Source organism: Oscillatoria sp. FACHB-1406, from assembly GCF_014698145.1.
In the GTDB taxonomy this organism is placed as follows: domain Bacteria; phylum Cyanobacteriota; class Cyanobacteriia; order Cyanobacteriales; family Spirulinaceae; genus FACHB-1406.
This window is the reverse complement of sequence record NZ_JACJSM010000004.1, coordinates 113,262-228,604: the sequence shown is the minus strand read 5'-3', so window position 1 is coordinate 228,604 and position 115,343 is coordinate 113,262. Positions and strand designations below refer to the sequence as shown.

At 48.5% G+C, this 115,343-nt stretch carries 89 protein-coding genes and 1 tRNA gene (1 of these 90 only partly in view); 37 read left to right on the top strand and 53 right to left on the bottom strand.

The genetic code is table 11. The features are described 5' to 3' along the window. Together pcrA and H6G50_RS06715 are read right to left on the bottom strand one after the other, a co-directional pair. On the bottom strand, positions 1-2,293 hold the 5' portion of the coding sequence (gene pcrA / locus H6G50_RS06720; protein WP_190714515.1) for a DNA helicase PcrA. It extends 41 nt beyond the left edge of the window; 2,293 of the gene's 2,334 nt are visible here — the first part of the coding sequence; it begins with the start codon at positions 2,291-2,293; its stop codon lies off the left edge, out of view. Between the two features lie 183 nt (positions 2,294-2,476). Beyond that, positions 2,477-3,793, bottom strand: a complete 1,317-nt coding sequence (locus H6G50_RS06715; protein WP_347239890.1) for a sorbosone dehydrogenase family protein — start codon at positions 3,791-3,793, stop codon at positions 2,477-2,479. A 179-nt stretch (positions 3,794-3,972) separates the two neighbouring features. Here H6G50_RS06715 and H6G50_RS06710 point away from each other — a divergent pair, with 179 nt between their 5' ends. Further along, positions 3,973-7,656, top strand: coding sequence for a HEAT repeat domain-containing protein (locus H6G50_RS06710; RefSeq protein ID WP_190714514.1), 3,684 nt, complete (start codon positions 3,973-3,975; stop codon positions 7,654-7,656). A 483-nt stretch (positions 7,657-8,139) separates the two neighbouring features. On the opposite strand, the gene H6G50_RS06705 is transcribed toward H6G50_RS06710, so the two are convergent. The 3 genes from H6G50_RS06705 to H6G50_RS06695 all read right to left on the bottom strand — a co-directional run bounded on the left by H6G50_RS06705 (position 8,140) and on the right by H6G50_RS06695 (position 11,532). Continuing rightward, positions 8,140-8,691 (bottom strand): transposase, encoded by a 552-nt coding sequence (locus tag H6G50_RS06705; RefSeq protein ID WP_190714513.1) that lies wholly within the window; start codon positions 8,689-8,691, stop codon positions 8,140-8,142. A gap of 645 nt (positions 8,692-9,336) precedes the next feature. Continuing rightward, positions 9,337-11,076 (bottom strand): GUN4 domain-containing protein, encoded by a 1,740-nt coding sequence (locus H6G50_RS06700; protein WP_190714511.1) that lies wholly within the window; start codon positions 11,074-11,076, stop codon positions 9,337-9,339. A 165-nt stretch (positions 11,077-11,241) separates the two neighbouring features. Next, positions 11,242-11,532, bottom strand: a complete 291-nt coding sequence (locus H6G50_RS06695) for a hypothetical protein (protein ID WP_190714509.1) — start codon at positions 11,530-11,532, stop codon at positions 11,242-11,244. 70 nt (positions 11,533-11,602) lie between these two features. Between H6G50_RS06695 and H6G50_RS06690 the strand changes: the two genes are divergently transcribed. Further along, on the top strand, positions 11,603-13,582 hold the full coding sequence (locus H6G50_RS06690) for a ShlB/FhaC/HecB family hemolysin secretion/activation protein (RefSeq protein WP_190714507.1): 1,980 nt from the start codon (positions 11,603-11,605) through the stop codon (positions 13,580-13,582). Between the two features lie 74 nt (positions 13,583-13,656). Here the strand turns inward: H6G50_RS06690 and H6G50_RS06685 are convergent, their stop codons facing one another. Then, a complete protein-coding gene (locus H6G50_RS06685) occupies positions 13,657-14,499 on the bottom strand; it encodes a type III pantothenate kinase (protein WP_190714505.1) in 843 nt (280 codons plus the stop codon). Positions 14,500-14,642: 143 nt separating this feature from the next. Here H6G50_RS06685 and H6G50_RS06680 point away from each other — a divergent pair, with 143 nt between their 5' ends. Both H6G50_RS06680 and H6G50_RS06675 read left to right on the top strand, forming a co-directional pair. After that, positions 14,643-16,370: a diflavin flavoprotein gene (locus H6G50_RS06680; protein ID WP_190714503.1), complete on the top strand. Its 1,728-nt coding sequence runs from the start codon at positions 14,643-14,645 to the stop codon at positions 16,368-16,370. A 547-nt stretch (positions 16,371-16,917) separates the two neighbouring features. Next, entirely contained in the window at positions 16,918-17,592 is a 675-nt protein-coding gene (locus tag H6G50_RS06675) for a hypothetical protein (protein WP_190714502.1), read from the top strand. 65 nt (positions 17,593-17,657) lie between these two features. Here the strand turns inward: H6G50_RS06675 and H6G50_RS06670 are convergent, their stop codons facing one another. From H6G50_RS06670 to H6G50_RS06655, 4 genes are all read right to left on the bottom strand, one after another. Continuing rightward, positions 17,658-18,269, bottom strand: a complete 612-nt coding sequence (locus H6G50_RS06670) for a hypothetical protein (protein ID WP_190714501.1) — start codon at positions 18,267-18,269, stop codon at positions 17,658-17,660. Positions 18,270-18,659: 390 nt separating this feature from the next. After that, positions 18,660-20,570 carry a 1-deoxy-D-xylulose-5-phosphate synthase gene (gene dxs, locus H6G50_RS06665; protein WP_190714500.1) on the bottom strand — a complete coding sequence of 637 codons (1,911 nt, stop codon included), beginning with the start codon at positions 20,568-20,570 and terminating at the stop codon, positions 18,660-18,662. 356 nt (positions 20,571-20,926) lie between these two features. Continuing rightward, positions 20,927-21,799 carry an ADP-ribosylglycohydrolase family protein gene (locus H6G50_RS06660; protein WP_190714499.1) on the bottom strand — a complete coding sequence of 291 codons (873 nt, stop codon included), beginning with the start codon at positions 21,797-21,799 and terminating at the stop codon, positions 20,927-20,929. 116 nt (positions 21,800-21,915) lie between these two features. Then, positions 21,916-22,266 (bottom strand): CU044_2847 family protein, encoded by a 351-nt coding sequence (locus tag H6G50_RS06655; RefSeq protein WP_190714498.1) that lies wholly within the window; start codon positions 22,264-22,266, stop codon positions 21,916-21,918. Positions 22,267-22,670: 404 nt separating this feature from the next. Between H6G50_RS06655 and H6G50_RS06650 the strand changes: the two genes are divergently transcribed. Both H6G50_RS06650 and H6G50_RS06645 read left to right on the top strand, forming a co-directional pair. Further along, positions 22,671-26,294, top strand: coding sequence for a caspase family protein (locus tag H6G50_RS06650; RefSeq protein WP_190714497.1), 3,624 nt, complete (start codon positions 22,671-22,673; stop codon positions 26,292-26,294). A gap of 32 nt (positions 26,295-26,326) precedes the next feature. Continuing rightward, a complete protein-coding gene (locus H6G50_RS06645; RefSeq protein WP_190714494.1) occupies positions 26,327-26,797 on the top strand; it encodes a hypothetical protein in 471 nt (156 codons plus the stop codon). Positions 26,798-26,811: 14 nt separating this feature from the next. Here H6G50_RS06645 and H6G50_RS06640 read toward each other — a convergent pair whose 3' ends face one another. Continuing rightward, the gene (locus H6G50_RS06640) at positions 26,812-27,648 is read right to left on the bottom strand and encodes a Uma2 family endonuclease (RefSeq protein ID WP_190714492.1); all 837 of its coding nucleotides are present in this window, start codon (positions 27,646-27,648) and stop codon (positions 26,812-26,814) included. 237 nt (positions 27,649-27,885) lie between these two features. Here H6G50_RS06640 and H6G50_RS06635 point away from each other — a divergent pair, with 237 nt between their 5' ends. Further along, a complete protein-coding gene (locus H6G50_RS06635; RefSeq protein ID WP_190714490.1) occupies positions 27,886-28,977 on the top strand; it encodes a tocopherol cyclase family protein in 1,092 nt (363 codons plus the stop codon). Positions 28,978-29,107: 130 nt separating this feature from the next. On the opposite strand, the gene H6G50_RS06630 is transcribed toward H6G50_RS06635, so the two are convergent. From H6G50_RS06630 to H6G50_RS06615, 4 genes are all read right to left on the bottom strand, one after another. Continuing rightward, positions 29,108-30,421 carry a HEAT repeat domain-containing protein gene (locus H6G50_RS06630; RefSeq protein WP_190714488.1) on the bottom strand — a complete coding sequence of 438 codons (1,314 nt, stop codon included), beginning with the start codon at positions 30,419-30,421 and terminating at the stop codon, positions 29,108-29,110. Between the two features lie 13 nt (positions 30,422-30,434). Then, on the bottom strand, positions 30,435-31,310 hold the full coding sequence (locus tag H6G50_RS06625; protein WP_190714486.1) for an alpha/beta hydrolase: 876 nt from the start codon (positions 31,308-31,310) through the stop codon (positions 30,435-30,437). Between the two features lie 157 nt (positions 31,311-31,467). Continuing rightward, positions 31,468-32,238, bottom strand: a complete 771-nt coding sequence (locus H6G50_RS06620; protein WP_190714484.1) for a hypothetical protein — start codon at positions 32,236-32,238, stop codon at positions 31,468-31,470. Between the two features lie 278 nt (positions 32,239-32,516). After that, on the bottom strand, positions 32,517-34,754 hold the full coding sequence (locus H6G50_RS06615; protein ID WP_190714482.1) for a dynamin family protein: 2,238 nt from the start codon (positions 34,752-34,754) through the stop codon (positions 32,517-32,519). Positions 34,755-34,910: 156 nt separating this feature from the next. On the opposite strand from H6G50_RS06615, the gene H6G50_RS06610 reads away from it, so the two are divergent. The 3 genes from H6G50_RS06610 (at position 34,911) to H6G50_RS06600 (ending at position 38,446) form a co-directional block, all read left to right on the top strand. After that, positions 34,911-35,732 (top strand): class I SAM-dependent methyltransferase, encoded by an 822-nt coding sequence (locus H6G50_RS06610; protein ID WP_190714480.1) that lies wholly within the window; start codon positions 34,911-34,913, stop codon positions 35,730-35,732. A gap of 18 nt (positions 35,733-35,750) precedes the next feature. After that, entirely contained in the window at positions 35,751-36,326 is a 576-nt protein-coding gene (locus H6G50_RS06605) for a 3'-5' exonuclease (RefSeq protein ID WP_190714478.1), read from the top strand. 113 nt (positions 36,327-36,439) lie between these two features. Then, positions 36,440-38,446, top strand: coding sequence for a protein kinase (locus H6G50_RS06600; protein WP_190714476.1), 2,007 nt, complete (start codon positions 36,440-36,442; stop codon positions 38,444-38,446). Positions 38,447-38,507: 61 nt separating this feature from the next. Here the strand turns inward: H6G50_RS06600 and H6G50_RS24055 are convergent, their stop codons facing one another. Further along, positions 38,508-38,891: an RNase H family protein gene (locus H6G50_RS24055; RefSeq protein WP_242032734.1), complete on the bottom strand. Its 384-nt coding sequence runs from the start codon at positions 38,889-38,891 to the stop codon at positions 38,508-38,510. 600 nt (positions 38,892-39,491) lie between these two features. Here H6G50_RS24055 and H6G50_RS06590 point away from each other — a divergent pair. The 4 genes from H6G50_RS06590 to H6G50_RS06575 all read left to right on the top strand — a co-directional run bounded on the left by H6G50_RS06590 (position 39,492) and on the right by H6G50_RS06575 (position 44,155). After that, positions 39,492-40,037, top strand: a complete 546-nt coding sequence (locus H6G50_RS06590) for a response regulator (protein ID WP_190714474.1) — start codon at positions 39,492-39,494, stop codon at positions 40,035-40,037. Positions 40,038-40,344: 307 nt separating this feature from the next. Then, entirely contained in the window at positions 40,345-43,209 is a 2,865-nt protein-coding gene (locus tag H6G50_RS06585; RefSeq protein WP_190714471.1) for a transporter substrate-binding protein, read from the top strand. 37 nt (positions 43,210-43,246) lie between these two features. After that, positions 43,247-43,453 (top strand): hypothetical protein, encoded by a 207-nt coding sequence (locus H6G50_RS06580; RefSeq protein ID WP_190714469.1) that lies wholly within the window; start codon positions 43,247-43,249, stop codon positions 43,451-43,453. 150 nt (positions 43,454-43,603) lie between these two features. Next, positions 43,604-44,155 carry a hypothetical protein gene (locus tag H6G50_RS06575; protein WP_190714468.1) on the top strand — a complete coding sequence of 184 codons (552 nt, stop codon included), beginning with the start codon at positions 43,604-43,606 and terminating at the stop codon, positions 44,153-44,155. Here H6G50_RS06575 and pgsA read toward each other — a convergent pair. From pgsA to H6G50_RS06560, 3 genes are all read right to left on the bottom strand, one after another. After that, positions 44,126-44,677: a CDP-diacylglycerol--glycerol-3-phosphate 3-phosphatidyltransferase gene (pgsA, locus tag H6G50_RS06570; RefSeq protein WP_190714465.1), complete on the bottom strand. Its 552-nt coding sequence runs from the start codon at positions 44,675-44,677 to the stop codon at positions 44,126-44,128. The genes H6G50_RS06575 and pgsA overlap by 30 nt on opposite strands. A gap of 73 nt (positions 44,678-44,750) precedes the next feature. Beyond that, a complete protein-coding gene (locus tag H6G50_RS06565) occupies positions 44,751-45,434 on the bottom strand; it encodes a sugar transferase (RefSeq protein ID WP_190714463.1) in 684 nt (227 codons plus the stop codon). Between the two features lie 504 nt (positions 45,435-45,938). Continuing rightward, complete coding sequence (locus H6G50_RS06560) at positions 45,939-46,889, bottom strand: metal-dependent phosphohydrolase (protein ID WP_190714462.1); 951 nt, start codon at positions 46,887-46,889, stop codon at positions 45,939-45,941. A 632-nt stretch (positions 46,890-47,521) separates the two neighbouring features. Here H6G50_RS06560 and H6G50_RS06555 point away from each other — a divergent pair. Continuing rightward, positions 47,522-48,268, top strand: a complete 747-nt coding sequence (locus H6G50_RS06555; RefSeq protein WP_242032741.1) for a tetratricopeptide repeat protein — start codon at positions 47,522-47,524, stop codon at positions 48,266-48,268. Between the two features lie 244 nt (positions 48,269-48,512). Further along, positions 48,513-49,577: a recombinase RecA gene (recA, locus tag H6G50_RS06550; protein WP_190714457.1), complete on the top strand. Its 1,065-nt coding sequence runs from the start codon at positions 48,513-48,515 to the stop codon at positions 49,575-49,577. A 76-nt stretch (positions 49,578-49,653) separates the two neighbouring features. Here the strand turns inward: recA and H6G50_RS06545 are convergent, their stop codons facing one another. The 8 genes from H6G50_RS06545 to H6G50_RS06510 form a co-directional block, all read right to left on the bottom strand. Continuing rightward, a complete protein-coding gene (locus H6G50_RS06545; RefSeq protein WP_190714456.1) occupies positions 49,654-49,794 on the bottom strand; it encodes a ribbon-helix-helix domain-containing protein in 141 nt (46 codons plus the stop codon). Next, on the bottom strand, positions 49,772-50,074 hold the full coding sequence (locus H6G50_RS06540) for a hypothetical protein (protein WP_190714454.1): 303 nt from the start codon (positions 50,072-50,074) through the stop codon (positions 49,772-49,774). The genes H6G50_RS06545 and H6G50_RS06540 overlap by 23 nt, the downstream gene beginning before the upstream one ends. 10 nt (positions 50,075-50,084) lie before the next feature. Continuing rightward, positions 50,085-52,274, bottom strand: coding sequence for a nitrate reductase (locus H6G50_RS06535; protein WP_190714452.1), 2,190 nt, complete (start codon positions 52,272-52,274; stop codon positions 50,085-50,087). Between the two features lie 233 nt (positions 52,275-52,507). Then, complete coding sequence (locus H6G50_RS06530; protein ID WP_190714450.1) at positions 52,508-53,347, bottom strand: nitrate ABC transporter ATP-binding protein; 840 nt, start codon at positions 53,345-53,347, stop codon at positions 52,508-52,510. A 130-nt stretch (positions 53,348-53,477) separates the two neighbouring features. Next, positions 53,478-55,478 carry a nitrate ABC transporter ATP-binding protein gene (locus tag H6G50_RS06525; RefSeq protein ID WP_190714448.1) on the bottom strand — a complete coding sequence of 667 codons (2,001 nt, stop codon included), beginning with the start codon at positions 55,476-55,478 and terminating at the stop codon, positions 53,478-53,480. Positions 55,479-55,595: 117 nt separating this feature from the next. After that, entirely contained in the window at positions 55,596-56,462 is an 867-nt protein-coding gene (ntrB, locus tag H6G50_RS06520; RefSeq protein WP_190714446.1) for a nitrate ABC transporter permease, read from the bottom strand. Positions 56,463-56,694: 232 nt separating this feature from the next. Next, positions 56,695-58,017, bottom strand: coding sequence for a CmpA/NrtA family ABC transporter substrate-binding protein (locus H6G50_RS06515; protein ID WP_190714444.1), 1,323 nt, complete (start codon positions 58,015-58,017; stop codon positions 56,695-56,697). Between the two features lie 249 nt (positions 58,018-58,266). Beyond that, positions 58,267-59,805: a ferredoxin--nitrite reductase gene (locus H6G50_RS06510; protein ID WP_190714442.1), complete on the bottom strand. Its 1,539-nt coding sequence runs from the start codon at positions 59,803-59,805 to the stop codon at positions 58,267-58,269. Between the two features lie 291 nt (positions 59,806-60,096). Here H6G50_RS06510 and hisF point away from each other — a divergent pair, with 291 nt between their 5' ends. The 3 genes from hisF to H6G50_RS06495 all read left to right on the top strand — a co-directional run bounded on the left by hisF (position 60,097) and on the right by H6G50_RS06495 (position 61,327). Next, entirely contained in the window at positions 60,097-60,867 is a 771-nt protein-coding gene (gene hisF / locus H6G50_RS06505) for an imidazole glycerol phosphate synthase subunit HisF (protein WP_190714440.1), read from the top strand. Positions 60,868-60,982: 115 nt separating this feature from the next. Beyond that, positions 60,983-61,189 carry a hypothetical protein gene (locus H6G50_RS06500; RefSeq protein WP_190714439.1) on the top strand — a complete coding sequence of 69 codons (207 nt, stop codon included), beginning with the start codon at positions 60,983-60,985 and terminating at the stop codon, positions 61,187-61,189. A gap of 65 nt (positions 61,190-61,254) precedes the next feature. After that, a tRNA-Ala gene (locus H6G50_RS06495) sits at positions 61,255-61,327 on the top strand. A gap of 120 nt (positions 61,328-61,447) precedes the next feature. On the opposite strand, the gene H6G50_RS06490 is transcribed toward H6G50_RS06495, so the two are convergent. Further along, a complete protein-coding gene (locus H6G50_RS06490; RefSeq protein ID WP_190714438.1) occupies positions 61,448-61,834 on the bottom strand; it encodes a hypothetical protein in 387 nt (128 codons plus the stop codon). Positions 61,835-62,414: 580 nt separating this feature from the next. Here H6G50_RS06490 and H6G50_RS06485 point away from each other — a divergent pair. Next, positions 62,415-63,452 carry a glycosyltransferase family 2 protein gene (locus H6G50_RS06485; RefSeq protein ID WP_190714437.1) on the top strand — a complete coding sequence of 346 codons (1,038 nt, stop codon included), beginning with the start codon at positions 62,415-62,417 and terminating at the stop codon, positions 63,450-63,452. Positions 63,453-63,677: 225 nt separating this feature from the next. Here the strand turns inward: H6G50_RS06485 and leuS are convergent, their stop codons facing one another. Continuing rightward, positions 63,678-66,407 carry a leucine--tRNA ligase gene (gene leuS, locus H6G50_RS06480; RefSeq protein ID WP_190714436.1) on the bottom strand — a complete coding sequence of 910 codons (2,730 nt, stop codon included), beginning with the start codon at positions 66,405-66,407 and terminating at the stop codon, positions 63,678-63,680. Positions 66,408-66,720: 313 nt separating this feature from the next. Here leuS and H6G50_RS06475 point away from each other — a divergent pair, with 313 nt between their 5' ends. Then, positions 66,721-66,972, top strand: a complete 252-nt coding sequence (locus tag H6G50_RS06475) for a UPF0175 family protein (RefSeq protein WP_199302736.1) — start codon at positions 66,721-66,723, stop codon at positions 66,970-66,972. Continuing rightward, positions 66,969-67,454, top strand: coding sequence for a DUF3368 domain-containing protein (locus tag H6G50_RS06470; RefSeq protein WP_190714435.1), 486 nt, complete (start codon positions 66,969-66,971; stop codon positions 67,452-67,454). Before H6G50_RS06475 ends, H6G50_RS06470 begins: the two co-directional genes overlap by 4 nt. 167 nt (positions 67,455-67,621) lie before the next feature. Here H6G50_RS06470 and H6G50_RS06465 read toward each other — a convergent pair whose 3' ends face one another. Next, the gene (locus H6G50_RS06465; protein WP_190714434.1) at positions 67,622-68,041 is read right to left on the bottom strand and encodes a ketosteroid isomerase family protein; all 420 of its coding nucleotides are present in this window, start codon (positions 68,039-68,041) and stop codon (positions 67,622-67,624) included. 305 nt (positions 68,042-68,346) lie between these two features. On the opposite strand from H6G50_RS06465, the gene H6G50_RS06460 reads away from it, so the two are divergent. Next, the gene (locus H6G50_RS06460; protein WP_190714432.1) at positions 68,347-69,408 is read left to right on the top strand and encodes a tetratricopeptide repeat protein; all 1,062 of its coding nucleotides are present in this window, start codon (positions 68,347-68,349) and stop codon (positions 69,406-69,408) included. Positions 69,409-69,515: 107 nt separating this feature from the next. Here the strand turns inward: H6G50_RS06460 and H6G50_RS06455 are convergent, their stop codons facing one another. From H6G50_RS06455 to H6G50_RS06435, 5 genes are all read right to left on the bottom strand, one after another. Next, positions 69,516-69,923, bottom strand: coding sequence for a caspase family protein (locus tag H6G50_RS06455; RefSeq protein WP_190714430.1), 408 nt, complete (start codon positions 69,921-69,923; stop codon positions 69,516-69,518). Between the two features lie 145 nt (positions 69,924-70,068). Then, positions 70,069-70,449, bottom strand: a complete 381-nt coding sequence (locus H6G50_RS06450; RefSeq protein WP_190714428.1) for a hypothetical protein — start codon at positions 70,447-70,449, stop codon at positions 70,069-70,071. A gap of 230 nt (positions 70,450-70,679) precedes the next feature. Further along, the gene (locus tag H6G50_RS06445; RefSeq protein WP_190714426.1) at positions 70,680-71,504 is read right to left on the bottom strand and encodes a sulfurtransferase; all 825 of its coding nucleotides are present in this window, start codon (positions 71,502-71,504) and stop codon (positions 70,680-70,682) included. Then, complete coding sequence (locus H6G50_RS06440) at positions 71,501-71,932, bottom strand: anti-sigma regulatory factor (protein WP_190714616.1); 432 nt, start codon at positions 71,930-71,932, stop codon at positions 71,501-71,503. The genes H6G50_RS06445 and H6G50_RS06440 overlap by 4 nt, the downstream gene beginning before the upstream one ends. A 346-nt stretch (positions 71,933-72,278) precedes the next feature. Continuing rightward, the gene (locus H6G50_RS06435; protein WP_242032732.1) at positions 72,279-72,728 is read right to left on the bottom strand and encodes an ATP-binding protein; all 450 of its coding nucleotides are present in this window, start codon (positions 72,726-72,728) and stop codon (positions 72,279-72,281) included. A 221-nt stretch (positions 72,729-72,949) separates the two neighbouring features. Between H6G50_RS06435 and H6G50_RS06430 the strand changes: the two genes are divergently transcribed. After that, positions 72,950-74,086 (top strand): SpoIIE family protein phosphatase, encoded by a 1,137-nt coding sequence (locus H6G50_RS06430; protein ID WP_190714422.1) that lies wholly within the window; start codon positions 72,950-72,952, stop codon positions 74,084-74,086. A 69-nt stretch (positions 74,087-74,155) separates the two neighbouring features. On the opposite strand, the gene H6G50_RS06425 is transcribed toward H6G50_RS06430, so the two are convergent. Next, positions 74,156-74,488: an STAS domain-containing protein gene (locus H6G50_RS06425; RefSeq protein ID WP_190714419.1), complete on the bottom strand. Its 333-nt coding sequence runs from the start codon at positions 74,486-74,488 to the stop codon at positions 74,156-74,158. Between the two features lie 271 nt (positions 74,489-74,759). On the opposite strand from H6G50_RS06425, the gene crtO reads away from it, so the two are divergent. The 4 genes from crtO (at position 74,760) to H6G50_RS06405 (ending at position 78,741) form a co-directional block, all read left to right on the top strand. Continuing rightward, entirely contained in the window at positions 74,760-76,439 is a 1,680-nt protein-coding gene (gene crtO, locus H6G50_RS06420) for a beta-carotene ketolase CrtO (protein WP_190714614.1), read from the top strand. 26 nt (positions 76,440-76,465) lie between these two features. Beyond that, positions 76,466-77,089 carry a ribonuclease H-like domain-containing protein gene (locus H6G50_RS06415; RefSeq protein ID WP_199302735.1) on the top strand — a complete coding sequence of 208 codons (624 nt, stop codon included), beginning with the start codon at positions 76,466-76,468 and terminating at the stop codon, positions 77,087-77,089. A 295-nt stretch (positions 77,090-77,384) separates the two neighbouring features. Beyond that, positions 77,385-77,675 carry a cupin domain-containing protein gene (locus H6G50_RS06410; protein ID WP_190714417.1) on the top strand — a complete coding sequence of 97 codons (291 nt, stop codon included), beginning with the start codon at positions 77,385-77,387 and terminating at the stop codon, positions 77,673-77,675. 178 nt (positions 77,676-77,853) lie between these two features. Beyond that, positions 77,854-78,741 carry an ABC transporter permease gene (locus tag H6G50_RS06405; protein WP_190714415.1) on the top strand — a complete coding sequence of 296 codons (888 nt, stop codon included), beginning with the start codon at positions 77,854-77,856 and terminating at the stop codon, positions 78,739-78,741. A gap of 105 nt (positions 78,742-78,846) precedes the next feature. Here the strand turns inward: H6G50_RS06405 and H6G50_RS06400 are convergent, their stop codons facing one another. Further along, positions 78,847-79,665 carry a hypothetical protein gene (locus H6G50_RS06400; protein WP_190714412.1) on the bottom strand — a complete coding sequence of 273 codons (819 nt, stop codon included), beginning with the start codon at positions 79,663-79,665 and terminating at the stop codon, positions 78,847-78,849. A gap of 112 nt (positions 79,666-79,777) precedes the next feature. Between H6G50_RS06400 and H6G50_RS06395 the strand changes: the two genes are divergently transcribed. The 3 genes from H6G50_RS06395 to H6G50_RS06385 all read left to right on the top strand — a co-directional run bounded on the left by H6G50_RS06395 (position 79,778) and on the right by H6G50_RS06385 (position 84,679). Continuing rightward, complete coding sequence (locus H6G50_RS06395; RefSeq protein ID WP_190714410.1) at positions 79,778-80,293, top strand: tetratricopeptide repeat protein; 516 nt, start codon at positions 79,778-79,780, stop codon at positions 80,291-80,293. Between the two features lie 99 nt (positions 80,294-80,392). Beyond that, complete coding sequence (locus H6G50_RS06390) at positions 80,393-82,660, top strand: glycosyltransferase (RefSeq protein ID WP_190714407.1); 2,268 nt, start codon at positions 80,393-80,395, stop codon at positions 82,658-82,660. A 78-nt stretch (positions 82,661-82,738) separates the two neighbouring features. Further along, complete coding sequence (locus H6G50_RS06385) at positions 82,739-84,679, top strand: hypothetical protein (protein WP_190714406.1); 1,941 nt, start codon at positions 82,739-82,741, stop codon at positions 84,677-84,679. 7 nt (positions 84,680-84,686) lie between these two features. On the opposite strand, the gene H6G50_RS06380 is transcribed toward H6G50_RS06385, so the two are convergent. Together H6G50_RS06380 and H6G50_RS06375 are read right to left on the bottom strand one after the other, a co-directional pair. Beyond that, entirely contained in the window at positions 84,687-86,897 is a 2,211-nt protein-coding gene (locus tag H6G50_RS06380) for an O-linked N-acetylglucosamine transferase, SPINDLY family protein (protein WP_190714404.1), read from the bottom strand. A 155-nt stretch (positions 86,898-87,052) separates the two neighbouring features. Next, on the bottom strand, positions 87,053-87,643 hold the full coding sequence (locus H6G50_RS06375) for a type IV pilin-like G/H family protein (protein ID WP_190714402.1): 591 nt from the start codon (positions 87,641-87,643) through the stop codon (positions 87,053-87,055). Positions 87,644-87,874: 231 nt separating this feature from the next. On the opposite strand from H6G50_RS06375, the gene trxB reads away from it, so the two are divergent. After that, entirely contained in the window at positions 87,875-89,242 is a 1,368-nt protein-coding gene (gene trxB / locus H6G50_RS06370; protein ID WP_190714610.1) for a thioredoxin-disulfide reductase, read from the top strand. Between the two features lie 536 nt (positions 89,243-89,778). Here trxB and H6G50_RS06365 read toward each other — a convergent pair. The 7 genes from H6G50_RS06365 to H6G50_RS06335 all read right to left on the bottom strand — a co-directional run bounded on the left by H6G50_RS06365 (position 89,779) and on the right by H6G50_RS06335 (position 97,486). Continuing rightward, positions 89,779-90,231 (bottom strand): nitrate reductase associated protein, encoded by a 453-nt coding sequence (locus tag H6G50_RS06365; protein ID WP_190714400.1) that lies wholly within the window; start codon positions 90,229-90,231, stop codon positions 89,779-89,781. 57 nt (positions 90,232-90,288) lie between these two features. Continuing rightward, positions 90,289-91,926: an MBL fold metallo-hydrolase gene (locus H6G50_RS06360; protein WP_190714398.1), complete on the bottom strand. Its 1,638-nt coding sequence runs from the start codon at positions 91,924-91,926 to the stop codon at positions 90,289-90,291. A 226-nt stretch (positions 91,927-92,152) separates the two neighbouring features. Then, a complete protein-coding gene (locus tag H6G50_RS06355) occupies positions 92,153-94,231 on the bottom strand; it encodes a M3 family metallopeptidase (protein WP_190714396.1) in 2,079 nt (692 codons plus the stop codon). A gap of 305 nt (positions 94,232-94,536) precedes the next feature. Continuing rightward, positions 94,537-94,740 carry a hypothetical protein gene (locus H6G50_RS06350; RefSeq protein ID WP_190714394.1) on the bottom strand — a complete coding sequence of 68 codons (204 nt, stop codon included), beginning with the start codon at positions 94,738-94,740 and terminating at the stop codon, positions 94,537-94,539. 27 nt (positions 94,741-94,767) lie between these two features. Further along, positions 94,768-95,262: a GNAT family N-acetyltransferase gene (locus tag H6G50_RS06345; protein ID WP_190714392.1), complete on the bottom strand. Its 495-nt coding sequence runs from the start codon at positions 95,260-95,262 to the stop codon at positions 94,768-94,770. Then, positions 95,259-96,116, bottom strand: coding sequence for a hypothetical protein (locus H6G50_RS06340; protein ID WP_190714390.1), 858 nt, complete (start codon positions 96,114-96,116; stop codon positions 95,259-95,261). The genes H6G50_RS06345 and H6G50_RS06340 overlap by 4 nt, the downstream gene beginning before the upstream one ends. Before the next feature lie 278 nt (positions 96,117-96,394). Then, a complete protein-coding gene (locus tag H6G50_RS06335; RefSeq protein WP_190714388.1) occupies positions 96,395-97,486 on the bottom strand; it encodes an RNA polymerase sigma factor, RpoD/SigA family in 1,092 nt (363 codons plus the stop codon). A 528-nt stretch (positions 97,487-98,014) separates the two neighbouring features. Here H6G50_RS06335 and priA point away from each other — a divergent pair. Further along, entirely contained in the window at positions 98,015-100,522 is a 2,508-nt protein-coding gene (gene priA, locus H6G50_RS06330) for a primosomal protein N' (RefSeq protein ID WP_190714386.1), read from the top strand. 91 nt (positions 100,523-100,613) lie between these two features. On the opposite strand, the gene H6G50_RS06325 is transcribed toward priA, so the two are convergent. Beyond that, positions 100,614-101,360, bottom strand: coding sequence for an ABC transporter ATP-binding protein (locus H6G50_RS06325; RefSeq protein WP_190714384.1), 747 nt, complete (start codon positions 101,358-101,360; stop codon positions 100,614-100,616). Between the two features lie 56 nt (positions 101,361-101,416). On the opposite strand from H6G50_RS06325, the gene H6G50_RS06320 reads away from it, so the two are divergent. After that, positions 101,417-102,421, top strand: a complete 1,005-nt coding sequence (locus H6G50_RS06320; RefSeq protein WP_190714382.1) for a zinc ABC transporter substrate-binding protein — start codon at positions 101,417-101,419, stop codon at positions 102,419-102,421. 371 nt (positions 102,422-102,792) lie between these two features. Here the strand turns inward: H6G50_RS06320 and H6G50_RS06315 are convergent, their stop codons facing one another. From H6G50_RS06315 to H6G50_RS06300, 4 genes are all read right to left on the bottom strand, one after another. Then, positions 102,793-103,095, bottom strand: coding sequence for a (2Fe-2S) ferredoxin domain-containing protein (locus tag H6G50_RS06315; RefSeq protein ID WP_190714381.1), 303 nt, complete (start codon positions 103,093-103,095; stop codon positions 102,793-102,795). Positions 103,096-103,125: 30 nt separating this feature from the next. Next, the gene (locus tag H6G50_RS06310) at positions 103,126-104,544 is read right to left on the bottom strand and encodes a gluconeogenesis factor YvcK family protein (RefSeq protein WP_190714378.1); all 1,419 of its coding nucleotides are present in this window, start codon (positions 104,542-104,544) and stop codon (positions 103,126-103,128) included. Between the two features lie 29 nt (positions 104,545-104,573). Further along, complete coding sequence (locus H6G50_RS06305; protein WP_190714376.1) at positions 104,574-104,741, bottom strand: hypothetical protein; 168 nt, start codon at positions 104,739-104,741, stop codon at positions 104,574-104,576. A 409-nt stretch (positions 104,742-105,150) separates the two neighbouring features. Continuing rightward, positions 105,151-105,966, bottom strand: coding sequence for an SDR family NAD(P)-dependent oxidoreductase (locus tag H6G50_RS06300; RefSeq protein WP_190714374.1), 816 nt, complete (start codon positions 105,964-105,966; stop codon positions 105,151-105,153). A 556-nt stretch (positions 105,967-106,522) separates the two neighbouring features. Here H6G50_RS06300 and H6G50_RS06295 point away from each other — a divergent pair. Further along, on the top strand, positions 106,523-107,710 hold the full coding sequence (locus tag H6G50_RS06295) for a caspase family protein (RefSeq protein WP_190714372.1): 1,188 nt from the start codon (positions 106,523-106,525) through the stop codon (positions 107,708-107,710). A 189-nt stretch (positions 107,711-107,899) separates the two neighbouring features. After that, complete coding sequence (locus H6G50_RS06290; protein ID WP_190714370.1) at positions 107,900-111,307, top strand: tetratricopeptide repeat protein; 3,408 nt, start codon at positions 107,900-107,902, stop codon at positions 111,305-111,307. Between the two features lie 62 nt (positions 111,308-111,369). Here H6G50_RS06290 and H6G50_RS06285 read toward each other — a convergent pair whose 3' ends face one another. Then, positions 111,370-111,633, bottom strand: a complete 264-nt coding sequence (locus tag H6G50_RS06285; RefSeq protein ID WP_190714368.1) for a hypothetical protein — start codon at positions 111,631-111,633, stop codon at positions 111,370-111,372. Positions 111,634-111,843: 210 nt separating this feature from the next. Here H6G50_RS06285 and H6G50_RS06280 point away from each other — a divergent pair, with 210 nt between their 5' ends. Continuing rightward, the gene (locus H6G50_RS06280) at positions 111,844-112,050 is read left to right on the top strand and encodes a helix-turn-helix transcriptional regulator (RefSeq protein ID WP_242032731.1); all 207 of its coding nucleotides are present in this window, start codon (positions 111,844-111,846) and stop codon (positions 112,048-112,050) included. 19 nt (positions 112,051-112,069) lie between these two features. On the opposite strand, the gene H6G50_RS06275 is transcribed toward H6G50_RS06280, so the two are convergent. Beyond that, the gene (locus H6G50_RS06275; protein ID WP_190714363.1) at positions 112,070-115,144 is read right to left on the bottom strand and encodes a plasmid replication protein, CyRepA1 family; all 3,075 of its coding nucleotides are present in this window, start codon (positions 115,142-115,144) and stop codon (positions 112,070-112,072) included. Between the last annotated feature and the right edge of the window lie 199 nt (positions 115,145-115,343).

Sequence of the window (115,343 nt, the reverse complement as noted above, 5' to 3'; positions counted from 1 at the left end):
TCTGACCGTAATCGGAAAATTTAATCGAGAGACTGGTTTTATTTCCCGTACCGAAAACGTGCGTCACTTGCCCTTCCCCAAACATATTATGAAGGACGCGATCGCCAACTTTCCAATCGATGGTCGGGGCGGCGTTGCGAGGGGCGGAGGTTTCCTGTTCTGAGAGGGGACTGCGGCGGCGGTATTGGGCGGCGGCGCGCGCGTTACTCGCTACTAATTCTTTAGGAATTTCTCCTAAAAATTGGGAAGGAACGGCCGGTTCGCGCGACCCCCACAAAGCCCGTTCTTTGGCATGGGAAAGAAATAATTGTTCCTGCGCGCGGGTAATTCCCACGTAACAGAGGCGGCGTTCTTCTTCGAGGGCGAGGGGGTCATCGAGGGTACGATTGTTGGGGAATAATCCTTGTTCTAAACCGACGAGAAAGACCACGGGAAATTCTAAGCCTTTGGCAGAATGTAAGGTCATTAGAGAGACAGCTTTTTGACCTTCTTCAAGGTTATCTAAATCGGAGGCAAGGGAGGCGTTCGCTAAGAAAGATTCTAAGCTGGTCTCTTCATTTTCTTCTTGGAATTGGGCGACAGCATTGACTAATTCAAAAACGTTTTCTAAGCGGCTTTCGGCTTCATCGGTTCCCTGTTTTTTGAGGTCATCGATGTAGCCGGAATGTTCCATAATTCCCCGCACGATTTCGGCTGCGGTTAGGTTATTAATTTGTTCTTGATACTGCTGAATGAGTTTAGCAAATTGATTGACCGATTTAGCGGCGCGTCCGGCGAGGGTACTGACGGAGGTTTCGTCAGCGAGAATTTCCCAGAGGGGAATGTTTAATTCTTTGGAGGCGTTGAGTAAGTTATCGATGGTGGTTTGTCCGATTCCGCGTCGAGGGGTATTAATAACGCGCAGGATACTCACGGTATCGGAGGGATTGGCGAGGACGCGCAAGTATGCGATCGCGTCTTTAATTTCTTTGCGATCGTAAAATTTTAACCCGCCGACGACAATATAAGGAACTTTCCCTCTGAGGGAATCTTCAAAAACGCGCGATTGAGCGTTAGTTCGGTATAAAATCGCAAAACTGCCCCAATCGAGATCGGGATTTTGTCGGTTGAGTTCTAAGATTTGTTGGATGACAAAGCGGGCTTCGGTTTGTTCGTTATCGGCTTTGTAGCAATAAATTTGTTCGCCCGTTCCTCGCGTCGGACGCAATACCTTATCGATGCGTTGGGTATTGTTTTCAATCAGTTGGTTCGCCGCTTCCAGGATATTTTCGCGCGATCGATAGTTCTCTTCTAATTTCACCATTGTTCGCGTATCTTCGTCCGGCAAACCATCGCCAAAGTCTTCCTGAAAGCCCAATAATATGGTATAATCTGCCATCCTAAAAGAGTAGATCGATTGGTCGGCATCGCCTACCGCAAAAACCGATCGCCCCTGCCAATTCCACTCGCTCTTTTTGGGTTCGTTATTCGTTGCCAACAGGCGAATTAATTCGTATTGAATGCGATTGGTATCTTGATACTCATCGACGAGGATATGATGGAATTGATTGTGCCAATACCCCAACACCGATTCATTTTGTTGGAATAAGCGCGTGGGAACTAAGATTAAGTCATCGAAATCGAGCGCATTATTCGCCGCCAGTTGCGCTTGATATTCGTTATAGACTTCAGCGATAACGCGCCCGCGATAGTTCGATTCTTCTAGGGCATATTCAGCGGGAGAAAAGCCGAGGTTTTTGGCGTTGCTAATGGCATAACGAACCGAACGAGGATTGAATTTCTTTTCGTCTAAGCTTAACTGTTTAGTGACGATATTTTTAACTACACTTTGCGCGTCGGATTCGTCAAAGATCGAAAAGTTACGATTCCAGATTCTTCCTTTCTCATCCTGATATTTATTAATATCGAAGCGCAGGATGCGGGAGAAGAGGCTGTGAAACGTTCCAATCCAGAGGGGTTTAGTGACGTTTTTGTAAACGCGCGATCGCAACCTTGTCTGTTCTTCAGCAGGCAACACCTCTAAACGCTGTTGGTGTTTTTGCTCGGCATAGTGGCGCGCAAAAATAATTTCTAAGCGTTCCTTCATTTCCCGCGCTGCTTTATTCGTAAACGTAACCGCGAGAATATTTTCCGGGGCAACTTTATGCGTGAGGATTAAATTAGCAATGCGATAGGTAAGCGCCCTCGTTTTCCCCGAACCCGCCCCCGCTACAACGAGCATTGGCCCGCAAAAATGTTCGACGGCAAGGCGTTGGGAAGGGTTGAGTTGCGCGAGAAAATCGGGGCTAGACATTGGAATTATGAATTATGAGTTATGAGTTATGAATGGGAGGAATTATGAGTTATGAGTTATGAGTTATGAATGGTGAGTCATGAATGGGAAATGGGGGAACTATGAGCTATGAATTATAAGTTATAAATTACGAATTACGAATTACGAATTACGAACTACGAATTACGAATTACGAATTACGAATTACGAATTACCACCGTATTGAATCCGATAAATCCGCCCATTCGCTTCCTCCGTCACTAACAAACTTCCATCCGGCAAGACTAATAATCCCACAGGACGACCCCAAGTTGTCGGGCCGTTGGGGTCGAGCAAAAATCCCGTTAAAAAGTCTTCATACTCGCCTCGGGCTTTGCCGTTTTCAAAGGGGACGAAAACCACCTTATATCCCGTGCCGCGATCGCGATTCCACGACCCTCTAAACGCCACAAACGCCCCATTACGGTATTGTTCGGGAAAAGTGCTGCCCGTATAAAACCGCAAGCCCAACGCCGCAGAATGCGCCGCAAATAACACCGCTGGCGTTTGCGTTTTTGCCGCCAGTTCCGGGTTATTACTCTTGCCGTTGCGAACGTGGCGCGGATCGAGGAGATTGGGAGTTAAATAAGCAAAAGGCCAACCGTAAAACTCCCCAGAACGCACGCGCGCCAGGTAATCTGGAACGAGATCGTCTCCTAATCCATCCCGTTCGTTCACCGTTGCATACAGTTCTTTCGTCGCGGGATTAAAATCGAGTCCTACCGGATTTCGCAACCCCGAAGCAAAGGTTTGTTGCGCCGTTCCATCGAGGTTCATCACTTGCACGGAAGCGCGGGGAAGCGGTTCGGTATCGGCATTAGAACGCGAACCGATGGAAACGTAGAGTTTTTTACCATCTGGCGCAGCAACGACATTGCGCGTCCAATGCTGGTTATAACCGCCGCCGGGAAGATCGGCAATTTTTTCGCCTTTACCGCTGAGTTGGGTTGCATTGGCGGGGTAAGGATAGCGGCGAACTTCGGCGGAGTTCCCCAGGAAGAAGGAGTCGCCCGCAAATGCCATCCCAAACGGAATCTTTAAACCATTGCTGCTGTCGGCGAAGGTTTCGCGAACTTCGGCAACGCCATCGCCATTTTTGTCGCGCAGCAGGCGAATGCGGTTGGCGCGCGTCTCCGTCACCAGGACATCGCCGGAGGGAGTCAGCGCTAACCAGCGCGGATTTTCGAGGTTATCGGCAAAAACGTTCACTCGAAACCCGGCGGGGACGTTTAAGGTGGGGTTTTGGGGAATGGGGACGACTCGGGGCGATTTGGAGGCGCTGCGGGTGGCGAAGGGCGGCGGCAAGTCTTTGAGGGCGATGCGAATTGGTTCGGGAGTGAGGGGTTGCGTGGAAATTGCTGCGGTTTCGGGCGTTGCGCTTTCCGCTCGATCGCTGGGAGTCGCAGGGTTGACGGCTGCTGGCTGGGTTGTCCCGCAAGCGGTGAGGAGGAGAAGGGGGAGGAGGAAATGCGATCGCATCATACCAATACAGAGCCGGAAAAGGAGCGAGAAATCGAGATCGGGGATAAGCCCTACAAGACTTCAGATCTTACACCAATACCCATGAGCTAAGTTTTGAGTAAAGCTAGACTAGGAGCGAGCCGTCTATAACGGTTGTTGCCAGGATAATTTCGGTCTTGAAGGAAGGAGTTGATTGCTATATGCTCGATCCCATCACCCTCGCTGTCGGTGCTATTATCGCCGATCTGGGCAAAGGCGCGATCGAAGATTACGTTAAGGATTTCTTTAAAGACCGGATTAAGGATGCAGAAAGTTTAGCCGCGAAACCGTTTGCTAAGGATGCGGTTAAGGAAGCGATGGGCGCGTTCTGCACTGCCTTCTTAGAAGAATTGCAACGACAGGGGTTACAGGGCGACACCTTTTCCCATTATAAAAAACCTTTATCCAAGTTTATTCGATTAAAGCCCGTTTGTCAAGCGCTCAGCCGCGTTTTTCCGCCCAAAAGTTCGCGCCTCGACCTGAAAGTTTTGCGGGAAAGTTGGGCGGAATTAAAGAATGCACCCTCTCCCTCAATTTCGAGACGGATTGCCCCGCAAAAGTTGCAAGAAAAAGCGCCTCTCTTATTTCGCGATCTCAACCCCAAACCCGAAGTTCCCGCCTTACCGGAAGGGTTTAACTGGCAGAACGTTGAAAGACAATATCGCGATCGCGTTGAAGCGATTGTTTTTAAAAATCGCGAGCTACGAGAGCAGCTTGATTCTGATAACCGCCTGACGGTTGCTAAGAATAGTCGAGCAACAGCGGGGATTATTCCCAGCTTCGACCTCGCCAAGTATGCAGAGACGATTAAAGAACGCTACGCTAACCTGAAACTCGAAAGTTTAGAGGCTACCGGCTACGCCTACAACGAACTGAAATTGTGGCAGATGTTCGTGCCGCAGAACGTGCGGGAATGTCGGGAATATTTGCCGCAGGTTTACGAACTCCCTAAAGAGTTACAGCGGCAACTGGCAGAACGAGGCGAACTGGAAAAAGAACTGAGTTTAGAACAGCTTAAACGACATCAAGAAAGTTATCGCCAACAATCGATTCAATCGGTGAAGGAATTGCTCGCCGACTCTCGCTACTCTTATTTAGTCATTCTCGGCGATCCCGGTTCCGGAAAATCGACGCTGTTGCAGTATATCGCCTTGGAATGGGCAGAACATAAGATTGAAGAATTGCCCAATCTTCCCGTTCCTCTTCTCATCGAACTGCGAACTTATATCCGCAGTCGAGAAAAAGGAGAATGTAAGAACTTTTTGGAGTTTGTTAACCACAGTAGCGGTTGGGTAAACCATTTAAACCAGCATCAGTTGGTAGAAGAATTAACAGCAGGCAACGCGATAATCTTGTTCGACGGTTTAGATGAAATTTTTGACCGAAGCCTACGAGAAGATGTCGTTAATCAGATTCATAACTTCACGCAAGCCTACGATAAAGTCCGGGCCATTGTCACCTCGCGCGTAATTGGTTATAAGGCGCAGCGCTTGCGCGATGCCGGTTTTTCCCACTTCCTGCTTCAGGACTTAGAGAACGAACAAATCGAAGACTTTATTCAACGCTGGCACGAACGAACTTACCCCAGTTGGGAGGAACGCCAGCGCAAGCAAGAACGATTTGTTAAAGCCATCAAAACCTCGAAAGCGATTCGAGAACTGGCGGGGAATCCCTTGTTGCTGACGATGATGGCAATTTTAAATCGCGGTCGAGAATTACCCAGAGATAGGGAACAACTTTACGCCCAAGCTTCCCAGTTATTGTTGCATCAGTGGGATATCGAGCGGCAACTGATAGACCAAAAATTGGATCCGATGGCGATCGATTTTCGCGACAAACAAGCCATGCTGCGGCGGGTGGCTCGGATGCTCCAAACTAGCGAGAAAGGATTAGCAGGAAATATCATTGCCGTGCAGCAACTCGAAGCCGCGATCGAGGAGTTTTTAAAGGAAAAAGAAATTAAAGACGCGCGAACGGTGGCGCGGTTGCTCGTGCAGCAGTTGCGAGAGCGAAACTTTATTTTGTGTTCCTTGGGCAGCGATTATTATGCCTTCGTCCATCGCACTTTTTTAGAATATTTCTGCGCTTGGGATTTGGTGTGGGAGTTTAAAGAAACGCGGACGCTGACACTGGAGCAGTTGAGGGCGGAAGTTTTCGGGCAGCACTGGCGGGATGAGGCGTGGCAGGAAGTGTTGCGGCTGATTTGTGCGATGTTGGATGCGCGGTTCGTGGGGGAGATTTTGGAAGATTTGTTGCAGCGGGAAGAAGAAGAGTTTAAGAATGTGTTTTTTGCGGCGAGTTGCTTGCAGGAGGTGCGGGAACGGGGGAAGATTGCGGCGATTGATGGGAAAGTGCGAGAGCGCGTTATCAGTTTGATTAGTTACGATTTGCCCTACGCTTACGAGGAGTGGTATAAAAAGGCTTTGAAAGTTGCCATGATTCGCGCTCAAGCCGTCAAGACCGTCGCGACAACCTGGCAAGACCACTCCGATACCCTGCACATCCTCAAACAACGCGCCACCACTGATGAAGATGAGTTCGTGCGATACGCAGCAATAAAAACTTTAGCCCAACATTACCGGGAGGACAGCGATACCCTGTCCCTCCTCAAACAACGCGCCACCACTGATGAATCTGGGAACGTGCGACAGGCAGCAGTGGAAGCCTTAGCGCAATATTACCCAGACGACCGCGATACCCTCCCCATCCTCAAACAACGCGCTACCACTGATGAAGAGGCGTATGTGCAACAGGCAGCAGTGACAGTCTTAGCCCAATATTACCCAGACGACAGCGATACCCTGCCCTGGCTCAAACAACGCGCCACCACTGATGAACATTGGAACGTGCGACAGGCAGCAGTGACAGTCTTAGCCCAATATTACCCAGACGACAGCGATACCCTGCCCTGGCTCAAACAACGTTCCACCACTGATGAAGAGGCGTATGTGCGAGGGGCAGCAGTGGAAGCCTTAGCCCAACATTACCCAGACGACAGCGATACCCTGCCCTGGCTCAAACAACGCGCCACCACTGATGAACATTGGAACGTGCGACGGGCAGCAGTGTCAGCCTTAGCCCGACATTACCGAGACGACAGCGATACCCTCCCCTGGCTCAAACAACGCGCCACCACTGATGAATATTGGTATGTGCGATGGACAGCAGTGACAGCCTTAGCCCAACATTACCGAGACGACAGCGATACCCTGCCCATCCTCAAACAACGCGCCACCACTGATGAAGATGAGACCGTGCGAGAGGCAGCAGTGTCAGCCTTAGCTCAACATTACCGAGACGACAGCGATACCCTGCCCATCCTCAAACAACGCGCCACCACTGATGAAGATGAGACCGTGCGACAGGCAGCAGTGTCAGCCTTAGCCCAACATTACCGAGACGACAGCGATACCCTCCCCTGGCTCAAACAACGCGCCACCACTGATGAACATGGGAGCGTGCGACGGGCAGCAGTAGAAGCCTTAGCCCAACATTACCGAGACGACAGCGATACCCTGCCCATCCTCAAACAATGCGCCACCACTGATGAACATTGGTATGTGCGACGGACCGCAATGGAAGCGTTAGCCCAACATTACCGAGACGACGGAGAAACATTTGCAATCTTGTGTGCCTGCGCGCTCCACGACCCTTTTATCCGCGAGCAAGATCGGCAAACGAATCCCCGACAGGTTGCGCTAAAAAACCTCGTTAAATGGGTCAAGTTTGGAGAAGAAAATCCGGAGCGAAAAGAGCGCGTCCTCGCCATTTTACAAGACCGCGCTGCCAACGACGCGGACGAACAATTTCGTGTATGGGCGCAGCAGGAATTAGCAAAATGGTAGAACCCAGACCGAGAAATTGCGAGATGTTATCCCGCCGATTCATGACAGCGCGTAGGGTGCGTTAGGCGCGGGCTAAACCGGGGGAAAAAGAGGCAGATTTTGTTTCATTCGTGTCAACTTAAGGTGAAACACTTAGCCCGCCAGGAACTCAAGTTCCACAGCGATTAGCTGAAACCCGTTGAAACGGGTTAAATATAGCGCTACTGGCCTGTAAATGTACGTTTCTAAACGCTGAAAATCTTGGCTGGTGGGCGCTGCCCACCCTACTAGACCTACAGGTTATCGCGTAGGGTGCGTTAGGCGCGGGCTAAACGGGGGGAAAAGAGGCAGATTTTGTTCGCGCCGTAACGCACCGATAATATTCTATTCGGTGCGTTACGCTTCGCTAACACACCCTACGAATTAGCGGGTAATTTTTTTTTGCGCTGTCACGCATCAATCCATTCAATCGGTGCGTTACGCTGTCGCTAACGCACCCTACAATTATTCATACCTCACATTCATCGGAATATCTGGAATAAACTCGCATCCCCAATCTTTGGGATAAATACCGCTAGTGATGAAGCGATGAATGCTAGAAAATCGCCAATGTTGGGGTGTTGTACATAAACCATGCTTCACGGGATTGTAGTGAATATAATCGCAATGTCGAGCAAAATCTTCTTCATCTCGAATAGCGTGTTCCCAATATCTACGTTGCCAAAGATTTCTTTCTTGACGTTTTTGACGAGAGGTCGTTGTTTTCAGTTCTACATTAAATTCTTCTTTAAAATTCTTAGTGGTAAAAGTTTTAATAAGTCGCAGCCGAGTTTTATAGTCGCTGTCGCCTTCGGGAAGTGTTAAGATACAATGAAAATGGTCGGGTAGAAGAACAAAAGAATCAATCAAAAATGGATATTTTTCGCGTACTTTTTCAATACTTGCTCGAAGTGTAGAACGTCCGAGATCGCTGCATAACCAAGGGTAGCGTTGGTAAGTGACTTGAGTGAAGAAATACGTGCCGCCTGTTCGGGTAATTCTTCTGTAGTTGGGCATTTTTATAGTTATTTAGATTGATAGAATGGTGCGTTAGCCTACAGGTTATCGCGTAGGGTGCGTTAGGCGCGGGCTAAACCGGGCGGAAAAGAGGCAGATTTTGTTCGCGCCGTAACGCACCGATAATATTCTATTCGGTGCGTTACGCTTCGCTAACACACCCTACGAATTAGTAGGTAATTTTTTTGCGCTGTCACGCATCAATCCATTCAATCGGTGCGTTACGCTTCGCTAACACACCCTACGAATTAGCGGGTAATTTTTTTGCGCTGTCACGCATCAATTCGTTCAATCGGTGCGTTACGCTTCGCTAACACACCCTACGAATTATCGGGTAATTTTTTTGCGCTGTCACGCATCAATTCGTTCAATCGGTGCGTTACGCTTCGCTAACACACCCTACGAATTAGCGGGTAATTTTTTTTGCGCTGTAACGCACCAGTCCATTCAATCGGTGCGTTACGCTTCGCTAACACACCCTACGAATTAGCGGGTAATTTTTTTTGCGCTGTCACGCACCAGTCCGTTCTATTCGGTGCGTTACGCTTCGCTAACACACCCTACGAATTAGCAGGTAATTTTTTTGCGCCGTCACGCATATCAATAAATATTCTATTCTTTATTCCTGAGAAATCCAAAATACTGTTATTTGCTACAGCTTATAATTCTCTGCACCAGAGAATAAAATATTCTATTCTTGCCCCCTGCCCACCAACCCCAACCGCACCACAAACCCAAAATAGTTGCAGGAAAGGCTGCGTAACGGGCATTTTTTCCATTATCAGTATCGTTCAGAAACTCATTATACGTTCCCCCAAATTTATGAGGCTGATACCAACCCACTTTTGTAGCAAATTTTTTAAAGGCTTCGTCATCATATTTATCAATTTTACCACCGCACTCCTGCCACAGCTTTTTCTGAACGCTAAAACCAAATTTACCCCCACTACGTTCTACCCAAAGTTTATCGATGGTTCGTAAATCTTCACAGGGAAAAGCCTCAATACTCTCTGCGTCTAAATAACCTTCGGCAATCCGATTTGTAACTCGTAACATCAGTTCGCGAGTTGACTCATCCGCCGTCTGCCATTTTTGGGCGACTAACAATTCATCCAGTTTTTGATACTCAAATTCCATTCCCCGCGCGGAGGTAAAATTTGTTAAAGGCTGATATTCTACTTCTCGATATACTGCTTCTTCCCGTGCTTGACTTGATGCTTTGTGACTCTGCTGTTCGCTCTCGTTCGGCGGGCGGTGCAACTCTTCATTAAAAGCTTGAAGGCGTTGAGTCTGAACCTCCTGCAAAACGGCGACTAAAGGGGAAATAAATTGTCGTGCAATAGTTTCGGGTAAACCACAATCTATGCTTTCTAACTTCACTGAATAAAACGGATCTTCGCCATCCACAATTTGATAAAGATCGATCGCAAACAAAGCATAGATTTTCTGCAACGCCGTCAACCAATCCCCAATCGTTTCGTACAAATCGTCATCATCAATCGCTTCCCCAGCCAACTCCCCCTGCAACTGTTGTGCTAAATCCCGCCAAGGCACTTCAAGATCGAGATGTCCGTGCAAAATCTTAGCGCTTTGGCTGCCCCACAATTGGTAGTGTAAATGAGCGCTGCGGCGCGTGACTTTACTGAAACTCATTACACAAGGAACTTGGGGAATAATATTCTGTAATTGCGCTGCATTGGTATCAAAAATAGCTTCGTTATCAAAAAAGCGGCTGTAAAAGCGCACTTCTTCCTTAAAGACAGAATTGGCAAAAGTTTTGATTTGACTTTCGGTTTCGGCGGCGAGTTCTGTCCGAAAGTAATTCGGGCAACCTTCAGTAATCTGCATTTTGGCACAGACAAACAAAGGACGTTGGGTATCTTCTGCTAACTTTTCTAATTCATGACGGCTAAAAATTGTTGGCAGTTTAGTTTTGTCCCAATCGGCTTGAATTTGCCGCGCTTGTAAGTCATTTTGCTGCTGAAATTCGTTTTGCTGCAATTCTCGTTTCAGATTGCACCATAATTTGCTAAGTTGGAGTTTGAGTTCTCGTTCTTGACGGGCAAGCTGGGCTTTATGAGCCAATTTTTGTTGGGTGACGGCGAGATTTTCTTTAGCGATCGTCGCATCCAGCATCAACTCTGTTTTCTTAAGTTGGTTCTGCCGCGCCTGTACTTTTGCTAACTGGTTTTGCACGATCGCAAACGCTTGCATTGCGGTGTCATTAGCGGCGAGAATAGTCGCAATAACTCGATCGTTGCCAGAAATTGGTATTGTTTCCCTAACGATTTTCTTCCCGACAAATGAAGCTGTCGCTCCGACAATGGAGCCGAAGATTTTACTGCCGATCTTCCACGCTTTCTGCTTGATATCCTGCCAGCCCATAACTCGCGATCGCTCTTTTCTTATCTTCAGATGCCATTATGCCTCAAACAGCTTTGGAGTACCAACATTATCGGTGCGTTACGCTTTGCTAACACACCCGACAATTATTCTATTGGTTTATTTTTTGTAAAAGAATATAAGATGGTAGGCATTACCAATTTGAAGTTATTTTTTTAACTCAAAGAGATTATGGTAGCGGCGGCTTCTTCGGGCGATCGCGCGCCGCCTGCCAATCAACTCCATTAAAGCAAGGCGAGAACAAGCTTTTTGGTTGACAAATGGTTGCATTTGTGAATAGCGATCGACGCGCAAACGGCGTTTTAGAATAGTGCTTTTATACTCTACTGAAATTACCAGGAGGAAACGCGATCGATGGACGAATCCTTGCAGAAATTGCAACGACTGGGATGGACGACAGTAAGCAGCAGGAAGCGTGCGTAGAAGGGATTGTAGCACCCCAAAAATCACCCCAAGCCTATAGAACAACCGAGCGCTAGATCGGTTAAACTATTGTCTTTGTTTGCCGATGGCTTCGGGGGGAGCTACGGCGATCGCGTCGCGGGGTCTCTACCATATGACCGTCAAACAATTTTACACTCTTGTTGCGCGCGCGAGTTTATTCTGTGCGGGCTTTCCTTCCACAGCATTGGCCCAATTCGAGCCGCCCAATTCGGTTCCGCAAATCGCGCTGCAACCTCCTACAGAGAATCTTCTCCCCAGTCAAATATCGCCAAACCAAGAAGAACCGCTGACTGAGGGACTGTCCGCCCCACCCGAGCAGGAACAACAGGAAGCGCAAGCAACTCCGACTTTGAACTTCCCTTGTGTATCGCCCTCCGAAAATGACAGCAATTGCCTGCCACCTGCCGATTTCGCCCAAACCCTGCCGCCCCCCGGAACCGTCGAACCGCCTCCCTCCAATCCCACTCCCCTTCCCGACATTCCCGAACCGCCCGCCGGTCCCTTTTTCCCCTCCGCCCCGCCCTCCACTCCCCCCCGTCCTACGACTCCCGGTAACGCCGTCTTTCGCATCCGTGCAATTGAAGTGTTGGGTAGCACCGTATTTTCCCAGGAAGAACTACAGGCAGCAGTCAGCGACTTTATCGGAAAAGAGGCAAATTATGACGACCTCCTGGAAATTCGTTCCAGAATTACGCAGTTATATGTAAGCGCGGGCTATGCGACATCGGGGGCATTTCTGCCGCCGCAAGAGCTAACCGCAGGTATAGTAAGAATTCAGATAGCAGAAGGACGACTGGAGCGCATTGAGGTACGGGGTTTGGAGCGTTTGCGCGAAAGTTACGTGCGCAGTCGCATTGAGGTCGCAGCGAAACCGCCGTTGAACGTGCAACGGCTCGAAACCGCATTGCAACTGCTGCAACAGGATGGCGCGATCGAACGGGTTAACGCCGAACTTGCGGCGGGAACCGCTCCGGGTTTGAGCATATTAAGCTTGCAAGTGAAGGAAGCGGCGGCTTTTAGTGCGGGCGTTATCGGGGAAAATACTGATTCGCCCAGCGTGGGGGAAAATAGCGTTACCGTCTTTGCCGGTCATAATAATTTTGCGGGATATGGCGATCGCATCAGCGCTCGAGTTCGCGATACGAAAGGGCTAACGCAGTACAGTCTCGGTTATGAGATTCCCATCACCCCCTACGATGGAACGTTTAGTATTAGTTATAGCAACAGCCGCAGCAAAATTATCGAGCCGCCCTTTGCCGATCTCAACATCCGTTCGGAATCGGACACGCTTTCATTCGGGTTTCGCCATCCCCTTTATCGGACTCCTCGCACGGAAGTTGCGATCGGGGCGACGCTGGATTTGCGCCAAAGTCAAACCTATATTTTCAACGATATCCCTTTTTCTTTTTCCTTGGGGCCGGAGGAAGGTCACTCGAAAACCAGCGTTTTGCGGTTAAGTCAGGAGTGGGTGGAGCGATCGGAAACTCGCGTTCTCGCAGCGCGATCGCAGTTTAATTTTGGTCTGAATTGGCTGAATGCTACCATCAACAATACGGGGGTTGATGGCGATTTTATCACTTGGAACGGTCAGTTTCAGTGGGTAGAAGCCTTCAGCCCCGATACAACTTTAGTCGCGCGCATAGGAACCCAAATTGCTTTCGATTCTCTCCTTTCTCTCGAACAATTTAGCGTAGGCGGCGACGATACAGTGAGGGGATATCGCCGCAATCAACGAGTAGGAGATAGCGGTTTTACGAGTTCGGTAGAGTTACGTTTTACGGTGTTGCGAGATCCGGGCAAATTTGGGGTCGTACAATTAGTACCGTTTATCGATTATGGAATGGTTTGGAATTACGACGATCGCTTGCTGCCGAATCCCGATCCTCGCGTTATTGCCAGTACGGGAGTAAGTTTGCGCTGGCAATTAAATCGAATGTTGTCCGCTCGTTTGGATTGGGGGGTTCCTTTAATCCCGATTTCTACGCCAGGAACCGCCCTCCAAGATCGCGGGATTACTTTTTCGATTCGCTTTCAACCTTTTTAATGAATAATGAATAGGGAATAATGAATGATAAATTACGAATTACGAATTACGAATTACGAATTACGAATTACGAATTACGAATTACAAATTATCCCTCGCATTCCCCAAAAAATTAAATATGGATCGACAATAATTCCTGGAATTTCTAACAATTGTCTTTGCAACCAATCCGCATCGCCACCCGTTAAAACGATCGCGCTTTGGGGAAATTGGGCGCGCCAATCGGCAATGAAATCGCGAATTCCGGCTAGAACGGTATAGAGAATTCCCGAAGCGATCGCGCCCTCAGTCTCTAAGCACCAACGCGACGGCAAAGACTCTGGTAATTGAACTTCCGGAAGTGCCGCCGTTTTTTGCCCTAAAACCTGAAACTGCAACCGCAATCCCGGCAGAATTGCACCGCCGAGGAGGGTGAGGGGATGGGGTGAGGGGGTGAGGGGGTGAGGGGGTGAGGGGGAGACTGGGTGACTGGGTGAGGGGGAGACTGGGTGAGGGGGAGACTGGGGGACTGGGAGACGGGGAGAGGGGGAGGCAGCGGTAAAGGTTAGGGCTGTTCCTGCATCGATAACGAGGATGGGCGCGCCGTAGGTTTGCGCGGCTCCTAAAATAGAAAGGGCGCGATCGATCCCCATTGTTGCATAGATCCCTTCTAAGGGGATATCTGCTAATTGGATCTCTGCGATCGCGCCCCATAAACCCGACTTCTTTAACAATACCGTTTGCTGCGACACAACGGAAGCCATAATTAGGGGTATATTTATCGGCCAACGAAGGGGGATAAATTGAGAGGGATTTTCGGGGCTGAAATGCTCGCTGTTGTGCGTTTCCAGGAGCGTTTGACCCTGAAACCAAGCCCAATGCAGGCGCGAGTTGCCGATCGCTAAGCCCAGCCAATCTAAGTTATCAGTTTTTTGCATAGAATTAAGATTGAAGCCTCGAAACTGCCGTTTGCCCCGGCACTTTTATCATTTTGTTCGCAAACCGTTACACCAATGGTGCGCTAAAATCAAAGAAACGTTAATTAAGCAATAATACTTAATCTATTTAAGGAGAGCGATTGATGGTAGCAACGCCAGTAAAAACGCAAAAGCGCTTGACAATTCAAGTTGGAGAGATTGCAGCAGATACCACCGCCATTCGTTCTCTCGACTGGGATCGCGATCGCTTCGATATCGAATTCGGCTTGCAAAATGGGACAACCTATAATTCTTATATCATTCGCGGCGAGAAGGTCGCCCTCGTCGATACTTCCCACGAAAAGTTCCGCAACCTCTACCTAGAAACGCTAACGGGTTTAATCGATCCTAAAACCATCGATTACCTCGTTATCAGCCATACCGAACCCGATCATAGCGGTTTGGTGAAAGATGTTTTGGAACTCGCCCCCCAAGCTGTTGTAGTCGGGACAAAAGTAGCGCTTCAATTCCTCGAAGATATGGTTCATCAACCCTTCGAGCGCAAGCAAGTGAAAAATGGCGATAAGCTCGATTTGGGCAAAGGGCATCAACTGGAATTTATTAATGCCCCGAATTTGCATTGGCCCGATACAATGTTTTCTTACGACGCAGGTACGCAAATTATGTTTACCTGCGATGCGTTCGGAATGCACTATTGTTCCGACGATCTGTTGGACGAAGATTTGAAAGCGATCGAGCCGGATTATCGCTTTTATTATGAATGTTTGATGGGGCCGAATGCGCGATCGGTGATTTCAGCCATGAAACGCATGGAAGCCCTGGGCGAAGTGAAAATCGTTGCTAACGGTCACGGCCCATTATTGAAGCATAATGTTGATGAATTGTTGCGCCGCTATTGGGACTGGAGTAATGCTCAAGCTAAGGCAGAAAAAACCGTAGCCTTATTTTATATGGCAGACTACGGCTACAGCGATCGCATCTCTCAAGCCATTGCCCACGGTATTATTAAAACCGGCATCGCTGTCGAAACAATGGACTTAAAATCTGCCGATCCCCAAGAAGTCCAAGAATTAGTCAAACGCGCTACGGGTTTAGTCGTCGGAATGCCGCCCACCACCGGCGATTACGTCGGCGAAACCACCGCAACTATCGGCACTATTTTAGCCGCCGCCCACAACAAACAAGTCATCGGTTTCTTTGAAGCGTATGGCGGTAGCGACGAACCGATGTATCCCTTACGCAATAAATTCCGCGATGCGGGGTTGAAAGAGATTTTCCCCGGAATTCGCTTAACGGACACGCCAACCGAAATTACTTACCAGCTTTGCGAAGAAGCCGGGACGGATATGGGACAATGGCTGACGCGCGAGAAAGCCGTCAAACAGATGAAATCCCTCGACACCGATTTAGATAAGGCGATGGGACGCTTGAGTGGGGGACTATACATTATTACCGCTCAAAAAGGAACGGTGAAAGGGGCAATGTTGGCTTCTTGGGTTGCGCAGGCGAGTTTTGAACCGTTGGGGGTTTCGATCGCGGTGGCGAAAGATCGCGCGATCGAGTCGATTATGCACGTCGGCGATCGCTTCGTTCTCAATATCCTCGAGGAAAGCAACTATCAAGTCTTAATGAAACACTTCCTCAAACGGTTTAAACCGGGCGAAGACCGTTTTGAGGGCGTAAACGTGCAAACTGCGAGCAATGGTTCGCCGATCCTCACCGATGCTTTAGCTTACCTCGAATGCGAAGTCCTGAGCCGTATGGAATGCAACGACCATTGGATTGTCTACAGCAAAATTGACAGCGGGCGCGTATCCAAACCCGATGCGCTGACGGCAGTTCACCATCGCAAGGTCGGGAATCACTATTAATGGGTATCGGGTATTGGTTAATTGTTCGGGGAAGCGAAGCGTTCGAGAGGATTTCTTGAAAATTGTCCCGAAGCTGCGATCTCGTCCCCGTACATAAATTACAGAAGTGGTAGATGCACATTGGATTTCATCCCTAGCTTAATTGCTAGGGATTTTTTTGTTGATGCCAACTCGCACAAGCATTCTCAAGTCCGAACTTGGAGAATTGGTATTAGGACATTCGGTAGGGTGGGCAGCGCCCACCAGCCAAGGCTTCTAGCTTTTAGGAATGCTCATTCTTCGACCCGTAGCGCTATACAAGCACTCTTAAGTTTCTAGTAGAGTTCGTTTTTACCCCAGAAGTGCATGAGTGAATGGCAAGTGAAATCATATATAAGTCTGTTTGTCAACCCCCAGCAGTAGACTGGTTGTCTAGCAGGGGAAAAGCTTAGGCTATATAAGGATGCCCATACCCTAAATATTGACTATGACTCGTTTCCATCAAATATTGTCTGCACGTCGCTGGTGGCGCTTCGTTAGTGCCGCTCTAGGGGGTTTATGTTTTTTTATGCTTCTTAGTCTTCCTCGTCTTCCAGCGATCGCGCAAGTGAATCAAGCCACCATTCAAGAAATTTTGGATGGCGATCGCGTCTTTATCGAGCAGGAACAAGCAACCATCAGCGATAGCGCCCAATTCCGTCAAACGATCCGCACCGAAGGCGAAACCCGAGCCAGTATAACCTTTAATAACGGCGCTGCCGGTCGTTTGGGTCAAAATGCTTCGGTCACAGTCGGTCAATGTATCGAAGTCGAACGCGGTCAACTTTTGATTAGCGGCCCGGCTAATGGTTGTGTGGCTGACTTTTCTGTTGCCGTTCAAGGAACCATTTATACAATCGAAAAAGATCCCGAAAGTCCGCAAGGGAGTTCTGGGACGTTGAGAGTGCTGGAGGGCAACGTACAACTCTTAACGGGAAAGGATAAGAGGCGAGCGACACCCTTGCAAGTCAATCAAGGTCAGCAAATTGGTATTACCCAAATCGGTTTGCCGGGAACGTTACGAGCGATTCCCCCCGAAGAGTATGCAGAGATTGTCAACGGCCCTCTTTTTAAAGATTACCGAGAATCTTTACCGAACCAAGACAAGCTTCAAGGTGTTTGTCAATCCCTTTATCCGAGTTATGATTGCGCGAGTTTAGGCGTTCCTGTAGCCTCCCCAGAGCCGATTCGAGGTCTATGGTAAACCTAAATCGTTTTAGGGTGCATCTATTTACAAAAATATTTTCAAGTCCGATCGCGATCGATACTTTAGCAATAGTGATAAGTTAAATGGCCCAAGAGATTACTGCGATCGCTGAATACAATGTTTTCTAGGGAAGCAATACTAAAATAATCATTTTCCCTGGCGGTAATCTCAATAACGATGGCTTGTCGTCTGCCCTCGTCCACGGCATATAAAATTCCCCAAGAATCAAGCTGAATTTTACGAGCTTGCCAGTTTAATTTTTCTTCTTCAATGGGCAATTTGATGCTGTGGCTCAGAAACGGATTTTGAGTCAGGCGCGCAATTACACTTCTAACTTGCCGTTGGAGACGATCGCTACAAATCGATTGGTAGGATGCGATCGCGGATGCTAATATTTTTACGCAGTAGACGGAGCGCGCGCGAGCTAAGCTTAGATTCAAGGGCGAATTATTCTCGAAGTCCTCCCAATCCAGAAGCACCGATTGACTAGAGCTTGCTCTTGCCCGCTCGACTAAACCCAATGCCTCAGCAAAAAGCGCTTCAACTTGTCTTTTTTCGCGATCGTGGCGCGTAATTCGACAGTCTGAGCTATCATTAACCAGCCTATCCCAGCTTGATGAGTTCTTTGCAACTCTCGATAGATTGGTCTGAAATCGAGTACATGGTTCGTTCATGGTAGTTTTTCCCCTGTTACTGTTAAGCACTCGCTTTAGGTAAAGCTTAACAAAAATTCACATTAATTGAAAAAAGATGCCTTACTCTCATTCAACTTTCGAGAAAGGAACGGGAATGCGATCGAGACTTGAGATTTAGTTCGCCGCGATCGCTAACGTATAAGTTATATTTAACAATTTAAACTTAACCATAGATTTTACTTTAAAAATAATCCTAGTCGCAAGCAGCACAACTGAAAAGTTAACTCTCCGTAAAATCCCGCAAAATATCGATAAAATCTTTTGCTTAAATCCGCTGCAAAACAACATCAGACGAAAAACCCGATCGCCCCATAAACCCTTCGAGTTGCAGGGACGTTCGATCGAACGTCCCTACCTTAGCAGTTCCCCTTAACCGACGGCGGCGGGTTGCTTCTGACTAAAGAACGCCGCCAGCACTTGTTCTGCTAATTGCGAACCCGTCAAACCAAGCTCTGCAAACGATTGCTCCGGTGTCGCATGATCGACTAAAATATCCGGAACGCCGAACCGCTTCACCGGCACTAACACATCATGCTCTTGTAGCGCTTCCAGCACCGCAGTACCGAAACCGCCAATCGAGCAACCCTCTTCTAGGGTCGCTACTTTACCAATGCGCTGAGCGAGCGGGACAATAAGTTCTGTATCTAAAGGCTTGACAAAGCGCGCATTTACCACTGTTGCTTCTACGCCGTGTTCGCTAAGAATTTCCGCCACTTGCATTGCCGTATTCGTCATCGTGCCGTAGCCCAACAGCAGCAAGTCGTCGCCATTGCGGAGGATTTCGCCCTTACCAATTTCCAACGGTTCCCAGCCTTCTTCCATCAACGGTACGCCTATGCCATTACCGCGCGGATAGCGCATCGCGATCGGGCCGTCGGTATAATTAACCCCCGTCACTAACATTCGTTGCAATTCTGCCTCATCTTTAGGAGCCATAATTGTCATGTTGGGCAGACAGCGCAAGTAAGCGATATCGTACATCCCTTGGTGCGTCGGGCCGTCCGCACCAACAATCCCCGCGCGGTCCATACAGAAGAATACCGGCAGATTTTGAATGCAGACATCGTGAATCACTTGGTCGTAGGCGCGTTGCAGGAAGGTCGAATAAATCGCTACGACCGGGCGCATTCCTTCGCACGCTAACCCCGCCGCTAAGGTGACGGCGTGCTGTTCGGCAATGCCGACATCGATATACTGTTTGGGCAGTTTGGCTTGCAGTTTATCCAAACCCGTACCCGTAGCCATCGCTGCGGTAATGCCGACGATTTTGGGGTTATCTTCGGCAAGTTTGGTGAGGGCGTGGGCAAAAACCTTGGAGTAGGCGGGCGGTTTGGGCTTAGTGGAAGGCTTGGCTTTGCCCGTGGCGAGGTCGAAGGGATTTTGGGCGTGGTAGCCTACTTGGTCTTTTTCGGCGATTTCGTAGCCTTTACCCTTGACGGTGGCAACGTGAACGAGAACGGGGCCTTCGATACGGTGGGCGCGGTTGAAGGTTTCGATTAATTCTTCGAGGTTGTGTCCGTCGATGGGGCCGAAATATTTGAAGCCTAATTCTTCAATCACTGCGCCAACTTTGGAGACGGCGAGGCGCTTCATGCTTTCTTTGAGGCGTTCCATATCTGGGGAAAGGGATTCGCCAAAGAAGGGGAGGTGCTTGAATTGTTCCTCGAGGTTTCCGGAGAGGAATTGGACGGGGGGGGAGAGGCGAACTTTGTTGAGGTAACGAGAAATCGCGCCGACGTTGGGCGAGATGGACATTTCGTTGTCGTTGAGGACGACCATGAGGCGGGTGTGGGGCAGGTGTCCGGCGTGGTTGATGGCTTCAAGGGCCATACCGCCAGTGAGGGAACCGTCGCCGATGATGGCGACCGTTTTAAAGTCTTCGCCCTTTAAGTCCCGCGCTAGCGCCATGCCTAACGCCGCAGAAATGCTCGTGGAGGCGTGTCCGGCTCCAAAATGGTCGAATTTGCTCTCGCAGCGTTTTAGGTAGCCTGCAACGCCGTCTTTTTGGCGCAGGGTGTGGAAGTTGTTGTAACGGCCGGTGATCAGTTTGTGGGGGTAAGCTTGGTGGCCGACATCCCAGATAACTTTATCGCGATCGAGGTCGAGGGTTTGGTACAGCGCGAGGGTTAATTCGACGACTCCCAAGCCTGGACCGAGGTGTCCGCCGGTCGCAGCAATGGTTTGTAAATGTTTTTCTCGTATTTGGCGAGCGATATTCTCCAGTTCGCGGATAGAAAGACCGTGTAACTGGTTGGGATGTGTAATTTCGCTAATGTGCATTTTGTAATGGGTTTCTTTTGTTTGAAGAAAGGAGTTTCGTCTTCTCTCCCCTCACCCCGTTGAGGAACAGCGTTAACATTCGCTGTTTTCCTTGATAGCAAGGACTGAGGGAAGTTTAGAGGAGGTGAGGGGGTTGAAAGCAAAGCTTTTGCAATCTGGATTTCACTTTAAAGTTAACGCTAATGGTATGGCTATATGCTTAAACCGCCCCCACAAATTGTATTGCTCTTTTCGATCTCGGAGGTGTTTAATATTGCCAAAAGTCCTCGCAGATAACGAGACCGTAATTTTCCGTCTGTTCGAGTTCGACGCTGTAACTGAGGGGGGACGGGGCGAAGGAATTTTTATGAGGTCGGCTAGTGGGAGATAATTTTGAGGGAGGGTCGCGCTTGCAGCATTCCAGCGCCCGCAATGACAGGGGCGTTTAGGTTCCAGCGATCGAGGCGATAGCTTCCAGACCAAGCCGTAAAGAGTTGTCGCGCTTGCTGCTGGCGGTGTTGGAGTTGGGAGGGGTCGAGTCCGGGGCGCGCTGGCAGTCCGCTGCTGCTGTTGTAGAGACCGGCGATCGCGCCAACGAGTAGGGGTGCGAGGGGGGATACAAGGGATGTTCGCAGGGCGCGATCGAGGCACAGGGAGAAGGCTTCGGGGGTGGCGGCAAAGCTGTAGAGGGCGAGGGCGATCGCGCTGGGGGCTTCGGGGGCGCGCGCAATGGCTTCCAAGGGAGTGGCGCGTTCGAGTTGGAGGGAGAGATATTCGAGGGTTTTGAGGTTTTCTGCGGCGGGATCGATCGCGCTCGCGAGGAGGCTATCGAGGAGGCGGTTGGGGGGGAGTTTTTCGCGTAAAATGAGCGCGATCGCGTCAGCCCAGAGTAGCAGTTCGGCGAGGTTTTCGCCGTCGTGCAGCCAAACGCCCGCAGCCTCCCGTACCCGCGCATGCAAGCTATCTCGGTGTTCGTGGGAGTAGAAGGCGAGGGGAAAAATCGCGATCGCGACTTCGCTGGCGGTCATTTTTTGGCGGCGTTGCAGCAGGGAGGGGGATAAAGTTGCGATCGCGGCAAGCCAATCGGACGCATCGAACCCGCCGCAACGCAGGAGCGATGCGATCGCGCTATCTTGGAGTTCGCAAGCGTCGGAGATCGAGTCAGCACTGCCCCGTTGTTGTAATTTTACCGCCGCGATCGCACCGCCGAGTAACCCTCCCTCAAACCGACTCAATAGCGAATATCGCACCTCTTTTACCCCTCGCTGCCACAAAATTAATCATCCCTCCAGCATAAATCTTTTCTAATGCAGAAGGGTCGCGCTTCGCTCCATTTTCAAACCTACCCTCAATAGGAAGTTATGCGTCAAACATTAGAATTGGGAAACTTGCATTTCACCTCAACTTCTAAATTACTGTCGGCTTTACCTTCAGTAATATAAGGAATTCCCGTACTCAGACCGATTTTAATCCCAAACTTGAGCGTTACCGACTCAATTTCTGCATCCTTAAACTCCTTAAACGCTCGCAACGCATAAACCGTATAACCGCGAATCATTTGTTGCGCTTGCTGCAACTTCGCAACCGGATTTGCACCCATCGATTGCCGGGGGTTATTAGCAACCGGCGGCGGGATACTCGGCGCGTCCTTCGCTTCGACGTAGATTTCGTAGACTTCGCCGTTTTCTTCAATCAGCAGACGTTGGACTTCTGACATTTTTTTTCCTCGGTAAAAAACCCATTAGAACCTATTTCAGCAAATTTGCTGGCATTTCCGGAAAATTGGGCTATGCTGGTGGAGTTAATCGATAACCAGCGTGCAATCTCTTCAACTCATTATTCAGTAGGGTGCGGAGCGCAAAGCGTAACGCACCGAAGAGTTAAATTAGGCATTAGGGTGCGGAGCGCAAAGCGTAACGCACCGAAGAGTTAAATTAGGCAGTAGGGTGCGGAGCGCAAAACGTAACGCACCGAAGAAGAGTTAAATTAGTTCGTTACAGCGCGGATTTCAATCTACTCATTTCGCTCTCAATAACCTCCTCGCGCTCAACAAAATCTACCAAATACTGTCAAGCGTTTGTAATAAATATTCACCCCAACATCTCGTCAGCGCAGGTCAAGATGACAAGACACGCTTTGATTATTGGAATTGCAGAATATGCTAGCTTTTCGCGTTTAGAGAAAGCGACAGGGGACGCAGAAGCTGTCGCGCAAATTTTAGAGAAATACGGCAATTTTGATACAATTCAACACTTGCCGGAAGGTTGGAACGAAGCAAAAGGTTATTATATCGCGCCCGAAAAATTGATAGGAAATGTCCTCGGTGAAGCACTGAGAACGTTTTTATTTGAACGAGCAGTTGGGCAAGAAGCGTTTATTTATTTTACCGGACACGGATTCAAAACAGTCGATATTTTAGGACAAGAAAACGGCTATCTCGCGACTTCGGATTGCTTGCTCGAAACCAACGCTGGTAAAATTACCGGGCAGCGGAACGGCGTTTCTTTAGACAGTTTAAACCAACTCTTAGTTGATGCGCGCTTGAGTAGCTTACTGGTATTGCTTGACTGTTGTCACAGCGGCTATTTAATCGAAGAACGATTGATGAATGAAAAATTATCGGTCTTCAATAAAACGCGCAATGCTTGTTTGATTGCTTCAAGCCAAAGCTTTGAAGTTTCTTACGTTGGGAGAGAGCATAGCATTTTTACAGGAGCGTTATTAACCGCTTTATCTTCTGATTCAGCGGCTCGCGATGGCACGATTAATAGTCTGAATTTGATCGATAAGATCGAAAGCCAGTTAAGGCGCTCCGGACAGCAACCCATTTATATGGGCTATGGCAATTCGATCGCTGTTGTTTCTTACGAGCCACAGCGGGCTGTAGAATCGGAAGTACGGGTGAATCGCGATAATCCCTATGTGGGTTTGGATGCTTTTAATCGGGAAAAATCGAGCTATTTCTTCGGACGAGAAAAAGCGATTCAGGATTTACAGATGCGCCTGCGTCAAGGGCGTTTTCTCTGCATTATTGGCGCGTCGGGCGCGGGAAAGTCTTCGCTGGTTAAAGCGGGATTATTACCGACGCTGGAGAAACAGTATACTCTTGATTCTCTGACTCCAGGGTACAATCCCCCTCAAGTTCTCATCGATCGCCTGACTTCGCTCCACAGTCAAAATCGACCGTTTATCCTCTTTATCGACCAATTTGAAGAAGTATTTACCCTTTGTAAGGATGACGAACTGCGTAAATCCTTTTTTCACCTCGTTGCGGAAGTTGTTAAAAATTTAGAACGCCAAGGACAGGTGATTATGGCGATTCGCGGCGATTTTCTCGATCGCTGTGCAGAATACCCGGAAATTGCGGCGTTAGCAAACGAAACGCAACCGACGACGTATATGGTGGAACCATTAACCACTGAGGAATTGTATCGCGCGATCGCGGAACCGGCAAAACTGCACGGAGTCAGCTTTCAAGGTGGATTAGTCGAACGGATGGTGCGGGAAGTCGCAGCGCAACCGGCAGCGTTACCCTTGCTGCAATACGCCCTGCAAGAGTTGTGGCGTGTCGCAATTGAGGAAGTAACCTCGGAAACAGCGGTGCTGACTTGGGAGGAATACAACCAAATTGGCGGCGTTGGGGGCGCGCTGGATAAGAAGGCAGATTTAATTTATAGCAGCTTTCCGGAGGAGCGGGAGCGGGATTTACTGCGCCGCCTCTGTTTGGAATTGGTGGAATTGGGGGAAGGCGATACGGTAACTCGTCGCCGCGTTACTAAGGAAAGTTTAGCCGCAGAAGCGGATTCCCCCGAACAGTTCGAGCGCGTCTTAGATAGTTTAGTGCAGAGTCGGTTAGTGGCGATGACGCTGCATAAAGTCAGCGAGGATCATTACGAATCTTACGTGGAAGTGACGCACGAAGCGCTACTGTCAAACTGGGGGATGCTGCGGGATTGGATAGCAGAAAATCGGGACAATTTGCGGCGCAAGCGTCGATTTGAGGGGTATTTTGCGACTTGGTGCAACGCTGGGAAGTCGGAGGAGGCGCTGTTAAGTGGGCTGTGGTTGAGCGATGCGGAGGCGTTGCAGGGACAGAAAGGGGTGCGGTTGTCGGCGGAAGAGAAGGAGTTTATTGAGGAGAGTGTAAAGCGGCGCGATCGTGAAGTGCAAGAAAAGTTCGACAACGAACGGAGATTGCGCGAAGCAGCCGAAGCGAATGCAGAAGCCGAGCGAAAATTAAAGCTAGAAGCGGAAAAGGCAGCGAAAGCTGAGTCAGAACGAGCAAAAGAAGCCGAAGCCCGCGCCTTGGCAGAACTCGAACAAAAGTTAGAAGCTGAAAAAGCAACCGAGGCAGAACGAGAGCGCAGACAAGAAGCAGAAACTAGAGTAAAAGTACAGAGACAACGCACGCGATTTGCGGCGGCAGCAGGAATTTTAGCAACAGTGGCTTTAGGACTTGGAATTACAGCACAATATTTCAATGGAGCTAAAAATGAGCGTGAAAAAGTCGCTGTCGGTGCTTTGCTTGGTAATGCTCAAACATTATTGAGTCAAGACAACCAACTTGATGCTTTAATCGCTAGTATTAAAGCTCTCAAAGAATTAATACGTCTAGAAATAAAAAGTCAGGAAACCTTGAATCAAATCGCTACTATAATTGAGCGAGTTCAAGAACGCAATCGTTTAGATGCACATAAAGAAAGAATTATTACTGTCGAGTTTAGTCCAAATGGAAAAATATTAGCTTCTGCTGACACTGGAGGAAGAATTATTTTTTGGTTCCTTGACAAAAATATATTTATCCCTCATGAATTACCGAAGAGATTTCAAAAAGACATTTCAAGGATGCGCTTTAGTCCTGATAGTCGTTTCGTTGCTTCTGGCGGTGAGAATGGAACTCTTAATATTTGGACTGTTTCAGGTAAATTATATTGGCAGCCTCCGACGAACAACTACGGAGCGATTTATGACATCAGTTTTAGTGAAGATGGTAAAATAGCAGCGAGTAGCCAAGATGGATACATTAGAGTTTGGGATATAAACAAAAAAATATTACTCAATGAAATAAATACCCAGCGAGAAAAAGTAACAACCAGTAAACCCTCAATCTATGGAATTGATTTTGATCCTCTAAATTCAGCTAAATTAGTTGCCAATAGTTATCAAGGTTGCGACTTAGAAATTTGGGATTTGAGGACAAAACCAGGCATAAAAGTTAACAAGTGTATAGGAAAAAATAGCAGTAAAATTATGTCAGTAAGGTTCCGCTTAGATGGAAAACTAATTGTTAGTGGCGACCTGGAAGGAACTGTAAAACTCTGGGATAGAAACGGCAATAAGATTGGTGCAATAGCAGACAATAAAGGAGGAGCAGCATATGATACTCAGTTTAGCCCAGATGGTAATTTTATTGGTGTAGCCAAAGAGGATGGAACTGTTAAAGTATGGCAAACTTCTCGAATCCTAAACAATCATGTTCCATCTCAAGCTACAAACAATAATCCTTTTTCTGAACTGAAGAAACATCAAGGATCTGTCGTCAGCATAAGCTTTAACAATAGCGGAATTTTAGCGTCTGGAGGACATGACAAATCAATTAGAATTTGGGATTTTAAATATAGTAAAAGAAATTATGTTAAACTGGATTCATCGAATTTACTGTTCGGGGCTTGCGATAAGCTAAAAGGTTACTTAAAAACAAATGAGAAAAACCTGTCTTTAGAAATCAGAAGTTTGTGCCAATAATTTATTTACCAATGAAGTTAAGGAGGAGCCATATGGGTATACACACAGATTGCGGAAATAAGTATTGTGAAGACACTAAACAACTAGTTGATGTATTTGCTGAACTCTTTAATTTATCTAAAGTTGAAGAAACTACGTCTCCACCAATTGGTGAAAACGTTCCCTTGCGAGTACCAGGAGAGGAAACAGAAAGTGGAGAAAATTTATTTAAATCATCAGGGAAGCGAAGAAGTGGAGCATTTTTGTCTGAAAAAGAAATAGACGAAAAATTTAAAGTAATTGGAGACATATTGATGAAATTAATGACTCAAGATTTGGATGGAGATATAAAATTAGAACGAGTTTTATACATAAAAATACAAGTCCAAAAAGTTTTACTTGATTTAGAGCGCTTGTCTATAAGATTACAGGAATCTCAGAGTAATGAGTCTGAAGTTGAAGTTATTAAAACTGATATTACCCGAGAAATTGTACGATTTCTTTCAATGGTTTTAAGATGTTAGACGTAGATTGAAGATTAGGGATAAGCACTTTCCTCTACTTCCTCTACTGAGATTCCCAAAATTTCGGCGATTTGGCTCGTACCCATGCCTGTTGCTAACAGATTTCTAGCCGCTTGACGCAATTTTAACTGCGCTTGCTCGGTATCCGTCAGCAACCAGTTTCCTTCCGCATCGCACCAGCGCAGCCAAAAATTGGGGATTCCTTCAAATACACCTTCCCAAATTCCCAAACCAATTTCTAAATCTTCCAGCCAAATTTTAGGCTTTTCGGATTGAAAAGTTTGTTCTCGGTAGAGTCCTCCTTCTAATTTAAAATATCGCAACTGTTGGGTATAGCGGCTGTATACGAAGTAATGCGGAACCCGTAAATATTTTTCGTAGACTTCAAGTTTTCCTGGTTTTTCAGAAGCTAGCTGGGCTTCTTCTAACTCCTTTTCTTCTTCGCGATAAAATCTTCCTAAATCTTCCCTAGAAGTTCCCGGCGATAACAATTCTACAATGACATAAGGGTTGTGTTCTTCCTGCCAAATAACATAGTTGCGTCGAAGTTCTGTTCCTTCATAAAGACGCGGTACATTAATTGCTAGAAACCAATCAGGACGCTTATACCAGAGAGGATGTTTGACTGTGTAGTAAAGATTGAGGTCTAAAGCAGCAAAGCAATTTTCTGGAGAGTAATTCGGCAGTTGCAGCGTGCGGCTTAAAAGTTGGGATTGAAGGGCGTGAAATTCGTCAGGCAAACCAGGTTTCTCCGGATTTTCGCTGGGAAGATCGTACATCGTTGGCAGGGTTTCTTTGGGCGGACGTGGGGGAGCTTCCTGCGCGATTGATGTTGGGGAAATGAAAACCATCGCGACCTCGAATAGGGACTTAGACTCAATTAAATTTTAGGAAAAAAATTGCAAATGTCAAATGCACGTATTTCATGCCCCTCGTTTCCGACCTTCCCCCGGCTTAAGGATGCTGGCGAAATAACCTAAACTTTGGGGGGACGGTTTTTTAGATCTTCGTTGGTTAGAATAACAAAGGTTTTGGGTACACCCACCCCTACAAATCTAGTTGCTGACGGCTGAAGACATTATTTTTTTATGTTCAATTCTCTCCAAACTCCGCATAGCGGCTACCACTGGGATGGCAGCCGTCGTTTTTTTGAAGGGTGGTATTACCGCGTCACGCTGCCGCAGTCGGGGCAAACGTTTGCGTTTATGTACTCGATTGAAGACCCCATCGGCAACCAACCGAATAGCGGCGGTGCGGTTCAAGTTTTAGGCCCGGAGGACGAATATCTATGGCGGACTTTTCCCGATGTGCGGGGGTTTTGGGGGGCGAAGGAACGGTTGGGGCTGGGACATTGGGGCAAGCACAATCTGGAGATTGCGCCGCAGGAACTCGAACCGAGTCTTTTTGCGGCGGCGGTGGGGGAGGGGTATCAAGCGACGGCTAGCCTCAATCAAGGGGCAATTCACGATCCTGGCAGCGATCGCGATTGTCGCTGGCACTATACAATCGAACCGATATACGGTTGGGGAAATCCGCGCGGAATTCAACAATCGACGGCGGGTTTGCTGTCCTCGTTCGCGATTTTTGAACCGGGATGGCAGATTTTGATGGCAAGCGGTTTGGCGACGGGGTGGATTGACTGGAACGGACAGCGTTACGAGTTTCGCGATGCGCCTGCTTATAGCGAGAAAAATTGGGGGCGTTCGTTCCCACAGAAGTGGTTTTGGATAAATTGCAATCAGTTTGAAGGCGAGGCGGATTTGGCGCTGACGGCGGGCGGCGGACGGCGTGGGGTGCTGTGGTGGATGGAGTCGGTGGCGTTAATTTGCCTGCACTATCGGGGGGAGTTTTACGAGTTTGTGCCGTGGAATGCGGCGGTGAGTTGGCGCATCGAACCTTGGGGACGCTGGGAGATGCGGGCGCGCAACGCACAGGGCGAGGTGGAGTTGGTGGGGACGACGGATTTACCGGGAACGCCGTTGCGCGCGCCGACGCGGGAGGGGTTGCAGTTCTGCTGTCGGGATACGATGTTGGGACGGTTGCAGTTAACGTTACGCGCGCCGCGAAGCGGATCCCTACGGGATCGCGCTCAAAATGTCATCCTCCGAGCGGAAAGTAATCTTTGCGGTTTGGAAGTCGGTGGCGAACCTTGGGAGGAAGTTTGGGAAAATTATGAATGATGAGTTATGAATTATGAAGGGTGAGTTACGAATTACGAATTACGAATTACGAATTACGAATTACGAATTACGAATTACGAATTACGAATTACGAATTACGAATTACGAACTACGAACTACGAACTACGAATTACAAAAACGATTGCAGCCTTATTTGGGCGGCTTGACGAACGGGGGCGATGCGATCGCGCGCTAACCCTTTTAAGACTTCAATTTCAGTGTTAACATTCTTAGCAACCTCCGTCCGCACTTTCAAATAGCGATCGCTGGCTAAACAAGCTAACACGGTTGCTGGGGTATTGGGATGCTGGGCAATCTTGAGCCGCACCTCCATCGTCTCATCCTTTGACAACTTCTCCAGCAAGATAGTAGGCGTGTGACGGTTCTCCGCCACGCCCTGACGCACCCAAGGTTCCCAATCGCGCGCTAATCGCTCCAAAATTTCAACAGACTGAGAATCGCGTGCTACATCGCCGCGAAACCATTTTGCCCCCTCATACAGCAATCCTCGAACCAGCACTATCGGGGCTTTCGGGTGACTGGCTATCGCCCGTTTTATGCTCGTTTCCGAACATTGTGCCAATTTTTCTAACACCCCGACAGGAAGATTGGGATTTTGAGTCACCGCACACCGCATATTGACATCGGGTTCCGCTGCCAAAGTTTCTAGCACCGAGAGGGGTGTTTGGGGGTGGCGGGCGACAACGTAGCGAACGGATTGCACGCGATCGCGCGATAATTGTTCCAATACCGAGGCCGGCGTTCGCGGATTGCGGGCAGTATTCGCGCGCACGTCATCGCTGCGATCGTTGGCGAACTTAATTAACCAAGAAACCGGCGTGTTGGAATTTCTCGAAATACTGCGGCGCACGTTATCATCAGGATCGTCTGCCAATCGTTCTAAAATAGACAAGGGCGTTTGAGGATTATCCGCGATCGCGCTGCGCACTTCGCCATCCTCGCTGCCAGCCAAACGTTCCAAGCAAGCGATCGCGCAATTCGGTTTCCGTAATACTCGATAGGCATGATAGCGAATCGAGCGCGAGCTATGATTCGCTACAATCTCCAATAATTCCTGCTGTCCGCGCAGAGATTCCAGCAGCCGGGATAAAGTGCGTTGAGGCATTGCTGCAACTAAATCGGGGTTTTCCAGCCATAGCAGTCCAAAAACCGGATTATCGAGCAACTGTTGGGGAAACTCCCCACCAACATTCAATAAAATATCGGTTGGCGCGTTCGGATTAGCAACAACCGCTTGCCGCGTCAAAACATCGTGACTATAGCCCAATTCCTTAAGAAGGTGAGTCGGCGCGTAAGGATTTTGAGCTACGATGCGCGCCAGTTCTTGGCTTCGACGTGCCAGTTCTACCAGGCGTTCGGCAGTCGTGCTTTCGCTTTTTGCCTCGGGTTCGAGTTCGGAAAGTTCATCGGGAAAATCGAGCATAAAGCAATCTGTATCAACTCTCGCAGTTCGTCGAAGTCTGTATCTGCTTCAGGATTGCCGCACCTAGGGGGTTATTAACATCAATAAATCCCTCAATCGCGCTAAAGTGATTTTTTCCCGGTTGCGGGAGATACTCGCCCTTAAGTCCTTTTTTTCGCCAAGCCCTCAGAAAATCTTGCGACTGACGGGCAAATTCAGGCGTTTCATCGCCGCCGTAGGTAATAATCAGGGAACCGGCGCGTTCGGGGATGTGGCGAATCGGACTATTGCGCAGTACCTCGCCCCAGGTAAGTTGGAGTTTCGGTTGCAGCCAAGTGTAAGGGAATGGCATTAAATCGAATAGACCGCTAACCGCGCAGCCGCCTTTAATAATATCTTGGGGCAGGTTGTAGTCGTTTTCCCAGTCGGTTGCCATCGCCATTGCTGTTAAGTGACCGCCAGCGGAATGTCCCGAAATGTAAATGCGATCGCGATCTCCACCGAAACTGTCCGCATTTCGGTAAATCCACGCAACCGCCGCCCGAGTTTGCCGCACGATTTCATCCAGCGTTACTTTCGGACACAGCGCATAATTAAGCACAATTGTAGTGATGCCCGCACTAACCGGTCCGCGCGCCACAAAACTAAACGGCTGAGTGTCATTCATGACCCAATAACCGCCGTGAATAAAAACAAGAATGGGCGCATTCGCTTCGGCTGCCGGAAAAATATCTAAATATTCCGCTCGCGTTGGCCCGTAAGGAACTTGAAGGTGATGGGAAAGTTCCTTGCGGGTTTCTGCACTGCGAGTGATGTACCAATTGAGATGGACGGACAAATCGATACCCGAGGCTGTGGGGTCGTATTGATAATCGAGTTCTTCTTGGGTTGTGAAATCGTGGTATAGCATTCCCTTTCTACCGCTGGAATTGCCCGAGAAAAGCCGTAACTTGTCTCTGAATAACTGTGAAGTTATCGAGTCGCGATCGAATCAATCTCGAATATCTTAACTCTTTGAGCGAACCTACCGCTAGTTTTAAGGTCAAAATCTGTACTGAGGTTCAGCCTTAATTCATGCTTGCACAACTTCTTAGCCCTTTTTTAGGTTCCCAGCCTATTGTTGAAAAAAAATATTGACCCGTATGGCGTTGAACGTACTCCATCTGTTCGTCGATCAATGCCGAGAAACTTGCAAAAACTTTTTCAACAATCTGACAAGCCGTTTTTTCTTGCTCTTTGTTTAACTCGATCGCCTCTAAAAATTTTTCAATGCAGTCATTTTTCAAACTGCCTCGAATATGTCCGAGTTCTACCTTTAAATGGGCTTCGCCAAAATAACTCAAGCGCTTGCGCGTTATTCCTTCTAACTCTCGACAGACGGGCAACATCGAAATAAGCGTTACTCGTCCCGTAGTTTCCATACATTCGATGACCGTCAACTTGAGAACGGGGTCATCGTTAAAGTGACATATTGCGGCAAGATCGTAACACAATTGACGAGTTCTTTGGGTTTCATTCCCCCATAAAAACCGTAAGGTTTCTGTAAAAGGAAGAGATAAATTAACCCCGAGCTTTTCTAAGTCTGCAAGATACCAAGCCCAATGCGTACATTCCTCATAAGTATGAATATTAATCATTTCTTGGAGGAGACTATCAGCAGGTTCTTTGCGTAAAACATAATTATTGAGATCTTTAACGCACATCGCGAAGGGCGCAAGACAAGGGGCCCAAGAAATTCTTTCAAGCGGTGCAATACTCGTGTCTTGCATGAATGCAAAAAGTGCTAGCTTCTCAAATTCTTCTTTCTTCTTCCGAATCAGTGCCAAGACTTCCTTCATAAATCAACTTTTCCTCCTCGGCGCACTCCATACTTTACTTCATTGTGTAAATTCGTGACTCTTTTGTCATCCGAAAAAATACGCGATTATCAAGACTTTATAAAGTTTCGATAAAGTACCGCTCTGAGTCATAATCTTCAAAAGAAGAAATCTATGTTCGGTAGCGATCTTTACATTCTCGTCGTTTACACTAAAGTTGGGGTCAAAAATTTTATACCCGCAAAAGTCGATTTATACGCAGTCTGTTTGTAATAAAAATCGTACTGATACAGTTATATCTACGGGGATTGCGGTTGAGAGGGTGCAGCGGGCATCCATTGCTGAAGCGATGCGCGTGTTTGCGCTAGTTCACCGATATATTCGTGCAATTCGTCTCGTTGAAACTCCAAGGCAGCAATAACGCGATCCGCTTCTGCCTCTTTGCGGGTGCGTTCTTTGAGCAAGTTTTCAAATTCGAGTTGGAAGCGATCGATATAATTATAAATTTGTTTTTCTGCGTGGCGAAAATCTTCAGCAATTTGAGTTTCGATGGTGCGTTCGACAATCGCTAAACTTCCGGCGGTTTGGCGATCGATTTCTAATTCGATCGCTTCAATCGTCTTTTTGAGATCGATGGTATAGTAAGAATGCTCCTCATCGACCGGAACATCGACTTCATAATCGCGACAAAACGCTTTCCGTTTCTCTTTTTTGAGTTTGGTATAAGTTTCCGTTAAATGTTGAACTTGAGCGTCAATTCCCTGGAAGTCAAAATTGAGCATCTGAATCGGATTAATATTCAACGCTACATTTAAGGATTCGCCAAGGTGCTTGGAGAGATCGTTAGAAATGGTCTGAATATTCTCGTAAATTTCCGCAACCAACTCTTCGCGAATTTGCATCCCTTCTCGCGAAAGCTTATCTTGAGTATTTGTCCACCAACGGCTAATTAAAACGGAACAAAAACCATTGATATCTTCTTTGACAGAATTTACATCTTCTTCGCTATTGCAGCGAATTTCATAAGGATTATCGGAACGCTCGCCTAAGCCAGAAAAAACTTTTTTGAGGGAGTCCGCTAGACGTTGCGGTACATCAAACCGAGTGGAAGGGTTGCTGGCATCTTCTACGATTCGTTCTGCTTCAGGATTTTCTGTTTCTGCCATCCAAGATTGAACAAAGAGGTCAATTTCTTCTTCAATGGTGAGTTTTGCCGTGCGCGCGAAATCTAAAATCTTATCTTTAAACTGGGCCACTAACTTAATTTTTTGTTGTTCGACTAAAGTTTTAACTCCTTTAACTTGTAAGAGAGCAACGCGAGCGGCTTGTTTGTAATCTTCTAGGCGCTGGCGAAGCGGTTGTAGTTCCATTTCCCAGCCGTTAATCCGAATATTCAGACTATCTTCAATTGCTTGGGTTGCTCGTTCGAGTTGAGCGGTAACATCATTTAAAAAGTTCCAGCCGGAATTCGCAATAACGCTCTGAATAACCGAGGATTCTATGCCTTTAATTAAACTATCTTCGAGGGCGCGATCGGCGATTTTTTTGGGACTGGGGATAATAATGTCGCCTTCTTCATTCTCGCGGGCGTATTTCGCACTGAAAAAACGTTTAAAATCTTTAATGTGGTTGGGAGTCGCTGTATCCTGTTGAATCAATTTAGCAAGCAGCCCCAGCCAAGCACTGGCAGGATAAATGACGGGTTGAGGAATGCCGAACTTAATCAGTAATTGTCGCAGGTCGGCAATTGTATCTTCAATCGGTCTGTCGTCTTCCGTCTTGCGATCGATTTTATTCAATAAAAAATAAATTTTGCTGGTGTTTTGCGCTAAAAATTCTTGGCGCTGTTCGATTAAATCTTGAAGTAACTCGGAATTGGTATTATCTTTAAACGAGCCGTAATCGAGGATGAAAAGAATGGCATCGCAGGTGCGTAGGGCTTCTAGGGCGGCTTGTTTGAGCGCGATCGCGTTAAAATCAACAGACTGCCACTCATTCGGTCCGGGAGTATCCACCAAGGTTAACCCATTCAACGCCGGAAGATCGCTGAGCGCTTCAATGGGATGTTCGAGAGTAAAGCGCGTTGCGTCGTCTTGGTTAGCAGTGGCGCGAATTTCGTGGGTGCGCTGCAAAAATTTGGTTTTAATCGCGATCGCGTCGCCTTGTGCTAGTAAAATCGGTTTACTCTGTCCCTGTCGGTGTTCCCAGAGTTTCGGGGCTGCACCCTCGGGAATCGGACGAATATCGGTACGGCACACCGTACAAGCTTCAGTCTCGCTCGCCAGAACGTCCGCCCCAATCAGCGCATTCAGGAACGTGCTTTTCCCCGCCTTCATCGCTGCAATCACCGCAACCTGATAGCGCTGTTCCTGAAGCGCACCTAAAGCGCGCGTGAGGTCATCTTCAATGCTACCCGAAGCGTCGGATTCCTGCCCCAAGCTCATCTGCACCGCGCGCATTTCTTGAAGGTACTGTAAAATTTTGATGCCCGTGGTGTATATGTTTTCGTAGGTTTCTTGAAACTGTTGAGAAGACATACGCGCAACACCCTTATCGCTACGGCTACTACAGCTTACCGAAAAATGTGCGCCAAAACCAGCAAACAGTTAACAGCGAACGGCTAACTCCTGACTGACAACTTCCTGACTTATAACTCCTGACTAACAATTAATAACTGATAACTGATAACTGTGATGACTTTACCACTCCAATTTTTACGCCAGGAAACGCTAGAGAACGAACGGGAATTTCACAATCGGTGGGCAGCCGCAATTGATGCCGACAGCATTTGCGTCCGCGACTACTTTGAAGCTTGCACCGCACCAGAAAATCGCTTTATCTTGCAACAATTGGGCGATGTTCGCGGGAAATATCTTCTCGACTTAGGGTGCGGCGCGGGCGAAAATAGCGTTTATTTCGCTCTAAAAGGAGCGCACTGCATCGCAACGGATTATGCCCCCGGTATGGTAGAAGTTGCTCGGCAATTAGCCGAAAAAAATGGCGTACAGATTGAAGCAAAAACTGCCAATGCAATGGCCTTAGACTTTCCCGATAATACCTTCGATATTGTCTATGCCGCGAATTTATTGCATCATCTTCCCGATCCTCAAATGGCGCTACGGGAAATGCACCGCGTCCTCAAACCGGGTGGCAAAGCCTGTTTTTGGGATCCGCTCAAACACAATCCCGTCATTAATGTATACCGCCGTATCGCGACAGAGGTGAGAACCGAAGATGAAATGCCCCTTGATATTCGCATCGTCCAAGAAGCGCGATCGCAGTTTTCCGAAATTAGGTACGATACATTTTGGCTCGCGAGTTTGTGGATTTTTCTCAAGTTTTATCTCGTCGAACGAGTTAACCCAAACGAAGAGCGATATTGGAAAAAAATTATTATCGAGCAAATGCGATTGAAACCCAATTACGAACGCTTGGAGAAATTGGATCGAATTTTGAAAAAAATTCCGGGTTTGAAACGAATGTGTTGGAATGTAGCGGTAGTTGGGACAAAATAAACTAAGGAGGAAGGATGAATGATAGATTTCACTCGGTACGACTATTGTTTAATCGTCGATCTCGAAGCGACTTGTTGCGATCTCCAAACGATTAAGCGCCATGAAATGGAAATTATTGAAATTGGCGCAGTAATGGTCAAACGGGAAAATTTGTCAAGTGTTGATTCCTTTCAAACCTTTGTTAAACCAGTTCGCCATCCCGTCTTAACGGCGTTCTGCAAACAATTAACGACAATCGCGCAAGAACAGGTCGATCGCGCCCCCGGTTATGCCGACGCGATCGCCGCTTTTAACACTTGGAAATCAGCTTATCCTAACGCCCTATTTTGTTCTTGGGGGGATTACGATCGCAAACAATTCGAGCAAGATAGCCGCTTCCACAAACTCCCTTATCCCTTCGCCAGCGAGCATCTCAATCTCAAAGTTTTATTCACAGAAACTCAGCAATTACCCAAACGTTACGGGATGAATGGAGCCTTAGAACTAGCAGGCATTCCCTTAGAAGGAACGCACCATCGCGGCATCGACGACGCGCGCAACATGACTCGATTACTGCCTTATATTTTAGGAACTAAAAAGTTATATAATTCGTAATTCGTAATTCGTAATTCGTAATTCGTAATTCGTAATTCGTAATTTCCTATTTATCCCTCATCATTGCCCACTCATAATTTATAATTCATAACTCATAATTCATAATTCATCCCATGTTATCTCCTCTCGAGCCAGGAACGCTCTTAAATCAACGATATCGGACGATCCGCCTTCTCGATAGCACCACGCCGGAGCGCACCTATCTCGCGCGCGATGAAGGACGATTTAATGCCCTGTGTGTCGTCGCCGAACTGCCTCTCAATCCCACAGCGACCGAGGAGGTCAAAGCCAAGTCACGAGAACGTTTTCAGCAAGAAGCCAACCGACTTTATCGCCTCCAGCATCCGCAAGTTGCCGGAGTTCAAGCCTCTTTCGAGCAAGACGGTCGTTTATTTCTGGTTCTGACTTATATCGAAGGTCAAACGCTGCGGGAGTTGCTGCAAGCGCGTCAACGAGAGGGAAGTAATTTCAGCGAAGCTGAAGTGCGATCGCTCCTCGAACGCCTACTCCCCGTACTAGACTATCTTCACCGCCACAACATCGTTCACGGCAATATTACCCCCGAAACGATCGCGTTGCGCGGTAATTTAGCCGGAATGGGGAAAAATACGGAGGGCGAACCCGTACTCACTCATTTTGGCGCAATCTCCGAATTAGCCCATCGCTTCCAATCTGCCGACGGGCAAAGTCTCTCCACCGTCGCCGCTCGTATCGGCTACGCACCGCCAGAACAGCGCCAAACCGGACAAAGCAACCCCAGCAGCGACTTATACGCCCTCGCCGCTACCGCCGTCGTACTACTGACGGGGAAAGAACCCGCAGAATTATACGAACCCTTAAATCAAACTTGGCAGTGGCAGCAGTTTGCAAGGGTAAGTCCCGCCTTGACTGTCGTCCTCGAGCGAATGCTGCAACCGCGCCCGAGCGAACGCTATACCGCCGCAAACGAAGTCAAACAAGCTTTAGCCTCGCCCCAACCCGCACCGCCACCCCAACCCGCAGCGCCGCCCCAACCCGCAGCGCCGCCCCAACCCGCAGCGCCGCCCCAACCCGCAGCGCCGCCTCCCCCAGCTTCCAACTTAGCCACCGTCGCTGTCGGCAGACCTCAACAAACTGCAAAAGCTTCCCCCTCCTCGCCGCCTCCGCCTCAAAAACCTGCCGCCCCCCAGCGCCAAGTTTCTATCCCGGAGCCAAAAGCCTACGCGCTGTTAGATAATCCTTTGGTTATTACCCTGCTGGCGATTATTGTGGCGATTATTGCGGGGGTTAGCGCTTGGCAGTTAGCCAGCTTTCTCTCCCGACCGCGCCCCACCGAAGCGCCTTCGCCCGTGCCTTCCGAATCAGCCGCCGAAAGTCCTTCGCCCACACCCAACGCTACGCCATCGCCATCGCCATCGCCAACGAAAGTATCGGAGACGACGCGGCGCATTCCCTTACTGGCGGGGGAAAGTTTTGTCGATCGCAACGTTTTAAGCGGCCGCGCGATCGCTAACTACATCATTCCCGGCAGCGCCGATCAGCGCTTGCAGGCCAGAGTTCGCAGCGAAGGCGTTTTATTGAAAATCTTTCAACCTAACGGTCGGCTCATTTCACAAGAAGCTTCTTCTGTCAAGACCTGGGAAGGAACGCTCCCCAGAGCGGGCGATTACACCATCCAACTGTTTTCGGCTCCCGACGCAAAACAGAGCGATTCCGAGTACGAACTGAATTTGCGCCTCGAAACGCCCGTCGCGCCCGAACCCTCGCCCTCAGTCGAAGAGCCTAGCGCCTCGCCCTCCCCAACTCCCACTCCCCCCGAACCCACCGTTGAGAGCGAATCCGTAACCTACCCGCCCGCTCTTCAGGGAGAACCCCTAGAACTGAGCGGTGCAACCAGTCCGGAAACGGTGAAACGTTACTTAATTGATGTGAAAGCCGGACAAGTGCTACAAGCTGCCGTTCTGCAAGGGCGCGTTAACCTCGAAATTCGTTTTCCAGACAGTCGCTTGGTGGAGGATGCTCGCGGGGTGCAGTTGTGGGAAGGAGAAGTCTTGCAAAGCGGACAATATCAGATCGACGTGCGCGGCGATCGCGCCCGCGACTTCAAGATTTCGATCGCCGTGCGCGATTCCGCTCCTTAAAACCCCTAACCTATCTAGGCTTCTTCATTTTTAATTTTTAATTTTTAATTTTTAATGGGTATTACTTGCGCCCGAAATCCGCCGGAATTTCTCCCCAGTTCGTTGTATCCCACTTCAGAATTCGATTGCGGTATTCATTGTTTTCGAGCCAGTCTAAAGCGCGATCGATTAATTCAAAGATCTCTTGATTCTTGGCACTTCGGGTTAACGTTGTCCGAACTTGTCGATTTTTCACCCAAAGCATCGCCGTCCGAGAATCGGAATAGATCGGCCAATCCAGCCCTCTTTCTTTCAAATAAGCCAGTCCGCGCGCGATCGCCAGGAACTCTCCGAGATTATTCGTCCCATAGGGGAGGGGGGACTGATGAAATATCTCCTCGCCCGTTTGCGTATCAACTCCTCGGTATTCGACATCGCCGGGATTGCCCAGACAGGAAGCATCCACGCAAATACTCCGGGCAATACATTCACTAGGGAGAACTAAAATTTGTTGCGGTTGCGGTTTGGGAGGTTTCTGAGACGGTAAAAAGCCTTGCTCCGGGGATTGTAAGGCGCTTTCTGCTTCTGCCCTTGTCTTAAAAGACTTATAAACAGCACCGCTAAAACCTTTAACTTGCTGTTCGCAGTCCGCCCAAGTGGTAAAGATTCCGGTTGTTTTCCCTTTTAAAACCGCATAGTATTTTTTTTTGAAGTCATCATTCGGCTAATCTCCCAGCATTCACTTTTAAAATTAAAAATTGTTAATTCTCAATTGTCAAACGATGTCCCGAGCCTGCCGAAGGGCTGCTGTCCCCCCTCGCAACCCTTTCGCCAGAGAATTTTCTTGCCGATCGCCGCACACTGAGTCGAGCAATAGGTTTAAATAGAGGATGAAGTCGCGCAAACAGGATTCAGAGAGCTAAAACTGTTGTTACAATTTTGAACGAGTCAGCCCCAATAACCGGGAGGGGAAGCTCTCGAACGGGTTAAACCTTCCCCCTCAATCCCGCAAACGCCAATCGGATTCGGAGTTGCTCGTGTTTTTCATCACCTCAAGGAGTTAGCGGTGGCAGCACACAAGATATTGGTTATCGACGATAGCAAAGTGATCAGGATGCGAGTGAAAGAAATGTTACCCGCGAATGTGGACGTTATTGAAGCGAAGGATGGGGCGCAAGGACTTAGCTTAATCCGTTCCGAGCATCCCAACGTGATCATGCTGGATTTTTTGCTGCCGAAGATGAGCGGTTGGGAGGTTTACCAAGAAATTCAGAAGCGTCCCGAACTTCAAGCAATTCCTTTAGTAATGATGTCCGGACGCAAGGAAGAAGTCACGGAGAAACTTCCGGAACCGTTTGAATATTTCGCATTTGTGGGCAAGCCTTTCGAGAAAAAGCAGTTGCTCGAGGCGATTCAAGATGCGACGAAAAAGGCGAGAGAACGTCCTGCTATGGCGGTTCCGAGTCCGGCGGCTCCCACGGGCGATAGCTCTGCCCTACAAGCGGAGGTTGAGGCTCTCAAACAACAAGTCGCCAAAATGAATGGTGAAATTGAAGGCTTGAAGAAACAGTTGGTACAATTAGTTGGGTTTATCAAACAAAAGCTCAAGTAGAACGATTTAAAAAGGTTTGTTGGGCGCACTGAAGCTCTAAGCCTCAGTAATATTGCTACTCTTTCCTTTTTCCTCGGGTGCATCCCTCATCGGCAGCCGGTTAGTCGAACCTTCGTCCTGTGGCATCGCGCCACAACCTTTCACTCTCACACTTAAACAGAAACCGTCCGTCTGAATTCTAAGTCGAATTGACCCTTCCGCGCTTTCGGAGCCAAAGTTCAGAGCGTGCGAACAGTAACACATTGTCAGAACATTTTCTTCTAAGATCGAGAATTGTGCTTTGAGAATTGGGAGGGACTTTTGAGGGATGAGTCAAACAAACAATCCCATTTCCGAGGGAGAAAGAAAACGGGCTGGAAAAAGGCGCGTTGGTGCTAGAGCGAGAAGTAAGTCTCCGAGAAACAGCACGGCTATAAATTCTACAGTTCCCGTCGGCATCTTGCATTCTCTGACGGGGACGATGGCGATCGGGGAGCCGTCTTTGAAAGATGCGACGTTAATGGCGATCGCGGAAATCAATCAAGCCGGAGGGATTCTCGGCAAAACCATCGAGCCTTTGGTGGTGGATGGGGCTTCAGAGCCTGCGGTATTCGCTCGGGCCGCTAGACAATTACTTCGCGATCGCGGCGCAGTTGCCCTTTTTGGCTGTTGGACTTCAGCCAGTCGCAAAGCGGTTATTCCCGTTCTCGAGGAGCACAATGGAATGCTCTGGTATCCCCTTCAGTATGAAGGTCTCGAGGAGTCGCCTCACGTTTTTTATACCGGGAGTTGCCCCAACCAACAAATCGAACCGGCAGTGCGCTGGCTGTTAGGGCAAAATCGACGGCGTTTTTACCTGGTGGGTTCGGACTACGTTTTTCCCCGCACGATTCACAAAATTATTCGCGCCGAACTCAAGCAGAAAGGGGGAGTTTGTCTGGGCGAACATTACGTTCCCTTGGGAACGATGAATTTTGAATGGATTTTGAAGGCGATCGCGCAAGCAGAACCCGATGTAATCTTTAGTACGCTCAATGGCGATAGCAACATCGGTTTTTACCAGTCTTATCGCAAGGCAGGCCTCGATCCGGAGAAACTACCGACTTTAGCCGTTAGCGTAGCCGAGGAAGAATTGCGCCAAATCGGAGAAGCTGCGATGGGACACTACGCCAGTTGGAGCTATTTCCAAAGTTTGGCGACTCCGGAAAATCAAACCTTCGTGCGCAATTTTAAAGCTATGTACGGAGCGGATCGGGTGACGAGCGATCCGATTGAAGCCGCTTACACGCGCGTTTATTTGTGGAAAGCGGCAGTCGAAGCGGCAGGCTCGTTTGAAAGCGATCGCGCGCGCCAAGCTGCCTGGGGTCTTACTTTTACCGCTCCCGGCGGCAGAATTTTTATCGATAAAAATCAGCATCTCTGGAAACCCTGCCGCATCGGACGAGTCTCGCACCAAGGACAATTTGAGATCGTCTGGGACTCTCAAGTGCCGATCGCTCCTCAACCTTGGCTGGGCCTGGAAACTTGGGATTCCCCTCAAAAGCAGATGTCGATCGATCTGCTGGCGGAAGTATCTCAAGGACTCCACCATCGCTGCGAGTTAGAAGCCAAAAGCGGCGCGCTCAATCTGCTGATGCTCCAGTTACTACGCGCCAATCAACGCTTAAGTCGCGCCCAAGAACAATTGAGAACCACTCAAAAACAATATCGGGAATTCCAAGAGCGCGAAAAACTTTTAAAAAAGCGGCTGACAACGAAGATTCGCAGTTCGCTTAGCCTGAAGATGATTTTAACGATTGCAGTCGAAGAGATTGCTAATTTATTAGACCTTGACTGCTGCCGTCTTTTGTGGTACTTGACTGGAGCGCAGGGTCAACGCTTTCAACCCGCCGCCTGTGCTGCGATCTCATCCTATCTCTGCAATCTAGAAATAAGCGATGCTTTAGAAGGCTTGGGATCGTCCATCCTTCAAATTAGTTGCATGGTTATCGACGATATCGATCGAGATCCGCAACTGGAGGGAGAACGGCGCGCTCGCTTGCAGGCGGTTGGCTTGCAAGCCTTATTAATTGCGCCGATCCGAACTCGCTCCGGACAAGATGGTTTGATTGTCTGCGAACAATACCAAAAACCTCGCAATTGGACGGATTCAGATCGGGAATTACTGAAAGCAGTGGTCGATCAATTAGCAATCGCGATCGACCAAGCACAACTCTATGAAGAAAGTAAAACCGCCGCAATTCTCGCCCGCGCCAAAGCTCGAGAACTAGAAAGCACATTAGAAGATCTCAAAGAAACACAAGCACAACTGATTCAAACTGAAAAAATGTCGGCCTTGGGAATGTCGCTGGCGGGAATTGCCCACGAAATTAAAAACCCCGTCAACTTCATTTGCGGCAATCTCGAATATACTCAAGAGTACGTGAATTCTTTGATTCAACTGCTCGAACTCTATCGACAACATTTTCCTAACCCGCCGCAAGCGATTCAAGATTACGCAGAAGAAATCGAAATCGATTTTACAATTGAAGATTTACCCAAAACTCTGACTTCGATGTCCCTAGGAGCAGAGCGCATCGAACAATTAGTGTTATCGCTCCGTAACTTTTCTCGTACAGATCGCGATCGCATGGAAGCGATCGATCTTCACGATGGTATCGACAGCACGCTTTTAATCCTCAGCAACCGCCTAAAAGCGAAAGCGCCGCGTCCCGAAATTGAAGTGATTAAAAACTACACCGAACTGCCCTTAGTGGATTGTTACCCTTCTCAGATCAATCAGGTTTTTATGAACATCTTAGGGAACGCGATCGACGCACTAGAAGAGCAAACAGAGGGTGAATCGTCGAATAATCCCTCGCATCATCCCCGAATTACTATCTCGACCGAAGTTAGCGCCCTCTCCTCAGAATTCTCATCATCGCAGTCCGAGGAAGGTAGCGAAGAAGCTAAACCCCCCTACGCTATCGTCCGCATTCGCGATAACGGCTCGGGCATTCCCCCCGAAAGCCAAAAATATTTGTTCGATCCTTTCTATACGACTAAACCGATCGGGAAAGGCACGGGTTTGGGGCTGGCGATCGGACGTAAAATTGTTGAGGAAACTCATAACGGTCTATTGACTTGTCAGTCCGATCCTGAAACCGGAACCGAGTTCGCGATCGCGATTCCTCTCAATCGTTCGGTTATTTGAATTTCAACCTTAAAAATTAGGATTTGCGAGAGTTTTTATGAACGATCGAATCAGTTTTATTATTAAAATTCTGTTAGCTTCGACCTTTATCTCGGCAGGGATTAAATACGGCGGTTCTTATCTCGCGATCGCGCCGACTGACCTCAATGCTTTCCTGCTCGTCACCGTTCCCCCCGCGATTTTCGGGTTATTATTACTGGGCAGGCTGCCAACTGAAACGGGTCAAGCGCATAGAGAACCGTGAGTTCAACGCTTGGAGAGACGAGAATAAAGACTTGTAAATTTTCAAATTTATCGGGAAATCGCGATCGCGCCCTTGTAAACCTTAAATACCTTTCCTTCCGCTAAAAGAAGGATAGGGCTGAAAAGCCTAACGATTGAGGATTTGCAAGCGATGAAGAAATCTATTCTTTTACTCTCTCCCGTTGTTCTCTTCGGTGCGCTATCCGCTTGCGTTGCGCTTCCGCCTTCCGCTCGCGTTTCCTCCCAGCCAGTGACGAACACTTCTCTCTCTTCTAGTCCAGCACCAACGCCAACCTCCATTCCCGACTTGCCGAGTCCTCGTTCTCTCAAAGTGGGTGAGTTTACTTTCCAGGAACTTAACGCTGTTGGTGGCGGAGGGTGCGGGATGTCTTTGTGGAAACCTACCCGCGAGAGAGTTCCGAAGCTCGTTTTCTTTAATGGCTTAAACGAGGGGGAAATGTGGATGAAAATTGATGGCAAACTGGTTAAGTTTCAAAGAATTGCTGCTTCTGGAGAGGAGTTCTACGGACAAACCATCGCTCAAACCTTTCAAAACGAAGATAAAACCTTACGAGTTGAAGTCTCGGTAGCATTAGGGGAAAAAGGAGAAATTGAGTCAATCGCCATCTCCTCGGCAACGATTCGTATCGAGCGAGCGGGGGAAGTTATCGAACTATCCCCGATCGGCGATGCTGGATGTTAGCGTTGAAGTGTCTTTCGTTGCGCCTGACGGTATCAAATAAATTAAACCTGAAATTAGCGTTAAAGCAACAGAAACCCAAAAAGCCACTAAAGAAGGCAGTTTCCAAGTCGCGCCTAACGGTGCAATTAATAGCGCGATCGCAATAATTTGACTGACTGTTTTCAATTTCCCCCAAATATTCGCCCCAGAAATTGTAGTTTGATTGACTCGCCAGCCCGCGATGGTTAACTCTCGCCCCAAAATCAAAAAAACGCCCCAGGCGGGAATTTGACCTAGCTCGATTAACGCCAACAGCGGTGCTAATACCAGCAATTTATCGACCAACGGATCTAAAAATTTGCCCAAATCCGTCACTTGGTCGAGTTTTCGCGCCAAATAACCATCCAGCCAATCCGTTCCCGCTGCAACAATAAAAAAAACCACCCCTATCCAGCGGGATTGTGGGGTTGGCTCCGACAAGCTCCAGAGGAGAATCGGTACGGCAAGGAGGCGAGAAACAGTGACGAGGGTTGGGATATTCATTACAAATTGATGAATGCAGATGGGGGCAGTTACGGTTCGGCATCCATCAATTGTATCGTGCTATATCCTGCGTTTAACACGCTCCTCGACGGGCTAAGACAACATGAATTGTCTTCCAAATTAGCTGGAGATCGTAGAGAATCGACCAGCACAGTTGATAGTCCAAATCCATACTGACAATTTCGTCGAAGTTTTTGACGCTCGATCGCCCTCGCGTTTGCCATTCTCCGGTCAGTCCCGGCTTGACTCGCAGTCTTTTCCAGTGGTAGGATCCGTAGCTTACAACTTCATCTGGCGTGGGGGGACGAGTTCCAACTAGACTCATCTCCCCTTTTAATACGTTCCAAAATTGAGGGAATTCATCAAGACTGGTACGGCGGAGAAATCGACCGACCCGAGTGACGCGAGGATCGTTGTTGTTTTTGAAGATGAAACCTTGGGCTTCGTTTTTAATGAGGTGTTTGTTGCGCTCGGCTCCGACTATCATCGAACGAAACTTCCAGATGCGGAAGGGTTTACCGTTTACGCCGCAGCGCATCTGAGAGTATAAAAGCGGCCCTGGGTTATCGAATTGAATGGCAATGGCGATAGGTAAAGCGATCGCGATCGCAATTCCCAATCCAACTAAAGCACCAATAATATCAATAGCTCGTTTAATCTTGCATTCAACAGAACGGTGAACTACTTCAAAACCCCGTTCAATGTATTGAGATTCCGTTAGGTTAACCGCTCGCAAGTTAAGTGGGGTAGTAATCATCGCTTTGTCGTTTCTAGAGAGATGAGGAATTATGGTGAAGTTGTCAGTCAGTTCGGCAATGCTAAGTGCAACTTATTTGCGAACGTTTATAAAGCCATCTTACTCAAGACTTTTTGAAGGTCGCCAACTGATTCGAGTCACTTTACTTAATCTTTAAGAGATTTCAAGAGTTAGATGAAATTTCTGTTTTTTCCGCAGTCTTCTGGAACATCAATGAGTGAAAAAGCGTTAGACCTATAATTAGATCTACGGATATCTCTACCTTACCCAACAATTTCACAAGTTTAGCCGCGTTCTAGCTATCTTCATGCAAACAGCACAAAAACCTAGGGTTTTTTAAAGTTTTGATGAAGTTACGTTTGCAATTCTTTATGTAAGGCTTCGTCACACCCACCGGTTGTTGGCTGAGAGCGACTCGGTAATTCGCGCGCAGAAACGCGCCTCGTCGTTGGCACAGACAAGGCGGCTGCAAAAACTAAGCTGTTTTTAATCGAGAAAATTTAATTACACCGGCGCTAAGGTTAACCGCTGGCTTTCTAAGTGAGCCGCAAAACTTGCTGTATCGGCAGCGGTGTCGCGGTAATTTTTCGCGATCGCACAAGAATACTCTCTCGCGGCAACGTAGAGTTCCCGTTCGACTAAGAAAACATTAGCGTAGAGGTTAGCTACGATTTGCTGCCCGAGTTGCGTCGCTTTCAAGTAAGGCAACGCATCTTTAAAATAGGGATAAGCGACCTTCCAAAAAAAGTTCGGGTAGCAGGCGTGCAAATCGTCCGCACTCCGGCAACCTAATGCTAGGTTGGCGCCGGTTTCCTCAAATTCGCGATAAAGAGCGGGAAGTTTGCTGAGGTACTGGGGATCGGCGAGTTGCCCGATTAAGTCAGCCGCGCGCGTCAGTCCGGCGTAACCGAGGGTATCGGCGTAGAGTTCCCCTTTCGGTACGGGAAACCGAGTCAGTTCGATATTCCGTTCGAGAATTTCGATCGCTAAGGGAGAACAGTTACTAAAGTTTTCCCGCGCGAACTGCTTGCTGCGTTCGACGTGATAGGGCGTTAAGCTCGCGGCTGTTGCTTCTGGCGACAGCGCGATCGCTGCTTCCCCGCGCCCGAGGGCATAAATATTTTGCTCCGGACAATCGCGGCTACAAGCTCCCTTCGCGTAGCCGATATCGTGCAATAGCCAAGAAATAATGCTATGCAGCCACGCCTCGGCCGAAATATTCCCTTCTAACTTTTGTTTTCCCAACAGAATTTCTTGACCCGCGAGGGTCACGAGCATTGTATGGTCGGCATTGTGATACGCTGCATCGCACTGTCCGAGGACTGCCATAGAGCGTTGCGCTGCCTCCCTTAAAACCTTCAGGTAATGAGGTTTAAGGTTGCTATAGAGGCTGCGATAACATTCCTCGATACGTTCGACAAAGCTATCGACCGTCAGTTCTAAAAAACTCGACATGGCGATTCTCGCTATCGATCTAAAATTTAAAATCTAGAGACCATCGCGCTTTAGAAAGAGCTAGTTAACTCTCTGGCGATGGTGCGGGCGGGCTATATTAAAGGCTAATAGAAGCAAATCCCTCACTCGTTGAACGTGCCAACTTTAAAGGAGCTTCCTTCTCCTTCACCGCGAGGGTGAAGAATTTTACTTATGATAATGATTACTGTAGCTACTGTGAAAAGTTTTATGAAGAGGTGTGTGACCCCCCAGGGCAACAAAGTGTATAAAACTCTTGCACGAGCTTAACTTTCTTAAATTTCATTTTTCTCCTGTCTGTGAAAGCATCCTAGGCTGGAATCAGACAGTTGGTGCGGCGTTTGTAGAAGCAGCCCTGTGATTCCTGCTCTTTAAACTAACAGAATCCACTGGCGTTTCGATGCGATCTCCATCACAATCTTTGTTGATTTCATGAGTTTTTCATGAGTGACTGCGCGTAAACTCGGGGATCGATGGATTTAAGCGGGGGTTAAAGCCCGGGCAAGCCAGCAGCGTTAGACTAGATGGGATAATGTTGGGTGAAAGAATTTGCAAGCGAATTTATGAAACGTTGGAGTTTGGGCGTGCTGTGCGCGCTACTGCTATTTTGCGGGATGGGATCGGCGCTGGCTGCTCCAACCTACACCGAGCAACAATTACAAGCCGGGGAGGCTTTGGCGCAAAAAGCGATTCAGGCTTCGCAGCAGGGGGATTTACAGGCGGCAGAACGAGACTGGACGCAGTTAATCGAGCAATTTCCCGACAATCCGGCAGTTTGGAGCAATCGGGGCAGCGTTCGCGTCTCACAGAATCATTTGGAGGAAGCGATCGCGGATTTTAATCGCGCCATCGAACTAGCCCCTTATGCTCCAGATCCCTATCTCAATCGCGGTACGGCTTACGAAGGGCAGAGCCGCTACGAAGACGCGATCGCGGACTACAATAAAGTCTTAGACCTCAATCCCAACGATGCCGCCGCCTACAACAATCGCGGCAACGCCGAAGCCGGACGGGGACAGTGGCAAGATGCGATCGCCGATTACCGCAAAGCTGCCGATCTCGACCGAAATTTTGCTTTTGCCCGCGTTAACTATGCCTTAGCCCTCTATCAAACCGGGAGTACCCCCGAAGCGCTCGCGGCGATGCGCAACCTCGTTCGCAAGTACCCGATGTTTCCCGACGCGCGCGCTGCACTCGCGGCGGCGTTGTGGGAACAGAAGCAACAAGGAGAAGCCGAGAGTAATTGGGTTGCCGCGATCGGTATCGATAAGCGCTACCAAGACTTAGACTGGGTTCAAAATGTCCGCCGCTGGCCGCCAGCAATGGTTGCTGCCCTCCAAAAATTCTTGAATATCGAGTAAAACGCTCTTGTCGGAACGCCGAGAGTCGATTGCAAACAATTTTGTACACTGAAGCCAAAAGCAGGCAAAACAAGTTACAATTAAGTCGTACTGATGTACTAATTTAAAACCGACTTCGGTAAGGTAAAACAAGAACAAAACAGCAGTATTCAATCTCAACGGAGAGGCAAATCGCCCTGAATGGAGCGCGACGCTTTTTTGGCGAGAGCGCACATCTAAATAATTGGCAAGTTCTGAGGCACGAATGGCTACAATCGCTAAAAATCCCGATAAAGAAAAAGCACTCAAGTTAGTTCTCAGTCAAATCGAGCGCAACTTTGGCAAAGGCGCGATTATGCGCCTCGGTGATGCCACGCGGATGCGAGTCGAGACCATATCGAGCGGCGCGCTTACCTTAGACTTAGCCTTGGGAGGCGGTCTGCCCCGAGGTCGCGTCATTGAAATCTACGGTCCGGAAAGTTCCGGGAAAACTACCCTCGCCCTCCACGCCCTCGCCGAAGTCCAGAAAAACGGAGGCGTAGCAGCCTTTGTGGATGCCGAACACGCGCTCGACCCCACCTATGCGGCTGCATTAGGGGTAGATATCGATAACCTCCTCGTCGCCCAACCCGACCACGGCGAAGCTGCCCTAGAAATCGTCGATCAATTAGTCCGTTCGGCTGCCGTAGAAATCGTCGTGGTGGACTCGGTAGCTGCTTTGGTGCCGCGTGCGGAAATTGAAGGGGAGATGGGGGATACTCAAGTCGGCTTGCAAGCGCGCTTGATGAGTAAAGCGCTGCGAAAAATTGCCGGTAATATCGGCAAGTCAGAGTCTACGGTTATTTTCCTCAACCAGTTGCGGCAAAAGATCGGCGTAACTTATGGCAGTCCGGAAGTGACGACCGGAGGAACGGCACTGAAGTTTTATGCTTCGGTGCGCCTCGATATTCGCCGCATTCAAACTTTGAAAAAAGGAACGGAAGGGGAGTATGGAATTCGGGCTAAGGTTAAAGTTGCGAAAAATAAGGTTGCTCCGCCTTTCCGGATTGCGGAGTTTGATATTATTTTCGGACAGGGAATTTCTCAAATTGGCTGTATGCTCGATTTAGCGGAATCGAGCGGCGTGGTTAACCGCAAGGGGGCCTGGTACAGCTATAACAACGAGAATATTGCCCAAGGTCGCGATAATGCGGTGAAGTATCTCGAAGAACGGCCGGAAGTTGCCGCCGAGATCGAACGACAGGTTCGCGATAAAATTGCTGGCAATCCGGCGATCGCGGGCGGGCCTGTTTTAGAAGATGACGACGAGGCAGATTTAGAAGAAGAATAAAAGACAGTTTAGGACAGAGCGGGCATCTTGCCCGCTTTTTAGTTTACCGAAGGAATGGGTCTAGAGCTACGTCCTTCTAGGACGGCTTTCTCTCGATCTTAAGATTTCTAACAAGTTCCCTTAGAACGTCTGACTTCGATCTTCCTGTCGCCTTGCAGTAGGTTTCTAATCTCTCAAGCTCTTCGCTAGTCAGTCTAAAAAATACACTCTTTTTCATGGCACAGTATATCGAGATGATATACAATGCTAGCATGAAGACACTGAAGTTCAAACTCTACCAAAGTAAGCGGAATAAACACCTCAAACGCAGCATCAACGCTGCCGGGGTGATTTATAACCATTGCATTGCACTTCACAAACGGTACTACCGTATGTGGGGGAAGCATTTGAACTGCGCCAAACTTCAGGCTCATATCGCCAAACTGAGAAGGCGAAAAGTGTTCTGGCAAACAGTCGGTTCTCAAGCCGTGCAAGATATTTGCCGGGGAGTATGTCAATGTTGCATTTTTAATTTTGAATCGAGACCGTCTCGCGAGCGGATAACTCATCGGACGCACCAACGGCGATGAGTTGTACCGCACAAGCTTTAAGCTCGGGTTGGTGGGAGTCGGGGCAGGATTCCGGGTGGGTGAGGGCATTGGCTTCCGCCTCTTCCGCCCAGAGTGCGCCCCAGTGCATGGGGATAAAAAGCGTTCCCGGCGCGATCGCTTGAGTCACTCTGGCTTTAAACTGGCATTTTCCCCGACGCGATCGCACCTCCACCCGTTCTCCCTCTTCAATCCCCAATTTCTGGGCATCCCGAGGGTGAATTTCGATGAACGGTTCCGGGTGCATCTGATTAATCTTATCGATGCGTCCCGTGCGCGTTTGCGTGTGCCAATGGCCGTACAATCGTCCGGTTGTTAAAACAAAAGGGTAATCGGGATCGGGTGGTTCTGCGAGTCCTCGCGAGTGCAAGGCGGCAAAGCGCGCGCGTCCGTCGGGAGTCGGGAAGTGAAGATTCGTGTAGAGTCGCTTAGAAACCGATGAATCGAGATTTTCGGTCTTTGGCTCCGGAAATGGCCATTGCTGCGGCCCTTGTTGCTGTAAAATCTCATGACTCAAGCCGCTAATATCGCAAACTCGACCTTGCGTCGTTCGGGCAAACTCGCGGTAAACATCGGCGGACGTTTGGAAGGGAAATTGCTCCTCATATCCCAAGCGTCGCCCGACTTCAGCGAAAATCGACCAATCCTCCCGCGCTTCTCCCGGCGGTTTGTGGAAGGCGGGACAAAGGGTAACGCGGCGCTCGCTATTCGTCATTACGCCGGTTTTTTCGCTCCATTGCGTAGCGGGAAGCAATAAATGCGCGTAGGCCGTCGTTTCGGTCGGATAGTAAGCTTCTTGATAAATTGTGAAAGGAGATTGACTTAACGCGCGTTTTGTGCGTACTAGGTCGGGCAGACTAACTGCGGGATTCGTGGCTGCAATCCAGAGTAATTTTACCTCGCCGCTTTCTAAGCCCGTAATGATTTCCCAGGTATTGCGTCCCCGCTGAGGGGAAATTTGACCGGCGGGAAAGCCCCAGAATTGCTCGATTTCGGCGCGATCGCGCGCTTCGGTGACGCTGCGGTAGCCGGGAAGCAAATGGGACAAACCGCCCGCTTCTCGCCCGCCCATCGCGTTCGGCTGTCCGGTCAGAGAAAACGGCCCCGCGCCCAGTTTTCCGAGTTGTCCGGTGAGGAGATGCAAGTTAATTAAGGTTCTGATTTTTGCGGTTCCTTCCGAAGATTGATTGAGTCCCATCGACCAAAGGGAAAGAACGCGCTGGGATTCTGCCCAATAGGTAGCCGCTTGCTGTAATTGTTCTTCAGTAATACCGCAGCGTTGGGCAACTTTTTCGGGGGTATAGTAGCGAACGGTTTCTGCAAAAGCATCAAAATTCGCGGTGCGTTCCCCGATGAATTTCTCATCGATCGCGCCCCATTCTAGAAGTAAGTAGGCGATACCGTTAAACAGATCGATATCGGTTCCCGGTTGAATGGGGAGGTGAAGATCGGCGACTTCAGCGGTAGGTGTCGCGCGCGGATCGACAACGATTAAACGAACGTTTGGATTGGCTTTGTGATATTTACGAAGGCGATTGAAAATAATGGGATGACATTCAGCGGTATTGCTGCCGACAATAAAGGCGCAGTCGGTCAATTCGAGGTCATCGTAACAGCAGGGCGGGCCGTCGGAACCGAAACTTTGTTTGTAACCGGAGACAGCAGAAGACATACATAGGCGGGAGTTGGCATCGAAGTTATTCGTACCGAGGCAACCCTTAATTAATTTTTGGGCGGTGTAATAATCTTCGGTGACGAACTGCCCGGAACCATACATACAAATGGAATTGGGACCATCGGTAGCGAGGAGGGTTTGAATGCGAGTAACGATGCGATCGAAGGCTTCATCCCAGGAAATGCGGCGAAAGGATTGCTCGAGGGTTTCCCGAAACATAGGATAGAGCAGGCGATCGCGTTGTATCGATTCGACAACAGTAGCTCCTTTAACGCAAACCATACCCTGACTGGAGGGATGAGCGCGATTGCCCCTGACTTTCCAGGCGGCGGCATTTTCCTTAAGCGCTTTTGGCGGTGAGACTTCTAGCCCGCAGCCAACCCCACAATACGGGCAAAGTGTTTTAACGGTTGGGTCTGCTTTCTTTTCGTCCATGCTGAATCACCCTAAATTATTTTGAAAGGAAGTTTTTAGAAATTGATTGGAGTTAGAGAAAAATGAGAATAAAAAACAGCGGAATTTTGAAGATGAGATCGCCATTATTGGCTATCGCCACAAAATTCCACTGAATGCAAAGTTATCGGCAAGGCAAAGGGAAAAGCTGTTGAAGGACTCTACAGCCCAAAGGGGACGGGCGGACAGGCGAATTACGAATTACGAATTACGAATTATTCCGTATCGTCGTGGGCATATCGATGGAATAAGAAGTCGAGCGCTTCGTTGCGGAGTTCGTAGTAACGGGGATCTTCAGCGAGGCGGGCGCGATTGCGCGGACGGGGAAAAGGAATATCGAGAATTTCGCCAATCCGGGCGGCCGGTCCGTTGGTCATCATCACGAGGCGATCGGCTAAAAATAAGGCTTCGTCGATGTCGTGGGTGATCATCATGACGGTGATTTTGTGGTCTTCCCAAATTTTCAGCAGTTCTTCTTGCAGTTCTTCGCGAGTGATGGGGTCTAATGCACCGAAGGGTTCGTCGAGGATTAAGGCTTCGGGACGAGTGGCTAGGGCGCGCGCGATCGCGACTCGCTGTTTCATCCCCCCAGAAATTTGGGTCGGCTTTTTATTGGCGGCTTCAGTCAGTCCGACTAACTCTAGATGTTCCTCTACGATCGCTTTTTTATCAGCTTTGGATTTGTGGGCAAAAACCTCGTCAACTCCCAGATAGACATTTTCGTAAACGCTGAGCCAAGGTAGGAGCGAATAGTTTTGGAAAACGACCATGCGATCGGGACCGGGTTTGGTAATGCGTTGATTCTTCATCCGCACTTCGCCGAGGGTAGGCTTATTCAAACCCGAAACCATGTTGAGTAGCGTCGATTTACCGCAACCCGAGTGACCGATCAAGCAGATAAATTCCCCTTCCTGGACGGTGAGATTTACGCCATCGAGAACGGTATAGTCGCCTTTGGGCGTGGGGTAAATTTTGGAAACGCTGTCGATTTCCAAAAAGCTAGCGTCAGGCGATTTCTTAAGTTTGTCTAAAGTTTGGGAATTCAAGGTTTGCATGACTCTTAGAATGGATTCAGAGAAAATAGAGAACTGGACAGGCAAAAGTGGAGCATTTGAAACTTTTGCCCTTTGTTTTACTGGAAGCTAAAACACTTCTCTATCGGGCAAAAACGACTTTCCTTCACGCTTAAACGAGAACGGCAGGGCGATCGATGTCGATTTCCTCAACGCGAATCGGGCGCTTAATTTCTAAACGGTTGAGGTATTCGATCGGGTCATCGGGGTTGAAGGTCGTACCGTCTGTAAACTGAATCGGACGGCGATCGGGTTCGAGGGCGGGTAGGTCGAGTTGAGTAGCGGCTTCGGTGTAAACATCGACGCGGCGCACCCGTTCGACAATATCGAGCCAGTTACGGGGGAAGGACGTAATCCCCCAACGCGCCATTTGAGTCAGTACCCACAGGGCTTCGGTGCGTTTGGGACAGTTGGTTTTAGCAACGAAGAATTGGTTATAGCGATCGAGGACTTGGAGTTCGTCGGTGCCGCGATCGTAGGGATCGATGAAACCGGGACGAAGATCGACAGGATCGGCACCCACGTATTCGGGACGGCAGAGGAATTGCAAGATTTCTTCGCGGTTGCGGCGGTCGTCGCAGTATTCGCAAGCTTCGAGTAGCGCTTTGACGAGGGCGAGGTGGGTTTGGGGATATTTTGCCGCCCAGTCTTCGCGCGCGGTGAGGACTTTTTCGAGGTGTCCCGACCAGATATCGAGGTCGGTGGCGATGACGAAGCCGATGCCTTCGTTGACGGCGCGGGAGTTCCAGGGTTCGCCGACGCAATAGCCGCTAATGTTACCCGCTTTGAGGTTAGCGACCATTTGGGCGGGGGGAATGACGGTGATGTTGACATCGCGATCGGGATCGATACCGCCGGAGGCCAGCCAGTGGCGCAACATTAAGTTGTGCATGGAGGAGGGGTGAACCATACCGAGGGTATGTACGGTATCGGGGTCGCGATCGATCGCGGCTTTGAAGTCGGCGAGGGTGCGAATCCCTTGATCGTAGAGTTTTTTGCTGAAGGTGATGGCGTTACCGTTGCGGGACATGGTAAGGGCTGTCACCATTGGTACGGGATCGTTACCGCCCATTCCGAGGGTAATGGAGATGGGCATTCCGGCGACGACTTGAGCGGCATCGAGGCGACCTTCGCGCAACCCTTCAGAGATGACTTTCCAACTCGGTTCGCGGATTAGTTTGACTTGAGTGAGACCGTGTTTTTCAAAGAAGCCTTTTTCTTTGGCAACGACGAGGGGGGCGCAGTCCGTGAGGGGGATAAAGCCAATTTCGAGGTTGACTTTTTCGAGGCCGTTAGCGGCAACGACAGCAGGCGCTTGAACTTTGCGTTTTTTGGCTTTTTTCTGCTGTTCGAGGAAGTAGACGATTTCGCCGCGCAGGGCGTAGTATTTTGGGTGGTTGACGACGGTCATGCGGCTGCGAGGGCGCGGGAAGGGAACTTCCAGGATTTGACCGATGTGGGCGGCGGGGCCGTTTGTAAGCATGACGATGCGATCGGACAGCAGCAGGGCTTCGTCGGCATCGTGCGTCACCATGATGCAGGTGACGTTACTCTCTTGACAAATTTGCATCAATTGTTCTTGCAAACCGCCGCGCGTTAAGGCATCGAGAGCGCCGAAGGGTTCGTCGAGGAGGAGGACTTTGGGGCGGAGGGAAAGCGCGCGCGCGATCGCGACTCGCTGTTTCATCCCGCCGGAGAGTTCGCCGGGGCGTTTATCGGCGGCGTGTTGCAGTTTGACAACTTCGATGTAATGGTCGATGAGGCGGTTGCGTTCGCCAGCGGGGAGATTTTGCAGGACTTCATCGACTCCGAGGGCAATGTTTTCGCGCACCGTCATCCAAGGAAGAAGGGAGTAGTTTTGGAAAACGACCATGCGATCCGGACCGGGGGCGCGAACTTCTTTACCTTCGAGGACAACGCCGCCTTGCGTGGGGCGATCGAGTCCGGCGATGATGTTCAGCAGGGTGGATTTACCGCAGCCGGAATGACCGAGGAGGGTGATAAATTCACCTTGCTGGATGTCGAGTTGAATGTTTTTGAGGGCGACGTAGTTGCCGCCGTTTTGGAGGCGAAAGATGCGGTCTACGTGGTCTACTTCAAGGAAGGATTGCATGACAGTTCTCTAAAAATTACCAGTTTCCAGTTATTCAGTTCGCTATCTTCAGGTAAAGCGAGCAGCGATCGCCAGCAAATGCTGAGATTTCGGAACGGATGGATCTCTTTCTAAAAATTATTCTTTTTGTTCTTCTGGAACGACCAATCGAGCGATAAAGGCAATCAGGCGATCGAGCAACAAGCCGACAATCCCGACATAGAGCAGACCGAGAATGATATGGCTGGTACGAGAACTGTTGTAGTTATCCCAGATAAAAAAGCCGATTCCAACACCGCCCACCAGCATTTCTGCTGCGACGATTGCCAACCAAGATAAGCCGATGCCGATTCTCAAACCGCTGAAGATATAGGGAACGGAAGCGGGGAAAAGGATTTTAAAGAAATACTTTCTCGCAGGCAGTTGCAGCACTTTAGCGACATTTTTGTAATCTTGGGGAATCTGCTGTACGCCGACAGTGGTATTCATTACAATCGGCCACACCGCAGTGACAAAAATCACAAAAATTGCAGCAACTTCATTTACCTTTACGCCCGCTTTTTCCAAGGGGTTAAAAGCTTGGAAAACGGCTAGCGAAATCGGCAGCCAAGCGAGGGGGGGAATGGTGCGTAAAACTTGAAAGAGTGGATCGAAAGCATCATACAGAAAAGGATTACAGCCGAGGAGAATTCCGGCACTAATTCCAACAATTGCTGCCAACGAATAGCCGACTGCAACGCGCTGTAAACTCGCGAAGATTTGCCAAAAAATGCCAACATCAGTTCCTTCGCGAACGAAGAAGGGATTGACGATTAATTCCCAGGTGTCGCTCACCACCTTAGAAGGACTCGGTAGCGGTGCGCCGGGAGCGCTACAAATCACTTGCCAGACGGTGAGAACGAAGAGAATCGCAACCATTGGACGCAGAAGTTTTTTCGGCGGCTTTTGAATCAGAGTAACGAGAAAGTTCGGCTTTTTAACGTAGCTGTCAGTGGGAGCGACCATGAGAATTTAGAGAAAGAGAAAGGTTTAAGATTTAATTTGACGGTCGGGGCGTAGTATGTTGCGATCGCGAGAGCTTTTCGATCTCCCTAAATCCCCCTCTTGTGAAGGGGGATTTTAAGGATTTTCATTTCTCTTTTAAGCGAGCTTATTGGCTGTTAGCCTTTCCAATTCACCCTTAATGAGGCTTTTCTTGTTTTTCAACCTCCCCTTGAACAAAGGGAGATAGGGAGAATCAAGCTTTCTTAATCTTCAATCCATCTAAATAAGCTTTGGGATTTTCTGGGTCAAATTTTGTGCCATCGAAAAATTCTTCAACCCCGCGAGAATCGCTACTCGGAATTTCAGCCTCGGCAACCCCAAGGGCTTTTGCTGCTTCCTTCCAGAGATCGGAACGATTGACTTCATCAACGAGTTTTTTCGCATCGGTATCGGCTGGTAAATATCCCCAGCGAATATCTTCAGTAACGAACCACAGATCGTGACTCTTGTAGGGGAAGGAGGCGTTATCTGCCCAGAACTTCATAGCGATATCGGGCTTGGTTTCTTTGCGTCCGTCGCCGTAATCAATTTCGCCTTTAGAACGACCGATAATATCTTCAACGGGAACCTTTAACCATTGGTCTTTAGCGATGATTTTGCACATCTCTTCTTTATTTTCAGCTTTCTCGCACCATTGCTGAGCTTTCATAATACCTTTGAGCAATGCAACAGCAGCTTTTGGATTTTTTTCAACCCAGTCTTTACGCATTGTAAAGGCTTTTTCGGGGTGATTTTTCCAAAGTTCGCCGGTTACTAAAGCAGTGTATCCTTGCTTCTGGTTAACGAGTTGCGCGTTCCAAGGTTCGCCCACGCAAAAAGTGTCCATCGTCCCCGATTTCATGTTCGCAACCATTTGCGGCGGCGGGATGGGAATAACTTTAATATCTTTAGTCGGGTCAACACCTCCGGCTGCGAGCCAGTAACGCATCCACAGGTCGTGCGTGCCGCCGGGGAAGGTAATTGCTGCGGTAGCATCTGCCTTACCTTTGAGCGCTTCTTTGAGTCCTTTACTATCGAGAGCAACCTTTTTATCGAGGTAGGTTTTGCTGACGGAAATAGCTTGTCCGTTAACATTTAACCTTGCCAAAATTTGCATCGGCACGGGTTGTTTGGTGATTTTCCCGGCTGTCATCAAATAGGGCATGGGCGAGAGAATATGCGCGCCGTCGATACCGCCGCCACTGGAACCGAGTTCGAGGTTATCTCGCGTGACGGGCCAAGAGGCTTGCTTGAGAACTTCAACGTCGGTCATCCCAAATTCATTGAAGAAGCCCTTTTCTTTGGCAATGATGAGGGGAGCCGCATCCGTCAGAGCAATAAAGCCGAGTTTAGCGGTAGCCACTTCAGGTTTGTCTGCTTCGCTGAGGCTGGGGGCGGGAGCGGGAGATTCGCCAGCCGGAGAGGCGGAGGTGGAGGAACTGCCGGAAGAATTAGGCACACAACCATGCAGGATAACAGTACCGGCGGCGGCTGCACTGGAAGTGAGGAGGAAGCGACGACGAGAAAGTTTTGACATAGTTCTTGGATTGTCTGGCAGTTTTAAGAATTGATTTTTTGGCTATTCTCTCGACACCCAATGTAGAGAGTATTTTTCGCGTGAAGACGAAGAAATTTTGGCAGGCAAGATTAGAAATCAAGCCGATTTAAGGAAGGTTGGCGTTGATTTCGAGTAGGCGGGAGGCAACGAGACTTAAGTTTTAAGGCAGTCGGGGAAAAACTAGGCTATTCAGGTAATGCTTTTCATCTCAGCATTTTGAATTCCACCTTAATGTTTTGGCGTTGCACCAAAGTCGTTTATTAAGATATCTCTTAAGACCTCGGGCAATTCGTCGCAAGGGATACCTTTTCGGACGCAAGTTCCGAGGTGGGCATCTTTGCCAACTTTTCCGCCCATATAAAGGTCTACGCCTTCTACTGTTTTGCCATCTTTGCGAACTTTGGTTCCCATTAAGCCGATGTCGGCGACTTGGGGCTGTCCGCAGGAGTTAGGGCATCCCGTCCAATGGATGCGGACGCGGTGGGCTAAGTTGAGTTCGCTGTCGAGTTCTCGGGCAATCGCGAGGGCGCGTTGTTTTGTTTCGACGAGGGCGAAGCCGCAGTATTGCGCGCCAGTACAGGAGACGAGCGATCGCGTTAGCGGACTGGGGTCGATGCTAAACTGCTCGAGCAGGGGTTCTGCCAGGAAAGCGGCGAGTTTGTCGTCGGGAATATGGGGAATAATGGCGTTCTGTTCGACGGTGAGGCGAATTTCGCTTTCGCCGTAAACTTCGGCCAGACGCGCCAGTTCAAAGAGATTATCAGCCGTGAAGCGTCCGACAGGGACGTGCAGGCCGACATAGTTTAAACCGGGTTGGAGTTGTTTGTAAACTCCGATGCGATCGCGCTTATCCCAGTCAATTTCATCTTTCTCTGCGGCTGTTTTCAGTTCTCGCCCCAATTCTGCTTCGACTTCAGAGCGGAATTTATCGAGACCCCATTCATCAATCAACCACATCAAGCGTGCTTTTTGGCGATTGGCTCGCAAGCCATTGTCTCGATAAACGGTTAAAATAGCTCGGCATAAATCTACGACTTCATCGTTGGGCGGAACCCAAGCATTCAAGGGTATGGCAGCTTCGCAGCGTTTAGCTGAGAAAAAGCCCCCCACAACGACGTTAAATCCTAATTCTCCGTCTTTATAAGCGGGAACGAAGGCGATATCGTTAATTTCGGCATGAACTGAGTTATCGCGCCCGCCTTCAATGGCAATATTGAACTTACGCGGCAGATTGGTGAAAGCCGGGTTGCCTTCGCCAGAGTTGGTAATCATGTCTTGGACGTTTTTGACCAACTCGCGCGTATCTATCAATTCGTCTCCGTCGATACCTGCCACCGGCGAACCGGTAATATTGCGCACGTTGTCCATCCCCGATTGCACCGAAGTCATCCCCACCGCTTTCAGGCGTTGGAAGATGTCGGGCATATCCTCGAGACGTAACCCGCGCAGTTGTAAGTTTTGTCGGGTGGTAATGTCGGCGCTGCCATCTTCGCCGTAGCGTTGGACGATTTCAGCGAGAGTTTGCATTTGCTCGCTGGTCAGAATTCCGTTAGGAATCCGCAGCCGCAACATAAATTTGCCGGGAGTGACAGGGCGATAAAAAATTCCCAGCCACTTGAGACGATGTTCTAGATCGGTTTTATCGACTGCTTCCCACCCCATTTGGGCGAAACGCTCGAGTTCGTCTTTAACGGCTAAACCATCTTTCTCAGCCTTGAACTTTTCAAATTTATTCTGGCTGGTTGCGGGCGAAGTCGTCGCAATCATAGCGTTGCATCCTTAACTAGCCGAGCAACCCCATTCCAGCAACAATTGAGGATTGCTCTTGATGCCCTACAGGTTAATCGAGGGATTATTAAGGATTTGTAGCAAGTGTTACATTCATTTACATAAAATGTACGAATAACATAAAAGTTATGTATTTTTTACATTTTAAAGTGAGGAGCGCTCTTGAAGCAGAGCTAAGGAATACGAATGCTTGGAGAGGGATTGCACGCAATGAAAGAACCGTCTCGCGATAAAATTTCCTCTTAGGTCTCATAATTCCTGAATTTCACCATGCTCGCAAAAAGAATCCTTCCTTGCCTCGATGTCAAAGCGGGGCGCGTCGTTAAAGGTGTTAACTTCGTTAACCTCCAAGATGCAGGCGACCCGGTGGAATTAGCTAAGGTTTATAACGATGCGGGGGCAGATGAACTCGTTTTTCTCGATATTACGGCGACGCACGAAGATCGAGACATTATCGTTGATGTTGTTTACCGGACTGCCGAACAAGTTTTTATTCCCCTCACGGTGGGCGGTGGCATTAATTCCTTAGAAATGATTAAAAATTTGTTACGGGCAGGAGCGGATAAAACGAGCATTAATTCTGCTGCGGTGCGAGATCCGGAGTTTCTGAATCGGGCGAGCGATCGCTTCGGCAAGCAATGTATTGTTGTGGCGATCGATGCTAAGCGCAGAACGGATCCTAACCGTCCGGGTTGGGATGTTTACGTGCGCGGCGGACGGGAGAATACGGGTTTGGATGCGTTGGAATGGGCCGCCGAAGTGGAACGACGCGGTGCGGGCGAGTTGTTGGTAACGAGTATGGATGCGGATGGAACTCAGGCGGGGTACGACTTAGAATTGACTCGCGCGATCGCACAACGCGTAGAAATTCCGGTTATTGCTTCGGGCGGGGCGGGCAATGTGGCGCATATCTACGAAGCGCTCACAGACGGGAAAGCTGAAGCCGCGCTTTTAGCGTCCCTACTGCATTACGGACAACTGAGTATTGCCGAAATTAAAAACCATTTGAGCGAAAATCGCATTCCGGTTCGCTCGCTCTAATCTTCGCACGCAAGTCGGGAAATCCAGCTAGGCAAAGTTGGGCGATCGACAATTATACGTGCTATTACCCCTTGAAGATGTATTAGAATGGAGTAAAGTTTACGATTCTTAAAAAATGCTGTTACCTATTTTAATTTTTGATGTTGCTTTGGTGGCTTGGTCGTTGCACCTCATTCAAGGAGCAGTTCAGCAGCGAGAATCTTCTTTGATGTTGGCGGGAATGTTAGTGGCGCTAGCTGCCGCTTCTACGCTTGTCGTTTACTTTTTGATGGATCGCTGTCTCATCTATCTCACTCATGCAAGCGTCCCGTTAAATTATTAAAAAGTTTTAATAAGAGTGTTGACGGTATGCGATCGCGTGCCTTATACTAGATAAGGCTTAGTCAAGGGGTTATAGCTCAGTTGGTAGAGCACTGCAATGGCATTGCAGGGGTCAGCGGTTCGAATCCGCTTAGCTCCATTGTTTGCAAGATTATAAAAAACTTAAAGGCGTACTCCCGCGCCTAAAATAAGTCTGCCGGTATTGGGGGAGGGTATTAGAGGGACTTCGATTCACGGTCGCCTCTGCTGCTATTTAGGACTACCAGTTTTTAAGAATCGAAAGAATAAAATAGATCATGCCGCCGATGATGGCAAAGACCATGATGCGATGCCCCCAGAGCAACATAAAATCGCCCGTGCTGCGGACAAAAGATTGAGTTGTTCTTAAGGTAGGCCCGAGAAACTGAAGTTTTTCCCCCACGAACGAGCCGAAGGATTTAACAGCGTTAACAATTGGCTCGAAAAAGTGAAAGACGGGGTTGAGAAAACTGAATTGGTCGGGAAGCGAGGAGAAAAAGGGAGGGAAACTCAGTTCGAGACCAATCGCGGTGGTTAAAGTGGCAAGAAAGATTAGGAGTAATGCGATCGCGAAGGCGGCGATCGTTGCTTTAATGAGAAAACCTAAAAAATCAATTAGATATTTCATGTCGCTCCTGCTCTTCAAAAGGGGTCTCAAGAATGCACCATTTAACCGATGTCCTTAGCAACCCTCGTTGTTGAGGTTGCGTCCTTGAATTAGATTAGCAGAATGTCGGAACGCAGCAATGCAGGGAAATACCTCCTCTGCGAGATTAATACCGATCCCTATTGAAAACCGATCCGCAGAAACCTCAGCTTAATTACCGTGTCTTTACGACTTGTTCCCTCCCGATGGAACCTCAATTTCTTACCGAGGTTTGTGGTGAGTTTGACAAATAAGGGCTTTTACGCATTTTCGGAATGCGATCGCATCCCCTCCTTTAGGAGGAGTCGGTCGGGGAGAGCAATCCTGTAAAGTTCATGAATACGTTGTTCTAGCGTCGGCATTTCCCGTGTAAAGCTCGACCTTCACAAAAAATTCACAGTTCAGAACCCCAATCTTCACAGAAAATTCACAAAAACTCTACGCATTCTTTAATTTACCGTGTAATTTAGTAAGTACGGAGTTGGAACAGAGCGAAATTACAGCCCCAATTTCACCTATCACTTGTTTTGGTTGTCCTTAAATTTAGGAGTCGTCGAGTTCTATGCAACCCTTAGTTTCTATCCTTATCCCCTGTTACAACGCCGAACCCTGGTTAGCCGAGACGCTAGAATCGGCTCTGGCTCAAACATGGCAGAATTTAGAAATTATTGTGGTAGATGACGGCTCGAGCGATCGCAGCCTAGAAATCGCCCGTCGCTACGAATCGCGCGGCGTTAAAGTTTTTTCTCAAAAAAATCAAGGCGCTTGTGCTGCACGCAATGCAGCATTTCGGAAATCAAGCGGAGACTATATTCAATATTTAGACGCAGACGATCTCCTGACTGCCGATAAAATCGAAATTCAGATGGCAGTGTTAGCGGAGAATCCAAACTGCGTCGCAGCGTGCCAATGGGGAATTTTTTACCAAGACCCGAGTCAAGCCGAGTTTGTCCCCGTACCCCTGTGGACTGACCGAGATCCGGTCGATTGGGTTACCACAGCATGGGAGAATAACTGGATGATGAATCCCGGAGTTTGGCTCTTTCCTCGCGCTGTTGCCAAAGCCGCAGGACCTTGGAACGAAAGTTTACCTTCTAACCCCGATGACGATGGCGAATACTTCTGCCGCATCCTGCTTGCCAGCAGTGGTATCCGCTTCTGTCAAAAAGCAAAAGCCTACTACCGCACGGGTATCAGTGGCAGTCTCAGCAAGCAAAGTTCCGATCGCTCCAAAGTATCCCGCTTTTACTCGCTAGAATTTTGCATGAAGCACTTATTAGCCGTAGAAAATAGCCCCCGAACCCGCAAGGCTTGTGCTAACCGCTTCCAGCGTTTCTTTTACGAAGTCTATCCGAGTGTCCCGAATATTTGCGAGCAAGCAGAACGCCGCGTTGCACAATTAGGCGGTTCGGACGTGCAACCCGTCATTGGTGCTAAGCTTAAACCGCTTTGTGCGCTATTAGGATGGCGCAAAGCGAAGAAGGTTCAGCAATTCGTTTACGAACTCGCACAGAAGCGTAACTCGAATGCCAGTTCTCAACCTTCTGTTGCACGGCAACCCATATCCACTCGTGCGAAAACCGAGGAAGCACTCTCGTAAACTTTTTGGAGAGCAAAGAAGAGTATATTCGTTGCCCCAAGTTCAATAACCCGATTTCAACGCCAGCGAGTCCAATCTCCGACTAGAGATTGGACTCGCTTATTCTAATGATGTACTTGCTTTCTTTGTTCGCCACGTTTCCTTTGTAGAGACGTTGTGTACAACGTCTCTACAATTGTTTGAGTTAAGACATTTGGTAGGGTAGGCAGCGCCTACCAATTCCCTTTAATTGGCAACCACAAAGTTAACTAATTTGCCCGGAACGACGATAACCTTACGAACTTCTTTGCCCGTAATATACTTATCCGCTACCTCAGACTTACGCGCAAATTCTTCTAATTCCTCCTTAGAAGAACTGGCGGGAACTTGAATCGTTCCGCGTACTTTTCCATTAATTTGTACCACTAAAACGATCTCATCGACCACTAAGGCTTCGGGTTTGTGTTCGGGCCAAGCAACGGTATGAACCGAGTCTTGATGACCCAATTCATGCCATAATTCCTCAGCAAGGTGCGGGGCGAAGGGCGCGAGTAAAATCAACAGCGTTTCGATTCCTTCAGCATAAATGGGCGAATCTTTACAAGGAGAATCGGTTATCGCGTTGCTGAGTTTCATCATTTCAGAGATAGCAGTATTAAACTGATAATCTCCTTCCATATCTTCCGAAACTTCTTTAATTGCGGTATGAATGGCGCGATATAAATCCTTTTCTTCTTTCGATTTCGGCGCTGCCTTCTTATCGTTCGCGCTGCCGCCTTTTTCGATCAAATCGCCAACTAAACGCCAAACGCGATTTAAGAAGCGGAATTGTCCTTCAACGTCGGCATCATCCCACTCTAGATCCTTTTCCGGCGGCGCTTTAAAGAGGATAAACATTCGCGCCGTATCTGCGCCATATTTGGATAATACATCTTCCGGATCGACACCGTTATACTTCGATTTGGACATTTTCTCGTAAAAAACTTGCAAGAAATCGCCAGTTTCTGGGTCTTGAAAGATTTGTAAGGAATCGCCAGTATTGGGGTCTTTGGGTTCTTCGGGGTTAACTTTAAATTGTCCCTTTTCAGAAAAGTTACAATCGATATATTTACCGTTTTTGGGATTTTTAAAGGTCACTTTTTCGACCTTCCCTTCCCGAACGGCTGTGGCAAAAACTGCGTCGGGTTCGGCAACTTTAACGGTTGCGGAGGGAACGTATTTATTGGTTTTGGGATTTTTAAACGTCATCCCCTGTACCATGCCTTGGGTGAGAAGGCGATTGAAGGGTTCGCTGCAATTCGTAAGGCCGCGATCGCGCAACACCTTCGTAAAGAATCGCGAGTACAATAAGTGCAAAATCGCGTGTTCGATGCCGCCCACATATTGATCCACCGGCATCCAATCATCCGCCTTCGCCTTCGCAAACGCCGTCTCTTCGTTCTTCGCATCGGCATAGCGCAAAAAGTACCACGACGAATCGATAAACGTATCCATCGTATCGGTTTCCCGCTTCGCCGGTTCGCCGCAACTGGGACAGGGAACGTTAACCCAATCTTCCATCTTAGCCAGCGGCGAAGGGCCGCGCCCTGAAAATTCGACGCTTTCGGGTAAACGCACGGGTAAATCGGCATCGGGAACGGCTACCGCACCGCAGCTAGGGCAGTGAATAATCGGAATCGGCGCGCCCCAATAGCGTTGGCGGGAAATCAACCAATCGCGCAAGCGGTACTGAATTCTGGCTTTACCGTACCCTTGTTTTTCGGCAGCCTCGATAATCGCCTGTTTGCCGTCAATTGAATTCATTCCGTCAAATTCGCCGGAATTGACCATAATTCCCGGTTCGACGTAGGCTTCTGTTAAGGGCTGACTGGCATCGCCGCCTTCGGGGATAATGACGGTTTTAATCGGTAAGTCGTTCTGTTTTGCGAATTGGAAATCCCGGATATCGTGCGCGGGAACGCCCATCACTGCGCCGGTTCCGTATTCATAGAGGACGTAATCGGCAATCCAAATCGGGATTTCCTCGCCGGTGAAGGGATTAATTGCGGTTCCGCCGGTGGGAATGCCGCGTTTGGGCTTATCTTCAGCGGTGCGCTCGGTTTCGCTTTCGCTGGCGACTTCAGAGATGAAGGTTTCGACGGCGGTTTGGCGTTCTGGGGTGGTGACGCGGGGCGTTAAGGGGTGTTCTGGGGCGAGAACGACGTAGGTTACGCCGCAGACGGTATCGGGGCGGGTGGTGAATACGCCGATGCTTTCATCCATTCCGACGATGGGAAATTCGAGGTACGCGCCGATGGATTTGCCTATCCAGTTGGCTTGCATCGTCTTGACGCGATCGGGCCAGCCGGTTAAGCTGTCTAAGTCGTTGAGGAGTTGTTCGGCGTAGTCGGTAATTTTGAGGAACCACTGACGCAAAAGTTTGCGTTCGACGATCGCACCGGAACGCCAGGAACGCCCTTCGCTATCAACTTGTTCGTTGGCGAGGACGGTTTGATCGATGGGATCCCAGTTGACGGCGGCTTCTTTTTGGTAAGCGAGTCCGGCGCTGTAGAATTGTAAGAAAAGCCACTGCGTCCAGCGATAGTAGTCAGGGGAACAGGTGGCGACTTCGCGTTCCCAGTCGAGGGAGAGTCCGAGTTGTTGGAGTTGCTGCTTCATGTGGGCGATGTTTTGGTACGTCCACTCGGCGGGGGGGATTCCGCGATCGATCGCGGCATTTTCGGCAGGCAGTCCAAAGGCATCCCATCCCATTGGGTGCAGCACTCGATATCCTTGCATCCGCTTCAGGCGCGCGATCGCATCGGTGATGGTATAGTTGCGAACGTGGCCCATGTGCAGGTTCCCCGAAGGATAAGGGAACATGGATAAGGCGTAAAATTTGGGCTTGTCGTTGTCGGGGGTTGTATCTAAACCCGCTTCTGCCCATGCTTTTTGCCATTTCTGCTCGATCGCGGCGGCATTATATCGGGACTCCACAATTACTCTCTCCTGATGGGATGGAATTCGTGCATATTCTAACGTATCGGTGCTACAGCCTTCTACCGCCGCGCGCTTTGGCTGGGGAAGGGAGCGGTGAAGTCGTTAAGAGTAGCATAACAAGTTACACGGCGTTAGGGGCGCAATCGGGAAAGAAGTAAGGAGCCTAAGTTTGTTTAAAGTAATTTTGAATTCCCAGGAATCAGGACTTCTCCATTAACGTTAGACAAATGCCTGTAATCGCGATCGACCGGCAAGATACAATAAGAAAAACGAACCCTATTATTCAACCGTCGGCTGTAGGGAGTCAAGCATGAGAATTTCGATCGATATACCCGATAATATTGCTCGGACTGCTGAGTTAACCGAGGCTGAATTATTGCGAGAGATTGCCGTTCTTCTTTTTCAACAGGAACGCATTACCTTGGGAAAAGCAGCACAAATTGCTCGAATGCACCAGTTTGAATTTCAGCATTTGCTGGCAAATCGGGACATTTGCGTTCATTATGGATTGGAGGAATATCAGGCGGATATGAAAAGCCTGCGCGAGAATAATTGGCGATGATAGTTGTCAGCAATACTTCCCCACTGAGCAATCTCTTAATCGTGGGACAACTCGAGTTAATTCAGCAAATTTATCGACAAGTTATAATCCCACCCGAGGTAGATCGCGAGATCCGTTGTCTTCAAAATTTTGGAATCGATCTTTCTTTATACCTTACAGCAACTTGGCTTCAAGTACAAATCCCCACCGATCTTCAATTCGTAGCAACCTTAGAAAATGAATTAGACAAGGGCGAGGCAGAAGCAATCGCGCTAGCCCTTCAATTGAAAGCCGATCGTTTGCTCATTGATGAACGGATGGGAAGAAGAATAGCAGCCCAATATGGATTAAAGATTACAGGAGTATTGGGGGTTTTGAATGCTGCCAAAATGTTAGGAATAATTCCAGCAGTCAAGCCGATTTTAGACAACTTAATGCAGCAGGCTGGCTTTCGAGTCGATCGCGCTTTGTACGAGCAAACGCTGAGGGATGTCGGAGAATAGAAGATATCTCTGCCGCATCGTATCGGGACTCATACCCAATACGATCTGAAGCTGCATAGAATCAGAAGTAGGGTGCGGAGCGCGAAGCGTAACGCACCATTATCTCAGTCAAAAATTGAGAAGAGTCGATTCTGTGCAACGTTATATTCAATTGATATTAAGCGCTCTTAACTAACAAACTTCAACAATTCTTTCGGAGACGCAATAACCTCGATCGCAACTAAAGAAATTTTCCCTTCCAGATTGAGTGAAAAGCGCCAAGCCACATTCACCCAAGCATTAAGCCAAGGACTATAAACTTTCCCCTTAACTCGAAATTGCTCGAACCCCTCTTCTGCTGGTTCTTCAACGCCGGATTCTGGTACGACTTTGAGGTTTTTGCAATCTTCCTGGAGGAACTGAAGAATTGCCTCCTTTCCGACAATCGGTTTTTGGAAAGGAGGGTGCATCGCACCGTCGGGAGCAAACAACTCGATTAAGGCATCAAAGTCATTGGCGTTCATGTCATCCATGTAGCGAATAACGGTAGCATTATCGACACCTTCGATCGACACAGTAGTATGCTCTAACATATCTTTAGGAACCATCCGGAGTTGAGAACTTGGTTTACGGCTTTTTAGTTTACCGAGAGAGTCAGTCTCAAGCCTCCCCTTCTAGGCGGACTTTAAAGGGTAAAGGACGAGAGACGACGACAAACGCCCCGAACGGATTGTTAGAGCGAAATTCTGCCACCAAGCAGACGAAATTTTATACACCTGTAGGGGCATTGCACTGCAATGCCCTAATTCTGCTGGTATAGCGGAGAATTACTCTGCGAGGAGTTAAAGTAGCCGATCGCGAACCCGACAGCGTATCATAAAATCCGGAGAGAGTCATAACGGGGGATGCGGCCATGTTGCAACGCTGGCAATATTTTTTACCACAGAACTATCCGGCTGCTCTTTTAGCGCTGGTTGTCGCAACGGGAGGAATTGCGGGTTATTCTCACTCGGTTGGCGCGCAGTTGTTTGACGATCCCCTCTACGCGCCTACGAACAATGGCACGCAAGGCAGTTCGCGGGAAGAAGCGGATCGATTAGTGCGCTTTGGGGGCGAGGCAGAAAAACAGCGGCAATATCGCAAAGCGATTGACTATTGGTTGCAAGCGGCGGACATTTACCAGCGTTTGGGCGAGACACAAGCGCTGGGGCAGACTTACGATTTTTTGGGGATGACGTATCTGAAGCTCGATCGCATTGATGCGGCGGAACGGTACTTGCGGATGCGGTTGGGCGTGGCGCGCGATCGCAATGATTTTCGCGGTCAGATTTTCGGGTATAATAACGTCGGTACGATTCTCCTTCAGTACGACAATTTTCAGGGTGCAGAAACCGCCTTTCGCGAAGCCCTCGCGATCGCGGAAAGTATCGACAGCAACGAAGGCGAAGGACTCAGCCGCAGCAATTTGGGTTTACTCGCCGTTCGTCGGGGCAACTATATAGAAGCCATCAAGCAATACGAAAGCGCCATTCAATACCGCCGTCGCGCTAGCGATCCTTTGGGCGAAATTAACAGTCGCAACGGCTTGGGTGATGCTTATTTTGCGGCGGGAAACTACAAAGAAGCGCAAATTTCCTACGGTATCGCCCGACAACTGGCTCGGGAAGCGATCGATCCTACCGGCAGTTTAAATGCCACCATTGGTTTAGCGCGCGCTTACCTGGCGGGGGGTAAAACCGAGGCAGCGCTGACGGAATTGAAGCGCTGGGCGGCGCTGGCAAAGGAAAACGGACAGCCCGATCGCGAACTCATCGCCTTGCGCCTGACCGGACAAGTGTACCATCGGATGGGGGATTGGACGCGAGCTTACCAATTCTTCCAGCAAGCCCTCGAGAGCGCCGTTGCTAACCAAGATACGCAACAAGAAGCCTTTTTGCGTAACGAAATAGAGCGAGTTTTATATCGACTGCCTTAAGTTACGAGCTTACAGCGCAATTCTCGTTCTTTCTGCAATAAGCTTAAGCTATAGCCATCGCCAAGGCAGTTATGACAAAATTGGGTAGGGGCGACATTGGTGTCAACTTAAGCACGAGTGTTTGTTATAGCGTCATCCCAGCCCTCACCCCCCCGACCCCCCTCTCCCAATTTTGGGCGAGGGGGGAGAAGAACTCTCTGTTGCTCCCCTGGCATGAGATAATCTTTGCCATTAAAGCGCATTCCATGACCGCTAAAGAAGAACCAAATGTTAAACGTATCGCCGTCGTGGGCTGCTTTATCTTGGTCTTTAATACTGTTGAGAGCGTGCCAGAGGTTGTTACAAGAGGGATAGGTTTTAGGTTCTGAATTACCGTCGCACAATAGCAAAATCCGATTGAAGCTTTCAGTTTTGAGGAACTCGTGCATTTGGCGTGCATCTTCCCGTGCGTAGCGCAAGGGTTGAAGATGAGCGTATTGGTTAATACCGACACAGATTGCCCAATTTTTTGCCATGTTTTATCGGGAAAATAAACGGATATAATGGTGCGTTACGCTTCGCTAACGCACCCTACTTCTACTTCAGGGGAACGTTATCTATAACGGAATGGCACTGAACTTAAGGCTGGTGGGCGCTGCCCACCCTACAAAATATCAATGCTTATTGTCCCTTGGGTTTCAGTTTCAATGTAATACTGCTGCTGCCGCCAATTTCTGCACCCAATCCAAGAATGCTTAAGGAACCGTTAGCGGAAATCGCAACGGAGACTTCGACTTCATTTAATTCCACCGATTGCAGGTTCGCTTGTTGCATAGCGCGACTGAGGGAAGTATCGAGAACGCGCAGCACCCGCACTAATTCTTTTTCGAGCTTTTCTGCCCCGATTTCATGAAAGGTGAGATTGCCGCGACGGGGTGCAATGGGTGCTGGTTCTGCGTCGTCGTCCCAATATCCCGCACTGGCCGAACTTGTCGGATCTTTTCGACCTTCGGAAGGGTTAATTGAGTCTTGGGTGACGATACGAAGGGTGTTTTCTGACATAAGGGAGGGCGCGATGTATTCATTCTCAATTATGGCAGAGGGATTTGACGATTCAGGGGAGCGGGATTGAGCTTTAGGGCGAATGCCATTCGCCCCTACGTTCAATGCTATTCGCCCTTACGTTCTTGGATTTAAGCCGAAAACGGCAATGTCCGTCCTACACCGGAAATTCTTCCAAGCACAATACACAATTAACAAATTCTGTCAAGTCTTTCAACTGGACTCGCGCTCTAAGCGGGGGGAGTTTCCGCGGAACACCACTCGCTCCAGCCGCCGGGATATAGCTTTGCACCAGAGATACCGGCGGCGGCCATCGACCAGAGATTGACGCAGGCGGTTACGCCCGAGCCGCAATAGACGATGATTTCGTCCTCTGGGGCGAGGTGCGCCCAACGCTGTTGTTGGAGGTTGGGGGGAAGAAAAAAGCCGCGATCGTCGCAAGCGTCTTGCCAGAAATGGTTAACTGCACCGGGGATATGTCCGGCGACGGGATCGATGGGTTCGCGATCGCCCCGATAGCGATCGCTTTCTCGTGCGTCGATGAGTACGACTCCCGGTAAATCTTTGCGCGCTTTGACTTCCTCCAGATCCACCGTCCAATCGGTTCGCACTTGAGGCTGGAAATTTCCGGCTTTTGGGGCGGGAACTTCTGTACTGATGGGATAGCCGCCTGCAACCCAAGCCGACCAACCGCCGTCCAGTAAGGCAACGCGATCGCGACCCCAGTAGCGCAATAACCACCACAAGCGCGCTGCAAATGCTCCTTTGGAGTCATCGTAGGCAACAACGAGGGTTTCTGGCTCGATGCCCATTGCCGCGAGTTTTGGGGCTAATGCGTCGGGTGTGGGGAGGGGATGGCGACCGCCGCGCGCGCCTTTTGGGGAGGATAAATCGCGATCGAGGTCGAGATAATATGCGCCGGGGATGTGGCCGCGATCGTACTGCTGCCGTCCGAGTTGAGGATCGGCTAGAGAGAAGCGACAGTCAACAATTGCAACCGACGCGCGATCGCTCTGCTGGGCTAACGCTGGTGCGGAGATAAGGTCGAAAGTCATGGGCTGGAAACTTCAAACGTTTTAACCAGCAACAAACAATTCCGCTGTTCGTCAACGCGACGGTAACTGAGGCGATCGGCAATACTTTTCATCAGGATCAACCCGCGTTGACCCCCTGAGTGATAATTGGGTTGTTCGTCCAAGGTTTTGATATATCCTTCCAAGTCGAAAGGCGCACCGCGATCCCAAATCCGCAGTTCTATACTGGTGGGATACAGTAAAACCTCTAACTCAATCGGCGTATCTTCACTTAAACCTTTGTGAGCGTGTCGAACGGCATTCGTAAAAGCCTCAGCCAGAGCCAGTTGACACTGCAACCAATCTTTCTGAGGCATTAATTGACGATTGCTGTCAAACCACGATAAAACCTGGCTTAACGCATCTAGTTTCGTCGGAACAGTTAAAAGAGATTTTTTCGGGAAGTTCAATGGTTCTAAAGGCAACCTGTCGATGAGACCAGTGGGAAGGGCAAAACCCCGCAGGGATTGGCTTAGCGGTTTGCATCAGCTCGAGGCTTGCAAACCAATTCAGTTTAACCCAAGTTCGGTGAAGACGCACTATTATTACCCCTATCGAGCAGGGAATTGTTTAGAATTGTTGCTTCCGTTCTCCCTACAGAGATTGAAAAGACTTTACAGTTTGCCCTCGTTTACCTCATCCAAACAACGCATCGGTCATGGCTCAAATCCTGGTAATTGATGACGACCCCGCTCTCCAAGTTTTGCTCGAGCGATCGCGAAAAAAGGGTACGAAGTCGAGATCGTCATGCGTCTGTCAAGCGTTTTCAATTTCAAATGTTTTAACCAGCACCAAACAATTCCGTTGTTCGTCAACGCGACGGTAACTGAGGCGATCGGCAATTCGATCCATCAAGATCAATCCGCGTCCGCCTCCGCAGTGCTCGTTGGGTTGTCTGTCAAGGGTTTCGATCCGGTTTTCTAAGTCAAATGGCGCACCGCAATCCCAAATTCGCAGTTCTATACTGGTGGGGTACAGTAAAACCTCTAAGTCGATCGGCGTATCTTCGCTCAAACCTTTGTGAGCGTGACGAACCGCATTCGTAAACGCCTCAGCCAGAGCGAGTTGACACTGCAACCAATCTTTCTGAGGAATTAAGGGTTGACGATTGCTGTCAAACCACGATAAAACCTGGTTTAACGCATCTAGTTTCGTCGGAACAGTTAGAAGAGATTTTTTCGGGAAGTTCAATGGCTCTAAACGCAACCTGTCAATAAGACCAATAGAAAGGGCGAAATCCCGCAGGGGTTTGCATTAGCTCGAGGCTTACAAACCAATTCAGTTTAACCCAAGATTGACCAGGACGCACTATTATTACCCCTATCGAGCGAGTAATTGTTTAGAGTTACTGTATACGTTCTCCCTATAGAGATTGAAAAGACCTTACAGTTTTCCCCCGTTTACCTCATCCAAACAACGCATTGGTCATGGCTCAAATCCTGGTAATTGATGACGATCCAGCTATCCAAGTTTTGCTCAAGCGAGCGCTCGCGAAAAAAGGGTACGAAGTTGAAATTGCGAGCGATGGTGAAGAAGGACTCGCTAAAGCAAAAGCCATGCGCCCTGCCTTGGTTATCTGCGATTGGGTGATGCCTCGCCTGAGCGGAATCGAGGTTTGCCGCGCTGTGAAGGCAACGCCCGAGCTATCCACCACGATTTTTATTCTCCTGACTTCAATGGGTTCGGTAGAATCGCGGGTTAAGGGGTTGGATGCTGGAGCGGATGATTTTGTCTGCAAGCCGGTGGAAATGTTCGAGCTTAACGCGCGGGTGCGATCGGGATTGCGGCAGCACGAACTCAGTCGCGATCTCCAGCAGCAAAAACACCGCCTCGAAGCGGAACTGTTGGAAGCGGCAGAGTACGTTCGTTCGATTCTGCCCGAACCGTTGCTGGAACCGCCCGTCCGCATTGATGTCCGTTTTGTGCCGTGCAGTCGTCTCGGTGGCGATAGTTTTGATTATTTTTGGCTGGATGAGGAACATTTGGCAATTTATTTGCTGGATGTTTCCGGACACGGGTTGCGATCGGCTTTACCTTCGCTTTCGGTGATCAATTTGCTGCGCTCTCAGAGCTTAGTGCAAGTGGACTATCGCCAGCCCAGCGACGTTCTGCGCAATCTCAACGATGCGTTTCAAATGACCCAGCGCAACGACAAATATTTTACGATTTGGTACGGCGTGTACAACCAGAAAACCCGCCAACTGATTTACGCAAGTGGCGGGCATCCTCCGGCTGTGTTGATTTCGCCCGCTGGAGGGGGTCTTCAAGTCGAGCTTCTCAAAACCCCGGGCTTTCCGGCGGGGATGTTTCCCGGAGTGGAATATGTCGAGCAAAGCTGTGAAATTTCGCCGGCCTCCAGTCTGTATATTTTTAGCGATGGAATTTATGAAATCAATCAAACGGATGGCGAAATTTGGGGATATGACAATTTTGTCGATCGCTTAAAAAATTACCAGGCTAAATTGCAACGGAATCTCGACTTTCTCATTGAGGAAGTCAAAGAAGTTAATCCGCGCGATTCCTTTGATGACGATCTCTCGATCGTACAGATTGATTTTGAATGAAGATTGACGCGCAGCGCGATCGCACCCCGAAAGCGCTGGCTGAATCCCAAGCGGGAACGATAAAGAGTTTTAATTGTTTTGTTGGGACAGGATAGCGCTGTCAAAGGCGGCACGATTGGGGAAAATTTCAAAAACTCGATCCATGCTGGTGAGTTCAAACAACATTTTTATTTGATCGTTAATCGAACAAATATACAGTTTAGTTCCCGCCGCCCGAACGGTTTTTAAGGCTAGGACTAGCGCCCCTAACCCAGAACTATCCATAAAGGTTACATCTTTAAAATCGATACAAATTGTATCTGCACCATTTTTGACGCTATCGCTGATTTCTTCGCGGAATTCGCCAGCTTTTGTGCCGTCAAGAATGCCAGAAGGTTCGATAAACTTAATCACAGGATCCATATTTTAATGATACTTCTCTAACTCGCGGGTCTCTCCGTCTTTGCTAGTATAACCAAGGGTTTAACTTTCAGCTAGAGTTTAACTTGGAAAAGATGGAAAACAGAAAGATTCAGGCAGTCTATACACATAATTAGTTATCTGTCAACTATTGTTAGAATAATCCTTCTGCGGTCGTTTTGGCAGAATAAACATCTCCGTTCGAGGGTCGGCAGAATTGCCGAGATCGTGGGAAAATTTAAACGGGGCGATCGCAGCAAGGAAGACAGCAGCAATGGAAACTTACGATGTAATTCTTATCGGTGCAGGTCACAATGGGCTGGTCTGCGCGGCTTACTTACTCCAAGAAGGGTACAGTGTTTTGCTGCTGGAGAAACGTTCGGTTCCTGGCGGTGCGGCGACGACGGAGGAAGTGCTGCCCGAGGAAGCACCGGGCTTTAAGTTTAACCTGTGCGCGATCGACCACGAGTTTATCCACCTCGGGCCGGTGGTTCGCGAACTTCAACTCACCCGCTACGGTTTGGACTACCTGACCTGCGATCCGGTCGTATTTTGTCCCCATCCAAACGGGGAGTATTTTTTAGCCCATCAGTCGGTCGATCGCACTTGCGCGGAAATTGCCCGTTACAGCGATCGCGACGCGCAAAAATATGCCGAGTTTGTCGAGTATTGGGAGCGATTTTCCCGCGCGATCGCGCCCTTATTCAACGCCCCACCCACCGCCCTACTCGATATTGCCAGCAACTTCGATCGCGACAAATTTAAAGACTTTTTCTCCCTAATCGGCTCGAAAAATAAAGCGCTGGAATTCCTGCGCAACATGATTACCTCGCCCACCGATCTCATCGAAGAGTGGTTCGATACAGAAATCGTTAGAGCGCCTCTCGCCCGTCTCGCTGCCGAAATTGGCGCGCCCCCTTCCCAAAAAGGAATTGCTGTCGGCGCGATGATGATGGCGATGCGCCACTCCCCTGGAATGACGCGACCGCGAGGTGGTACGGGCGCGCTTGTCGATGCACTCGTTAATCTCGTGCGCGAAAAAGGCGGAATTATTCTCACCGACAAACCCGTTAAAGAAATTCTCTTAGACGATAATCGCGCGGCGGGCGTGCGGACGGAGGACGGGAAGGAGTATCGCGCCAATCTCGGTATTATTTCCAACATCGACGCGCGCCGCGTTTTCCTGCAACTGCTCGATCGCGGCACTGTCAACGAAATCGATGCTAAACTCGCCGAACGCATCGAGCGCAAAATTGCCAATAACAACGAAGCCATCCTCAAAATCGATTGCGCCCTCTCCGAACCGCCCCGTTTCGAGCGCTACGACCACAAAGACGAGTATCTCATCGGCTCGGTTTTAATCGCCGACTCGGTGAACCACGTCGAGAAGAGTCACGCCCTCACCCTTTTTGGGGAAATTCCCGACGAAAACCCCTCGATGTACGTCGTCTGTCCCACCGTTCTCGACCCTTCTATGGCTCCAGAAGGCAAGCATACGCTTTGGATTGAATTTTTTGCCCCCTACCAGATTGCTGGGGCGGAGGGGACGGGTTTGGATGGGACGGGATGGACTGAGGAGGTTAAAAATCGCGTCGCCGATCGCGTCCTCGACAAACTCGCCGAATATGCCCCCAATTTACATCCTTCGATTATCGCTCGCCGCGTCGAAAGTCCCGCCGAAATTGCCCGTCGTTTGGGCGCGTATAAGGGGAATGTTTATCACATGGATATGACGTTGGATCAAATGGTCTTTTTGCGACCGTTGCCCGAAATTGCCGATTATAAAACGCCGATTAAGGGTTTATATTTAACGGGTGCGGGAACGCATCCCGGCGGTTCGATTTCGGGGATGCCGGGGCGAAATTGCGCGCGTGCTTTTATCCAAGCGCAGCAGCCTTGGTCGCGTCGATTGACGGATGCGCGAGATTATTTGCGATCGATGCTCGGAGTTTAATTTTCAATTTTTAATTTTTAATCAGCATGATTGACTTTCTAGCTTGCGATCGCGACCTTCCTAACGATAGGCTCGAACAGTATCTTGAAGAAGACGCGATCGCGATCGATACCGAAACAATGGGCTTAATTCCGCAGCGCGATCGGCTTTGTTTGGTACAACTGTGCGATTCTCAGCAGCGCGTCACCGCCATCCGCATTGCTAAAGGGCAAACCGAAGCCCCCAACCTCAAAAAACTGATGGAAAGCGATCGCGTTCTCAAAGTCTTTCACTTTGCCCGCTTCGACCTCGCTCAACTTCAACATACTTTTGGCATCCAAACCCGCCCCATCTTCTGCACCAAAATTGCCAGCAAACTCGCCCGTACCTACACCTCCCAACACGGACTCAAATCCCTGATCCAAGAACTCGAAAGCATCGAACTCGATAAAACCTCTCAAAGTTCCGACTGGGGTAACGCCGCCCATCTCACAGAAGAACAATTGCGCTACGCAATGAACGACGTGCGCTATCTGCTGAGTGCTAAAGATAAGCTAATCGCCATGCTAGAACGCGAAGGCCGCGATCGTATCGCCCAACAATGCTTTGAATGTTTGCCCGTCTTCGTCTCCTTAGACTTAATGCAATTTAAAGACATTTTCGAGCATTAATAAGGTCATCCTGCACTGTAGAGACGTTATATATTGCTCTTCTCTACACAATTTAAATTTTCGTAAGGGCATAACATTGTTATGCCCTCGCTCTGGGGAACTCGTAATTTCGATTTTGCAACCGACTTTGGGCTTGACAAAAATGCAATTCTGGAGTTCTAATTCTGTTAAAGCCACATTTTGTAGGGACGTTTATCGATAAAATGTCCCTACCGAGAACAGGTAGGGGCGAATGGCATTCGCCCTTCTATAAAAGGTTAAACCGTTAAAATCTCATTGTCACAGGGGATCGAAAATGCCAACCCATCATACCGCCGAAATCAAAATCGAAAATCAACCCAGCCCCGAACGCCTCAAACAACTCAACGTTGAAAGCTGGTCGATTTGGACGAAAGAAATCTCCGAATTTCCCTGGACTTATGACGCAACAGAAACCTGCTACTTTCTCGAAGGCGAAGTAACAGTTCAACCTGAAGGAAGCGAACCCGTCCGTATGGGAAAAGGCGATCTCGTCACCTTTCCCGCTGGAATGTCCTGCACTTGGAAAATTACCAAAAACGTTAAAAAGCACTACCAATTTTCCTAGCCCTTACCTCCATACTCCCGCCACTTTTAACCGATTATTTCTCCATTTCTTTCGATCGATAAGCAAGTAAAAAATAGTGAAAACAAGGGTAAATATTTAATTAAACTCTATACAACATATTCCCTTTATTTCATTTGTTGGCTGCGTTAATACTCTCTCCTATTAACTATTCACTAAAATGACTCAACTTGCGCCCTCCAAACCCGAATCTAAACTTAGTCAAGGAATTGATTTAGGCATTCGCTTCTTCACCAGAAGCTCGCTTTGGCTGGTCTCCATCTTCGGACTTGCTTTCCTGTACGTTCCCATCGCCATTCTCATCATTTATTCCTTTAATAAATCCCGCTTTAACGCCGTTTGGCGTGGCTTTACCCTGGATTGGTATCGCAATCTTTTAGGGGTTGGAGGGGGCGAAATTGGAACAACCGATGTTCTAATTTGGGAGTCTCTCAAAACCAGCATTATAGTTGGGGTAATTTCTACAATTTTTGCCACAATCTTTGGTACTGCAATTGCCATTGCAATGGAGCGCTTTCGCTTTCGCGGACGTACCTTAATCGATGCACTCTTATTCTTACCCATCGTCATCCCCGATATTACGATGGGCGTATCCTTACTCGTCTTCTTCAGCCTCATTTTCAAACTCATTGAAAACCTGCTCGGAATTCGGATTGTTTTAGGATTGCCTACCGTGATTATCGGTCACATTGCCTTCAATATATCCTTCGTTGCTGTCACTGTAAGGGCGAGAATTGCCGAACTCGATCCCGCCCTCGAAGAAGCTGCCTTAGACTTAGGTGCAAATGAATGGAAATCTCTTTGGCGCGTTACCCTTCCCCTTATTTCTCCCGCGATTTTAAGCGCTGCTTTACTCGCCTTCACCCTATCCCTTGATGACTTTGTAATTACCTTTTTTACCGCTGGAGTTGGAACGACAACTTTACCAATCTTCGTCTACGGGATGATTAAGTTCTCCATTACTCCTGCTATTAATGCCATCTCAACGTTAATGTTACTCGCTTCCTTAGTTTTGGTTGTTTCTTCCCTCGGAGCGCAACGGCGATGAGAGGAGTAGAGACGTTGTATACAACGTCTCTACGGAAGGCTAGAAAGAACAGATAGTGACGAATGGCATTCGCCCGGTAGTCGTTTTTAAATATCAATAAATGAATTAATCTTTTGCCGGAAGCTTAACTTGAAACTGTCCCTCTGGCGTGCGCGAAACTTCACCCCCCAACTCGCGTATTTTTTGAATCACTCTCTTCTGCGTCATTTCATCGGGAACTGATTGTAAAACGGATCCCCAAGCTGCTACTTTTGCAACCTTACTCTCCGGATTATTTTCCAAATACTGAGCCATACTGCGAGAAGCGCGGGCTGCCCTTTGACTCTCTTCATCGTTATAAATTTCTGCCCATTCTGCCGCCTGCTCGAACGTTTTTTGCGCTTTCTGTTGCGAGTTGGGGAGGAACAACAACTCGTTAATTCCTTTATGCCGCAAAATGTAGTAAGAATGGAACGGAACTTGCGGAGTAACCGACTTTAGCCCCTCTTCCATTAACGCATTTGTTTCTTCCGCTCTGCCTGCATAAAGTGTTCCGCCTGTTGCCAAGAAATAATAGGCATCTCGGAAGCGGGGATCGCGTTTTAAAACGATCTTAAAATAATCCGGAACCATACTGTAACCCGTGACGGCGCGCGCATCGTCATCGCCAAAATATTGGACGAATTGAAGGAAAACCCAGTCTGCGAGTAGGTTATCGAAGCCAAAAGCGGGAAGGTTTTGGAATGCTTTCAATCGCAACTGTTCGAGTTGTACCTCCCGCTGGTAGCGTTCTGGCGAAACCTGCTGTCCTTCAGCGGTGAGGCGTTTGAGTTCGGGAATTTGCAGGCGAGCAATGACTAATATTCCGAGTAGGATGAGGGGATAAACCCAGAGTTCGGCTAGCGATTGACGGCGGTTGGGCGGTGCGGGGGAAGAGAACGACATCGGAACAATCTGCTAAAGTTGAAAGAGACGCGATCGCTTATCGAGCCAAAGCGGGTAAGTTTAACGATAGCGCTTCTGACGCGAAACGCACATCCCAGACTGGATCGAGTTTATGGCTGAGAAAACTAAGAAAAATATTGTTCAACAAATTATTATTATCGCCTCTATCTTAGCCTTCGTCGGCTCCACCGCTTTAATGGCAGGGAGCTTCTTCACTACGCCCCAAACTGCCCAACAAGCACCGCAAAACCCCGCCGACGCAGAAAAACAACAGCTTTTAACGGCTGAAAAAGGCTACCAGGACGTTTTAGCCCGCGAACCCGACAACCAATTTGCCCTCGGACAACTGGTGGAAACGCGCTTAAGACTGGGTAAGCTGCAAGAAGCCAAAGAACCGCTAGAAAAGCTGCTAGCAAAGGATCCCAACAACCAACAAGTGCTGCAAGCGCTGGCGGCGGTGGGAATTCGGACGGGAGATTTTGACGGCGCGATCGTACACTTAGAAAAACTCGTTGCTCTTAACCCAGATAAACCGGAGTTAAAAGATCAACTCGGTAAGTTGAAGCAGCAAGTTGCGGACTTGAAGAGCGGTAAAAAGCCGAGCGAGACGACGGAACCGAAAAAGTAAGTTAAATGGTTTAAGGGAAGTCAACTTTCATTGAGTTGATTTAATCCATCTGTTTAACGCGATCGCGATTGGCAAGATTTATAATCAATAGCTAGGGTCATGAAATGTAAAATCTGCGATAGCCCAGTTCAACATTTTTCTCGTACTCTAGTCCTAGAGAAGTATGAAGTTGATTATTTTCAATGCAAGAACTGCGGCTTCGTACAAACAGAAGAACCTTATTGGTTAGAAGAAGCTTACAAACGCCCAATCGCTAAAAGTGATTATGGATTAGTTTCGAGGAATATATCTTTTGCTCGGCTAACAGCCAGTGTTCTTGCCAATCTATTCAATATTCGTGCCAAATTTTTAGATTACGGCTCTGGCTATGGTTTATTGGTTAGATTGATGCGCGATATGGGGATCGATTTTTGGGGATACGATCGCTATTGCGAAAGTCTTTTTGCAACCGAGATGCTAGACGAGCCAGAAATAGATAGCTTTGAACTGGTGACAGCTTTTGAAGTTTTTGAACACTTTGTCAATCCCCTCCAAGATATTGAAAAAATTTTACAATTTTCAAAAAATATTCTCTTCAGTACAGAACTTTTACCGCCGAGCAATCCTAAACCCGATGAGTGGGGCTACTATGTGCCGCATGAAGGTCAGCATATTGCCATCTACACGGTAGATGCTTTGACAGAAATCGCGCAAAAATTTAACTTACATTTATATACGAATCAAACATTTATTCATTTATTGAGCGAACGAGACCTTCCTCAAGATTTACATAAAATATTAGATTTCTCTCGTTATTGCAGTGTTTTCCAAGAAACTCGGAGTACTCTGTGGAGTGATATTCAATTTAATGTATTCGGCGATCGCACCTTAGATAAAACCTTAGAAGCGAACTCAAAAAGTCCTAAAATCTTGATTGATGGTATCTTTTTTCAATACTACAACACTGGAATTGCTCGCGTTTGGCAAAGCTTGTTAGAGGAATGGTCTGGAAGTGAATTTTCTAAGCACATTCTTGTCTTAGATAGAGAGAATAGTGCGCCCAAAGTCGCTGGAATTGAATATTTGACAATTCCTCAACATAATTATGGAGATACTGATGCAGAGCGCGCTTTACTCCAACAAATTTGCGACGAAAAAGGGGCAACTTTATTCGTTTCAACTTACTATACTACTCCGATTAGTACGCCCTCAGTTTTCATGGCGTATGACATGATTCCTGAAGTGTTAGGGGCAGATGTAGAGAATAACTTAATGTGGCGAGAAAAGCATTATGGAATTCAGCACGCATCTGCTTACATCTCAATTTCGCAGAACACAGCACGCGACTTACTTCAGTGTTTTCCGGATATTAACTTAGAACTGGTTACTGTTGCTCATTGCGGTATTAAAGCAATTTTCACTCCCGCAAGTCCGGAAGAAATCGCACAATTTAAGCTTAAGTATGGAATTACTAAGCCCTATTTTATTTTAGTTGGTATTTCATCAGGCTACAAAAATGCACAACTATTTTTTGAGGCATTTTCGCAGCTTCCAACACGCATCGGTTTTGAGCTAGTGAGTACCGGAAATCGTGGTTGGTACGATGAAGCTTGGCGACAGTATACGCCTGGAAATACAATCTTTACTCTTCAACTCAATGATGAAGAACTACGTTTAGCCTATGCTGGTGCAGTTGCTTTAGTTTACCCTTCTCTGTACGAAGGATTTGGGTTGCCGGTTCTAGAAGCTTTGGCGTGCGGTTGCCCCGTTATTACAACGCCTAATGCGTCTATCCCAGAAGTTGCAGGAGAGGCAGCAATCTATGTTAAAGAGGATAACATTGAAGGAATGGCAAACGCGCTTTGTGAAGTGCAAAAACCTTCTGTTCGTCAATCGTTAATTGCGAAAGGACTGGATCGGGCAAAGCAGTTTTCGTGGAAAAAAATGTCGGAAACGGTCAGTGCTGCTTTGATTGAAGCAACGCTTTTACCTTTAAAGCTAAGAGAAGCTAATTTTATTATTTTTCCCGATTGGACGGCGGCGGAAGAAGAGTTGATAGGAGAGTTTCAGCGAGTTCTTAAGGGAATTGCAATCCATCCAGAGCGCGATCGTATTACGTTGTTAATTGACACAACTGGAATTGCTGAAGAAGATGCAAATTTATTTCTATCTGCTGTGGCAATGAATTTATTGATGGAAGAGGAAATTGATGTCAGTGAAAGTGCAGAGTTATCGTTAGTAGGGCAGCTTGCGCCACTGCAATGGGAAAAGTTGCGATCGCGTCTTCAGGGTAGAATTTCACTGAAGTATGAGAATAAATTAGCGATAGTGGCAGCAGGTTTAGAAGATTTGCAAGTACAGCTTATTAGCGATGATGGAAAAGAGTGATAGACTCTATAACAATTGTGGGTGTGTTGACTATCTAAATTCATTTCATCTAGAAGTTCCTGCTAAAAACACTAGAAAATGTTAGTTTTTTTACCATTATTCTCTTTTTTTTTACTGTTTGTTTTGTTTTCGCACTCTTGTTGTTGGCGAAGCTCAGTTTTATTAGCAGCTATTACATGGGGACTTATAATCGTAGCAATAGTTGAAATTCTAAACATATTTTCTGCTATTAGCTTTTTTTGGATTTCTGGGTTTTGGATAGTTGTAAATTTTAATCTTTTATTAATCTTGTTTTTTGGAGTTTCATCTAGAAGGCGAGTGCATAAAATTCAATTTTCTCTTAAACTACCAACTTATTCGTTAATATTGTTAATAAGCATTGTTTCAATCTCACTTATTATAGGCACGATTGCTATAGTTTCCCCCCCTAATACTTGGGATGCAATGACCTATCATATGCCCCGTGTAGTCCATTGGATACAAAACAAAACTGTTGCTCATTACCCAACTAACTATTTGCCCCAACTTTATCAAAGTCCTTGGACTGAGTTTGCAATTTTAAATTTACAAATATTGAGTGCAAGCGATCGCTTTGCCAATTTAGTTCAATGGTTTAGCATGATAGCTAGCATAGTTGGTGTTTCTCTCATCGCATTGGAGTTAAAAGCTAGCCCGAGCGGTCAGATATTTGCCGCTGTATTTGTAGTAACTTTACCAATGGGGATTCTACAAGCCTCAAGTTCCAAAAATGATTATGCTGTTAGTTTTTGGTTAATTTGCTTAGCTTATTTCATCTTGGTCGGAACTAAATCGAAGATAAGTTTTGTAAATTATTGGGCTGTAGGAAGTAGTTTGGGATTAGCACTTCTCACAAAAGGAACTGCGTATTTATACGCTATACCTTTCTATAGTTGGTTTATCTTTAAAATATTCCATCAGAGAAATAGAAATTATTTTTATTCTTCAATTGCTTCAATCTTTACTACTTCGATTGCTATATTAATTAATATTGGTTTTTATTATAGAAATATCAATTTATTTAAAACTCCCCTATATTCTCCACCTGAATATAAGATAGATACAATTGCTTTACCTCTCTTTATTTCTAATGTAGTTAGAAATATTGCTATACATTTACCTATTCCTTTTGATAGTATTGATAATACTTTTATTGAAACCGCAATAGTAAAGTTCCATTCAACAATATTAAATATTGATGTTAACGATTCTAGAATAACATCGCCTGGAGTTTATTTTGGGATTAACTTGCTCCCCAATTTTGAAGCAACCGCAGCTAATCCCTTTCACTGTTATCTAATTCTATTAGGATTAGTCTTAAGTATTGTATCCATAAAAAAAATAATACAACAGAAAACACTAACTGAATATTTTTGCATTACTACTTTCGCGTTTCTGTTATTCTGCTTACTTGTCAAATGGCAGCCCTATCAAAGTCGGCTTCATCTAGCCATTTTTATATTATATGCTCCTTTTGTGGGAAAATTTTTTGAAGACATATTAAAACAAAGATTTTTATTTTATGTAGCTATGTTTTTAATTATTTTTTCAAGTATTTGTTTGTTTTTTAATGAAACCCGACCTATATTGAATCAGACGAATATATTTAATACAGAACGAACAGATCAGTATTTTATGGATAGACCCGATCTTAGAGATGAATTTATTGGAGCATCTCAGTTTGTCAAAAATCAGAAATGCAATCGTGTAGGTATTTCTTTAAAAGCCGATGATTGGGAATATCCTTTATGGGTATTATTGAAAGAAAACTCTAATAGTGCTATGCAACTTCAGCAAGTCCGTATTGAAAACCTTTCAAGAGTTAAGGAACATGAATTTTTCTACAACCAGTTCAATCCTTGTGTTGTTGTCGATCTAGGCACAACTTCTAATAAGGCAATAATGACAGAATTTGGTCTTTATCAACAAGCCTGGGTAGCTTCATCGACGAGAAGCTCTCTCTCAAAACCTTTACGGGTTTACGTTAAAGCTCGATCGTAATGATTATTTATGACTCGATATATCTTGTCCACATTGCCCGATACGCCTTCTCCATCTCCCTTGTGAATTGCTTTCCATTCCACAGCGGAGCAGTTTGCCGAGATTTCTTCAATTTCCAAGAAATCTCCTTTCTTAATATTTCATCTTTCCCCAAGCGAATACCCCACTCTACATACTCCTCATCCGTCCAAGCGATTCCTTCAGTAATTCCAGCATTCATCATCATTGTGTAGCTGTTACGTGCGGCGAATTGCTCTCCCACTCGCGTTACTAAAGGAATACCCATCCATAAAGTTTCTAAAGTCGTGGTTGCACCATTATAGGGGTAAGTGTCGAGGACTACATCGGCAATGGTTAAGTTAGCACGGTGAACAGGTTCTGAAGGATCGGGTTGGAGAAAACGCAAACGTTCTCTTTCTACTCCTTCTTCATCAGCAATTTGATAAAAAGAGCGCTGTACCGCATCTAAATTAGCAGAACCTTTAATTGCCAAGTAACTATTGGGAACAGCTTTAACAATTTGTAGTTGTAGCCGTACTGTGTCCGGATGTCTTTTGTAGCCGCTTTGCGCGCTTAAATAAACAATTGCATCTCCCTCAATTTCTAAATCTTTGCGTCGCAACGTCGGGACTTCTATCTCAAATCCATCTACAGCAATATAAGTCTGGGGCAAGCGCCAAATTTTTTCGCTGTAATAGTCCTGAGCCGACTCTGGTAAAACGTAAGGATCGGCAATAAAATAATCAATTGCGGGAATCCCGGAGGCATCTAATCCTAGCCAGGTGACTTGAATGGGGGCGGGCTTCAAACTCACAACATCGCAAGCTATATCAGAAGTAATGCTGTCGAGATCGATGAGAATATCGATCTCATCTCGATATATTTGTTCGGCTAATTCTTCATCATTGCTTGATAAATAAGCCTGGTTAACTTGCTCGATATACCAATCTTGTAGAAAATTGTGTGAATTTTGGCTAGTAATCATATAAGCATAAAGCTCAAATTGCTTGCGATTAGCATATTTGAAAAGCCAACGTGCTAGCCAGCCAACAGAATGGGATTTTAAGCAGCTTGACAAATAACCGATTTTTAACACTCGATTTTGTATCTTTTCAAGTCGTTTTTCTCTAAATTTTACAGAATACTTTTTTGCTGCATCTAAAGAAATAGATTGTCTATTTTGTTGACAAATAATAGCAACCTGGTTTTGCAGAGTTCTATTTTCTTTAGGTAAGTCGTCAATATATGGTGCGAAAAAAAGAGAATTGAACAAACGCGAAATTTGAATTGAATCTAAGATTACCTCTGGGCATTCAACAAGAGTTTGTAGCATAGATCGATGCTTCTCAAAGGTTTGTCGCGCTTCTTGCCAATGCCCACCTGTCACCATCAAGCTTCTCAGAATGGCTTTATTAGCAATGATGCGTTCGATGAGATTGTCTTCAACTAATGACAAGTAAAGTTTGGCAGTTTCAATTCCTTTTTCATACTGCTCTGAATCTTGGTAGAAAGAAGCAAGATGGTAAATAAAATCGGGTTGCTGAGTAAATCGATCCAAAACGATTTCACAAAGTTGGGCAGCAATTCTGGGTTGTCTTTTATGACCTCCAATATCAACAGCAATACCTAGTAAAAGAGTGAGCATTTTCACCATTTGTGATTCGCTATTTGCGAGATGCAGACTTGCGGCAACTAAATCAAGTGAAGAAGAGTCGAAAGGAGCAATCTTAAAAACCTCCTGAATGACAGAAAGAAGTTGCTCGAAATTAACAGCGATACTGGATTCTGATGTAAGTAGTTCTACAATACCGACATCTATTAGTTCTTCTTCTCTATACGTGCCTAATTGCAGGATTAAGTGGAGTAAAGAGATAGCATTATTGATATTATTAGGATTAATTTCTAAAATTTGTTGGCGAAGAATTGACGCAAGAGAAAGTTCTTCTCTTGTTTCTTGGCGTTGAGCTTCCCACTCCAGTATTTCACTCAGTTCGAGATTCCAGCGCTCTAGCTCTTCAATATCCCCATCCAGCATTGCTGTCAGCCACGCTGCTTGTGCTTCTGCCGGATCACCCTGCAATAATTTCAGGACTCCAAGATACCAATAGTGAGATTTTACTTCTGGTTCAACTTCTATTAGTTGTTCATATAACTGGGTAGCTGTCTTATAGTCATTGCGCTCAAATGAAAGCACTGCTTGTTGCTGTAAAGTCCTCATGGAAAAAATATAACAGATGTGTAATAGCCGTTCCAACTGGATGGATTTTTAGTCTAACTTACTCCTAACTTGAATGTAAAACATTAAAAAAATCAACGAGTAACATTAATCGTTACCCGTTGAATATATCTGAGTTCTATTTATATAGAAAAGACTTAACTTAAATCTTTCCACTTATCGTCAATAGATTTAACACAAGCATCTTCAGTACCCGTTGCCGCTTGCAGATCCTTCTTGAAATTTTCATCAATAGTGACAACGCTAAATGGTTTTTTAGCTTCGCACACGAGACCGACGGTTAAATTTTCAGCAATTTGCGCATCTCCTACGATAGTTCCTACTATTCCAACGTAAGCTTTCAAAGTATTGTTTGGTGCGTTATCTGGTTTAATTGGTCTAGCTACAAAGTTAGCTGACCCTAGTCCATTAGCTTGTGTGGTATTAATGCTGTACCGGTAGTTTTTGGTCTGGGTTCTGAGACCGGCTCCAAGTTCCTCCATGTTTGTAGCAAATTTTTGGTTTTCTAGGAAGAAAGCTTGCTGGGCGCGATTACCAGAACCTGTGTTATTTCTGGCTTCTGCTTGCCGACCTTTATTAACTTGACCGAGGAGTGAGGGCAGGGCAATAGCAGCGAGAATACCAATAATGATAATAACAACTAAAAGTTCAATTAGGGTAAAGCCTTCCTCAGCTTTTTTCTTATCGCTGAGATGACGGAGGAATTTAGCTTGAAAATCGCGTTTCATCTGTTTTTTCCTTAGTTTCGATGAATAAAGTACGGGGCGTTTTTACTTGTGAGCGTAACTTACCCAGACTTCTACTGTTTCATATCACGGGTTGAAAAATTTTTTTTCAAGCTTGTCAGGAAGGCAGACGAGAAGTGCTTTTTAAGGGATGCTACGATCGCGCGTCCCCTCCTCTCCCCACCCCCAGTACGCTACAATCATTAAATCATAGTCGTTATGAGTTTGGATAACATGAACTCTCCTACCATCGAAAACTTGGTCATTATTGGTTCCGGCCCCGCAGGCTACACGGCGGCGATTTACGCGGCGAGGGCGAACCTCAAACCCGTTATGTTTGAAGGGTTTCAGGCGGGGGGGCTTCCGGGCGGGCAGTTGATGACGACGACGGAGGTGGAGAATTTTCCGGGGTTTCCGGAAGGGATTACCGGGCCGCAGTTGATGGATAGGATGAAAGCACAGGCGGTACGGTGGGGGACGGAGTGTTATACGGAGGATGTGACGGAGGTGGATATCGGTCAGCGTCCTTTCGTGGTAAAGTCGCGCGATCGCGAAATTCGTGCCAATAGTATTATCATCGCAACCGGCGCAACTGCCAAGCGGTTAAACCTCCCCTCGGAAGCCAAATATTGGAGTAACGGGATTTCGGCTTGTGCAATTTGCGACGGCGCAACGCCGATTTTTAAGGGTGAGGAACTGGCGGTTGTCGGCGGCGGCGATTCGGCGGCGGAGGAGGCGGCATATTTAACGAAGTACGGTTCGCGCGTCCATCTGTTGGTTCGCGGCGAGAAAATGCGGGCGAGTAAAACGATGCAAGATCGCGTGCTGAATAATCCTAAGATTACGGTGCATTGGAATGCTCAGCCGGTGGATGTTTTTGGCGAAAATGGCAGGATGACGGGGGTGAGGTTGAAGGATACCCAAACGGGCGAGGAAAGCGATTTAGCGGTACGAGGGTTATTTTACGCGATCGGCCATACGCCAAATACGGGCTTATTTAAGGGGCAGTTGGAACTGGATGAGGTAGGGTACATCGTAACCGAATCGGACTCGGTAGCGACGAACGTAGAGGGCGTATTTGCGGCGGGCGATGTCCAGGATCGTGAGTACCGCCAAGCGATTACGGCGGCGGGAACGGGCTGTATGGCGGCGCTATTGGCAGAACGTTGGCTGGCGGAAAAGGGGTTAATTCAAGAGTTTCACCAAAGTCCGGAGTCGGAAGTTGCGAAACCCGTGGAGGAGGAGAAGGCAGTTGCGGATACGGAGGCGACTTTTGATATTGCCGAGACGCGCCATATCGGGGGGTATGCGCTGCGTAAATTATTCCATGAAAGCGATCGCGCCATCCTAGTTAAATACGTCTCTCCTAATTGCGGCCCCTGCCACACTTTGAAGCCAATTTTGAGTAAAGTTGTTGAGGAATTCGACGGTAAAATTCACTTCGTTGAAATCGATATCGATGCGGAACCGGAGATCGCTCAAAACGCACAAGTCATGGGTACGCCGACGGTACAGTTGTTTAAGGAACAGGAGTTATTAAACGAGTTTAAGGGCGTGAAGCAAAAGAGCGATTACCGTAAAGCGATTGAGGCTTGTTTGTAGGATGTTTGTCGGAAAGATTTGAGGCGTAGGGTGGACGTTGCTTGTCAATCGGTAGGGACGTTAAATTTAACGTCCCTACTGTTGAAATTGGTTGTGGTGGGCATTGTCAATGGACATTAGCATCAACTTAAGGTGAAACACTTAGCCCGCCAAGAACTTAAGTTCTTGGCTAATAGCTGAAACCCGTTGAAACGGGTTGGATACATCTGAATTTCCCAGTCCTATAAATGAGGACTTGAGCTATTAGCCTTGGGTTTGAACCCAAGGCGGGCTAAGTGAGCGAGGGGCTAAGCTTAAGTTGACACCAATGGTCAATGGATAATACCAATTTAAGATTGCGTTGCCTAAAATCAACTTTCCTAAATTCTCAGGATAACGGTGGGTTACGCTTCGCTAACACACCCTACATTTCATTCTATACAGCTTCACATTAATCTGGTATAAAATATTTTTTTATATGTTAAGCCAGAAGCGGCAATGCTTACACTACTAATTATCTGGTGGGCAATGCCCACCCTACTAATTATCTTTCCAATCTATAACAATTTAAACTCTTGCAGCGCGGGTAAAAAGTTTTTATTTTCATGACTGGGGCGACTGAGTTTAATTAGTGCAAATCGTTGCTCTGGCGTTAAATTATTCCAGTCTTGAAGGGTTAATTGTTTGCCAAATTCTGCGGCTTTCAGTTGCACTTCTTCGGGAATTGTTGCAGTATCTAACCAAGGCGGATGGGGATCGATCGCGAGTTCTCCGGCAGGTTGTCCGGTATGCTCGATAACTAATTGTTGCAAGTCCTCTCGATAGGCTTTACTTTCAGCTTCAGTCGTGCATGGTTTTTCAACTAAGCTTTGTCGTTCTTCGGTGCTGAGTTGATTCCAATGGGCGAGTTTGAGCTTAACGCCGCAGGTATCGAGTTTGAGTCGAACTTGCATGGGAATGCAGCGCAAAGATTCTACAAAGTCGGTTTCAAATTTAAAAAAATGATTCATAACTTAGATAATTCGTAATTCGTAATTCGTAATTCGTAATTCGTAATTCATAACTTATCATTCATTATTCATTTCAAACGCGGGGCAATAACCATCGGGCGTGACTTTAAAACTATAGAGGGGCGAGGCAGGATTGTAACAGCGCTGACTGCGTTGGTGGAGGCAAGTTCCGCAACAGTCGAGGTCGATTTGCGGCCGCGTTTGTTGGCTGTTTCCGAGCAATTCTCGTTGCGAAAGTCCGCGCAAAACTAATTCTTCGCCTTGCCAGCGGGCTTCAACAATTCCGGTTTCAGCAAAGTTTTTCCAGTGGGGATCGATCGCGATCGCGTTGGGCAGGATAATATTAACGCTGGTCTCGAGTTCGTTCAATTCCCCTTCATAGTTGGTTTCAGTCGGGGGGGCGGGCTGAATAAAAGTATCGCCGACGGGCAGTTCGACGAGGGTTCCGGCGGGGGGGGAGTGCAGTTGGTAGCGATTTTGTAGTTCTTCGAGACTGGTTAAGTCGGCGAGATTGAGGGCGGAACCGCGAACAAAAATGACGTGCTGGGGACGAATATTATGAATTAATTGCGTGGTGTTGCGCCCATCGCTGTGTTCGGAGAGTAAGTAGCTATCTAGCTGATAATTAGGCCATTCTAAAAGTTGCTGTTCGAGTTCGTCGCGGCGTTCCGAACTGAGGGGTTCCGGCCATAAAATTGTCCAGAGTTCGCTATCGGGTAAGCGCTCGGTTCTAAAGTCTAGGGTATCATCGACGATCGCAATACAGGGATAGCGAGGAATTTTCTCGAAGTTTCCCGATAAGCGGCGCAGATGTGGCAGAATTTGTTCGTCCCAAAAGAGGGCTTGATGTTTGGCAAAGTTCTGGACGGAGGTGGGGAGTTGCGGTAGTAGTTCGAGGTAAAAATCGCAAGCAATCGCTACTTCGCCATCGACCCAAATATCGACATCGCGGCCGGTAAACTGATGGTGCGATCGCAGTAACATCAAAATTTCTTGCCCCAATCCTAAAGGGGGAACAGGAAGCAAAACGGAACGGTTTTCTGCTAAAGCGCGATCGATTTTTTCGATTAATTGCTTTTCCTGCTGACGGCGGCGCGGATGTCTCGCTGTCCCGTAAGTCCCTTCAATTATCAAAATATCGGGACTCGAACCGCGCAAACTTTCAACCGATAATCCCTCCACTAAACGCGAATTCGACAGGAAAAAATCGCCGGTATACAGCACTTTATACGTCCGTTCCGGTGCGGCGTAACTCAGGAGAATTGCTGCCGATCCCGGTAGGTTTCCGGCGGGAAATAGCTCGATTGTCAGACCCTTTGATAATTCTTGTAACGATCGCCAAGGTATCCCTTGACAAAACCTAGGAATTTCATCCAACGGGCGTTCGAGCCAATTGAGGGGCAACAGCTTTGCTGTCACTTCGCTGCCGTAAATGGGAAGTTGGGGATAGGTTTCGTGGAGTTCCAGCAAGCCTCGGGCGCGATCGCGGCGGGCATTCGTACAAAATACCCAATCGGCGGGCGGCTGGCGATCGCGCGTTAAAGAAGAAAGATCCTGAAGACCGCAATCGAGTAAAATGCGATGCGGCCCCAGGCGAATTGACAAACAAACGCCTTCCGTACTGTGTCCCACGCCATAAGGGAAACAGGAAAGTCGATCGCGATCGCTAACCGATTCAGAACGCGCTGGACTCATGCGCCTCGCATTATTCGCTAGTGAGCCGAACCGTTACCATGATAATTATCCGAGTCGTAGAATCCGTTTTTAGTTCCAAAAAACAGAGTCGCCACAATAAAGACACCCGTTAAAACTGCAAGTACCAGTTTGATATCCATTTAATGCTTTCTCCTGAAGTATTTTCAAATTTCGCCCGATTCCGTCAAAATCGCGATCGTCACTCTTGAGTTTAAAGCCAAATCGCTTAACTCGCCAGTAAACCGCTATGGCGCAACAGGGCTTCGGTTTTCGGTTCCCGCCCTCGAAAAGCTTTAAAAACAGCCATCGGCGGCTGAGAACCGCCTAATGCTAGCACGGTATCGCGGAAGCGGTTTCCCGTCTCGACGACAGCTTTTTCATTTTCCAATCCTACTTCCTCAAACGCAGCAAACGCATCGGCGCTGAGGACTTCCGCCCACTTATAACTGTAGTAACCTGCCGCGTAACCGCCTGCAAAGATATGTCCGAAAGAACACAAAAAGGCATCTTCAGGAAGGGGGGGCAAAATGGTTGTCGTTTTAGCAAGGCGATCGCGCACATCCTTTGGCGTTTCTGCACCTCCGGGTTGATAGCGGTGATGCAGTTCGAGATCGACCAAGCTAAAATGAATCTGGCGTAACATCCCCGAACCGCTCATATAGTTGCGCGCGGCGAGCAATTTTTGGTAATACTCCTCCGGTAGGGGTTCGCCGGTTTCGTAGTGTTTCGCCATGCCGAAAAGGGTAGCGCGATCGTAGCACCAATTCTCCATAAACTGGCTCGCCAACTCCACCGCATCCCACTCCACATTATTAATCCCCGCCGCGCCGGGATAATCCACCGTCGTCAGCATATGCTGCAATCCGTGGCCGAATTCGTGAAAGAGCGTCGTCACTTCCTCAAACGTCATTAAACTTGGCTTATCATCGACGGGCGGCGTTTGATTGCACACTAAATATGCCACCGGCAACCGCACCTGAGTTTTGCCCTCCACCGTTACCTTACCGCGCCCGAGGCAATCATCCATCCAAGCGCCGCCCCGCTTCTCTCCCGGACGGCTGTAAGCATCGAGGTAAAAATAAGCGATGGGTTCGCCCGCTTTCGCCACCTCAAAATAGCGCACGTCTTTCTGCCATACTGGAGCCGTACCATCAGTCGGTGATATCTCCACCGCAAAGATGCGTTCTGCCAAACCAAATAACCCCTCCAACACGCGCGGTAAAGGGAAATAAGGGCGCAACTCCTCAGCATTAAACGCGAACTTAGCTTCGCGCTGCCGTTCTGCCCAAAACGCCACATCCCACGGCTGTAAATCGTCCGTTTCCGCAAAATTTTTCAAGTTCTCGTAATCCTGCTTCGCCGCATCGTAGCTGACATCGCGCAACTCGCCTAACAAATCTTCCACCGCCGCCACGCTCGGAGCCATTTTCCGCGCTAAACTCAATTCGGCATAGTTCCCAAATCCGAGCAATTCTGACTGTTCCCGGCGCAATTCTAAAATTCTGGTAATAAGCGGCGTATTATCGAACTCTCCGGTCGAAGCGCGGCTAATATTTGCCTTATACACCTTTTCTCGTAAATCGCGGCGCTTGCCATGCTGCATGAAGGGGTAAAAGCTAGGAAAATCGAGGGTTAAAACCCAAGGGCCATTTTCCGGCGTAGCATCCTCTTCACCTTCTGCCCGCGCCGTTTGCGAAGCTAAACCCAACCAACTCTCCGGCAAACCCTCCACTTCTTCCGGTTCCGTCAGCTTCAGTTTAAAAGCTTTGGTGGCATCGAGGACGTTATTAGAAAATTTAGTTCCCAATTCAGCCAGTTCTAATTGATTTTGATTGAATTTCTCCCGTTTTTCGCCTTCCAAGCCCACGCCCGAAAGTTCGGCATCGCGAATTGCCGCTTCGATGATGCGTTTTTGGGCGGACTCCAAACCGTTCCAAGTTTCGCTGGCTTGAAGAGATTTAAAGGCGCGATAGAGTGGCTGACTTTGGCTGAGGCGGTTGGAAAATTGAATTAGGTTGGGCTGGATTTGTTCGTAAGCATCCCGCAATTGGGGGCTATTTTTTACGCCCATGAGGTGACTAATAATACCCCAACTCCAGCGCAGGCGTTCGGACAGTTCCGTCAGGGGTTCGACTAAGCCTTCCCAAGTGGGAGTTACGTTGGCTTCGAGGTTAGCCAATTCGGTTTCGAGTTCTTTGAGGAGTTGGGTAATACCGGGAACGATATGTTCCGGCGCGATTTCATCGAAGGGAGGCAACCCTTTTCCGAGGAGGAGGGGATTGGCGGGCGTTGCGGTAGCGACCATTTTGTCCTTAAATGCTTAAGTTTCAGCTTATTTTTCAGCTTAACGCGGCCCGCGCTAACTTGGGTAGGGCAGTCCCCGCCACTCGGCAAATTTGCCATTCAAGCAGGATATTTGCGCGCAGTAATTGCTCGTGTGCGAGGTAATAACCAATTAAAAATTAGAAATTAAAAATGAAGAAACCTAGATATATTAAGGGTTTTAGCCTCAAGATGTCTTGTCCGAACTCTGAGAATTAGTATAAAAGTAGCCGTTAGTGGCTAATGTTATGGGAAATTAGGTAGATATTCAGCCTGCATAACACCGCCCTAATCTTTGTCTAATTCTGCTAGGGCTGCATCTCGGCTTAAAGGCTTTTCTGCTTTGACTTGCTGCATGGCTCGGTATAATCCCTCATCTTCAAGGTATTCTAAGAAATGCAGATAGTCGTTGAGATCGAGAATCACTTGGCGGACATTTCCGCGATCGTCGGCAATTGTCTCGCGAACAAACGGATAATCGGTAGTGTTCATTTTGGAAGGATTCTGGATAAATTTTTTTCAGCTTAACGCGGCCTGCGCCAACTCGGGTAGGGCAGTCCCCGTTACGCGGCAAATCTGCCATTCAAGCAGAATCTTTGCGCCCATCTGTTTGTAGAATGCGATCGCGGGTTCGTTCCAATCCAAAACGCTCCACTCCAATCGTCCTGCCTTACGTTCCACCGCCAATCGCGCGACTTCAGCGAGTAATGCTTTGCCAATTCCCTGACGGCGATATTGGGGCAGCACGAACAAGTCTTCCAGGTAAATCCCCGGTTGGGTTAAAAAGGTGGAATAGTTCTGGAAAAACAGGGCAAATCCCGCTGCTTCCCCTTCCCACTCCGCGATTAAGGCTTCAGCATAAGGGCGATCGCCGAACAAATGTTCGCCTAAAGCAGCCGCATTGCCGGTAACGGCGTGGGACAGTTTTTCGTATTCTGCCAGCGCTTGAATTAGTTTAAAGAGGGTAGAGACATCTTGAGGCGTTGTCGGACGGATGATTAAGGGGGAATTCAAATCTCAAAAATTGAAGTAATAGTGGAGTCGATATATTTTACCTCGTTCGTCGTATTTCCGGCAAAATGAAGGAAGTAATTATTTAAAAAAGCTGTCGTTACGCATTGAGAAAATAAAGTCTCTCTCGGTTTGAAGCCGAACTTTCGCAGTCCCCGTTCGAGTCGATTTAAGGGACGATTTAAAAAAGGGTAGTAAAAAGTTTTTAGGAAGGGCCAGGGAATGTTGAATTGGGGAGAAAGCCAATACTCGAGATTGTGCGTTAAAATTTCGTAGCTTAAAGGGCGCATTTCATAGTTCCATTCAGACGAACCTTTGTCCTCGTAAGTTTGATAAACATATTCGAGGAGTTCTCGATGAGTGCTAGGAGTAAGGACAAGAACGCCAGTTTGAACGACAGATTGAAACGTTCCTTCTAAGCCAAAGTTGTTGTGAAATACGGTGGGAGAACTATTGTCGATATAATTAATTCCCTGTTCTGCCCAGAAGCGATAAAGCTTTTCTAAACCAAGTTGATAATCCTTTGTATTCGGCGCGGAAAATTCATCAACTGCTCCAATTTTATTGAGGGGAACGCCTTCAGTAATATCGGGACTTTGGGGGTTAATAGCAATATCGGCATCCACCCAAACGACTCGCTCGTATTGTTGCAGCCTCGGTTCTGAGAGAATTAAACACTTTTGCCATGCCGGACTTCGGGACTGGGCGCAGTCGGAAATATCTAGGGGCTGGGTAAAGACGATTAAATCGAATCCATGTTTTTGGGCATATTGCGACCATAAAGGCTGACAATATTTGGCAAACATCGACTCGTATTCTTTGCCCAAAGTTAGCGTGACAATTGCTTTAGACGGCATTTTTTTGAGAACAACGGCGCGAGAATTGCTGCAAAATCGGTGAGATTTTGTCTAAATCTCCCCAACCAATTCCGTTTTCAATTATCCATTAACATTGTAAGGGCATAGCACCGCTACACCCTAAACGAGCGCTACTCAAAGCTTTCAATTGTCCATTGTCCATTATCCATTGTCGAATGGCACTGACTTAAGGCTGGTGGGCGCTGCCCACCCTACTACACCCTAAACGAGCGCTACTCAAAGCTTTCAATTGTCCATTGTCCATTATCCATTGTCCATTAATTCAACCACCCTTTCAAACGGCGAGCAACTTGCGGGCGACGCAATTTTCGCATGGCTTTGCTTTGAATTTGACGAACGCGCTCGCGCGAGAGGTTGAACATTCCGCCCACTTCCTCTAAGGTATGGGGTTGATTGCTGTTAAGACCGTAACGCAGGGATATAACATCTTTCTCTCGTTCTGTCAAGACATCACCCAAGACCTCCCAAATTTCTTGGCGCATCATCGTTTCGCTCATTCTATCTTCGGGCAGTTGCAAATCGCTATCTTCGAGCAAATCGACGAGTTCGGTATCTTCGCCTTTACCGACGCGATGGTTGAGAGAAAGCGATTGCCTCCGCAGTTGGAACAGTTGGCGCAGTTGCGCGGGAGTCACTTCCAATTCTTGCGCGAGTTCGACTTCTGTGGGGTTGCGGTGCAAGTCTTGTTTGAGGTTGCGTTGCGCTTTTTTGAGTTTATTAAGTTTTTCGACAATGTGAATGGGCAAGCGAATGGTGCGCGCATCGTTGGCAATCGTGCGGGTAATGGCTTGCCGAATCCACCAGTAAGCGTAGGTAGAAAATTTGTAGCCTTTGTTGGGGTCGAACTTTTCGGCGGCGCGGTTCAAACCGATCGCGCCTTCTTGAATCAAATCTAGGAAAGGTACGCCGCGATTGAGGTAGCGCTTGGCGATGGACACGACTAAACGCAGGTTGGAGCGAATCATTTTGCGCTTAGCGACGCGCCCTTGATAGAGGAGTTTATCGAGTTGGCGCTCGGTTAAATCGAGCGATCGCGCCAATTCTACTTTACTCGGGTTGCGCTTAAATTGTTCCTTGAGTTGTTCGCGCTGCTCCTCAACCGCCACAATGGATTTCACGCATTGAGCTAACTCAACTTCTTCATCGGGTGCGAGGAGAGGGTAGCGAGCCATTGCTTTAAAAAATGCTCCCACAGTATCGTCTGTGAGTCCTCGACTCGGACTTTTAGCTAGACTTCGGGCTGAGGCATCGACTTCGTTAGAAAATTCGATATCGACTAACGGTTGCTCGAATTCTAGCGGTTCGGTGTGAGTATCCTCGAGCAAGTTGAGATTCAAATTAGATTTCATAGGGCTGCTTTTATTTAATTAAGGAAAATTCGCGAAGGTTTCAGCTAATGGCTAATTTCCCAATCGTCGCGTATCTAGAAAAACTCGCGAAGAGAGGCAAAGCAATGGTTTTTGTGAAAATTCAGGGACAGCTTGATTGTGTAGATAAGCAGCGAAGCATCTCTATCAGGCTAGCAGAACTATTCTCTCGAGATGTTTGCCGGATTACAAAATGGCGGAATCGGTTTGAATTCCTCATCCCTGAGTAAAATAGGGGAAAGGAGAACGGAAAACAGAGAGAGGAAAATTGAGCGATCGAGAAATCAAATCTTGAACGAACACCCCATACCTCAAGCAATACCTGGATTATAAGGAGCGAACGTAGGGTTAAACTCAATAGATATCCTTTCTACCCTCTCATACGTTTAAGGGTTCGCGATCTCTCGTCAGGTAGAAATTGAGGGCTGGTAGAATAGAATTTCACTTCCGTCGCGGTTTGCTGTTGACAGCTACCCTAGATCGAGATAGATCCTTTCACTCCAATCTCCTATGTCTCATCGCAATTCGGGGACAATGGTGGCAGAACCCGTCACCGCTTACCAAACCGGCACGCAAGTTCGCGATCGCGGTTGGGTAGAAGTAATAGTAGATTGTCCCAATCTTGAAGACCGTTTGCTGACGTATCGCATTCCCTCAGAACTGCAAATTCATCCTGGAGATATTCTCAGCGTTCCCGTCGGAGCGCAGATGATGGGCGCAATTGCCATTCGCATCGCGAACGAGCCTCCTATTGGCTTAGATGCCAGTCGTATTAAGGCGGTTGAAGATATTGTAGCTGCCGGATTTTTCCCAAGTTTTTATTGGCAGCTAATCGAGCGCGTTTCCCAATATTATTTTACTCCATTCATGAGCGTGGTGCGAGGGGCGCTCCCTAACGGTTTGTTACAACGCTCTCAGCAACGAATTCGCTTGCGGCCGGAGGTTTTACCGGCGGGGGCGGCGGAATTTTGTTCGGCGAATGCGCGATCGCTGCTCGAGTTGCTCCAAGCTCAAAAGGATGGCGATTATAGCGCCCAGTACCTCAAGCGCCAAGTCCAAGGCGCGCGGGCGGGAATTCGCGAACTCCTCAAGCGCGGTTGGGTAGAAAGTTATTTAGAATACCCGAAACCGCCGAGTCCGAAGTTACAAAAAGCGGTAACGTTAATCGGCGATCGCGTTCCCGTCGATCTCACCTCCCGCCAGCGCGAAGTCTTCGACGTACTGCGGCGCAGGGGCGGCGAACTTTGGCTGACGGAATTATTACAAATTTGCAAAACCAGTTCCTCTGTTGTCGAAAAATTAGAACAGCAGGGTTGTGTCGCGATCGAAGAACGAGAAATTTTGCGCCTTGCAAGAGTTCCCGTCGCGATCGAGGATGCGCCATCGCAGTTAACCCCCGCGCAAACCGATGCGATCGCGCGGATCTCTCCCCTCAATCGCTACGCCCGCATTCTCCTCCACGGCGTTACCGGTTCGGGTAAAACCGAAGTCTACCTGCAACTCGTCGCCACTCTCCTCGCTGAAGGCAAATCAGCACTCATTCTCGTCCCCGAAATCGGACTCACCCCGCAACTCACCGATCGCTTTCGCTCCCGTTTTGGCGATCGCGTCTATATTTACCATAGCGCCCTAAGTCCCGGCGAACGCTACGATATCTGGCGGCAAATGCTACTCGGAGAAGCGCAAGTCATCGTCGGGACGCGCTCTGCCGTTTTTGTCCCCCTCGCCAACCTCGGTTTAATCGTCCTCGACGAAGAACACGACTCCAGTTTCAAACAAGACTCTCCCGCCCCCACCTACCACGCTCGCACCGTCGCCCAGTGGCGCGCCGAACTCGAAGATTGCCCCCTCATTCTAGGCTCTGCAACGCCTTCCTTAGAAACTTGGGTGGCAGTTGGTGAGAGGGACGATATTCCCGAAACGCAGAACCTCTACCTCTCCCTTCCCGAACGCATCCACGCCCGCCCCCTCCCGCCCGTGGAAATCGTCGATATGCGCCAAGAACTCCACAACGGCAATCGCTCCATTTTTAGCCAATCCTTGCAAAGCGCCCTCCACGACTTGAAACAGCGCCAACAACAAGGCATCCTCTTTATCCCCCGACGCGGACACAGCACCTTCGTCTCCTGTCGCAGTTGCGGCTACGTTATCCAATGCCCGAACTGCGATGTCTCCCTGTCCTATCACCATACCCACGAAGGCGCGATCGAACTGCTGCGCTGCCACTACTGCAACCACAGCAAGCGCCATCCCTCCCAATGTCCCGAATGCGATTCGCCCTACCTCAAATTCTTCGGGACTGGTACTCAGCGCGTCGTCCAAGACTTAGCTAGGGATTTTCCCGAATTGCGCGTCATTCGTTTCGACAGCGACACCACGCGCACGAAAAACGCCCACCGTACCTTACTCACTCAATTCGCTCGGGGCGAAGCCGATCTTTTAGTCGGGACGCAAATGCTGACGAAGGGATTAGATGTGGCGCAGGTCACGCTAGTCGGAATCGTCGCAGCGGATGGATTGCTGAATCGGGCAGACTATCGGGCGAGCGAGCGGGCGTTTCAAACTTTAACCCAAGTTGCAGGACGAGCGGGACGTGGAGAAGAACCGGGGCGAGTTATCCTGCAAACTTACTCTCCCGACCATCCTACCCTCAAAGCGGTTTGCCGTCACGACTATCGCGCCTTCACCCGCGAAACGCTGCCGCAGCGACAGCAGAAAAATTATCCTCCCTACGGACGCTCGATCTTACTGCGTTTCAGCGGCATGGAAGAGAGCAACGTGCAGGACGCTGCGGAGTTAGTAGCAGATTCTTGTCGCAATCTTCTCTCGTTTCCCTGCGAAATTTTAGGCCCCGCACCTGCTGTCGTCATGCGCGTTAACAACCGCTTTCGCTGGCAAATTATCCTGAAATTTGCCCCCGAATCGAGCGAGGAGTTGCCGGATTTAAGCGAGTTGCGCGCGTTGTGTCCGCAAGGGGTAAGTTTAACGATTGATGTCGATCCCTTGACTTGGGAATGAATAATGAATTATGAGTTATGAATTATGAATTATGAGTGGTGAATTACGAATTACGAATTACGAATTACGAATTACAAACTCCAACTCTTTTCTAACAGAAAAATAGGGTTTCTAAGTTTGAATTCAGCCCGACATTCAAATTAGTTCCGTAGGCGCGGTGCAGGTTTTCTGGTGTCATGACGAATTCGGGTGAACCGTCGGCAATTAAGTTGCGATTCAGCAGCAGCAATCGGTCTAAAGCCATGAGTCCTTGTCCCCAGTCGTGACTGCTAACGAGAAGGATTTTACCGCGCGATCGCAATTCTTTGAAAATTTGGAGCAATATCACTTCGGTTTTTTTGTCAACCCCGGTAAATGGTTCGTCGAATAAAAAAACTTCCGCTTGTTGGGCTAAGGCGCGCGCTAAAAATATCCGTTGTTGTTGTCCGCCGGAGAGTTCCCCGATGCGACGGTGCTGGAGATCGAGCATTTCCACGCGATCGAGGGCGGCGGTAACGATTTCTTCTGTGGCGCGGTTGGGGCGGCGAAACCATCCCAATTGACGGGTGCGCGCCATCATCACGACGTTGCGTGCGGTGATGGGGTAATCCCAGTCTATTTGCGATCGCTGCGGCACGTAGGCGACTTTTTGCAACTGGCGGTGCAGCGGACAGGTGCAATAACTCACCGCACCACTTGCTGCGGGGATTAAGCCCAGCATCGCTTTGAGCATGGTACTTTTTCCCGCGCCGTTTGGCCCGACAATCCCGACGAATTGCCCGGGTTCGATGCGAAAACTTACGGAGTCTAACCCTCGCACACCCCGATAGTTGACAGCTAGGTTTTGAACCTCTAGCATAAGAAACCGAATATGAGAACGATTATCATTCACTATTGTAGGCGAAACGAGCAGCGATGGAACAAAAGAAGTTAAGACGACGCGATCGCGCTTGGCAGCCAATGGTTATAGCGGGGATTGCAGCGGCGCTAGCAGGTTGCAAAGCTTCTGTGCCAACACCTTCTGCTTCTAGCACGCAAGTAAAAGTCGTCGCAACTCACTCGATTCTGTGCGATTTAACCGAACAAATTGCGAAGGAAACGATTGCTTTAAAGTGCTTGGTGAAAGGCGGAACCGATCCCCACGTTTACGAACCCACGCCGGACGATCGCAGAGCAATTGAAGACGCACAACTGCTGCTATATTCGGGTTATAGCCTCGAGCCGTCCCTCGAAAAGATTCTGCGATCGACGAGCAATCCCGCACCAAAGGTTGCGATTGGCGAAGTTGCCGTTCCCCAACCGTTGATGGGAGAAGAACATCACCATGAGGAAGGGGAGGAACAGCACGAACAAGGGGAAGAAAAGGAACCGGATCCCCACGTTTGGCACGATGCGAAAAATGGGGCAAAAATGGCGGATGCGATCGCACAAAATCTGGCAAAAGTTGCCCCAGAACGCGCCCAATTCTATCAAAAGAATGCCGAGACGCTGAAAACCGAGTTAACCGCGATCGATGGCTGGATTCGGGCGCAAATTGCCACGATTCCCCCTCAATCCCGCAAACTCGTTACCACTCACGATGCGATCGCTTATTATTCCCATGCCTACAACCTTCCGCTCGAAGGCGTTTTACAAGGACTGAGTACGGAGCAAAAACCGAGTGCTGCGCGCTTGAAAGCGTTAGTCGAAACCATTAAAACTTCGGGCGTTCCCACGATTTTTGCCGAGGCAACGGCAAACTCGAACGCGATCGCAACTGTAGCAAAAGAAGCTAAGGTGAAAATTTCCGAGCGTCCTCTTTTTACCGACGGTTTGGGTGCAGCGGGAAGCGAGGGAGAGACGTATCAAAAAATGCTCTTAGCCAATACGCAAACGATTGTTCAAGGATTGGGCGGTCAATTTTCGGCTTTCCGTCGCTAAATTATATTTTTGCAGTTTTGTCAACACCTATTTGCATTGGACGTTGCACTAAACCATACTCCCATCAATTTTGGGCTAGTACGCGAGGGCGTAAGTGCGCTTTTTTAAAGAATCTCCGCACTGTTAGGACGGAGTGTGGCAACAAGAAGGGACTTAATTAAACACTATCCAGGAGCGTGAACTCAATAGTATAGCAACAGACACATCGATGAGGACAATCCGATCGGTAGAAAACCGGGCGAATGCCATTCGCCCCTACCCAAATTTGTCCTAACTGCCTTGGCGATGGCTATAAGTCTATTTATTACTAACGTCTACCAGGAGAATGGTGCGTTACGCTTCGCGCTTCGCGCTCCGCACCCTGCTTCAACCTAAAAACTGTAACGCGCGTGCAAGCGGGGATGCAGCTTCGCTTCAACGGGCTGCCCTCCCTTGAGGTGCTGTTCGACAATAACCGGAACGTCAGAAAGCTTAACCAGACAGTACCAAGTTTCGTCGGGAGTGACGTGTACGCTCGGTCCCATATTGCATTGTCCCAAACAATCGCAGGCGATCGCTTCGGTGTTTTCCGGCAGGTCTGCTGCTTGAAAGGCAGCCAGCACCGTTCCAGAACCTCGCTCTCGACAAGATCGATTCTGACAAACCTCGACTCTGCGTTTTTCTGAATTTTCCATCGGTCAATCGTATCGGGAAAGGAGACATCCTTAATTCTTACTGCCGCGCGCGCTATCGTACCACCGCAAGAGGACGCGGGCGAGGCGGGGCGAGTCGTGACGGACGTAGCCGGTTCCCGGATCTTCGTGCATGATATTAGCGAGGATAACGCGCCGCCCGGAGCGAATCACCGCTTCGCGATCGAGGAAAACGGGGTGAGAGTTTTCTTGAGCGTAACGGATTAGGGTTTGGGCGGAGGGGACGCGCCCGTGAACGACCACCGCATCGAACAGTCTGGGGGGTGATGTGGCTGTTTCTGTACCGCGATCCCAAACGCGATCGATCGCGCGAATATGGTCGCTGACGCTGTAGCCTTCGGTTTCGCCCGGTTGGGTCATGATATTGCAGACATAAATGCGGGGGGCGCGGCTGCGAGAAATCGCGTCTCGAATTTCAGGAACGAGAAGGTTAGGAATAACGCTAGTATAAAGACTGCCGGGACCGAGGATGATAAAATCGGCTTCTTCGATCGCTTTGAGAGCAGCGGGAAGGGCGGGCGGATTTTCCGGGATGCAGCCGACGCGGACGATTTTCCCTTTCGCTTCGGGAATATTGGATTCGCCTTCAATAAAACGTCCGTCTTCCATTTCCGCCCAGAGGCGCACGTCGGAGAGGGTAGCGGGGAGGACGCGCCCGCGCACGGCAAGGACTTTGGAACTCGCTGCGATCGCGCGCTCGAAGTCGCCAGTAATCTCACTCATCGCGGCGAGAAAAAGATTGCCAAAACTGTGTCCCGATAGTCCGCTTCCGGCGGGGAAGCGATATTGAAATAGTTCGGTCAGCAGTTTTTCTTCATCAGCCAGGGCAGCAACGCAATTGCGGATATCCCCGGGCGGGATCGTTCCCAACTCTCGCCGCAAGCGCCCGGAAGAACCACCATCGTCGGCAACGGTAACGACGGCGGTAATATTGGCGCTGTAGACTTTTAGCCCGCGCAGTAACGTCGATAAGCCCGTCCCGCCGCCAACGACGACGATTCTCGGACCTCGGTTGAGGCGGCGGTGCGCCATGAGGAGATCGACCAGTTCTTCATCGCGCTCGGGTTTGAGAACTTCCGCGATCGAGCCTACCGTGCGGGTTTGTCCCCAAAAGAGTAAGAAAAGACCGCCCGCAATGGCTAGAGGGCCGGAAATTGAATTGGGAAAGACGCGAGCGAGGGCGCTGAGGAGATCGGAGGCGAGTTCGATCAGCCGATAAATCGGGGTTAGCCCTACCCAAATTGCAACCCCCAAAGCCGTTAAAAGAACGCCACCGAGACTCATTAACATCCAGCGCTTGACCAATAATCCCGGCGCTAACCATTTAAACCAACGATTCACTGTTTTAGGAGTGCGCTGTTGCACAAAGCTTAAATTGTGCGTCTCTGCCTTCAGAGTGCGTAAGGCTTGTTCGAGGATACCGAAAGACATAAAATTTGCGATCCAACGAGGGAAAAGGATTAGACGGAGTGCAACTCCCTCAAGGAATTTAGGAATAAACGGGGGCGCGATCGACTTTCTAGAAATAGGAGTTGCCAAATCGTCAAGCGTTCGACAACAGGATACCGTTTTCTGCGATCGAAAGCGCGAACGATACAACCCACTTCGCGCTTTCGGCGAGAGAGCATTTTTGGAAACCGACGATCTAAAACGGTTGTTGTCACAACTTAATGTTATCTATACCCAGACTAAGTTCTTCTTCCGGGAAAGACCTTCAAAGAATTTGAAGGGAGGTCAGAACTGACCAAAGTGCAGCAGATGTGATGATAAGGTGCGTTACGGTTCGATGGGGTTTTCTCGAACGCCGAATGCCGTAGAAATTTTAACTGCTCAAATTAAACAAGCTCTTTTTCGATCTGGCAATACGAATATTTGCGTAAGGTTTCCGCACAAAATGTTGCAATGTACGCTGAGTCGGAGAACCGCTTTGACCTCGGGAATAATGCAGGGGCGAATGGTCATTCGCCCCTACAGTCGGTAACTCTCACTCAGAAATATCTCGATTGATAGCTAGGAGTGGACTAGCTATCGAGCAAGCTAAGCGCTGTCCCTTAAAGGTTTCCAGCTCAAGAAATTTCGCTCTTCTAAGTTGGGGGCGCTCAAGCGGAAAATCCCTGCAAGCAGCCACGGAGCGAGGCGCTGACACCACACGATAAGGTGACTCTGCCAGCCGACAAGGATTTCGGCTGAGTCTTTAGCGAGTCCGTCTAACAGAGAGCGGGCGACGCGCTCGGGGCTGGTGGGGACGATCCCGCGAAAGCGATGCAAGTCCCGCACCATATCGGTTTCAGTGAGGGTGGGCAGTAGGGCGGTGACGTGGATGTTGTGGGGGGCGAGTTCGTGGCGCAGCGCTTGCGTTAAGCCGACGATCGCGAATTTAGTCGCCGAATAGGTGGCCATTGTCGGCGCGGCGACTTTCCCCATTAAGCTGGAGACGTTGACAATCGTACCTTCCCGGCGGGCAGCCATGCGACGTGCCACCAGGCGGGTTAAACCATAGGTTCCCAAGACGTTAAGGGAGAGTTCTTCTTGGACTTGCAAGAATTTGGAATCGAGGAAGCTGCTTTGGTGGGCGACTCCGGCGCAGTTGACTAAGAGGTGAATCGGACCGGCGCTGCGCCAAGCGCCCGCAATAGCAATGTCTAATTCTTTGGGTTTGGTGAGATCTACGGCTAAGGGAACCGCTTCGACTCCTAATGCTTTGATTTCTTGCGCGATTTCCGCGAGTCGGGTGCGATCGCGAGCGACTAGGATTAAGCGCTCGATTCCGCCTCGGGCTAACTCAAGCGCGATCGCACGCCCGATTCCTCGGGAAGCTCCTGTTACCAGGGCTACCTTTCCTTGAATATTCATGGGTACAATACCTCCAGGTTCTATGGTTGACCGCGCGCTTCTCGCAATGACTGCGCGGTCTTTTCATCGGTTGAGGCGCTCTCGTTCTAGAAAGGTTTCGTCTTGTAGGGTTCTAGAAGCGATCGCCTCGTTGAAGAAGGTGCAACTAAGGCAGGAATGCGGATGGACTGCACGCCTTCTTCGATTGAATTGTCTATCTAATAACCTCTTGCAGGGGACTGAAACTACAACACAGTCCGTCGTTGTCAAACTAGAACTCAGTTTCCGACGCGATCGATGCGTTGATTGATGCTATTCATGGGCGATACGCCTCCTCAGAGAGTCTAGGGTTTGCCGAAAGTTACGACATACAGACTCTAGCAACTTCGTCTAGAAAGTCGCAACATTTTTTAATAAAAAATGCTTAACATTTCTTAATCATTGTCTCAGATTGGCTGAAATGTTGATGAGGAGGGCAGGACGGCGACTGATACTTATGTATTAACTAGGCGCGCGGGAAAATTTCAGCGGCAGGATAAACTGGATCCTTAGCCTATTGCGATCCAGCTAACCACTCATGCCAAAGCTTTCCCGCCGTCATCTCCTCCAAGCCGCAGGCGCAACCCTTCTCACCGCAGGACTCCATCAAACCCAACTCCTGCGCCACCAAAAAGTCCTCGCCCAAACCACACCGCGCAAACTCGCCCTAATTATCGGCATCAACGACTATATCGACGCGCCCCTGTACGGATGCGTCAACGATGCCATTTTGCAGCGACAACTCCTCATCCATCGCTTTGGCTTTAATCCCAGCGACATCGTTATGGTTCTTAACCAGGATGCGACCCGCCAAAATATTCTCGATGCAGTAGAAGAACACCTCATCAAACAAGCAAAACCGGGCGATGTTGCCGTCCTGCACTTTTCCGGACACGGTTCCCTCGTGCGCGATCCCGACCCGATTTACATTGACACTGAAACCGGGCAAGGATTGGCAGGAACATTAGTTCCTATCGATGCAAGTTTGTCCGACGATGCGATCGCTCAAGGGGGAACCGTCGCCGATATTTTGGGACATACCCTATTTTTATTAATGGCAGCCATTCAAACCGAAAACTTGACCGCTGTTTTAGATAGCTGTCATTCCGGTGCGAGTACGCGAGGGGTAAGAGTGAGAGCGCGAGAGGGGGGTGAAAAGATTGAAATTTCTCCCCAAGAAAAAGCCTATCAAGAGCAGTGGTTAAAGCGGTTGGGTTGGTCGAGAGAAGAGTTTGTCAATCGCTATCGACAAGGGATTGCTAAGGGCGTAGTTTTAGCAGCAACGCAACCCTCTCAACTGGCTTTAGACGAGCAACTCAATGGCTTCGTTGCAGGTGCATTTACCTATCGTTTGACGCAGCATTTATGGCAGCAAGATAGCACGCCAGAACGGGCGATCGCGGAAATTCAAAGTCAGATTCCAAAAAGCTATCGACAGCAGCCCAAACTCGAAGTCGAAACGGGAAGCGATTACGGAAAAAAACCGTTTTATTTTGTCGAGGATGCGAGAAAAGGAGGACAAGCGTTAGTTATCGAGCAAACAGAATTTCGCGCTAAATTACTTTTAGTGGGGATCGATCCCGGAAAAGTTAGAGTGGGGACAGAATTTGTTACTTTAGAGCGTCGAGGCGGCGTGGAAATTGAAGCGCGCGAAGGGTTAATTGCGACGGCGAAAATATCGGGGACGATAGAAACGGGAGCGGTGTTGCGAGTGAAAGGGAGTTAGCCCTCATCCCCCAACCCCTTCTTCCAATTTTGGGAGAAGGGGAGCCGGAAAATACATCAATGTGGGGCTGTTCCTTCTGTTAATGTCATCGAGATTAACCAGAGGTAGGGGGACAATATCAAAATCATTGGACTTTAAAAAATCCCTCTTCGGGCAAAGATCGAGTTAAACCCGAGAAGCTGCAAGATTATGAATTTAGTTAAAGAGTCGCGTCTGTTGGTAACGTTAGCGATAAAACTCTCGGCAGTGGGTTCCGGGGTGGTGTTGGCGAGTTGGCTGCTGGGTTCGGAGTTAGCTGTCGCCGCGACGAGGAGTTCTCCACGGGTGTGGGAGAGTGAGAAAGTCTCGACTCTTGCGCAGCAATCTGCCAACCCGTCGCAGGAGGAAATCGATGAGGCTGCCGGACGACTTTTTGATGAGGGAATGCAATTCTTACGACAGGGAACGGCAGAATCTTTGCGACAGGCGATCGCGAATTTTGAAGAGGTGTTAGGACTGTTGAGGCAAGGGAGCGATAGATCCTGGGAAGCCATTACCCTCAATAACATCGGTGGGGCCTACGACGCATTGGGAGAATATTACAAAGCGCTGGATTACTACAACCAAGCTTTACCCTTACTTCAAGCTATCAGCGACCAAGAGGGAGAAGCCATTACCCTCCAAAATATCGGTAGAGTCTACGACATTTTGGGAGAATATCGCAAAGCGCTAGATTATTTCAATCAATCCTTACCTCTACTTCGTGCCATAGACGATAAAGAGCAAGAAGCCGGTACCCTCAATACAATTAGTCAAATCTACTCTGATTTAGGAGAATATAACAAGGCATTAGACTATCTTCATCAAGTGTTGCCTTTGCTCAGAACAATAGGCTCTCTAAGACGGGTAGCGATTACCCTCAATAATATTGGCTCGCTCTACAAAAATGTAGGAGAATATCAGAAGGCATTGGAATACTACAACCAAGCCTTGCCTCTGCGTCGAACAGTGGGTGACAAAGGGGGAGAAGCTACTACCCTCAATAATATCGGCTTGCTCTACAACGATTTGGGAGAACATCAAAAAGCGCTAGATTATCTCAACCAAGCTTTGCCTTTGCGTCGGGTTGTAGAAGATCGTGCTGGGGAAGCTGTTACCCTCAATAATATCGGTTCAGCCTACTCCGATTTAGGAGAATATCAAAAAGCTCTGGATTATCTCAACCAAGCTTTGCTTTTAGTTCGCGCTACGAACGACAGGAGTGGGGAAGTCGCTTCTGTTAATAATATAGGTGCTGTCTACAACGCATTAGGGGACTATCACAAAGCGCTTGAATTTTTCAACCAAGCTTTACCTCTCCTTCGCGCTACGAGCAACAAAAAAGGGGAGGCAACTGTTCTTCATAACATCGGTGGAGTCTACGACTTGTTGGGAGAAGATCGTAAAGCGCTCCATTACTATGAACAAGCCTTACACTTGAGTCAGACTATAGGTGACAAAGGCGGAGAGAGCCTTACCCTCCATAATATTGGTGGAATCTACTCCAACTTAAGAGAATATCAGAAAGCGCTCCATTACTATGAGCAAGCTTTGCACAAGGCTAGATTGGTAGGTAGCAAAGGAGGAGAAGCTCATGCCCTCAATAGTATCAGTAGAGTCTACTTCGATTTGGGAGAACATCAGAAGGCCTTGGGCTACCTCCAGCAAGCTTTGCCTCTATTTCAGACTGTAGGCGACAAGTTTGGAGAAGCTGTTGCCCTTTATAATTTTGCCTCTCTCTATCGCGATCGAGGCGAACTCACCGCCGCCCTCACCCGCATCCAACTCGCGATTGACATCATCGAAGACCTTCGCAGCAACATCGCCAGCACCGAACTCCGCACCTCCTACTTCGCCACTGTCCAAAATCGTTACCGATTCTACATCGACCTGCTGATGCAACTGCACCAACAAGACCCCAGTAAAGGTTATAACGCCCAAGCCCTCCATATCAGCGAACGCGCCCGCAGCCTCCTCGAACAACTCACCGAAGCCGGTCTCGACCTCAACGCCAACCTCGACCCCGCCCTTAAAGCCGAAGAACAACGCCTTACCCAAGCGCTCAACGCCGCCGACCAAAAACGCATCAATCTGCTCGAGCAAGAGGGAGGCTACGACAACCCCGAACTCGAAGCTGCTAAAGCTGAAATCGAGCAAACCCTCAACCAACTGCAAAACCTCGAAGCCCAAATTCGCCGCGACAATCCCGCTTACGCTAACCTCCAATATCCCGACCCCCTGACCCTCACCGGCATCCAAAACCAAGTCCTCGACGATAATACCGTCCTTCTCCAATACGCCCTCGGCAAAGATCGCAGCTATCTCTTCCTCGTCAGCAAAACCGACCTCAAAACTTATACCCTGCCCCCCAAAGCTGAAATTGAAGCGGCTGTCGAGGAATATCGCGAACTCCTGTTGTCCGAGGATTTTAAAGACCTCAGCCAAGGCGAAAAACTCAGCCAAATGCTGCTGGGTCAAGTTGCAGGCGAACTCAAAGGTCAGCGCCTCGTCATTGTTGGGGATGGCAAACTGCAACTGTTGCCGTTTGCTGCTTTACCTATTCCCGTTTCCTCCGCATCTACTGCCTCAAAGTCCCTTGGGGAAACGCCCTCATCCCCCAGCCCCTTCTCCCAACTTTGGGAGAAGGGGAGCCGGAATAACTCCTCAAAGTCCCTCGTCCAAGGTTGGGAGAGGGATTTAGGTAGAGGGCAAATCCCGGCAACCCCTCCCCTCCTCGCCAACCACGAAATCATCACGCTGCCGTCGGCTACCAGTTTGGCAGTCCAACGGGAACAATGGCAGAACCGCCAACCCGCCCCCAGAACCGTAGCGGTGATTGCCGACCCCATCTTCAAAGCTAACGATCCGCGTTTGGGAGAGAACGCAGTAACAACTATTTCTGGTGAGTTAAGCCAACAAGCTCCTGGTTTGACAGGCACTAGCTCGACAGGCAAGCGTGACTCAACAGTGGAGGACAATGAGTGGCTTAAGAAATGCGGCGACTTCGATCGCCTCGTCAACACGGAAACTGAAGCTAAGCAAATTCTTGCCCTAGTTCCCGACACACAGGAGTTTAGCGCCATCGGATTCGATGCGAACTACGCCAACGCTACCAACCCAAATCTCGCTCAATACCGCATTGTCCACTTCGCAACTCACGGCTGCATCCAAGATAATCCCCTCCTTTCCAATCTTGCTCTTTCATTCTTCAAGCCCGACGGACAGAAAGCGGAAACGAGCCTGCTGAAACTGCAAGATATTTATAATTTGAAACTCAACGCCGATTTGGTGGTTCTCAGTGCTTGCCAAACGGGGACGGGGAAAGAGGTTCAAGGGGAAGGGGTTGTGGGGTTGACAAGAGGCTTTATGTATGCGGGGGCGCGGCGGGTGGCGGTGAGTTTGTGGAGCGTGAACGATCGCGCGACTTCCATTTTAATGGAGAATTATTATCGCAAAATACTCGAACAAAATCTCGATCCGTCGCCTGCGCTACGGCAAGCACAATTAGCGATGTGGCAAAGTGAGAATTACCGCGCGCCTTACTATTGGGCGGCGTTTACCATGCAGGGAGATTGGTGATTTTTCAGTTAAAAAAGATGATACTTATCAAAAAAGAGAATCTCGCTCATCAATGACTAAGCTTATTTCAACCGGATCGATTTAACCAATAAACTCATTACTTCTCCTTTGTCGGGGGTGATAATAATTTGATTGTCGGGAATCGCGATCGCGTGCGTCCAACGTGCAACCTCAGCATAGCCAAGCGTATGAAGTCGGTAGATCGTGTGCTGTACCCCTCGAGCCGAACCAATCAATATATGACGGATCGGTTCGCGGCAATCGCGTGCTGGCAGTTCGGCTAAAACACTGGAGGGGGAGCGATCGGATGAGATATCTTGCAACATTGTTTTCTGAAAAATAGAGCGGGATTTGATGCTTTGTAACCGCAAAGCTGCGTAAAATGACAAACTGAGATAAAAAAAGACAGCAACCTCTACACAGCACCAGCCATTTGAGGAGTGCTGCCTTATCTCTATTCTCAAATCTTAAATTGATTTACGCTAAACGTCAACCTATTTACGCCAATGACGCACAAATCCGAGCGATCTCCACTCATGCGGCTTAGAGTTCAGCGATTTTTAACTCAAAAGCAGCTTGCAGAAGCCCTTGGCGTGACAGAAACAACCGTGAGGAATTGGGAAGCAGGACGTTCAGTTCCCAAGTTAACTCCCGTTCAATACAAAAAATTACTAGAAATTCTTCAAGTTACGGCAGAAGAGTTGCCCGATCGCTTCGGTTTTCCAACAGGGGAGAATGAATAGATCGTGCAACTTCTGTTCCTTAAAGATCGAGCAAGTTTAATTGCACGTATCGACTATCGTTAGAGTCGGGACGGGGTTTTAAGGCGGGGAAGTTGTCGAAATTCACCTCGAAACTGCGATCGCGCCTCAACCAAACGTGAAAGACTTGCAAGCGCCCGTCGTTGGGAATCTCTAACCCATAGACGCGCAGCCTCTTTTTACCTTGACTCTCAATTCGCAGGTACTTTAAACCGCAGCCCAAAAGTTCGAGGAAGCGTCGCAGAACGGTAACGGGGCTAGAATTTTTGGCTAAACCCAAACTCGCGATCGCTTTAATTGCAGCACGGTTTTGCAGTGCAATTGCCGCCATTTCTTGCAAGTCGGGATCGCTGTTACGAAACTCTCGCCCTCGTTCTTGCAAGAAAAGGGGAATGCCCAACCGTTCCATCGTACCGACGATCGCGCCGAGTTGCGATCGGTTGAAGTCGGGCAGGAAAATATCGCCTTCGCCCTGTTCTAATAAATGCTTGGCGACAGCAGCATCGCGATCGGCTAGGTGCGATCGCCCCAAAGTGAGAAAATAGTGCAGGCGAATTTGCTCGTACCAACCGCGATCGTCTTTCGCGACTAAAGCGGCGGTGACGGGAACCCCGTAGCGCTGTTGCAACTCGGCTTTGCGCTGGGATCGCCGTTCGGTTAGGTTTTTCACCATACGCTTTTTCGCGGTACGGTAGTCTTCCTCGTTTAAATCCGGCGATCGCGCGATCGCAATACATTCAGCTTGATAATTTTGCTCGCGCACCGCATTAATCGCAGAACTGAGGCTAACTTCCGGCGTTTCTTCCCGTAATTCCACCTCTGGGGAAACTTCGCAAACTTGATGTCCTTCCCCGCGCAACGCCCCCAAAACTGACTCGCGATAGTTCAGCATCGACGCATTCAGCCGCACGGCAAATCGCGCCCAACATAGCAGCGATTCGGCTTGGAAACCGACTTCCAAATCGTCAATGCCTTCAAAATCGGACTGTTGCAGCAAACGCACATTCAACTGCGTTAATCGCTGTCCCGAACTTAACAAACTCGGAATCGAAGTCGAACCGTTTCCAACTTGGTTGAATCCGTAGGGCGCAACCCAAAGATAGCGAGGCAGATTTTCTCGCAGGCGGCTGAGGGACTGGCGCACGGAGGTTTCGCCTTGGATGCCCTGCGCGATCGCCCAGACTGAGGTAAAATGCCCCCGAAGGTCGAGACTTACGCCGGTTTCAATCGACGGACTCGCCAGCACGATATCGTAATCGGGTAGAATCTCGTTGAGTTGCCTCAACTTCGAGGCGGCGACGGATTCCGAGTCAATTCTGAGAATACGAACGTCGGGAAATCGCTCTTTTAAGTATCCTTCCAAGGCGCGCGTTCCCCACTGACTGGTGAGTTTTTGCGCGGACAGACAGACGAAGGGTTTACCGCCTTGCTGAATATGCTGCACTAAATCGCCCACTAAGCGATCGGGCGTACTGTCGGCATAATGATAGACCTGCCAAGCGTCTTGGGGTTCGGGTTTCCAATCATTTTGGATAATAAACGGTTTTTGCTGCACGCCCGCGAGGGAGAGTAAGTAATCGAGGGAAACATCGCTTAAATCGGCATCGGCGACGTAAACTCGTCCCTTTCCGCCCAAAACGTTCTGCATTAAGGTTTTGAGGGATTTGAGGATAGCAACGCGATTATTTTGGCAAGTGCTAGAGTTTAAAGCGTGCCAGAGGACTTGCTCGACTTCATCGATAATGACGATACCATCTTGCCAGTCGCGGGCTTCAAATTGGGCTTGGGAGTTGGGGTGAAGCGAGTCGATACACAATCCGTACCCTCGGGCGAGAGAGGGACGAGCGTTGGCGATATAATCGATGCCGAAGCGATCGCACAGTTCTCGGACGAGTTGAACGCGATGTCCGATGACGAGTACCCATTGTCCCCTAGAAATCGCATCTTTAACGATTCCTTCAAGCCATTGCGTTTTTCCCGTTCCCTTCGGCGATTTAATCCCGATTAGTTGCGGTAAAGTTTCTTCTTCGCAGGAAACTTCTTTAACCTTATTGTGAAGGTCGAATGTTGAAGGCAGATCGGCTTCCCTATTTGTAATTTTTAATTTGAAATTTTGAATTTCTTCGCTCAATAAATACCGATAATTCAGCCGCAAATCCGGCGGGTAGGTGAGTTGAGTGAAGGTTTGCGCTCTCCAGGTGGCGAGGGTTAAGGCATTATTGTAGGCGCGCTCGAAGGCTTGCGTACCGCACGCGGCGATGAAGTCATCAACGCCTTTGCCATCTTCGCTATTCCAAGTGACAATATTAACGCTGCATCCTTGCTGTTCGAGCAAATGCCCCATTTTTTGCAGGGAAGTATTTACGGCTTTGATGGTGTTGGGTTTGCTGTCGCGATCGAAAACGAGGTAAAAGGGGCGTTGGGATTGGGCGAGGATGTGCAGTTGCGGGATGAGGTAAGGTTTGCCGATGCGTTCGTTGCGTTCGTTGCGGGGGACGCGATAACCGCTATCGATCCCCGGAATTGCGATCGCGGCGTAACCTGCTGTGAGTAGCGCGCCAGCTTTTTTGGCTCCTTCAGTAATGCAGATGGGAATGGTAGGATGTTGTTTCAACCATTGCCAGAAGCCGAGATCGGGGCGAGCGCGATCGATGTCTTCCGGGCGGATGGGTTGTTCGTAGCGCGCTGCGATCGCTTGCCAAATCGCGATCGGCACTCGTAGCGCGAAAACTCCCGTTGCGGCTTTGGGGGGATGTTCGTACTTGATTTGCTTGCCGATAGCGGGCAAACCGCCTTTGCGAGAAACGCGGGCGCGGCGCGGTTGAATGGGTTTGAAGCATCCCCAAATATCTTCCTCGCCCGTCAGCACATCGATCCCCGAACACCACCAACCGCCTTGCTCTAAATGCTGGTACTGTTTGAGGAGAGGAGCGCGCAACCGCCCGTCATTGCGGCGGGGTAAGGCTTCGGAGTAGAACAAGTATTCGTAGGGACGACTCCCATCTAAGGGCGTGACATTGAGGAAGGTGATGCGATCGTCAACGCAGCTTGCGTTCCACTCTTTTAGGAAATTCACGGCGGGCAGACACTATATCTATGGGGTAGGTGACTTATTTTAAGGATAAACCGCTAGATATAGCAACCATTTGGATAATTGATAATTGATAATGGACAATGGATAACGTCGGGGATAATTGACAATTGATAACGTTCGGAGCCGTTAATTGCTCTATTGAAACCTAGTCTTTTTTCGCTACATTCCACCGCTCGTTGGA

What these genes read in the sequence shown, in the direction of transcription:
- H6G50_RS06405 (WP_190714415.1), top strand. Translation starts at nt 77,854, where the DNA reads ATGACTCAACTTGCGCCCTCCAAACCCGAATCTAAACTTAGTCAAGGA.
- H6G50_RS06500 (WP_190714439.1), top strand. Translation starts at nt 60,983, where the DNA reads ATGCTGTTACCTATTTTAATTTTTGATGTTGCTTTGGTGGCTTGGTCG.
- H6G50_RS06360 (WP_190714398.1), bottom strand. Translation starts at nt 91,926, where the DNA reads ATGAGTCCAGCGCGTTCTGAATCGGTTAGCGATCGCGATCGACTTTCC.
- H6G50_RS06300 (WP_190714374.1), bottom strand. Translation starts at nt 105,966, where the DNA reads ATGAATATTCAAGGAAAGGTAGCCCTGGTAACAGGAGCTTCCCGAGGA.
- H6G50_RS06365 (WP_190714400.1), bottom strand. Translation starts at nt 90,231, where the DNA reads ATGAATCATTTTTTTAAATTTGAAACCGACTTTGTAGAATCTTTGCGC.
- H6G50_RS06565 (WP_190714463.1), bottom strand. Translation starts at nt 45,434, where the DNA reads ATGATTACTACCCCACTTAACTTGCGAGCGGTTAACCTAACGGAATCT.
- H6G50_RS06535 (WP_190714452.1), bottom strand. Translation starts at nt 52,274, where the DNA reads ATGGACGAAAAGAAAGCAGACCCAACCGTTAAAACACTTTGCCCGTAT.
- H6G50_RS06545 (WP_190714456.1), bottom strand. Translation starts at nt 49,794, where the DNA reads ATGAAAAAGAGTGTATTTTTTAGACTGACTAGCGAAGAGCTTGAGAGA.
- H6G50_RS06305 (WP_190714376.1), bottom strand. Translation starts at nt 104,741, where the DNA reads ATGCTCTCTCGCCGAAAGCGCGAAGTGGGTTGTATCGTTCGCGCTTTC.
- H6G50_RS06380 (WP_190714404.1), bottom strand. Translation starts at nt 86,897, where the DNA reads ATGAGGACTTTACAGCAACAAGCAGTGCTTTCATTTGAGCGCAATGAC.
- ntrB (WP_190714446.1), bottom strand. Translation starts at nt 56,462, where the DNA reads ATGGTCGCTCCCACTGACAGCTACGTTAAAAAGCCGAACTTTCTCGTT.
- H6G50_RS06525 (WP_190714448.1), bottom strand. Translation starts at nt 55,478, where the DNA reads ATGCAATCCTTCCTTGAAGTAGACCACGTAGACCGCATCTTTCGCCTC.
- H6G50_RS06335 (WP_190714388.1), bottom strand. Translation starts at nt 97,486, where the DNA reads ATGAAATCTAATTTGAATCTCAACTTGCTCGAGGATACTCACACCGAA.
- hisF (WP_190714440.1), top strand. Translation starts at nt 60,097, where the DNA reads ATGCTCGCAAAAAGAATCCTTCCTTGCCTCGATGTCAAAGCGGGGCGC.
- H6G50_RS06670 (WP_190714501.1), bottom strand. Translation starts at nt 18,269, where the DNA reads ATGAACGAACCATGTACTCGATTTCAGACCAATCTATCGAGAGTTGCA.
- pgsA (WP_190714465.1), bottom strand. Translation starts at nt 44,677, where the DNA reads ATGAATATCCCAACCCTCGTCACTGTTTCTCGCCTCCTTGCCGTACCG.
- H6G50_RS06635 (WP_190714490.1), top strand. Translation starts at nt 27,886, where the DNA reads ATGTTCAATTCTCTCCAAACTCCGCATAGCGGCTACCACTGGGATGGC.
- H6G50_RS06450 (WP_190714428.1), bottom strand. Translation starts at nt 70,449, where the DNA reads ATGTCAGAAAACACCCTTCGTATCGTCACCCAAGACTCAATTAACCCT.
- H6G50_RS06400 (WP_190714412.1), bottom strand. Translation starts at nt 79,665, where the DNA reads ATGTCGTTCTCTTCCCCCGCACCGCCCAACCGCCGTCAATCGCTAGCC.
- H6G50_RS06625 (WP_190714486.1), bottom strand. Translation starts at nt 31,310, where the DNA reads ATGCTATACCACGATTTCACAACCCAAGAAGAACTCGATTATCAATAC.
- priA (WP_190714386.1), top strand. Translation starts at nt 98,015, where the DNA reads ATGTCTCATCGCAATTCGGGGACAATGGTGGCAGAACCCGTCACCGCT.
- H6G50_RS06600 (WP_190714476.1), top strand. Translation starts at nt 36,440, where the DNA reads ATGTTATCTCCTCTCGAGCCAGGAACGCTCTTAAATCAACGATATCGG.
- H6G50_RS06645 (WP_190714494.1), top strand. Translation starts at nt 26,327, where the DNA reads ATGGGTATACACACAGATTGCGGAAATAAGTATTGTGAAGACACTAAA.
- H6G50_RS06685 (WP_190714505.1), bottom strand. Translation starts at nt 14,499, where the DNA reads ATGCAAAAAACTGATAACTTAGATTGGCTGGGCTTAGCGATCGGCAAC.
- H6G50_RS06490 (WP_190714438.1), bottom strand. Translation starts at nt 61,834, where the DNA reads ATGAAATATCTAATTGATTTTTTAGGTTTTCTCATTAAAGCAACGATC.
- H6G50_RS06340 (WP_190714390.1), bottom strand. Translation starts at nt 96,116, where the DNA reads ATGCCGTCTAAAGCAATTGTCACGCTAACTTTGGGCAAAGAATACGAG.
- H6G50_RS06410 (WP_190714417.1), top strand. Translation starts at nt 77,385, where the DNA reads ATGCCAACCCATCATACCGCCGAAATCAAAATCGAAAATCAACCCAGC.
- H6G50_RS06675 (WP_190714502.1), top strand. Translation starts at nt 16,918, where the DNA reads ATGCTTCTTAGTCTTCCTCGTCTTCCAGCGATCGCGCAAGTGAATCAA.
- H6G50_RS06710 (WP_190714514.1), top strand. Translation starts at nt 3,973, where the DNA reads ATGCTCGATCCCATCACCCTCGCTGTCGGTGCTATTATCGCCGATCTG.
- H6G50_RS06325 (WP_190714384.1), bottom strand. Translation starts at nt 101,360, where the DNA reads ATGCTAGAGGTTCAAAACCTAGCTGTCAACTATCGGGGTGTGCGAGGG.
- H6G50_RS06430 (WP_190714422.1), top strand. Translation starts at nt 72,950, where the DNA reads ATGGCTCAAATCCTGGTAATTGATGACGATCCAGCTATCCAAGTTTTG.
- recA (WP_190714457.1), top strand. Translation starts at nt 48,513, where the DNA reads ATGGCTACAATCGCTAAAAATCCCGATAAAGAAAAAGCACTCAAGTTA.
- H6G50_RS06280 (WP_242032731.1), top strand. Translation starts at nt 111,844, where the DNA reads ATGCGGCTTAGAGTTCAGCGATTTTTAACTCAAAAGCAGCTTGCAGAA.
- H6G50_RS06355 (WP_190714396.1), bottom strand. Translation starts at nt 94,231, where the DNA reads ATGGTCGCTACCGCAACGCCCGCCAATCCCCTCCTCCTCGGAAAAGGG.
- H6G50_RS06515 (WP_190714444.1), bottom strand. Translation starts at nt 58,017, where the DNA reads ATGTCAAAACTTTCTCGTCGTCGCTTCCTCCTCACTTCCAGTGCAGCC.
- H6G50_RS06680 (WP_190714503.1), top strand. Translation starts at nt 14,643, where the DNA reads ATGGTAGCAACGCCAGTAAAAACGCAAAAGCGCTTGACAATTCAAGTT.
- H6G50_RS06715 (WP_347239890.1), bottom strand. Translation starts at nt 3,793, where the DNA reads ATGATGCGATCGCATTTCCTCCTCCCCCTTCTCCTCCTCACCGCTTGC.
- H6G50_RS06485 (WP_190714437.1), top strand. Translation starts at nt 62,415, where the DNA reads ATGCAACCCTTAGTTTCTATCCTTATCCCCTGTTACAACGCCGAACCC.
- H6G50_RS06475 (WP_199302736.1), top strand. Translation starts at nt 66,721, where the DNA reads ATGAGAATTTCGATCGATATACCCGATAATATTGCTCGGACTGCTGAG.
- H6G50_RS06425 (WP_190714419.1), bottom strand. Translation starts at nt 74,488, where the DNA reads ATGGATCCTGTGATTAAGTTTATCGAACCTTCTGGCATTCTTGACGGC.
- H6G50_RS06605 (WP_190714478.1), top strand. Translation starts at nt 35,751, where the DNA reads ATGATAGATTTCACTCGGTACGACTATTGTTTAATCGTCGATCTCGAA.
- H6G50_RS06320 (WP_190714382.1), top strand. Translation starts at nt 101,417, where the DNA reads ATGGAACAAAAGAAGTTAAGACGACGCGATCGCGCTTGGCAGCCAATG.
- H6G50_RS06575 (WP_190714468.1), top strand. Translation starts at nt 43,604, where the DNA reads ATGAAGAAATCTATTCTTTTACTCTCTCCCGTTGTTCTCTTCGGTGCG.
- H6G50_RS06530 (WP_190714450.1), bottom strand. Translation starts at nt 53,347, where the DNA reads ATGCAAACCTTGAATTCCCAAACTTTAGACAAACTTAAGAAATCGCCT.
- H6G50_RS06465 (WP_190714434.1), bottom strand. Translation starts at nt 68,041, where the DNA reads ATGGTTCCTAAAGATATGTTAGAGCATACTACTGTGTCGATCGAAGGT.
- H6G50_RS06395 (WP_190714410.1), top strand. Translation starts at nt 79,778, where the DNA reads ATGGCTGAGAAAACTAAGAAAAATATTGTTCAACAAATTATTATTATC.
- H6G50_RS06650 (WP_190714497.1), top strand. Translation starts at nt 22,671, where the DNA reads ATGACAAGACACGCTTTGATTATTGGAATTGCAGAATATGCTAGCTTT.
- H6G50_RS06620 (WP_190714484.1), bottom strand. Translation starts at nt 32,238, where the DNA reads ATGAAGGAAGTCTTGGCACTGATTCGGAAGAAGAAAGAAGAATTTGAG.
- H6G50_RS06705 (WP_190714513.1), bottom strand. Translation starts at nt 8,691, where the DNA reads ATGCCCAACTACAGAAGAATTACCCGAACAGGCGGCACGTATTTCTTC.
- H6G50_RS06585 (WP_190714471.1), top strand. Translation starts at nt 40,345, where the DNA reads ATGAGTCAAACAAACAATCCCATTTCCGAGGGAGAAAGAAAACGGGCT.
- H6G50_RS06615 (WP_190714482.1), bottom strand. Translation starts at nt 34,754, where the DNA reads ATGTCTTCTCAACAGTTTCAAGAAACCTACGAAAACATATACACCACG.
- trxB (WP_190714610.1), top strand. Translation starts at nt 87,875, where the DNA reads ATGAACTCTCCTACCATCGAAAACTTGGTCATTATTGGTTCCGGCCCC.
- H6G50_RS06510 (WP_190714442.1), bottom strand. Translation starts at nt 59,805, where the DNA reads ATGATTGCGACGACTTCGCCCGCAACCAGCCAGAATAAATTTGAAAAG.
- dxs (WP_190714500.1), bottom strand. Translation starts at nt 20,570, where the DNA reads ATGCACATTAGCGAAATTACACATCCCAACCAGTTACACGGTCTTTCT.
- H6G50_RS06460 (WP_190714432.1), top strand. Translation starts at nt 68,347, where the DNA reads ATGTTGCAACGCTGGCAATATTTTTTACCACAGAACTATCCGGCTGCT.
- H6G50_RS06655 (WP_190714498.1), bottom strand. Translation starts at nt 22,266, where the DNA reads ATGTCAGAAGTCCAACGTCTGCTGATTGAAGAAAACGGCGAAGTCTAC.
- H6G50_RS06350 (WP_190714394.1), bottom strand. Translation starts at nt 94,740, where the DNA reads ATGAACACTACCGATTATCCGTTTGTTCGCGAGACAATTGCCGACGAT.
- H6G50_RS06295 (WP_190714372.1), top strand. Translation starts at nt 106,523, where the DNA reads ATGCCAAAGCTTTCCCGCCGTCATCTCCTCCAAGCCGCAGGCGCAACC.
- H6G50_RS06290 (WP_190714370.1), top strand. Translation starts at nt 107,900, where the DNA reads ATGAATTTAGTTAAAGAGTCGCGTCTGTTGGTAACGTTAGCGATAAAA.
- H6G50_RS06445 (WP_190714426.1), bottom strand. Translation starts at nt 71,504, where the DNA reads ATGACTTTCGACCTTATCTCCGCACCAGCGTTAGCCCAGCAGAGCGAT.
- H6G50_RS06415 (WP_199302735.1), top strand. Translation starts at nt 76,466, where the DNA reads ATGATTGACTTTCTAGCTTGCGATCGCGACCTTCCTAACGATAGGCTC.
- H6G50_RS06285 (WP_190714368.1), bottom strand. Translation starts at nt 111,633, where the DNA reads ATGTTGCAAGATATCTCATCCGATCGCTCCCCCTCCAGTGTTTTAGCC.
- crtO (WP_190714614.1), top strand. Translation starts at nt 74,760, where the DNA reads ATGGAAACTTACGATGTAATTCTTATCGGTGCAGGTCACAATGGGCTG.
- H6G50_RS06560 (WP_190714462.1), bottom strand. Translation starts at nt 46,889, where the DNA reads ATGTCGAGTTTTTTAGAACTGACGGTCGATAGCTTTGTCGAACGTATC.
- H6G50_RS06390 (WP_190714407.1), top strand. Translation starts at nt 80,393, where the DNA reads ATGAAATGTAAAATCTGCGATAGCCCAGTTCAACATTTTTCTCGTACT.
- H6G50_RS06690 (WP_190714507.1), top strand. Translation starts at nt 11,603, where the DNA reads ATGGCTTCGGGGGGAGCTACGGCGATCGCGTCGCGGGGTCTCTACCAT.
- H6G50_RS06315 (WP_190714381.1), bottom strand. Translation starts at nt 103,095, where the DNA reads ATGGAAAATTCAGAAAAACGCAGAGTCGAGGTTTGTCAGAATCGATCT.
- H6G50_RS06640 (WP_190714492.1), bottom strand. Translation starts at nt 27,648, where the DNA reads ATGGTTTTCATTTCCCCAACATCAATCGCGCAGGAAGCTCCCCCACGT.
- H6G50_RS06630 (WP_190714488.1), bottom strand. Translation starts at nt 30,421, where the DNA reads ATGCTCGATTTTCCCGATGAACTTTCCGAACTCGAACCCGAGGCAAAA.
- H6G50_RS06580 (WP_190714469.1), top strand. Translation starts at nt 43,247, where the DNA reads ATGAACGATCGAATCAGTTTTATTATTAAAATTCTGTTAGCTTCGACC.
- H6G50_RS06470 (WP_190714435.1), top strand. Translation starts at nt 66,969, where the DNA reads ATGATAGTTGTCAGCAATACTTCCCCACTGAGCAATCTCTTAATCGTG.
- H6G50_RS06455 (WP_190714430.1), bottom strand. Translation starts at nt 69,923, where the DNA reads ATGGCAAAAAATTGGGCAATCTGTGTCGGTATTAACCAATACGCTCAT.
- H6G50_RS06375 (WP_190714402.1), bottom strand. Translation starts at nt 87,643, where the DNA reads ATGAAACGCGATTTTCAAGCTAAATTCCTCCGTCATCTCAGCGATAAG.
- H6G50_RS06385 (WP_190714406.1), top strand. Translation starts at nt 82,739, where the DNA reads ATGTTAGTTTTTTTACCATTATTCTCTTTTTTTTTACTGTTTGTTTTG.
- H6G50_RS06700 (WP_190714511.1), bottom strand. Translation starts at nt 11,076, where the DNA reads ATGGGCTGGCAGGATATCAAGCAGAAAGCGTGGAAGATCGGCAGTAAA.
- H6G50_RS06310 (WP_190714378.1), bottom strand. Translation starts at nt 104,544, where the DNA reads ATGTCTTTCGGTATCCTCGAACAAGCCTTACGCACTCTGAAGGCAGAG.
- H6G50_RS06610 (WP_190714480.1), top strand. Translation starts at nt 34,911, where the DNA reads ATGACTTTACCACTCCAATTTTTACGCCAGGAAACGCTAGAGAACGAA.
- H6G50_RS06555 (WP_242032741.1), top strand. Translation starts at nt 47,522, where the DNA reads ATGGGATCGGCGCTGGCTGCTCCAACCTACACCGAGCAACAATTACAA.